The organism is Streptomyces sp. NPDC051662 (assembly GCF_040681655.1).
Lineage (GTDB): Bacteria > Actinomycetota > Actinomycetes > Streptomycetales > Streptomycetaceae > Streptomyces.
Genome location: NZ_JBFAZD010000025.1, coordinates 1 through 115,343, shown reverse-complemented (window position 1 = coordinate 115,343; position 115,343 = coordinate 1). Strand labels below are relative to the sequence as shown.

Below are 115,343 nucleotides of genomic sequence, written 5' to 3'. Positions count from 1 at the left end.
GTTCAACCTCCTCGCGGAGGAGCGCCCCGGCGTCTTCGCCGGCATGCGGGAGATCACCACGGGCGGTGACGCGGCCTCGGCCGAGGCGTTCCGCAAGGTGCTGGAACACTGCCCCGGCGTCACGGTGACGAATCTGTACGGCCCGACCGAGATCACCATGAACGCCACCCACCACGCGGTCACCGACGCCGGCTCACTCGGGTCCGTGGTCCCCATCGGCGGGCCCATGGACAACACCCGGCTGTATGTACTGGACGCGAACCTGCTGCCCGTGCCCGACGGAGTGCCGGGGGAGCTCCATGTCGCGGGCGCGGGCCTGGCCCGTGGATACGCGGGCCGCTCGGCCCTGACCGCGGAGCGGTTCGTCGCCGACCCGTTCGGGCCGGCGGGTTCCCGTATGTACCGCACCGGTGATCTGGTGCGGCGCTCCGCGGGAGGCGGAGGCGTCCTGGAGTTCGTCGGCCGTGCCGACCACCAGGTCAAGATACGGGGCTTCCGGATCGAGCCCGGAGAGGTGGAGGCCACCATCGCCAGACACCCCTCGGTCGGAGCGACCGTGGTCCTCCCGCGTCTCGACGGGGCCGACGAGAAGCGCCTGGTGGCCTATGTGGTGCCCGCGGCCGGCGCGGACACGGACGCCATGGACACGGAGGAGCTGCGCGCGCACACCGCGCAGACCCTGCCGGGTTATATGGTGCCCACGGCTTTCGTGCCCCTGGCGTCGCTGCCGCTCCTGCCCAACGGCAAGGTGAACCGCAAGGCCCTCCCCGAGCCCGACTGGGACACCGCCGCGCTCGGCCGGGGGCCCCGCAGCCCCCGCGAGGACATCCTGTGCGGCCTGTTCGCCGAGGTGCTCGGTGTCGCCCGGGTCTCCATCGACGACGACCTCTTCCAGATCGGCGGCAACTCCCTCCTGGCGACCCGCCTGGTGAGCCGTATCCGGTCCACGCTCAAGACCGAACTGGCCATCCGCGAGCTGTTCGACGCGCCGACCGTGGCCGCGCTCTCCGCGGTCCTGGACCGCACGCACGACGGGCGCACCGGCATCTCCGCCATCTCCCCGCGCCCGCCGCGCGTTCCGCTGTCCTACGCGCAGCAGCGCCTGTGGTTCCTCCACCGAGTGGAAGGGGCGGCCCCCACCTACAACCTCCCCGTACCGCTGCGGCTGAGCGGACGGCTCGACCACTCGGCCCTGCGCGCCGCGCTCACCGATGTCGTGGCACGCCACGAACCCCTGCGCACCGCGTTCGTCGAGGACGCCACCGGCCCGTACCAGAAGGTACTGCCTGTCGCGCCCGTCGCCATGGAGACCGTGCGGACCACCGACGATCGGCTGCGCGGTCTGCTCGACGAGGCCGTGCGGCACCGCTTCGACCTGAGTGGTGAACCGCCCCTGAAGGTATGGCTGTTCCAGCTGTCCGAGACGGAACACGTCCTGCTGCTGCTCATGCACCACATCGCCGCGGACGGCTGGTCCATGCCGCTGCTGCGGCGCGATCTGACCGTGGCCTACGCGGCGCGTGGTGCCGGCCACGGCCCGGAGTGGCAGCCCCTGCCGGTGAACTACGGCGACTACGCCCTGTGGCAGCGGGAGATGCTGGGCTCCGAGGACGACCCGGAATCGGCCATGTCCCGCCAACTCGCCCACTGGACCGAGCGACTCGCCGGACTGCCCGAGGAACTGGAGCTGCCCGCGGATCGCGAGCGTCCGCTGGTCTCCAGCGGTGATGGCGGCATGCTGATCTTCGATGTGCCCGAGCGGACGCACACCGGACTGACGCGGCTCGCCCGCGACACCCGCTCCACCCTGTTCATGACCGTCCAGGCGGGGCTCGCCGCCCTGCTGTCCCGGCTCGGCGCGGGGACGGACATCCCCATCGGCACCCCCATCGCCGGGCGCACCGACGACGCCGTCGGGGAACTCGTCGGCTTCTTCGTCAACTCCCTGGTCCTGCGCACCGATGTGTCGGGCGACCCCACCTTCAAGGAACTCATCGCCCGGGTCCGTGACACCGATCTGGCCGCCTACGCCAACCAGGAGGTTCCCTTCGAACGTCTGGTCGAGGTGATCAATCCTGAGCGTTCGCTGTCCCGCCACCCGCTCTACCAGGTCCAGCTGTCCTTCAACAACAACGACCAGCGGGCCGCCGCGGGCGTGCAGGGCCGGCTCCCCGGCCTGACCGTGTCCAACGAGCCGGTCACCGTCAACACGGCCAAGTTCGACCTGCTGTTCTCGTTCGCGGAGCGGCGCGGCGCCGACGGCACGCCCGCCGGCATGCAGGCGTCACTGGAGTACAGCCGCGACCTGTTCGACGACGGTACGGCGCGGTCCCTGGTGGACTGCCTTCTCAGGCTGCTCGACCTGGTCGTGGAGAACCCCGCCGCGCGGGTGCGACGCATCGACGTACTCTCCGCAGAGGAGCGCGAACAGGTCCTCACCGGATGGAACGACACCGAGCGGACGCCGCCGTGGCGGAATCTGCCCGAGCGCTTCCAGGAGCGGGCCGCGCTCGTCCCCGATACGACGGCCGTGGTGTACGAGGAAGTGGCGGACGACGGCACGCCCGGACGGACCGAACGGCTGACCTACTCCGAGCTGAACGCGCGCGCCAACCGGCTCGCCCGGCTGCTGATCGACCGCGGCGTCGGGCCGGAGACGTATGTGGCCGTAGCCCTGCCCCGCTCCCCGCTCCAGATCGTCGCCGTATGGGCGATCCTGAAGGCCGGCGCCGCGTATGTGCCGGTCGACCCGGCCCTCCCGGCCGAGCGCGTCGCCTACATGCTCTCGGACTCCGAACCGGCCGTGGTGTTCACCACCGCCCCCGTCGCGGCCGGCCTGCCCGGTGAGCGCACCGGCACTCTCCTGCTCGACGACCCGGCCGTTCTCGACGCGCTCGCGGCCTACCCGGACACCGATGTCACCGATGCCGAACGGCCGCCGCTGCTGCCCGATCATCCGCTGTACGTCATCTACACCTCGGGTTCGACCGGTCGCCCCAAGCCCGTCGTGATGCGGGCCGGTGGCCCGGCGAACCTGATCGACTGGCAGGACGCGCTGCTTCCGCGGAACAGGATCACCGCCCAGTTCGCCCCCATCGGCTTCGACGTGTCCGTTCAGGAGATCCTCTCCGCGCTGGTGTACGGCAAGACCCTGGTCCAGTGCCCGGAGGACGTACGGCGCGATTCCGAACGCCTGGTGGCCTGGCTCGACCGCCACCAGGTTCAGGAACTGTTCGTGCCCAACCTCGTGGTGGAGGCCATCGGCGACGCCGCCCGCGAACGCGGCACGGACCTCCCGGCTCTCCGCGACATCGTGCAGGCCGGCGAGGCCCTGGTCCCTGGCGAGTCCATCCGGGCCTTCCACACCCGTGTGCCCGGCCGCCGCATGCACAACCAGTACGGCCCCGCCGAGACCCATGTGATGACGGGGTGGGCCCTGCCCGAGGACGTAGCGGAGTGGCATGCCGCGCCTTCGATGGGCGGTCCCATCACCAACGCCCGTCTGTACGTGCTCGACGAGGCCCTCCGCCCGGTCGCCCCCGGCCGCCCCGGCGAGCTGTACATCGCCGGAGCGGGCCTGGGCCGCGGCTACCTCAACCGGCCGGGTATGACGGCCGAGCGGTTCGTCGCCGAACCCTTCGGCGCACCGGGCCGGCGCATGTATCGCACCGGGGACGTGGTCCGCTGGACGCCGGAAGGCCATGTCCGCTACCTCGGCCGCGCCGACTCGCAGGTGAAGATCCGCGGCTTCCGCGTCGAACCCGGCGAGGTGGAGGCGGTGCTGACCCGGCACCCGGCCGTGGCCAAGGCAGCCGTACTGGCCCGTGACGAGGGTCCGGGCGAGAAGCGGCTGGTCGCCTATGTGGTGCCGGACGAGTCCGTACGGGAGCCCGGAGGAGAGGCGATCGACGAGGAGGCACTCGCCGCGCACATCCGACGGAGCATGCCGGACTACATGGTTCCCTCGGCCTTCGTGACCGTGGGGTCCTTCCCGCTGACCCGCAACGGGAAGCTGGACCGCCGGGCGCTGCCCGCCCCGCGGCTCCCCTCGGCGTCCCTCGCCCATCCCCGCACACCTGAGGAGAAGGTCATCGCGGACCTCTTCGCCGAGTTGCTGGAATTGCCGGCCGTCGGCATCCACGACGACTTCTTCCGGCTCGGCGGCCACTCCTTCCTGGCGACGCGGCTCGTGCACCGGGTGAACTCGGACCTCGGGGCGGAGATGTCCGTACGCACGGTCTTCGAGGCGCCGACGGTGGCCGGGCTGGCCAGGGAACTGGGCTCGGACACCTCACGGGACCCGCTCGCTCCGCTGCTGCCGCTGCGTCCCCGTGGCACTCGCCCCGCGCTGTTCTGTGTCCATCCCGGCTCCGGAACGAGCTGGTCCTTCGCCGGCCTCCTGACACATCTCGACACCGACCAGCCCGTCTACGGGCTCCAGTCACGGGGACTGACCGAGCCGGACGGGATGCCCGCCTCGGTCGAGGAGATGGCCGCCGACTACGTGGAGCGGATGCGCGCGGTGCAGCCGGCCGGCCCGTACGCGGTCCTCGGCTGGTCGTTCGGAGGCCTGGTCGCCCACACGATCGCCGTCCAACTGGAGGAACAGGGCGAAGAGGTGAGCGTGCTCGGCATCATGGACACCTTCCCGCCCGACCTGGAGGCGGAGACACCCGACTGGGCCGACCACGAGATCATCGCGCCCCTGCTGGCGTCCGGCTTCGCGTTCGACATGGAGGAGCTGGCCAGTGACCGCGAAGCCGTCCTGGCCCGCTATGCGGCCTATCTCGACGAGGAGAACAACCGGCTGGCCGCCCTGGGCGAGCAGGGACTGCTGAAGAGCATGAACGCCTACGTCCACAACAACCGCCTGATGGCCACCTTCGAACCGGGCGTCTTCGGTGGTGATCTGCTGTTCTTCACCGCCACTCGCCCCACCCCCGGCATCAGCCACAGCGAGGAGGTCAGGGCCCGACTGGTGCCCGAGGCATGGCGGCCGTACGTCAAGGGCGCCATCACCAGCCATGAGGTGGACGCCACTCACGGCGGGATGCTGTCCCAGGCCGAAGCCGTCGCCGTCATCGGCGCGGCACTCGCCCGGGCATTGTGAGACAACCGGGATGACGGTGGGTCATTTGGCTGCCGCTTAATGACGGTGCCCGTGTCGGCCGCCGATGCTAGCTTCAGTGCATCGGCCGTCGACGCAAAGACCCAACACCACGACGAACGAGGTAATCCGCGGCATGACGGAATTAATCCAGGGTGTTGACCTTGCCGACCCGCAGACCTTCAACGGACGTGATCTGGCAGGGTTCTGGAAACAGCTCAGGTCGGAGCGTCCGGTGTACTGGCACCCGCCGTTGGGGAAGAATCCCGGCTTCTGGGTGATCAGTCGGTACGCGGACATCATGGACGTCTATCGCGACGACGTGAACTTCACTTCGGAGCGGGGAAACCTGCTGGTCACTCTGTTGGCCGGCGGGGACTCAGGATCCGGTCAGATGCTCGCCGTCACCGATGGCCACCGGCATCGCGAACTCCGGAAGATCATGCTGAAAGCCTTTTCCCCGCGCGCCTTGGAGCGAATATCCGACCGGGTGCGGGCGAATACACGGAGGCTGGTGGCGGAGGCCGTCAAGCGGGACGTCTGTGACTTCGCCGAGGACATCGCGAGCCATATCCCGATGGGGACCATCGCGGATCTGCTGGGCGTTCCCGCCGCCGACCGAGAATTCCTGCTCTCCCTGACGAAGTCCGCCCTGAGCTCCGACGCCGCCGACGCCCAGGAGACGGACGCGCTCATGGCGCGCAATGAAATCCTGCTGTACTTCGGCGAGTTGGTCGAAGAGCGACGGCGCTCTCCGGGCGACGACGTGATCAGCGTGCTGGCCGGCGGTGAGATCGACGGCCGGACCCTGACCGAGGACGAGATGATCCTCAACTGCTACAGCCTCATCATCGGAGGTGATGAGACGAGCCGCCTTTCGATGATCGACTCGGTGTACACGCTGTCCCACCACCCGCGGCAGTGGCAACTGCTGCGCGACGGCGAGGTGAGCCTCAGCTCCGCGGTCGAGGAAGTGCTGCGCTGGGCCTCACCCGCCATGCACTTCGGGCGCACGTGCCTCAACGACATCGAGGTGGGCGGCGTACGGATCGCGGCGGGAGACATCGTCACCCTGTGGCACGCCTCGGGCAATCGGGACGAGGCCGTCTTCCGGGATCCCGGGACCTTCGCCCTGGACCGTACACCCAACAAACACATCACCTTCGGATACGGGCCGCATTTCTGCCTCGGTGCCTATCTGGCCCGAGTCGAGCTCTCCGAACTGCTGTCCGCGCTGAGGACCTTCGCCCAAGGCTTTGAGGTCGTCGGCCCGGCACAGCGGATCCACTCCAACTTCCTGGCCGGATTCAGCGCGCTGCCCGTGCGCTTCGAGCCGGATCCGGCGGGACTCGCCCGGTACGACGAGACGCGTGGCGCGACCGTGTGATCGCGGCACCAGCTGAGGAGGACACAGATGAGCACCAACCCGTTCGAGGACGCCGACGGCACCTACCTGGTCCTGGTCAACGACGAAGGCCAGCACTCGCTGTGGCCGTCGTTCGCGGAGGTACCCGCGGGGTGGCAGGTCGCCCTGAAGGAGACGGACCGGCAGTCGGCCCTCGACTACGTCAACGAGAACTGGACCGACATGCGGCCCAAGAGCCTGATCGAGGCCATGGAGAAGGCCGACGCCGGCTGAGCCGGCACCCGTAACCCCCGCCCCCTGATGACGGGCGACTTGACGGAACGGACACAGGAAGGGGGCGGCACGGATGCCTCGCGTGACCCGGCTGCTCGTACGAACCCGTAGGGCGGTGGCCTCTCTGGTGGCCGGGATCACGTTGGTGGGGCTCGCCGCCGCGCCCGCCTCCACCACACCGGCCACCGGCACCACCGGCCACGACCGCCGTGTCGTGATCCAGTACACCGAGTACGGCATGCCGCACATCACGGCGGCCGACTACCCGGGGCTCGGCTATGGCTACGGGTACGCGTCGGCCAAGGACAACCTGTGTGTCCTCGCCGACGCGTACCTTACGGTCAACGCCGAACGTTCCCGCCACTTCGGCGCCGACGCCCCCGCCAATCCCGGTCTGGGCGCGGCGTCCGACAGCCTCACCAGCGATCTGTATTTCCAGCGGCTCAAGGACTCCGGCACCGTGGAGCGGCTCGTCGGTCAACCGCCGCCCCTCGGCCCGGAACCAGAGGTCGCGCAGTTGGTGCGCGGCTATGTCCAGGGCTACAACCGCCATATCGCCGAGGCCACGGCGAAGGGCGTCATCGACCCCGCCTGCCGCGGTAAGTCGTGGGTACGCCCCATCGCCCCCATCGACGTGTACCGGCACATCCACGCGGTGACCACGATGTCCGGCGCGGGTTCCTTCATGGACGGCATCGCCGGCGCCCGCCCGCCCGCCGGGGACGGCCCGGTCCCCGCGCCACCCGCGGAGGCGGCGGCCGGACTCGACGCCGCGATCCGCGCCGCCCGCGGCGACGGTGAGATGGGCAGCAACGCTCTCGGGATCGGCGCCGACGGTACGAGCGGCAGCCGCGGCGTGCTGCTCGCCAACCCGCACTTCCCCTGGCACGGCGTGCGCCGATTCTGGCAGAGCCACTTGACGATACCCGGCCGACTTGACGTCTCCGGCGCCTCGTTGCTGGGCTTTCCCGCCGTGCTCATCGGCCACAACCACAACGTCGCGTGGACCCACACCGTCTCCACGGCCACCACCTACGGGCTTTACGAAGTACCGCTCGTACCCGGGGAGCCGACCAGATATCTCGTCGACGGCGTGCCGGAGGCGATGAAGAGCCATCGCGTCCAGGTGCGGGTCCGCGAGAAGGACGGGACGACCGGCACGGTTGAGCGGACGCTGTGGGAGACCCGCTACGGGCCCGTGATCGGCGCGGGACCTGGCGGCTTCCCGCTGCCCTGGGGCAACGGCACCGCCTTCACGCTGCGGGACGCCAATGCCACCAACCTGCGGGCCCTGAACACCTGGCTCGGCCTCGGGCGGGCCGGGGACACCGACGAGGTGCGCCGGGTGCAGTCACGCACACAGGGCCTGCCGTGGGTCAACACCGTGGCGGTGGACCGCCGGGGCGACGCGTACTACTCCGACATTCAGGTCGTGCCACACGTCACCGACGAACTGGCGAAGCAATGCTCCACCCCACTGGGAGAGCGGCTGTTCGCCACCAGCGGGGTCCCCGTCCTCAACGGGGGGCGCGGCGCGTGCGCCTGGGGAAGCGACCCGGACGCGGTGGAGCCCGGCCTGCTCGGACCCGGACGGCTCCCACGACTGGCCCGCGACGACTATGTCACCAACTCCAACAACAGTCCCTGGCTGACCAACCCGGGGGCCCCGCTGACCGGTTACCCCCGTATCGTCGGCGATACCGGCACCCCGCGCTCCCTGCGCACCCAAGAGGGCATCCTCTCCGTGCAGCGCCGTCTGGCCGGCACGGACGGGCTGCCCGGCAGAGGCTTCTCGCGTACGACGATGGAGCGAATGCTCTTCCGGGACCACAGCAGGGCGGCCGAACTGGCCGCCGCCGACACCGCCGTGATGTGCCGGTCGTTCCCCGACGGAGCGGCGCCGTCGTCCCAGGGGCCCGTCGATGTGTCGACCGCCTGCGAGGCGCTGGCCGACTGGGACGGCCGATACAGCCTCCAGAGCCGCGGCTCGCTGCTCTTCGCGCGCTTCGTGGCGAAGGCCGCCTCCGTGGCGGGCGGTCCGTGGCAGGTCGGCTTCGACCCGGCCGACCCGCTGCGTACGCCCAACACCCTGGACGTGGACCATCCGGAGGTGCGGCGGGCGTTCGGCGACGCGGCCGCGGAGCTCCGTACGGCCGGCATCCGCCTGGACGCCCGACTCGGGGACCATCAGTACGTGGTCCGCAACGGCGAGCGCATCCCCCTCCACGGCGGCCCGCACGAACTCGGCGTGCTGAATGTGATCACACCCAAGTGGGACGCCGCGGCGGGCAACACCGAGGTGACGGCCGGATCCAGTTTCCTTCAGGTGACGGAGTTCCCCGACAGGGGCGCGCCCCGCACCTCGTCGCTGCTCACCTACGCACAGTCCGGCGCCCCCACCTCCCCGCACTACGCCGATCAGACGCGGCTCTACGCCGCTGGTACGTGGGTCCGTGAGCGGTTCACCCAGGAGGAGATTCTTGCCTCACCGCGGCTGCGGACCCTCATTCTGACCGGGAGATAGGAGAACCATGCCCCTCCTCACCGTCAACGGCATCCGTCTCAACTACGAGGACAGCGGCTCCGGTGAACCCGTCGTCCTGATCATGGGTTCCGGCAGCGGGGGCCGTGCCTGGCACCTTCACCAGGTACCGGCGCTGACGGCGGCCGGCTACCGAGTGATCACTTTCGACAACCGCGGTATCCCGCCCACCGATGTGTGCGTCGACGGGTTCACCGTCCAGGACATGGTGGCGGACGTCATCGCGCTGATCGACACACTGTCTCTGGGGCCGGTGCGGATCGTGGGCACATCCATGGGCGCGTATGTCGCGCAGGAGCTCGCTCTGGCCCGGCCGGAACTGGTGCGCCAGGCCGTGCTGATGGCCAGCCGGGCCCGCAGCGACGCGCTCCGTTCGGCACTGGCCAGGGCCGAACGGGAGCTGCACGAAACGGGGGTGCCGCTCCCCCCGCTCTACCGGGCAGTGGTCCAGGCGATGCAGAGCCTCGCGCCCCGGACCCTCGACGACGAGCAGAGCATCGTCGACTGGCTGGACGTGATGGAGATGTCACCCCAGCACGAAGCGGGCCGCGGTGCCCAGCTGGCGCTGGAGCCGATGCCCGACCGCCGCGGCGCGTACAGCGGCATCCGCGTTTCCTGCCATGTCATCTCGTTCGCCGACGATCTGATCACCCCGCCGAGGGCCGGGGAGGAACTGGCCGCCACGATCCCGGGCGCCGGCTTCGAAGTCATCCCGGACGCCGGGCACTGGGGCTACCTTGAGAACGCCGAATCGGTGAACAAGAGCATCCTGGGGTTCTTCCGCGCCGCCGACACCCCCGCCCGCTCCGTGGGCTGAGGCCGGGACGCGAGGGAGGGGCGGTCGCTACGGCGACCGCCCCTCCCTCGCGTCCGGTGGTTCCCCCCTCACCTCATTCGGTGGACAGCAGCCACAGCCAGGTCGACGGAGCCCCCAGCGGTTCTCGCCGCTCGACCCGGAGCCCCGCCCCGGCGAAGGCGTTCTCATAGGTGGTCCGGTTCATGATGGGCGTGTCCATGAACGCGTGAACCAGTTCGAAGCCGACCGAGAACACCGGCAACGGCCCCTGGTGCGCCTCCCATTCCTGGGCCACGGTGTCGGCGATCAGGAACCGCTTGGCGTCCGGGAAAACCCGGCGCAGCGTACGCATCACCCCGACCGGATCCCCGGTGGCATCGAACAGGTCGTGCATCATCAGGAAACTGGAGACCAGGTCGATCCCAGGGAATGTGCGGTCGGTGAAGCCCAGGATGTCGCCGTGCACGATCTCGATGCGATCGGCCAGCCCCGCCTCCGCGACCCGCTCGGACGCCTGTCCGCAGGCCGCCTTGTTGATCTCGATGCCGGTGCCGCGCCGGGCCACGTTCCCGCCGCACAGCCGCAGCAGCCGGGTGGCGTCCCCACAGCCGAGGTCGGCGACCGTGCCGAAATCGACCGTGGTCAGCACCTCTTCCTCGACCGGCAGCATCAGCTCACGCCCCACCTCGCCCGAGCCGACGGCGACCATCGCGCCGTCGCGGTCGATGTCCCCCTCGAAGACCGAGGTGCCCAGGGCGAGACCGGACAGACCGCCCAGGACGTCGCGGTAGCCGCCGACGCCCCAGGTGAAGAAGCCCCGCAGCCGTACGAGGTCCCGTCCTGACGAGGTCAGGGTGACGGTGGGGGTGTCGCCGGGCCGCAGCTCGACGTATCCCAACAGGGCGGTCACCCGCAGCATCGCCATCAGCCCAGTGGGGTCGGCGCCCGAGGCGGCGGTCAGCGAGTCCAGCGTGCACTCGGGCCGCTCCGACAGCCGCTGCCACACACCCAGCCTGCTCAGCGCGAACACGACGTGCGCGCCGACATAGCCGTTGAAGAGATCCTCCGGCGCGACGGCGTCCAGGGTCGGCACGGCGACCTTGTCACGCGCGGCTCCGAGGCCGTGGCCACGCGCCGCGTGCGAGCCGGGCGAGGCGAGCAGCTTGCTGAGCGCCCCGCAGAACCGATCGGTGTCCTCGGAGGTCCCCACGGTGACCCGTATATGGCCCGGATGCCCGAAGAGCGTCAGATCGCGTACGAGGATGCCGTGCTCATCGGCGAGCCGCGAGGCGAACCGGGCGCTGTCCCCGGGTGTTTTGACCATCACGAAGTTGGTGACCGAGGGCACGAACCCCACACCGAGCCGCGCCAGGCCCCGGCACAGCCGCTCCCGTTCCCCGGCGGTGCGCTCGCGGACCTCCGCGATGTGGTCCTTGCTGTCCAGGGCGGCCAGGGCCGCCTGCTGCGCCAGTCTGTTCATGTTGAACGGCAGCGCCCGGCGGACGTCCTGGATGCCCGCGATGAGATCCGCGGGGCCGACGGCGTATCCGGCGCGCAGCGAAGCCAGCCCCCACGCCTTGGAGAAGGTCCGGATCACCAGCAGCCGCCGGCCCGCGCGCACCGCGTCCATGGCGTGGTCGAAACCGGACCCGGCGAACTCCATGTACGCCTCGTCGAAGACCGGTGTCGCACCGACGCGTTCGGCGGCGCTGATGATCTCCTCGACGGCGTCCGGAGCGAGCAGCGTGCCCGTCGGATTGTGCGGGTTGCAGACGAAGACCAGGCGGACGTCGTCGGCGAGGGCCTTCGCCAGCCCCGCGGCCGGGACGCGATTGTCGGCCAGCGGGACCGTACGGACCGTTGCCCCGGCCACGGCCGCGGAGGTGACGTACCCGGGGAACGTCGTTTCCGTGGCGACGACCGTCTCGCCGGGGCCGGCCGATGCCAGGGAGATGAGGAGCACCAGCTCGTCGGCGCCATTGCCCACCGCCACCATGTCGGCGGTGACGGAAAGGTGTTCGGCCAGCCGCTCGCGCAGTGCGGTCGCGTCGCTGTCCGGGTAGGTGGCGCACCGGCCTTCGAGTTCCTTGGTGACCGAGGCGATCACACCCGGCGGAGGGCCGTACGGGTTCTCATTGCAGTGCATTCTCAGCATCCCGTCGCCCCTTTCGTGCTCGCGGTGGAGGGAGGGCACTGTCGATGGGCGGCTCACGGTGTCTCCTTTGGCTGGGATGGTGTGCGGCGTGCGCGGCCCGGCTCTCCGGTCCGTCGGCCGTATTCACTGACCGAGGCTGACGCCGGGCGACTGGAACGCGGGGCCCAGGACGGTCTTCGCGCCCTCAGCCGAGGGGATGGCCAACAACTTCTTGGCCTCGACCTGAACCTGGAACATCAGCCCCACGGCGTCGTCCAGCTCCTCCGGATGGCCGTTGAACACCCGGTTCAGGCCCGTGAGGAGGTTGGTGTAGGAGGCGTCGCAGCGCAGTGACTCGCGCCGCCCGAGAGAGTCCGCGGGCAGCCGGTACGTGTCGGGATCGTCGATGGTCGGGTGGACCCCGTCGGGGTCGAACGGGATCGCCGGGCCGGTGTAGCTCCACTTGCCGCTGCTGTCGCGTGCGAGCTGTCGGCCCTCGACGATCTCCTCGAACATGTAGTAATGGCCCAGCTCCCCGGGCTCACCCAGACCGTCGTCGTCCAGATCGTGCGGAGAGCCCTCGCCCTGCTCCACGATCTGATGGATGGCGAGGAGGGCTGAGCGGCCGTCGGTGACCTTGTACAGCGTCCCCGGCGCGTCCGGCCAGCCGACCTGCCGGGCGGGGTCTCCGCTGAACAGCTTGCCGTTCTCGTCGAGGCGGATGATGGCACGGGCGATGCGGTTGTAGAGCCACCCGATGGTCTGCGGCTCGTACTCGGCCTTCGAGAACCAGTCCTTGAGCGCGTCGACGGCACTCTTCTCCACATGACGCACCTCGCCGTCGCGGGTGACACGCACGCTCGTCGGGGAGATGACATGACCCTTGAACGGTTTGCCGTCCACCATCGGGTGCTGCGGCTGTTCGATGGCCATGAATACGTCCCGTACGTGCTCCAGCGACAGCTTGCGCAGCCTGACCTGGAGGTCGGGGAGGACACCGGCGGGCAGTGCTCCGGGATAGGTCGGCACAAGCCCCGGGCGGCCTATCCGCGGCTGCCCGCCGACGGCGTTCAGCAGATTGCACACCTGTGCCATGTGCTGCATCTCCTCCAGCACGACGGCCCGGATCAGCTGGGCGATCTTCACGTTGTGGCCGGGCTTGATGGACATCAGCGCCGCCAAATAGGGCGGTACGGTCGCCAGTTCGACGAGCATCGCCTGTTGCAGTACGTCCCTGAGCTCCTCGACGGTGTCGATGTCGAGGAGCGCCGGCCGGGGGCCGCTGTCCAGCCAGCTCACGATCATGTCTCGCTTTCCTGGGGAGAGATCCCGGGTGACGGGCATGTGGTTGGGGGAGTCGGGGGACACGAGCAGGGTCCGCCGGATGTAGGTGCGGTGCTGGAGGACGTGGTTGTAGTTGCCCAGGTCCAGGATGTCCCGCATCACCGGATACAGGTTCGCGTACCGCTGGAAGACGGGTCGTACGTCACGGAGCCAGGTCGGATGCTCGGGAGCCCGGTAAGCGTCGAAGACACGGATGGAGAGCTTGCCGTCCGGTTCGCCCCGGCGGTGCAGCGGCCCGTAGGACACCTCGGTGAGGGCGCCGTCGATCATCCCGCGAGGGTTGCCGGGATCGGTTCCCGTGAACGCCACTACGGCACGGCCCCGGGTGTCCGTGATCACCTCGTCCGGGACAGACAGGGGCCGGGGGGTCTCGCCCGCGTCCAGGAACAGCCGGGCCCCCGCGGCCGGACGGCCGAAGCGCGTCGCGTACAGCGTCGTGGACGCCGACTCGCCCGGGCCCTCGGGGTGGAGGCGGAAGACGAAACCGTCGGCGTGGACCCATGAGGCGTCGGCGTTCTCGGCCAGCAGGACGACGGGCGGGTCCGCCGGGCGGACCACGGCGACGCGGCTCCGTGAGACGAGCGCGAGCTGCCGCCGGGTCAGCCGTGCGGTGGCGATCCCCGCGCTGCGCTCGTAGAAACCGTCGTCGATGCCCGTGAGCGGAACGAGGGGTTCGGGCTTGGCGTCCTTGTCCAGTACGGCCAGAGCGAGCGGCCCGACATCGACGAGCGGGCCGCCGCGCCCGGTGGCCCGAATACTGTTTCCGAGGTCGACGAAGACGGTGGACGTCTCCTCGTCGACCCGGCACGGAGCGTGGAACAACGGGCTCTTGTCATCGGCCTTGCGCAGCCTGCGACCGGCGAGGAAGCGCTTGGGCTCGCCCGAGAAGTAGGGACCGATGGAGCCGACGATCCGCCCGAGGGTGATGTTGTCCGGCCAGTGCTCGACGCCGTCCTCGACCGCGTCCATGGTGACCTTGACCGAGAGCATTCCGTCCTGGGTGCGGGCCCGCAGGGCGCGCAGGAAAGGGGACGCGAGCACCGGTGCCCAGGCCAGTCCTGTGAGGACGGAGTGGTATGCCCCTGACATATCGGGGCGGCCGGAGGGGAGGTCGGCGCGCGGCCACAGGTCCTCCACGGCGGAGGGGAGGAAGTCGCCCCGCAGCAGTTCCTCGCCGTCCTTGCCGAGCAGGCGTGGCCGCCAGCCGTAGATCTCCGGCACCATTTGGTTGTGCGGGTCGAGGTCGACCATCTTGCCGTTGGTCCGCAGGTCGTCGTCGACGAGCCGGCCGCCCACCACCGGGTCCTCCCGCCCGTCGGTGACCTGCCGGCCGTCCGGGAAGCAGACGCTGGTCACGGACACATCGGCCAGCCGGAGCGTGCCAGGCCCGCGCGGGTTCCACAGCCCGTTGACGTCGGGCAGCTTCATCCGCCACTGGTAACGCGGCTCGAAGAGGTCGTTGTCGAAGTACTGCGGCACATTGTTGGCCGTGGCCACGTCGGTCTGGATCGTGCCCGCGAAGTTCAGCCTGGGGTACCCGAGGTAGGACACGGTCTTGTTCCTCTCCTCGTGGGCTAGCGGCTCTCGGAGCGGGCCCAGCGGACGTCCACCGGGAGCTTGGCCGGTGCGAGGTTCATCCGGGGCGCCGGATACTCCAGAGGGATGCTCCGGGAGACCGTGACGCGCGAACAGCGGTCCAGGAGCAGGGACATCGCGGTCTCGGCCACGACGCGGGCCAGCGGGGCGCCGAGGCAGAAATGCATGCCGTGCCCGAAGCCCAGATGGCGGTTGGGCGTGCGGCGGATGTCGAAGCGGTCCGGGTGCGTGAACTGGCTCTCGTCCCAGTTGGCCGACGCCGTCCAGACGGCGACGGGAGCCCCGGCGGACACCGTGTGCTCGCCGATCCGGCAGTCCTCGGTGGCCAGCCTCAGGGCGCGCGGCAGCGGCCCGCGGTAGCGGAAGACCTCTTCGATGGCCGGGGGGATGAGGCCGCGGTCGGCTCGTATCGCCGCCGCGGCGGCAGGGTTCTCGTCCAAGCACACGACAAGGTTCGCCAGCAGCATGGTCGTGGTGTTGTGCCCGGCGAGAAGCATCACCGCGGCCAGGCTCACAACGTCTTCGGTCGTCAGTCGCTCGCCGTCGACCTCGGCCGTGGCCAGTCGGCTGAGCAGATCCGTGTCCGGCTGCCGGCGGCGCCGGCGGACCAGTTCATGGAGGTACTGCTCCAACTGCTCCAACTCGCCGCCGAGTTGACCGTCGGCGGTGGCCGCCGCAGACGGGCCGGTCAGGGAGGCCGCCCAGCTCTGGAAGGCGCGCCGGTCGTCGTGCGGCACCCCCAGCAGCTCGCACAGCACGATCATCGGCAGGGGGTAGGCGAACCGGTCGAGCAGATCGAAGTGCTCCAGGCCGTCGAGCTCGTCCAGGATGCCATGGGCCGTCTCGGCGACCCGGGGCGCCAGCCGTTCCACCAAGCGCCGCGAGAACGCCTGGCTGACCAGGCCGCGGAACGAGCGGTGGGTGGCCGGGTCCATGGTGAAGAAGCTGGCGGAGGTCAGCCGCTCGATGACCGGCGGGACGAAGGTGTCTATTCCGGCGGCCCGGCTCGCGGCGCGCATGTCGGCCGAGAAGGAGGGATCGGACAGTACCCTTTGTGCCTCGTCGTAACCGAATACCTGCCAGGCGCGGATGGACTCGTCGTATCCGACGGGGCCGTTGTCGCGCATGTGCGTCAGCCAGGAATAAAACTCCGCCACCTCCTTGTCCGGAGGGCGGGCCGTATTGTCGTTGATTTCTGGCCCAGAAGGCAGCATGAGACTCCACCAGAAGCAATTGACGGCTGACGGGCAACTGGAGACTAACGCAGCTCAGTTGCCCTGTCAGTGTCGATCGTTCCACTGTCCTGCGGAGTCGGAGGGAATTCCCTGTGGGAAAGCGGTCGCCGCCAGTTTCTTTTCATCACCGCTTAAATAGCGCTGCCTTCGGGCCGAAGTCCCGGACCCCCGGGGGGAATGGAGGGTCCGGGACGACAAGGGCGCCCCGTCCGGGGCGTGCGCGGCGCCGTCAGGCGTCGCGGGTGCGCAGCACCCAGTAGCCGGCCGCGTTGGCGGCCAGGGCCCAGAAGGCCAGCAGCGCGACGGCTACCGGGGCGCTGTAGGTGTCGTTCTCCGACACGCCCATGAGTGCCATACCGGCCGGTCCCGGCAGATAGTCCGCGGCCTTCGCGATGAACTCCACCGAGATGGACTGCAGGGTCATGGGCAGCACGAGCAGCACCAGGAACCCCACGGTGAGGGTGCCCGCGACACTGCGTACCGCCGCGCCGATCCCGATGATGATCACGCCGACCGCACCGAGGTAGCCGCCGACGGCCAGTGCCTGGCGAACGGTCGCGCCCAGGCTCACCGGGTCCGCGATATCGCCCAGCGACGCGATCGCCGAGCCCAGCGCCACCGGCGTGAGCACCAGACCGGCCGCGTACAGCACCGGGAACAGCACAAGGCCCTTGGCCAGCAGCATGCGGTGCCGCACCGGCACCCATTGCAGGGTGGAGCGGATGCTGCCGGTCGCGTACTCCGTCGCGATCGTCATCGTTGCCAGGGCCAGCACGGCGAACTGCCCCATGAACATGACGCCCGTGCCGATGTTCTCCAGCGGTGCGGTCGGCGGTGCGCCGCCCGCGGCCCCCTGCGGCGAGGACCGCGCGGAGACGCCCACGATGACGGTGTAGGCGATGAGGAGCACCGCCGTGGCCGCCAGGCACACCCAGGTGGAGCGTACGGTCCACAGCTTGGTCCACTCGGCCGCGGTGGCGCCGGGCAGCCCGCCGCGACCGTGTGCCACCGCCGCGGGAGCGGTCGTCGTTCCGTCGTTCATGTGCTCGATCCGTCCGTCCGGTTCGTGGTCCGGGAAGTGCCGTACTCGACGCTCTCGGAAGTCAGTTCCATGTACGCCTCTTCAAGTGAGGGCTCCTGCAGGCTCAGTTCGTGCAGCCGGGTGCAGGCCTCGTGGGCGAGGTCACCCACTTGCTCGGCCGTGGCACCGCGCACGATCAGCACGTCGTCCCCGGCGTGGTCCGCGATGAAGCCCGCCGACGCGATGCGCAGCACCAACTCCTCCAGGCCGCGGGGTTCCGGGACCCGCACCCGTACCGTGCCCAGCGCACTGCGCTCGATCAGCCGCAGGATCGGCATGTCGGCGATCAGCCTGCCCTTGCCGATGACGACGACCTGGTCCGCGGTCTGCTGCATCTCGCTCATCAGGTGGCTGGAGAGGAAGACCGTCCGGCCCTCCTCGGCCAGTTCGCGGGCGATCCGGCGGACCCACCGCACCCCGTCGGGGTCCAAGCCGTTCACCGGCTCGTCGAAGATCAGCACGCCGGGATCGCCGAGCAGCGCTCCGGCGATGCCCAGACGCTGCCCCATGCCGAGGGAGAAGAGCCCGACCCGTCGCCCCGCGACCGACTCAAGGCCGACCACCTGGAGCACCTCGTCGACCCGTCGGCCCGGGATGCCGTTGCTGCGGGCCATCGCCAGCAGGTGGCCCCTCGCGGTCCGCCCGGGATGCAGCGCCTTGGCGTCCAGGAGGGCGCCGACCTCGCGCAGAGGATGGCGCAACTCCTCGTACGGCTTGCCGTTGACCAGTGCCTTGCCGGCGGTGGGACGGTCCAGGCCGAGGATCATCCGCATGGTGGTGGACTTGCCGGCCCCGTTGGGGCCGAGGAAGCCGGTCACACGGCCGGGCTTGATCTCCAGGCTCAAGTTCTCCACCGCGGTGACCGCACCGTAGCGCTTCGTAAGCCCGCTGAGGCTGATCATGCATGCTCCCTGTCGGTACGCCGTTGTCACTACCGTAGGAATCGGCGCAGGCCGGCACATCCGACGATGGGAATCGGCTGCCTGCCACTTTCGTAGGAGGCGGCCGTAGCTTCCGGTGGTCCGCCGACGGGCTCCCGGGAGGGTTATTCGTCGGGAACTTAAGGGTGGTGACTCTCTCTCGCGCTGGTTGTAGGGTCCAATTCGCCGGTGCGCGACGGGGGGTCGAACCAGTATTGAGCGGCGGAATCACCGGCCCACCGGAAGGAATCCGGTCGATGAATTCCCCCGTCATGCCGGGGGAGAGAAGGAATTACCGCGAACTGTCCGATCGGAAGTGCCACCGCCTCGGCGGACCACGCCGTGAACAGGGCGGGTGAAACCCCGTCGGTCCGCCGCGTGCGCGCCTTACTCGTGCCGCCGCCACCCGCATATCGCCTGAAGCCGGAGGCCCTCGACAGTGAACGCCGGATTCGACAGACGGACCTTTATCCGTACGGCGGCGGGTACCGGCCTGGCCGCCGTGTCCGTCACCGCCTGGGCGACGGGAGCGTCGAGCGCCTGGGCGGACGCCGGCCGGGAAGCGGCGGCCGACCCGTACGAACACGCCGTACGGGACGCCCGCATGGAATGGGCCCGGCTGCCGAAGGACTGGCACGCCGCACCGTACCTGGGCAATGGCCGATTGACCGCGCGGCTCGTCGCCGCACCGGGCGGACGTGGTGTGCGCCTCCTCCTCGGCGGGCCCGGCATACGCCCCGACGATCCCTCCCCCGGCCAACTGGACCTCGTCCCGCTCGGTGCGCCGACCGGGCTGGCCTGCGTACTGGATCTGTGGAACGCCGAGTTGACCGGGCGGCTCACCACCACCAGAGGCAGCGTCGTCTTCACCGCGCTGGTGGACCGGCACAGTCCGGCTCTCCTTCTCCGCACCACCGCGGAAGGAGGCGAACAGGTCTCCTTCACCGCCCCGTCCCGGGCCGGCCGGGGGCTGCCCCTGACCTGGGTACGGCAGGGCAGTGGCACCCACCGGCTGCTCGCCGCCTCGGCCGGGGAAGGGTCCGGGACGGACGAGGGCGCGCTGCGCGCCCTGCTGACGGCCGACGTGGACGGGACGATCGCGCGGCACCGAGCGTGGTGGCGGGCCTTCTTCCGGCGTGGTTACGTCTCCCTGCCGGACCGGACCCTCCAGCGGTTCCACTGGATCCAGCTGTACACCCTGGCCGCTGTCACCGACGCGTCCCCCGAGCGCCTCGGCCACGCCCCCGCGCTGCTCGGCCCGTCCGGCCACCTCGATATCGGTCCGGTGGCCACCGCGCTGGAGCAGGGCCCGCACCACAGCCATCGCCATGTGACCGGCGCCCTGCCCGGAGTGGGGTCGAAGGCCGGACGTACGGAGAACCCGGTGCGCGCCTCGGGCGCGCTCGCACTGTGGGAGGCCTACCGCTACACGGAGGACCGGCGCGTTCTGCGGGACCTCCTGCGGCCCGCGTTGTGCCGAGTGGTGGACTTCTACTCCGGCTTCCTCGTCGAGGGCATGGACGGACGGCTGCATCTGCCCGTTACGCACTCGCCCGGCCAAGCCGATGTCAGCGACTGCACCTACGACCTCTCCCTTCTGCGGTGGGCGGTGACGACGCTGATCAGCGCCACCCGCCGACTCGGCGTGGACGAACCGCGCATGGCCGGTTGGCAGGACATCGCCGCACGGCTCACCCCGTATCACCAGGACGACACCGGCGTCATGATCGGAGCCGGTGTCCGGGCGAGCCGCTCGCATCCGGTGCCCTCGCATCTGCTGTGGCTGCTGCCCCTGCGGGAGAAGGAGTGGAGCGATCAGGGCGACCGCGAGCTGATGCGGCGCAGTTTCGGCCACTGGTCGGGCATGCGGGACGCCTGGCACGGCGGGTCCTATGCCGTGGCCGCGTACCTGGCCGCGTCCTTGCGCGACGCGGAACGGGCGTCGGAGATGCTGCGCCACCTCACGCGCACGGGGGCGACCGGCGACGGGACACTGTCGCCGAACTCTCTGTACACGCACGGCACATCACCGTTCACCGCCGCGCCGTTCGAGGCGGGGCAGGCCCTTCTCGAACTCCTCGTCGGATCCGGAGGTGGCGCGGTCGACGTGTTCCCGGCCGTACCCGAGGGCTGGCGGGACGCGCGCGTCGTCGGGCTGCACGCGCCCGGCGGGTACGTCCTTGACGCGACGCGCCACGACGGGCACACGAAGGCGGTGCGGGTGCGCGGCGGGTCGGGCCGGCCACTGACCCTGCGGCACGGCATCGAGGGTGACACCGAGGCGTGGGTGAGCCGCCCCGGCGACGAGGGCCCGGGGCGCCGGGCGGAGCTCGGACATTCCGCCCCCGGAACGGCTCAGTTCCGGCTCGGCGAGGGCGAAACGCTGACACTCGTACACCGTGGCGCCGACCTGGTCTTCGAGGCGGATCAGGTTCCCGCCGCGGGCAGTGGCCGCCGCTGGGGCCTGCCCGGCTGACGGCGATATCGCGGCACAGCGCGGCACCGCCGCTGTGCCGCGATCTCCCGCCGCGTCCCGCGCCCGGCTACTCGCTCGCGATCGCGGCCAGCATGTTGGTGTTGGCCGCGCGGCGGGCCGGCCACATCGCCGCCAGCACGGCGGCGACCGTGATGCCGATCAGCGCGAGGCCGACCGCGGTGAACGGCATCGTGAAGTCCCACAGCCGCTGTCCGAACATGGCGTGCTGCATCACGGCCCCCGCCGGGACCCCGACGACCACTCCCAGCAGCGCGCCGAACAGAGAGATCGCGATGGACTCCGCCCTGATCGTCCGGCGCACCAGCAGCCGTTTGGCGCCCACCGCGCGCATCACACCGATCTCGCGGGTGCGTTCCATGACCGACAGCACCAGTGTGTTGACCACGCCGAACACCGCGATGACGATCGCCACGCCGAACATGGCGTACATCAGGGTGAACGCGAACCGCTGCTGGTCGACGCCCTGCTGGACGAGGCCCTCACGGTCCGTCACGGCCACATCGGGGCGGTCGCGGAACGCCGTCTCGATGCTCTCGCGCGCTTTGTCCGGGTCGGCCCCCGAGGCGTACAGGAGAGTGATCTGCTTGCGCAGTGCCTGTGGCGCCTTCGCCACGTCAAGGAAGATGCTCGCCTGCAACTCCGTGGCGTCGTAGACGCCCACGACCGACTGTGTGACCGAGGTCTTGGCGTCCAGCTTCAGTGTGAGTTCGTCGCCCATGCCCAGGTCCAGCATGTCGGCCTGGTTCTGCGAGATGACCACGCCTCGGGTCAGATCCGGGCTGCCCGCCGTGATGTTGGGCGTCAGCACCGTCCTCAGCGCCTCGGGCTCGATCGCGGTGATCCGCCGTACGGTCTCGCCGCCCGCGTAGGACAGACCGACCAGTACATCGCGGCCCCCGGCGACCTGGTCGACGCCCGGCAGCCCACGGACCTGGTCCGCCTCCGCGGGCGTGAGAGTGGACTCTCCACCGGCGGCCGACTGGAGCACGGTGGTCGTGATCGGTACGTTGGCCCGGGTCGTCGAGGCGATCAGCCCGGCGAAGGACGCGCTGAGCGTGGCGAAGGCACACACCAGCCCCAGGCCGACCGTGATGGCGGTCGCGGTGCCCGCCGTACGCCGCGGATCGCCCGCGGCGCTGCGCAGACCCAGCCGGACGGCCGGCCCACCCCGTACCCCGAGGATTCCGGTGACCGGACGCAGCACCTTCTCGGCGAAGAACGGGGCGAGCAGAATCATGCCGATGACACCGAGGACCGCGCCCACCAGCGCGATGATGCGCAGGGTGTTCGAAGAGCTCGGGTCCGCCGTGGCGATGACCATCGCCGCGGACACGACCAGGAAAGCCACCCCCAGCAGATTGCGGCGCCGCTTGGTGTCACGAGGGACGACCGCGTCGGTGCGCAGCGCGGCCACCGGTGGTACCGAGGCGGCCCGCCGCGCCGAGTTGTACGCGGCCAGTACCGTCACCAGGACGGCCACACCGAAGCCCAGCAGGATCGCGACCGGCCGGACGGTGAACTCGACATTGTCGTCGGGACGCAGCACGGAGATCATCAGCGGCCCGATCGCGACACCCGCCAGCGAACCGATCATGCCGCCGACCACGCCCAGCGCGGCCGCCTCCACGATGATTCCGGTACGCACCTGCCTCCTGCGCGCGCCGACCGCGCGCAGCAGCGCGAACTGCCGGGTGCGCTGAGTGACCAGCATGGTGAAGGTGTTGGCGATGACGAACATCCCGACCATCAGCGCGACCGCGGCGAACGGCAGCATCGTCAGCCTCAGGTCCTGCGCCTCGTCCTCGGACTGCGCGGTCGCGGCGTCGGCCAGTGCCTTGCCCGTCTCCACGGGGTAGGTGTCGGGCACCGTGCCGCGTACGGCGTCGGCGAGCGTGGCGGGGGTGGTCCCTGGCGCGGCCGTCAGCTCGACGCGGTGGAAGCGGGCACCGAGGAGCTTCGCGGCGGTGGCGTTGTCGTAGGCCACCACCGGGACAGCGTCGGACGCCTCGTCCGAGTCCGCCTCTGTCTGTGGTCCCAGACGGTGGTACGTGAACAGGGCGGTCACCTTGGCATGGTCAGAACGGCCGTCGGACAGCAGGACGCGCACGGTGTCGCCCACACCGAAACCGGCGGTCTCGGCGTCGGTCCGGTTGAGCGCGACCTGGCCGGGGCCCTTGGGGGCCTCACCCGCGTCCACCGTGAAGCGCTTGTCGCCGCTCCAGTTGGTACCGGCCCGGTCCAGAACCGTGCTCGCCTTGGCCAGCTTGCCGTCGTGTCCGACGATGCCGGCCCGCCCTACGGTCACTCCCCGCGCCTCGGCGACGCCCGGCAGCCCGGCCAGCCGGTCGCGTTCCGCCGTGCTGAGCACCGGATCCTTGCTCGGGCTCTGCACCGAGACGCTGACATCCTCCCGCGTCTTTCGCAGGGTGAGCGTCGCCGCGATGGAGTCGCTCACCACCCAGCTGCCGACCGTCGCGGTGACACCCAGGGAGATGGCCACGAGCGTCATCACCATGCGTCCCTTGTGCGCGAGCAGATCGCGCAGCATGGTCCTCAGCATCAGGCCACGGACCTTTCGAAGGACTTCATACGCTCCAGCACACTGTCCGCGGTCGGTGCGAGGATCTCGTCGACGAGACCACCGTCCTTGAGGAAGAGCACCCGGTCGGCAAAGGCGGCGGCACTGGGTTCGTGGGTCACCATCACCACGGTCTGGCCGAGGTCGTCGACGCTCCGGCGCAGGAACCGCAGCAGTTCCGCGGAGGCGGTGGAGTCCAGCGCGCCGGTCGGTTCGTCGGCGAACACCACTTCCGGCTGGGTGACCAGGGCCCGGGCACAGGCGACACGCTGTTGCTGGCCGCCGGAGAGCTGGCTCGGCCGGTGGTGCAGCCGGTCCCGGAGGTTCACGGTGGTGATGATCCTGTCCAGCACCTCCTTGTCGGGCTTGCGCCCGGCGAGGTCGAACGGCAGCAGGATGTTCTCCAGGGCGGTGAGGGTGGGCAGCAGGTTGAACGCCTGGAAGACGAAGCCCACGCGATCCCGCCGGAGATCGGTGACGGCGTTGTCGCTCAGCCCGGTCAGCTCGGTGTCGCCGATCCACACCGTGCCCTCGTCGGCCTTGTCCAGGCCCGCGACGCAGTGCATCAGCGTCGACTTTCCGGAGCCGGAGGGGCCCATGATGGCGGTGAACTCCTGGCGCGTGAACTGTACGTCGACGCCTGAGAGGGCGGTCACCCGGGCGTCGCCGGATCCGTAGTGCTTGCCCAGCCCCGAGGCCCGGACAGCGGCCGTTGTCTGTGTCATGGAAGTGAGTCTGCGAGAACGGGGCCCGGGCCACGTCGCCGGAAAGTCCACGATCACGCCCCACTTAGGTCACAGGCACACCCAACCTTCGTGGGGGCCGGATACAGACGCACGACGGACGTGGACGCCCCGGTGAACAACTACGCTCGGCGTGTGACCCGACGTACGCGGACGACCACCGAACCAGCACTTCGAGCACGCGTATTGCGATGGCTGGACCGCTGGGGCCCGAGACTGCTGGCGATCGTGCTCGCCGTCGGCGCGTTCATCCCCATCGACGGCCAGCCGGTCCCTCACGTACAGGCGGAACTGGGGCTCACGCCGTGGCCGGCGTTGATCCTCGCCGTGGCCGTCGCGGCCGGCTCCGCGGCCTCGGTCCTGGTCCTCTCGCGCATGCGCTGGCCCGTCGTCCTGGTGGGCTGCGCCTCATGGGTTCTGACCTCCGTCTGGGCCACCCTGTGCGTGGCGTCGTACGTCGTCGGTTCCACCGTGCGCCGGCCGCTCCAGCAGATGTCCTACGTGGCCGGGGCCACCGCGATCACGGTGCTGCCGACGGCTACGGGCCTGGCCATCGGGCTGCCGGGGGTCTTCTGGCAGGACATGCTCTCGTCGCTCGGCGGCGCCGGGCTGTTCGTCTGGCTGCCCTTCGCCCTCGGGCTGTGGAACAAGGCCCGCAGGGACGTGGTCGAGAGCCTGCACGAGCGGGCGGAGCAGCTGGAGCGTGAGCAGGCGGCCCGCGCGGAACAGGCGCGTCTGCAGGAACGTGCCCGCATCGCCCGGGACATGCACGACGTGGTCGCCCACCGGGTCTCGCTCATGGTGTTGCACGCCGGCGCCCTGGAGATCAACGCGAAGGACGAGGGGACCGCTGTCGCGGCGGAGCTCATCCGGACCACGGGCCGTGAGGCCCTCGCACAGCTGAGGGACGTCATCGGCGTGCTGAAGGCGGCGGAGGGCGAAGGAGTGGCGCTCGGACCGCAGCCCACACTGGTGGACCTGGAAAGGCTCCTCAACCAGTCGCGCGCCGCCGGCATGTCCGTCAGCAGACGGGACGAAGGTACGCCGCAACGGCTGCCCACCCTGCTCGAACACGCCGCCTACCGTGTGGTGCAGGAGGCCCTCACCAATGTGCACAAGCACGCCGGGGCGGCCGGCACCGAGGTCGTCGTCCGCTACCACCCCCACGATCTGGAGATCGCCGTGCACAACAACGCCCCCGACGGCCCCGTCGAGTTGCTGCCGGGCAGTGGCATGGGGCTCGTCGGGCTGCGCGAACGCGTCGAGCTGCTGGACGGCGAGTTCACCGCGGAGCCGAGGGCGGGCGGCGGTTTCTCCGTCCGCGCACAGCTGCCCATTCCCACGCAACTCATGGAGGAACACAAGTGATCCGGGTCCTGGTCGTCGACGACGAAGCCCTGGTACGGGCCGGGCTGCGCATGATCCTGGATCCGGCCGAGGACATCGAGGTGGTCGCCGAGGTCAGCGACGGCAGTGAAGCCGTGACCGCGGTGGCGAAGTACCGTCCGGACGTCGTGCTCATGGATGTACGTATGCCCGGCATGGACGGACTGACAGCCCTCAAGGAGCTGCGCCGCTCGCCCGGCGCGCCCAAGGTCATCATGCTGACCACCTTCGACATCGACGACTACGTACACACCGCACTGCGGAGCGGCGCGGCCGGCTTCCTGCTCAAGGACACGTCCCCGCGCGACCTCGCCGACGCCGTGCGCACGATCGCCGAGGGAAGCGCGATGCTCACCCCCAGGATCACCAAGCGGCTGATCGACACCTTCGCCGGGCTGGAATCGGGCGACTCCGCGAAGGCCCGCGAGAGAATGGCGGTACTGACGGACCGTGAGGAGGACGTGGTCCGCGCCGTGGCCAGGGGGCTGTCGAACGCCGAGATCGGCCGTGCGCTGGCCATGAGCGAGGGCACGGTGAAGTCCCATGTGAGCCGTGCCCTCGCCAAACTGGGGCTCTCGAACCGGGTCCAGGTGGCGCTCCTCGCCCGTGACGCCGGCATGAGCTGAGCGGAGCGCCTACGGCGCGACCGAAAGACGGTGCCCGCCCGGCGAGAGTCGGGCGGGCACCGTCTGTTTCTGTCCCCGCCCGGTGGGGAGGCGGTCCGACCGATCGTCTCGGTACGGCTGCCACAAAAGTGGAGGCGAGCGTCATCGTTCGTCCGTAGTGGAGGCACACGTTCGGACTTTACGGTCGAGACCAGTTCAGGGGGCGCGACCGGTGTGGAGGAGAACCAGGCATGGATGAGTGGTCGAAGGGCTCGGACGGCTCGGCGGGGACGGGGAGACGGGACGCCGTCGATCTGCTTCCGTTACCGGAGGACGCGGCCACCGGCCTCACCTCCGCCGAGGTGGCGCGGAGGACCGAGCTGGGTCGGATCAACGACGTACCCGTGCGGTCAAGCCGCAGCATCGGCGAGATCGTCAGGGCCAATGTCTGTACCCGCATCAACGCCGTCATCGGTGTGCTGTTCGTGATCATCCTGATCGTCGGGCCCATCCAGGACGCCCTCTTCGGTGGTGTCATCCTCGCCAACACGCTCATCGGTGTGTTCCAGGAGGTGCGCGCCAAGCGGACCCTCGACCGGCTCGCCATCGTGGGCGAGGCCCGCCCGACGGTGCGCCGTGACGGAAAGACCGTCGAACTGGCCCCGGCCCACATCGTTCTCCATGACGTCATCGAACTCGGCCCCGGAGACAAGGCCGTTGTCGACGGCACCGTGGTGGAGGCGGACAACCTCGAAGTGGACGAGTCGCTCCTGACCGGTGAGGCCGATGCCGTACTCAAGAGCCCGGGGGACAAGGTGATGTCCGGGAGCTTCGTCCTGGCCGGTACAGGCGCGTTCGTCGCCACACGCGTCGGCCGGGACGCGTACGCCGCTCAACTGACGGAGGAGGCCCGTCGCTTCACGCTCGTCAACTCCGAGCTGCGTAACGGGATCAACACCATCATCAAGTACGTCACCTATGCCATCATTCCCGCCGGCGTCGCTCTGATCATCAGTCAGCTGGCCGTCGGCGGCGGCGATGTCCCGGAAGCTGTGCGGCGCATGGTCGCCGGGATCGTGCCCATGGTTCCCGAAGGGCTCGTGCTGCTCACCTCGGTCGCCTTCGCGGTCGGTGTTGTCCGGCTCGGCAAGAAGAAGTGTCTCGTGCAGGAGCTGCCGGCCATCGAGGGGCTGGCGCGCGTGGACACCGTCTGTCTGGACAAGACCGGAACCCTGACAGAGACGTCCATGGACGTCGACGAGGTGCACCAGATCGAGCAAGGCGTGCCCGTGGCGAACGTGCTCGGCGCCCTCGGCGCGGTGGACAGCCGTCCCAACGCCAGTATGCGGGCCATCATCGAAGCGTATCCGGCCCCCGAGGGATGGACCGAGCGGGAGAGCGCCCCGTTCTCCGCCGCCCGCCGCTGGAGCGGCGCGACCCTGACCGACCGCGACGGCGGGACGTCGACCTGGCTGATCGGCGCCGCCGATGTGCTGCTCCCCCAGGGACATCCCGTGCTGGTCGCCGTGGACGCCTATGGCGAACGCGGTCTTCGTGTGCTGCTCGTGGCGCGCTGCTCCATCCCACTGAGTGAGGCTCTGCACATGCCGGAGAGGGTTACGGGCGCGGCGGCCCCGGTCGCCGTCGTGGTCATCAGACAGCGCACCCGCAAGGAAGCCCCGGCCACCCTCAGGTACTTCGCGGAGCAGGGCGTGGACACCAAGGTGATCTCGGGTGACAACGCGCTCTCGGTGGGCGCGGTGGCGCGTGGGCTCGGACTGCCCGGCAGCGATCGTCACATAGACGCCCGCAGGCTCCCCGAGGACCGTGACGAACTGGCCGACGCCGTCGAGAGCAACGCCATCTTCGGCCGGGTCGGACCTCAGCGCAAACGCGACATGGTCGCCGCCCTCCAGTCCCGGGGCCACACGGTGGCGATGACGGGAGACGGTGTGAACGACGTGCTCGCACTCAAGGACGCGGATGTCGCTGTCTCCATGGGAACCGGAAGTCCGGCCGCCCGCTCGGTCGCCCAGATCGTCCTTCTCGACAACAACTTCTCGTCCCTGCCGTCCGTGGTGGCCGAGGGACGGCGTGTCATCGGCAACATCGAGCGCGTCGCCAACCTGTTCCTCACCAAGACCATGTACTCCGTACTGCTGGCCATCGTTGTCGTCCTCGCCAACGTTCCCTATCCGTTCCTGCCCAGGCACCTCACCCTGATCGGCTCGCTCACCATCGGCATTCCGGCCTTCTTCCTCGCCCTCGCCCCCAACACGGAGCGCGCCCAGCCCCACTTCGTCCGGCGGGTGCTCAGGTTCGCCGTTCCGTGCGGCGTCGTGGCCGCCGCGGCCACCATGGCCTCGTACGCCACCGCCCGTTCCGTGTACGACGGGAACCTGGAGGCGGAGACCTCGGCGACGACGCTCACCCTTTTCCTGGTCGGGCTGTGGGTGCTGTCCATCGTCGCGCGCCCCTATACCTGGTGGCGCGTGCTGCTCGTGTTCACCATGGCGCTGTCCTTCGCGGTGGTGCTGGCCGTGCCGTTCCTCCGGAGCTTCTTCCAGCTGGAGTTGGTGGGCACCAGCGCGCCGGGGGCCGCGGCGGGGATCGCCGTCGCGGCCGGTCTGCTGCTCGAAGGCGTCTGGCGGCTCGCGCGCCGCCGGACGGCTAAGGGGACCGAGCGGGACTGACGCCCGAGGCCGGCCGCCGGAGCGAGGGCCGCGCGTACGGGCGGGACACCAGGTGCCCCGCCGGGCGGTCACACGGGGGAGAGGGGCCGTGCGCCGGTCAGTCCCAGCAGCCGCGCCAGCCGGGTGTACGAGTCGAGCAGCGCCTCGCGGTCGTAGGTGCTGGTCGTGACGAGGAACTCGTCGGCCCCGCCGCGCGCCAGCAACTCCCGGAGACCGGCCGCCACCTCGTCCGCCGTACCGTACAGGTGCCCGTGTTGCGCCTCCTCGAAGAGCGCGCGCTCGCGTTCCGTCATGGCGGTGGCGAGAATCGTCTCGACCGGGGCCAGCGGCGGGAACTCCCCGTGGGTGCGGGAGTACGCCGTCGACCAGGCCTCCGGGAGCAGCAGCGCGCGCGCCTCCCGTGTGGTCCGTGCCACCGCGACCGTGCCGGACAGGACGACATACGGCCGCTCGCCCCAGGCGGAGGGGCGGAAGTCCCGGCGGTACTCCTCGATGGCCCGGAGCATCGCGTCCTCACCCCGTACGGCCGCGATGACCAGTGGCAGCCCGGCCTCCGCCGCGACCCGTGCGCCCCGTCCGGTGGCCAGGACGAAGACCGGGACACGCAGCCCTTCCGCGGGGTGCGCGTGGACCTGGGGGTGCGCGGTCCTGGCGCCGGTGAAATATCCCAGGAGTTCGGCGAGTTGCTCCGGGAAGTCGGCCGCGTCCTCCTTGCCCCGGCCGAGTGCCTTGCGTATCCCGTCGGTGAACCCCACCGACCGCCCGAGCCCCATGTCGATACGGCCCGGGAAGAGGGATTCCAGCACCCCGAACTGCTCGGCGACGACGAGCGGTTGGTGGTTCGGCAGCATCACACCGCCGGTCCCCACACGGATCGTCGACGTGGCGGCGGCCACGGCCGCCGCGAGCACGGTCGGAGCCGAGCCGGCGACGCCCGGCACGCTGTGGTGCTCGGATACCCAGAAGCGGTGATAGCCGAGGGCCTCGATCCGCCGGGCGAACGCGACGCTGTCGCGCAGCGCCTGTGGACCGTCCGACCCCTCCCGGATACGGGAGCGGTCCAGCACGGAGAAGGGAACAGTCGCGGCGATACTCACATCTTTCTCCAACAACCGCGCCGTACGAGGATTCCCGGAGGCCGGGGTTCGCCTTTCGGCGCACCTGCTGGCCGGTATCGTACGGAACCTCGCCCGTGGTACGGACCGGCGGTTATGTTTGGGCCATGTACCACGTCTGGGGGTCGCCATGAGAGCGTTCTGGACCGTCCTGGCCATCCTCTTCGCAGCCCTCACCGTCGGAAGCCTCGCCGCACTGAACGAGGGAGCCGGCGGGTCGATCGGGCTCAGTGACATCGCCGTGGCGGCGGTGCTCGCCACGCTGGCCTGGCTCAGCTGGGGCGCCCGACGGTGAGAGGTCCGCGCCGGCGGCTCCAATCGCCGTAGAAGGGCCGTAGGGCTTCATCGACGCCCTACGGCCCCTGTCGTCCGTCGCGGTCGGCGGCCAGGTCCCCGAGGCCGCCAACCGGTCTCCGCCGGTTCCGCCGACTCCGCCGCTCCTCGCGGGGATCAAGACTGTTTGACGCGCGCCTCGCAGGCACGGATCAGTTCCAGGTGCTTCGCCACTACGGGGCGTGCCCCGCGGGCGGCTGCCTTGACCTCGGCGTTGCCTCCCTTGGCGATCTCGCTGTCGATCAGGGCCAACGTCTCCTCGTGGCTCTTGGCCTCGGTGGTCAGCCAGTCGGTGTTGTACGCGCTCGTACCCACGACGCCCTGCAGGGCGGTCATCGTCTTCTCCTGCGCGGCGGAGGGCGAGGCGGAGAGCGGGACGTGGAGTTTGCTCGCCAACGCCTTGACGCCGACGTCCAGTTTCCTGTGGTCGCGCACCAGCGTGGCGCCGACCGACTTCACGCAAGCCGCCGTGGCGTTCTTGCGTGCGCTCAGTCCGGCCGCGATCTCCGCCAGGTTGCCCTGGTGAATCGCCTTCAGGAACGGCGCGTCATCGGCGGCCGAGGCCGCCGCGTACGCGGAAGGCGCGGAGATGCCGGCCAGCGCCGCCAGCATCGTGGCGGCGGCTATGCGTCGCACAGCGATCATCTGCGTTGCTCCCTTCGCCCGGTCCGGGACGCACACAGGTCGGTGTCGGACCGGTCGTTGGACAAGCACCCGAGTCGGTGCCCGGAGCCCATGCATTCCCTTGCCGCGCACGCCGGTCACACAATCACCCCGCAGTCACACGAATGGCCGCCAACTCGCGGGTGCGGCAGCCGGTCGCGCCCCGTGGCGTGACAGCGGATTGAGGGGTGACGATGCTAACTGGGAAGTGTTAGCGTTGATACTGCCGGGTTGCGGACAGGGCTATCCGGTCGAGACAAGGAGAGCAGCGCCATGACCGAGCAGACCGTTTCTCCCCGCCGGGTGGCGATCGTCACCGGAGGGTCCCGCGGCATCGGCCGCGAGAGCGCCGAGCGGCTGGCCGCCGACGGCTTCGCCGTCGTCCTCAACTACGCCGGGAACGACACCGAGGCCGAGGCGGCGGTCGCCGCCATCACCGCCGCCGGCGGGCGGGCGATGGCGTTCCGGGCCGACGTGGCCGACGAGACGGCCGTCGCGGCGCTCTTCGACGCGGCGGAGGCCGCGTACGGCGGGATCGACGTGGTCGTGCACGCGGCGGGCGTGATGACGCTGGCGCCGCTGGCCGAGATCGACCTCGACGCCTTGGACCGTATGCACCGTACGAACATCCGCGGGACGTTCGTCGTGGACCAGCAGGCCGCGCGCAGGCTCCGGGCGGGCGGAGCGATCATCAACTTCTCCAGCTCCGTCCTGGCGCTGGCCCTCCCCGGCTACAGCGGCTACGCCGCCACCAAGGGCGCGGTCGAGGCCATCACGCTGATCCTCGCCCGCGAGCTGCGCGGCCGGGACATCACCGTCAACGCCGTGGCCCCCGGGCCCACCGCCACCGCGCTGTTCCTGGACGGCAAGGACGAGCAGACCATCGCGAAGCTGGCCGGCCAGGCGCCCCTGGAACGGCTGGGCGCCCCGCGGGACATCGCCGAGGTCGTCGCCTTCCTCGCCGGTCCCGCCCGCTGGGTCAACGGGCAGGTGCTGCGCGCCAACGGCGGCATCGTCTGACGCGCCGCGCGCCGTCCCGCCGGCTCCCGCCCCGGCCGGCGCCGACGCGTCCCAAGTGGCCGGCGCCATCGTCGCGATGGTCGGCACGCCGTGCCTTCCGCCCGGGGGCGGAACGGTCAGATCTGGGCGAGGCCGCCGTCCACGAAGAGTTCCGCGCCGGTGGTGAAGGAACTCTGGTCCGAGGCGAGGAAGACGGCCATCGCGGCGACCTCGTCAGGGCGGCCCATCCGGCCCAGCGGGATCTGGGCCGTGAAGCTGTCCTTGAGCTTCTGCCGCGCCTGCGCGTTGTTGCCCGCCAGGCCCTCGATACCGGGGGTCTCGATCGGCCCCGGCGAGATGGCGTTGACCCGGATCCCGCGGTCGGCGAGCTCCGCCGCCCAGGAGCGGGCGAGGTTGCGGATGGCGGCCTTGGTGGCGCTGTACACGCTCATCGCCTCGATGCCGAGCGAGGCGTTGGTGGAGGAGAGCACGATCACGGACGCGCCGTTGGGCAGGAGCGGCAGGGCCTTCTGGACGGTGAAGATCAGCCCCTTGACGTTGATGTCGAAGGTGGTGGAGTAGTGCTCCTCGGTGATCTTCCCGAGCCGTGCGAGTTCACCGCCGCCCGCGTTGGCCGCCACGACGTCCAGCCATCCGCTGCGGGTTTCGATCGTCTCGAAGAGGGTGTCGAGATCGCGCAGGTTCGACACATCGCTCCGTACGCCGACGGCCCGCTCTCCGATGGCTTCCACGGCGGCGTCCAGTTCGGGCTTGCGTCGTCCGGTCAGATAGACGGTGGCGCCTTCTTCGGCGAACCGGCGTGCGATGGCGAACCCGATGCCCTTCGAGCCGCCGGTCACGAGGGCCACCTTGTTTTCCAGCTGTCCCATGACATCCATCCTTGAGGTAATGAGTTTTGTTACATTAAGGAGTGCGAAAAACGACATGCGCGCGCACCGGCGATACGACGCGCCGAGAAGCACCTCTCCTAACCGGCGGCCAGCACGTTCTGGAGGACATCGGCCAGCGTGGTGCGGGCCAGCTCGTCGCGCAGGACGACATCGATTCCGTCGTACACGCTCTTCATCGTCGGCCGGATCCCGAAACCCACCGGACAGTCCAGGTTCGGTTCCGCGCGGTGCATGGCGAACAGGGGGCTGGGCTCCACGGCGTCGTAGACATCCAGCAGTGTGATGGCTTCGAGTCCACGCGTCAGTGTCCAGCCCGCGCCCGCGCCGCGCCGGGATTCGACGATCCCGGCCTCGCGCAGCTCGCCGAGCAGCCGCCGGATGACCACGGGGTTGGTGTTCACGCTTCCCGCGATCTGCTCCGAGGTGGCGATCTCATGCCCCTGGCGCCGGTGGAGCTCCATCCAGGTCAGCGCATGGGCCGCGACCGTCAGTCTGCTGTTCGCGCTCACTCGCTCTTCACCTCCCGGCCCCTCCCGTGATTCCCGCACCGCCGGATTTCCGTGCCGCTAGTCGCAACGGTAAAGGTTACGACAGGGCGCGTCAATCGCGCGTCTGTTCAGCGCGGGCCACTGACATTAGGGTCGGCCGGTGTGAGGGAGACCGATCTGGAACTGAGCGACGGCCGCACGCTGCGTGTCTACGACACGGGCGTGGACGACTCCGACGGCGCCCTCGCCGTCTTCTGGCACCACGGGACGCCGAACATCGGCGCGCCGCCCGCGCCTCTCTTCCCGGCCGCGGCCCGGCTCCGTATCCGCTGGGTGTCGTACGACCGGCCCGGATACGGCGGATCGTCCCCTCGTCCGGGCCGTGACGTGGCCTCGGCGGCCGGTGACGTCGCCGGTATCGCCGACGCGCTGGGCATCCACCGGTTCGCGGTCATGGGACATTCCGGCGGCGGCCCGCACGCCCTGGCCTGCGCGGCGCTGCTGCCGGACCGCGTCCTCGGTGTCATCGGCGTGGCCGGGCTCGCTCCGTTCGGCGCCGAAGGGCTCGACTGGTTCGGGGGCATGACGGATTCCGGGGTGGCGTCACTGCGCGCCGCCGCGGAGGGGCGCGCGGCGAAAGAGCGGCACGAGGCGTCGGGCGCCGCGTACGACCCCGAGTTCACCCCCGCCGACCAGGCCGCGCTCGCCGGGGCGTGGTCATGGCTGGGCGAGGTCGTCGGCCCGGCCGTCGCGGCGGGTCCTGCCGGGCTGATCGCCGACGACCTGGCGTACGTCGCCCCTTGGGGATTCGATCCCGCGCGGGTCGGCGCACCCGTGCTGCTCCTGCACGGCGGCCGGGACCGGATCGTGCCCAGCACGCACGGCCAGTGGCTCGCGAGCCACTGCCCCTCGGCGGAGCTGCGACTGAGCCCGGACGACGGGCATATCTCGGTGCTGAACTCGGCTGAGGCCGCGCTGGAGTGGCTCAGGGCCCGCGCCGACGGGAGCGGCACCCCGCGCTGAGGCGACCGGCGATCAGCGGGCAGGTCCCCGGGCGGTCGGCGAGGGCTCCCGTGCGGTGAGATCGTGCCCTGACACGTCGTTGTGCGAACGAACACCCCAATGTGCCTTCTTTCTCAGGAAGTTGATCCACCACATGATGTGGTCGCACGCTATGTGGATCACCTCTATTGTCATCCGGCCACGCGTGGCCGAAGATCCTCGGCACCGCACCCCTGGACCCATGGACCTCTGGAGTCACTGAGTCCTGGAGCCACGGAGTCCTGGTCTCACCGTCACCCGGGCCCGGGACAGCGGCGGCCAGGACGCTCGACAGGAGGACACCCGATGACCACAGCGCCCCCGCGGGAGCCGGCCCCACCGACCCCGACCGGCAGGGAGCCCTGGCCGGCGCGTATGGCGCTGCGCTTCACCGCGTTCTCCGAGAGATGGCTGCCGGACGCGCTGGGCTTCGTACTGGTGGGCACGTTCGCGGTCTTCGCGCTCGGCCTCGTGACCGGCGAGGACCTGGTCGGCGCCCCGTCGGACCCGGCGGCCACGACCGGCTACGGGCTGGTGGACGCGTGGGGTCAGGGCTTCTGGTCGCTGATCACGTTCACGCTCCAGATGGCGATGATCATTATCGCCGGGTACGCGGTCGCGGTCTCACCACCGGTCGGGCGGCTGATCGGCCGGCTCGCGCGGGTGCCCCGTACGCCCCGCGGAGCCATCGCGTACACCGCGGCCGTCGCGATGGTGACGTCCTACCTCAACTGGGCCTTCAGCCTGATCTTCACGGCGATCCTCGCCAAGGAGATCGCGCGCAGGGTCTCGGGTGTCGACTACCGGGCCCTCGGCGCGATGGCGTTCCTCGGACTCGGCACCGTATGGGCCCAGGGCCTCTCCGGGTCCGCGGCGCTCCAGGTGGCCGGCGAGGCGTCGAGCCCGCCCGCCGTACAGAAGGTCATCGAGGAGGGGCGCGGCAGTGGTCTCATCCCGCTGACGGAGACCATCTTCCTCTGGCAGGGCATGGTGGCCACGGCGATCGTCTTCGTCGTCGCCGTCGGTATGGCCTGGTTCCTGTCGCCCTCGCCGGAGCGCGCGAAGACCGCCGAGGAGATGGGTGTCGAGCTGGGGCCCAGCGTGGCGAACGAGCGGGCGGAGCCGCGCCGAGGCCGGCCGGGGGAGTGGATCGAGTACAGCCCCGTCTTCGCGATCCTGCTGTTCGCGCTCGGAGTGTGGTACCTGGCACGGCACTTCGCCCGCGCGGAGGGCAGCGCCCTCAACGCCCTGGATCTGAACACCGTCAACCTCATCCTCATCCTGCTGGCGCTCATCCTGCACTGGCGTCCGGTACGGCTGGCTCAGGCGGTCAAGGAGGGGACACCGGCGGCTTCGGGCGTGCTGCTCCAATTCCCGCTGTACGGCGGGATCTTCGGGATGATCGCCTTCACCGGGCTGAGCAAGACCATCGCCGGCTGGCTGGTATCGGTGTCGAACGAGTTCTTCTACCCGGCCTTCATCGCGATCTACAGCTGTGTGCTCGGCGTCTTCGTCCCCAGCGGCGGCAGCAAGTGGGTCATCGAGGCGCCCTACGTCCTGGACGCGGCCAACCAACTCCAGGTGAACCAGGGCTGGGTGGTCGTGGTGTACGACCTCGGCGAGGCGAGCGCCAATCTCCTCCAGCCGTTCTGGATGCTGCCCACGCTGACGATCCTCGGACTCAAGGCACGCGACATCATGGGCTACACCTTCGCGATGTTCCTGGTCTGCTTCCCGGTCGTGCTGATCGTCGTCACCCTGTTCGCCCGCACGCTGCCCTTCCCCTGAGCGCCGGGGCGAACGCGGCACCCCGATGACCCGCCGGGGGCCGGACGATCCCTCGCTGCCCGGCCCAGCCGCGCTATCGGGGCGCGGACGGAGTCGAGGAGTTCCGCGCCAGGCTGGTCGAGGAGGCCGGAGTCGCCGCTGACGCGGACCGCCCTGGGCTCGGTCGTCCAGGGGCGGCATCGACGCGGTGCTCGATGGATCACCGGAATTGCCCACTCGTGCCAGAACGCGTGGCTGGTTGACTGTTCTGGGCCCACTCGCGGCCGATTCTGGCCGTTTACGACCAGGGGTGTAGGCCGTGGACCATAACAGGGCCAGGATATAGCCGTGGTGGGCAACCTTCCCGTCGTGACGACCAGCTTCGTGGGCCGGAACAGCGAGCTGGGCTGGATCGAACGGGCATTCGCGGAGCACCAGTTGGTCACGCTCACGGGCAGTGGAGGTGTGGGCAAGAGCCGGCTGGCGCTGCGTGCCGCCGAGCGGGCGGCCGGCCGGTTTCCTGATGGGGTGTGGTGGGCGGATCTGTCGCCGTTGTACGACGAGAGGCTGTTGCTGGGGACGGTGTGTGATGCCGTCGGGCTCTCGGATCATTCGCTGCGCTCGCCGGTGGAGGCGTTGTGCGAGTGGCTGGCGGGGCGACGGTTGCTGCTGGTGCTCGACTGCTGCGAGCGGACGGTGGCCGCGGTCGGGCATCTGGTCGGTGAGCTGCTGACGGCCGCGCCCGGCCTGACCGTGCTCGCCACGAGCCGGCAGCCGCTCGGGGCGAGGGGTGAGATCCGCCTCGACGTACCGCCGCTGCCCCTGGCGGGCGATGACGACGCGCTACGGCTCTTCCGTGACCGGGCGGCCCGTACCGCGCCGCGGGTGTCCCTGGACGACCCGGGTACGGCCGCCGCGGCCGTCCGGATCTGTCACCGTCTCGAAGGCGTTCCGCTGGCGGTCGAACTGGCCTGTGCCCGGCTGGCCGATCACTCGGTCGAACGTGTCGCGGATCTGCTGACCAACCGGCTGGATGTGCTGACCGACGACACGGTCTGGCCCCGCCGCCATCGCGCGCTGCGTACCGCGATCGGGTGGAGCCATGAGCTGTGCGCCCCGCTCGAACGTCTCCTCTGGGCCAGGCTTTCCGTCTTCCGCGGCGACATCGGGGCGGACGACGCGCGGGCGGTGTGCGCCGGAGGTCCGCTCAGTGCCGAGGCGGTCACCGCCGCCCTGGCGGGACTCGTCGCCAAATCCGTCCTGCGCCGGGAAGGGGGCGAGGGCGACCGTTACCGCATGCTCGACACCCTCCGCGAATACGGCGCCATGTGGCTGGGCGAACTGGGTGAGGAGCGGCTGCTCGCCGACCGGCACGCCGCGTACTTCGCCGACCTCGCCCGCCGGGCCCACGCCGGCTGGCTCGGCCCGGACCAGGTCGCCTGGTACCGGCGCGTCGCCGACACCCACGCCGATCTGTGCGCGGCCATCGACCATCTCCTCGAACACGACCCGGCGCAGGGCGTGGAGATGGCGGGCCGCACCGGGCTCTTCTGGAGCTGCTGCGGCCATCTCCACCAGGCCCGCAGCTGTCTGGAACGCGCGCTGCGCCGCCACCCCGCCGGAGGACCGCACCGCACCCGCGCCCTCTGGGCCCTCGGCATCACCCTCGCGCTCCAGGGCGACCACGAGGCCGCCCGCCGGGTCGGTGAGGAGTGCAGCGTCTCCGCCTGGCATGACAACGAGCCGGAATCCCTGCTCTCCGCCGCCCACCTCGTCGGCTTCAACTGCCTGATGATGGGCCGCCCCCTGGCCGCGCACACCGTCTGCGACCGCGCGCTGCGCAATCTGCCGGGCGATCCGCGCGAGGCCCCGTCACAGTTGCGCTGCCGGGTGATAAGGCTTTTCGCGCTCACCGCGCTCGGCCGACTCGACGACGCGCGCGAGGAGGCCGCCGGGCTGCAACGGCTCAGCCTGCGGTACGGCGAGCGCTGGGCGCGTGCCTACGCCGACCACCAACTCGCCTTCATACACCTCTTGCAGGGCCGCCCGCGCGATGCCGAGGGCCACGCGCGGGCGATGCTCGCGGGCAAGTACGAGCTGCACGACAGTCTCGGGATCGCTCTCGGTCTCGATCTGCTCGCCGGAGCGATCGCGGTCCAGGGCGACGGTGTGGAGGCGGCCCGTACGTACGGCACGGGACACGCGTACTGGCGCATGATCGGCCACCCCCATCGCGGTTCCCCCGAACTCGGCGCGCTCCGTGAGGAGTGGGAGCGGCGGGCACGCGAGGCCGCGGGCGACCCCGCCTACGAGAGGGCGTACGACCGGGGTCTGGCCGACGACGCCAGGAGCGGGCTCGTCCGCGCGCTGCAGGGCCATCTGCCGTCATAGAGCCCCGCTCCACACGAGGACGGGGGAGGACGGGGCCCGAAGGCTGATCACAACGTCACACGGGTCGGAGCGCTCTCACACCTTCCGGTTCTCGGAGCGGACCATCCACGCGTGCTTTTCGAGGGTGTCGATGATCGAGTGGAGGATGTCCGCGGTGGACGGGTCCGCCTTGTCCACGCCGTCGTGCAGGCGCCGCATGGTCGCCGTCGTCGCGTAGAGGCGCGTCGTGATGAGATCCACCACGGCCGCCACGCTCAGCTCGCCCTCGGGGAACCTGGGCAGGGTCGTGGTGGCCACAACAGTGTCGGAGCGTCCGTCCGGAACGGTGTGGAGGGCTCTCATGCGCTCGGCGATGTCGTCACCCGCCTCCCGGGCGTCGTCCACGATGGTGTCCAGCTGCAGGTGCAGGTCCCGGAAGTTGTGGCCCACCAGGTTCCAGTGCGCCTGCTTGCCCTGCAGGTGCAGTTCGATGAGGTCGACAAGGATTGCCTGGAGGGCCTCCGACAGCTGCCGGGACGCCGTGAAGCCCACGGCCGCGTCCTGCTCGGAGAGCCGAGCAGAGGGTGAAACAGTGCGCGACGTCATGTTTCCGCTCCTTCAGAGAAACGCGTTCCCCGGGGCACTGAGCGCAGAGAAGGCGTGCCGTCATGTCCTCCCAGTCTCGTCGCAGACTCCCGACCTCGCAGCTCGGACCTTCAGGGCTGGAGTGTGGTGGCCCAGGCCGCGGTGACGGACTCGTAGGCGGTCTGTCCCGTCTCGTCCAGCGTCCGCGCCGTCCCGTCGGCCATGACGACCGCCAGGGTCCGTACCGCGAAGGTGTCCAGCTCCAGTACCGCCACCACGCGTTCGAGCTGGGAGATCAGACCGCGCGGTGAGCGCGGCGGGTCGCCCCACTCGGCTCCGGCCTGTCCGACGAGTTCCAGAAGCCCTTCGGTGCCCGGCTCGTCGTCGAGGGCGCGGTGCAGTCGGGTGAGGACCTCCCACAGCGCGTCCAGGTCACCGGAGTCCACCGCGAGGGCGTGCACGGTCGGCTGTGGCGTTCCCGTGGGCGAGAGCAGTGGTTCGAGACCGCTCCCGGCGCGCGCCGGGAGCATGGAGACGACGCGGTCGCACGCGGTCGCGGCCTCGGCGTAGGGGGCCGCGGGGAGTTCCCACGGGTCGTCGTCGAGGGCGGCGGCGGCCGCCAGATGATCGAGCAGCCGGTCCCCGACGGTCCGCAGATCGCACAGCCAGTCCTTGTCGTCGGGCAGCACACACCACCGTCGGCCCGGCCTCAGTGTCCTCGCGCCCTCGTTCATTCGTCCAGCGTTCCAGCACCGGGCCTCCGCCCGCAGGCACTTGCCCGCGCGTGGCGGAGAACGTGCGGACGCACCGGAGATACGGCACGTCCCGGCCGGAGGCCCGGCGCTCCTGTGAGGACAGGCCCTGGGGCGTGGTCAGGTCAGAAGGCGAACACCGTGCCGCTGCCGTTGTCTCTCGCGCACGGGTTGCTGAAGGTGTGGACGTACGAGAAGCGCTTGCCCTCCCAGACGCCGTCCGCCGTGACGGTCACCGGGTTCCACTCCCGGGTGCAGGAGATATGCGGGGCCGGGGTGGTGATGGCGTCCAGCCGGCCCTGGGCGGCCCGGAGTTCGGCGCAGGCGCCGGCCGGGTCGGGGTGCGTACCGCTCGCCTGGGGCGCACAGCTGAGAGTCACCGCGCGCAGCACCGTCCCGGTCACGGTGTCGGCGCCTCCGGTGACACTGAGCACGAGCGCGGAGGGGGCGTACAGGCTTGCGGATACGGCCTGTTCGGCGCTCGCCGTGCCGGTGGCCGGCAGCGCGGTCAAGGCCAGTGTGGTGGCCGTGAGCGCCAGACCTGTTGCGATGGAACGCATTTCAAACACTCCCTGGGTCGAGGTTCTGTAAAACGCTGGCAGTCTTGCCCCCTTTGGCGGTGGATGGGTGACCCTCCCGTCACTTTCAGTCGCTCCGTGTGATGGTATGAGTGCAGGTTGTGGTCATGGGGTGGGGCTTGACCTGTGGGGGAGCTGTTGTGGGATTCGGCCGAAGAAGGTCGTAATGGGTGGTTGATCAAGTGAATTTAAGGCTCATGAATCCTTGAACCTTGGAATGCGAGGAGTGGCGGGATCTGGTCCTGCGTTGCGCCGGTTCCCGGTGGGTACCGTGCATGCCCGCTGGGGGTTATGGGCCGCCGTGGATTAAATGAGCGGACGGTCTCGCGTGGCGCGTTCACACTGGGGGGCATGGATGAACCCGCCAACGTGTCCGGATCCGTCGCGCCCTCGGGTCTCTCCAGTGAACTGCTCGGCTACCCCGCCGATGCCCGTGTGCTCATCGTGAACAACGATGACTTCGGGATGAGTCACGCCATCAACGCCGCCGTCATCGCGTCGATCGCGGACGGCATCGCCGCTTCGTGCAGCCTGATGGTGCCGTGTCCCGGGGCGCCGGAGGCCATGGGCCTGCTGCGCCGGTGGCCCGAGATCCCGTTCGGAATTCATCTCACGCTGGTCTGCGACACGGCCCACCACCGGTGGGGTCCGGTGGCCGCGAGAGAGCGCCTGCCCTCCCTGCTCGACGGGGACGGGGAGCTGTTCACGCCACCGCGGATTCCCGAACTCCTCGCGCGGGCCCGGATCGAGGAGGTCGAGACCGAGTTCCGCGCTCAGATCGATACGGCGGCCGATGCCGGACTGGCGCCGACCCATCTCGACTGGCACTGTCTGGCCGACGGTGGACGCGACGACATCTTCGATCTGACCGTGGCGCTCGCCGGTGAGTACGGCCTGGCGGTACGGGTCTGGCTCGAACCGGGGCGTCGGAAGCTGCGTCCGCGCGGTCTGCCCGTCACGGACCACCCCTTCCTGGACAGCTTCAGCCTCGATATCGAGGGCAAGCGGGACCGGTACGCCGAGCTGCTGCGTGAGCTGCCGGCCGGACTGAGCGAGTGGGCCGTGCATCCCGGCCTCGGCACCGCTGAGGCGCGGGCGATCGAGCCCGATGGCTGGCGAGTGCGCCGGTCCGACTACGCGTTCCTGACCGCGCCCGAGACCCGTGAACTCCTGCGGCGGGAGGGGATTGTCGTGATCGACTACCGGGCCCTCCAGCAGGTCTGGTCCCGGATCGGCGCAGCACGTCCTTAGTGGTGCCACCGTGGCACCATGAGAGGCGCCAGATGGGCTGAGGGTCCATGTGGCACCGCATTGAGGCACTGTGATGCCAGTACGTTTTAGCAGGTCAGGCGCGTTGGGTTGAGCCCGGGCTGTGTCGGCTTCCCTTGCGGGCTTGCGTGTGGCGCCATAGTGGTGCCACTATGGTGCTATGGACCTCACGCCGTATGTCGACAACCTCCGCCGCGAACTCGCGGTGGCCGCCGAAGCCGGCGGCGAAGAAGCCCGCGAGCTGGCCGAGCGGCTCACCGCTCCGCTGGAGTCGGCGACCCGACTGACGATGCTCCATGTGCTCTCCGCCGCGATGAGCGAGATCACCCGCGAACTCGCCCCGGGCTCGGTCGATGTACGGCTGCGCGGGCTCGACCCCGACTTCGTGGTGACGCGGCCGGCGGGCGACGAGGCGTACGAGGACAGGAGCGGGCCCGCCGAGCCGCTCAGGACCCCGGCCCCGGCACCCGCCGCCGACGGCGACGACGGCGGCACGGCTCGCGTCAACCTGCGACTGCCCGGCCACCTCAAGACGCGCGCCGAGGAGGCCGCGAGCCGCGAGGGCCTGTCGGTCAACGCATGGCTGGTACGAGCCGTGTCGGCCGCGGTCGAGGGCGGCACCCCGTCGCGTACGGCGGAGAAGGCCCGCACCACCCGCACGGTCGGACAGAGCGTCACGGGCTGGGTGCGCTAGCCCCGCCCCGCCCGCACCACTTCACCCACGCCCCACCCACGCCACTTCATCCACGCCACTTCATCCACACCACGTCCCACCAGCAGGGACGCCACGAAGACCCAAGAGGACGGGACAGCCATGCCTTCTTTCGACACCCCCGCGACGATCTCGGCCACCGCCCATGTGGAAGCCGGATCCATCCGGTTCATCGCCGCCGACCGGCTTGACACCCTCGTCGAGGTGGCGGCCCGCGACCCCAAGAAGGACCTGGACGTACGGGCGGCGGAGCAGACCGAAGTGCGTTACACGAACGGCCTGTTGACCATCAGGACGCCCAAGCAGCGCTATCTCGTCGGGCGCACCGGTACCGTCGACGTCACGGTCGAACTGCCCACGGGCTCGCAGGTGGAGTTGACCGGCGCCTGGGCCCAGGTGCACAGCGAGGGCCGGCTCGGCGAGGTCCGTGTGAAGACCTCGTCGGGCGATGTCCGCCTCGACACCACCGGGCCGCTGCACCTGACCGCGTCCCACGGCAGCATCACCGTGGACCGCGTCGAGGGGTCCGCCGAGATCACCACCAGCTCCGGCAGCCTGCGCGTCGGTACCGTCGACGGCCCGGCCGTTCTGAAGAACTCGCACGGCGCCACGACCGTCGTCGACGCCCTGGGTGATCTGCGGGTGAGCGGTGCCAACGGCGACATCCTCATCGAGCACGCGGAGGGCTCGGTCGCCGCCACCACCGCCCATGGCACCCTGCGCGTCGGCGATGTCGCCCGCGGGACCGTCCAGTTGGAGACCTCCTACGGCTCCATCGAGGTCGGCATCCGCGAGGGCACGGCAGCCTGGCTCGACGCCGGCTCGGGCACCGGTCAGGTGCACAACGCGCTCACCGCGTCCGAGGCCCCGGACACATCCGAGGGCACCGTCGAGATCAAGGCCCGTACCCGCCACGGCAACATCGACATTCGCCGCGCCCGGGCCTGACCCGCCCCAACTCCTCATCTCCTGACAGCCAAGCCCACTTCACCACTCATCACGCCTTCGAAGGGGAGGGCTCCATGCCTTCATCTGTCATGCCCACGACCAGGCAGGGCGGCGGTCACGCGTCGCCGGCCGCCATCTCCGCCGTCGGGCTGCGCAAGTCGTACGGCGGCAAGACGGTCCTCGACGGTATCGATCTGCGTATCCCGGCCGGGTCCGTGTTCGCGCTGCTCGGTCCGAACGGCGCCGGCAAGACCACCGCCGTCAAGATCCTCTCCACCCTCATCTCCGCCGACGGCGGGCAGTCCCAGGTCGCGGGCCACGACATCGCCACATCACCGGACGGCGTGCGCGCCGCGATCGGGGTCACCGGGCAGTTCTCCGCCGTCGACGGTCTGATCACCGGCGAGGAGAACATGCTCCTCATGGCGGACCTGCACCACCTGTCCAAGCGCGAGGGACGGCGGATCGCCGCCGAACTGCTGGAGCGCTTCGACCTCACCGACGCCGCGAAGAAACCCGCCTCCACCTACTCCGGCGGCATGCGACGCCGCCTCGACCTCGCCATGACCCTCGTCGGCAACCCACGGATCATCTTCCTCGACGAACCCACCACCGGCCTCGACCCACGCGCCCGCCACACCATGTGGGGCGTCATCCGCCAACTCGTCACGGACGGCGTCACCGTCTTCCTCACCACCCAGTACCTGGAGGAGGCCGACGAACTCGCCGACCACATCGCCGTGCTCAACGACGGCAAGATCGCGGCCCAGGGCACCGCCAACGAGCTGAAACGGCTCATCCCCGGCGGGCATGTGCGGCTGCGCTTCTCCGACCCGGCCGCCTACCGGTCCGCAGCCGCCGCGCTGCGCGAGGTCACCCGGGACGACGAGGCACTGACACTGACGATCCCCAGCGACGGCGGCCAGCGCGAGCTGCGCTCGCTCCTCGACCGGCTGGACACCGCCGGTATCGAGGCCGACGAACTGACCACCCACACCCCCGACCTCGACGACGTGTTCTTCGCCCTGACCGGCCCGGCCCACGTCCCCAACCAGCCCAAGGAGACCGTCCGATGAGTTCCTTCTCCCTCGCCGTCCGCGACTCGTCCACGATGCTGCGCCGCAATCTCCTGCACGCGCGGCGCTATCCGTCCATGACCCTGAATCTGCTGCTCACCCCGATCATGCTGCTACTGCTCTTCGTATACCTCTTCGGCGATGTGATGAGCGCGGGCATCGGCGGCGGCGGTGCCGACCGCTCCGAGTACATCGCGTATCTCGTCCCGGGCCTCGTGCTGTTGACCATCGGCAGCACCACGATCGGCACCGCGGTCTCCGTCTCCAACGACATGACCGAGGGCATCATCGCCCGCTTCCGTACGATGGCGATCCACCGCGGCTCCGTCATCATCGGGCACGTCGTCGGCAGCGTGCTGCAATCGATCGCCAGTGTGGTCCTCGTCGGCGCCGTCGCCGTGGCCATCGGCTTCCGCTCCACCGATGCCACCGTCCTGGAGTGGCTCGCGGCGTTCGGACTGCTCGTCCTCTTCGCCACGGCGCTCACCTGGATCGCGGTCGGCATGGGCCTGATCAGCCCGAACGCCGAGGCGGCCAGCAACAACGCGATGCCGTTGATCTTTCTGCCGCTCATCTCCAGCGCCTTCGTCCCGATCGACGCGATGCCGGGCTGGTTCCGGCCGATCGCCGAGTACCAGCCGTTCACCCCGGCCATCGAGACCCTGCGCGGGCTGCTGCTCGGCAGCGAGATCGGCCACAACGGGTGGCTGGCCGTGGGCTGGTGCCTGGGACTGGCCGTACTCGGCTACTTCTGGTCGAAGTCGGTGTTCCACCGCGACACCACGCGCTGAACGCCGGAACGTACAAGGGCGGGGTGCGCGCCGACGAAGCGCCGGGCAGCCCGCAGCGACGCGGCGGTATCCGGGGTGGGGCTGAACTCCAGCCCCACGGACCCCTCGTAACCGGCCGTCAGCAGTGCCTGCCACACCCGGGCGAAGTCGATGTCCCCGGTACCAGGACAGCTCCTCCCCGGGGTGTCGGCGAACTGGACGTGCCGTATCAGCCGTGCGTGGCGGGCGATCGTGAGCACCGGGTCCTGGCCCGCCCTCGCGACGTGGTACACGTCAAGCAGCATGCCCACGTTCCCGGCCCCCGCCTTCCGGGCCCGCTCAACCACGCGCGCGGCACTGTCGGCATCCGGCAGCAAGTAGCGGGGATTGTCGGCGGAGTTGAGCGGTTCGAGGAGGACGGTCACCCCCTCGGCCGCCGCCTTCTCGGCCGCGAACCGCAGATTCTCGTAGGCGGTACGGTGCTGGAGCGCCACCGGTACACGCGGATCGCGGTTGCCATAGGGCAGATTGACCAGACGGCATCCGGTGTCCGCGGCGAGCCGCAGCACCGCCAGGACGCTTCGTTCGCACCGGGCCCGGCGCCCCGGATCGGCCAGCAGCCCGCGGTCACCGGCGCCGTGGTCGCCCCCGTCGATGTTGACGCAGACCAGCTGAACGCTCGCCCGGCTCAGCGCGTCCCGCACCGCGCCGATCTCGTCGGACGTGGGATCCGGGGTGGAGAACGGCCACCACATCTCGATCCGGCCGAACCCGGCCGCCGCCGCGGCGGCCGGGCGCTCGGCGACCGGGAGGCCGGCCAGGACCAGGGAGACATTGAGCGCGTACCGGTCCCTTCCGAACCGCGCCTCCGTCATGAGCGTGTCTCCTTCATGGGGTCTCCCGCCGGAGGATCCGCCGCAACGCCTGGGCCAGCAGATCCGCGTGGCGCCCCGCGGGATCGGCGGGAGCGCGCCACGACAGGTGCCCGTCGGGCCTGATCAGCAGCGCGGAGCCGGGCCGGAGACCGTACAGCCGGTCGAAGCGCTCCCGGTCGACACCGAAGCGCGGTCCCGGCGCACGGTACGCACGCAGCGGCAGCCGGAGGCTCCGGCCCACGCTGCGGGCGGCGTCGCTCCAGGGGGCGCCGTCCGCGCCGTACAGCAGTGTCCAACCGCCCTCGAAGATCTCCAGGCTGGACATCCGGCGCTCGCCGTCGTGTACCCACAGATGCGGGGCGCGTCTGCCGACCGCCGCGCCGAACGCGTCCGCCTCCGCCGCCCCCGCCGTCTCCGCCGTCTCCGCCGTCTCCGCCGTCTCCGCCCCCGTCGTCTCCGGCCGCTCCTCGACCAGCGCGCCGTGCGGGTAGCGGAACCCCAAGTCCCTCTCCAACGCGGACAGATGACCGCGCTGACGCGCCGCCGCGTCGCCCGCCGGCGCCCCGCTCACGATCGAGCGCCACACGTCGTCGAAGCGCTCCGCGTTCTCCTGGCTCCACCGGGCGTTGGAGAGCGCCACCGGACGCCGTTCGGCCTCGTAGGTGTCCAGCAGCCGGTCCCCGGCCCGGCCCAGCCGGACCAGCGCGAGCTTCCACAGGAGATTGTGGGCGTCCTGGATACCGGTGTTGAGTCCGAAGCCGCCGGTCGGCGGAAACACATGCGCGGCATCGCCGGCCAGGAAGACGCGCCCGTCGCGGTAGGTGTCCGCGACCTTCGCCGTGACCTCGTAGGTGGCCGTACTGACCACCTCCACCGGAATGTCCTCGCCGACCGCGCTCCTGACCAGCTCACGCGCCTGCGGATCGGTCAGCCCGCCGGGGTCTCCGGCGTCCCTCGGCCGCATCCGGAAGGTGATCCACCGCTCGCGTCCGTCGACCGGCGCCACGGTGACGAATCCGCCGTCGGGGGCGGCCGTCAGATACTGGATCGCGCCGCGGTCCTTGGTGAGCCGGGAGAGGTCACCGTGCCAGTAGACGCTCTGCCAGTAGCCGAGCGAGTCACCGGTGAGCCCGATCCCGAGGCCGTGCCGGACCCGGCTCCCCGCCCCGTCCGCGGCGATGGCGTAGCCGGCGGTGAGGGTCCGTATCCCCCCGGTTTCCGTGTCCTCGACCGTCGCGCGCACGCCGCCCCGGTCCTGCCGCAGATCCGTCACCGTACTGCCGAAGAGCACCCGGACCCCGGCGGTCCGCGCGACCCGGGCCCGCAGTATCCGCTCCAGCTCGTCCTGCGGAACCCGGCAGGGGCCGCTGGGGCTCAGCGTGCCGTCCTCGTCGCCGACCGGGGTACGCGCGTACTCCGCGCCGCTCAGCGACCGGCAGTAGACGAAGCCGTGCCGGGGGTTCGCCGGAGCGCGCCCGCGAATCTCCCCCTCCATTCCCCAGAGGCGGAACAGCTCCATCGCGCGCGTACGCACTCCCCGGGCCTTGGGATGGGCGTACGGGAACCGATGGCGCTCCACGAGCGTGGCCGGGATGCCGAGCCGTGACGCGAGCAGCGCCGCGCTCAGACCCACGGGACCGCCCCCGACGACAAGGACGCCCGTATGACCGTCGGGGGGTGTCATCGGGCGCTCTCGTCGGCGACAGGCGTCTCCATGACGCCGAGACCGGTGATCTCCATCCGTACGCTGTCCCCGCCGAACAGGAAGCGCGGCGGGTTCTGGAAGGCGCCGCACCCCGTGGTCGTACCGGTGTAGATGATGTCGCCGGGTGTGAACTCCAGGACCTTGCTGAAGTCCTCGATCAGCCCGGGGATGTCGACGATCATCTCCGCGCTCGAACCGTCCTGGCACAGTTCGCCGTTGACCCAGCAGCGCAGCCGCAGATCGTGCGGGTCGGGGATCTCGTCCTTGGTGGCCAGCCAGGGGCCGAACGGCGCGCCGGTGGGGATGCCCTTGGCCCGGGTGATCTGCGAGAAGAGCGGGCTCAGTTCGATGTCCTTGAACGCCATGTCCCGCGCCGTCACATCGTTGCCGATCATATAACCGGCGACATGGTCGTACGCCTTCTCGCGGGAGATGTACCGGCCGCCGCGCCCGATGACGACGGCGATCTCCGTCTCGTAGTCGAGCTGGACGCTCTGCTGGGGGCGTACGAGGGTGTCGTGCGGCCCGATGACCGTATTGGACGGCTTGAAGATCAGCAGGGGTTCGGACGGGGAGGGAGCGTCCTTCATGCCCGCCGCCTCGTCGACATGGGACTGGTAGTTGCCGCCCGCGACGATGATCTTCTCGGGGCGGGGGACCGGCGGTCCGAGCCGGGTGGTGGTGGCGTCGACGCGTTCGACCGGTCCGGTCAGCGCCTCCTCGATGAGCGGCTGGAGATGGTCCAGGAAGGCGAGGATGCCATTGGTGTCCAGGACGGGCAGCCCCAGTCGGGTCAGCAGCGGGGCCAGCGGTACGAGCTGGTCCTCGTCCAGCAGGACGGCGGGCTGCTCGGCGCGCGGGGGGCCGAATGTGACGATCCTCATGACGGGTCTCCTCGGTCGGTTCGGTGGGGATGGGCGGCGGCGGAGCGCAGGAAGTCGAAGTCGCAGCCCTCGGAGCTCTGCAGGACGTGCCGCCGGTACAGCGAGGCGTAGCCGCGCGCGGGCGGCGCGGACCCCGACCAGGCCCCAGGCCCAGACCCGGCCCCCGATGCGGACCCCGACCCGGGGATGGGCTCGCGCCGGGCCAGTTCGGCCGCGTCGACGTCGAGGTCGAGCCGCCCCGTGGTGACATCCAGGACGATCGGATCGCCGTCCACCACTCGCGCGAGCGGGCCGCCCACGGCCGCCTCGGGCGCGACATGGAGGACGACGGCGCCCGAGGCGGTACCGCTCATCCGGGCGTCGGAGATCCGCACCATGTCGGTGACACCCCGGCGCAGCAGCTTCGCGGGAATGGGCAGTTGGCCGACCTCGGGCATGCCGGGACCGCCCACCGGACCGGCTCCGCGCAGGACGAGCACGGAGTCCTCGTCCACGTCCAGCCCCGGATCGTCGACGCGCGCGTGCAGATCGGCGAGACCGTCGAAGACGACCGCCCGCCCGCGGTGCCGCCACAGCCGGGGATCGGCCGCCGAGCGCTTGATGACCGCCCCGTCGGGCGCCAGGCTGCCGCGCAGCATCACCAGCGAACCCGACGCGAGAACGGGGTCGGACGCGGACCGCAGCGCCGGGCTCTCGTGCCGTACGGTCCGCGCCAGCACGTCGTGCCAGGGCTCACCGGTGCCGGACAGCGCGTCGGCGCGCAGCAGCGGCGCCAGCTCCAGGAGCACCGCCGGGAGGCCGCCCGCGTCCTCCAGCTCCTCCAGCAGATGGGGTCCCGAGGGGCGGACATCGGTGAGGAGAGGGGTGGTTCCGCTCCACTCGGCCATGGCGTCGAGGCCGAGCCGGTGACCGATACGGCCCGCGATCGCTTCGAGGTGGATGACGGCGTTGGTGGAACCGCCGACCGCGCACAGCACCCGGAAGGCGTTCTCCAGCGAGGCCGGGGTGATGTACGCGTCAGGACCCTGACCGGCGCGGGCCAGCTCGACCGCGCGCCGTCCGGTCCTCTCGGCGGCGGCGGCCCGCGCTCCACCGGTGGCGGGCAGCAGGCTCGTACCCGGCAGCGCCATGCCCAAGGTCTCCGCGATGAGCGCCATGGTGACGGCGGTGCCCAGCACATTGCAGGTGCCGGCGCCGGGGACGAGACAGCCCTCCAGCGCCGACCAGCGGGCATCGTCCAGCGCGCCCGTGCGGCGTTCGTCGGAGAGCGTCCACAGATCGTCGATGGTCAGCGGCTTCCCGGCCCACCGCCCGGTGGCGCGCGGGCCCGCCGCGAGGGCCACGGCCGGTTTTCCCGCGCTGAGGGCGCCCATCAACTGGGCCGGTACGGTCTTGTCGCAGCCGCCGAGCAGCACCACGCCGTCGATCGGGGACGCGGTGATCATCTCCTCGACGTCCATGGCCATCAGATTGCGCAGATAGAGCGTGGTCGGCCGGACGAACGGTTCGGCGAGCGAGATCGTCGGGAACTCCAGCGGAAGGCCCCCGGCCGCGATCACGCCGTGTTTGACCCGCGCGGCGAGTTCCCGCAGCCCCTGGTTGCACGGGTTGAGTTCGCTCCAGGACGTACAGATCCCGATCACCGGCCGGGCGCGTACGGTCGCCTCGCTGTGTCCGGCGCCGCGCAGGAAGGCGCGGTGGATGAAGCCGTCGCGGTCCTCCGCGCCGAACGCCTCGCCGTTCCGCGGGCGCGTGCTGTGCTGTGACATGCCGTCACCGCCCCGCCGGACGGCCGCCGGCGGGACCGGCGGGGGCGGACCCGGGACCGGACCCCGGACCGGATCCCGGGCCGGACCCGGCCGGGGGTACGGGATCGTAGGCGCGGGCCAGTTGGGCCAGATCCCGGCGCCCCGCCCCGGCGCGCGCCAGCGCGTTGAACGGGCCGCGCGCCGCGGTGAACACCCGCAGCGGGACATCCGAGCGCGCCGCCAGGTCGGCCACCAGCGCCTGCACCGGTACGAGCCCGCCGATGGTGGCGCCCGACACCGCGTCGGAGGGGGTGAGCGCGGCGGGCAGACAGTGGTCGAGCATGGCGCTCGCGCCCCAGCCGGACATCAGCACCCGCTTGCTCTCCCGGGGCGGCAGCCCGAGCCGGGAGAGCAGCGCCGCCGCCTCCGCCGCGGCGGCCACATGCACACTGACGAGCAGCTGGTTGACGAGCTTCAGCTCCAGACCCTTGCCCACCGCCCCGACATGGACGACCTCCGAGCAGTACGCGTCCAGCAGGGGCCGTACGGACGCCAGTTGGGCCGCGTCACCGCCGGCGATCCCGGTCAGCAGCCCGTCGCGGGCGCGCTGCGGCCCGCCCGTCACCGGCACATCCAGGAAACCGGCCCCGCGCCGCTTCGCGTGCCCGGCGAGAGTGCGGGCGAGCGCGGGCGCGACCGTGCCGTGCTCGACGAAGAGCTGCCCGGGGCGCGCCGCCGACAGCAGTCCGTTCTCGCCCAAGTAGACGTCGCGTACGGCCTGTTCGTCGAGCAGGCAGCCGATCACCACCTCGCAGTCCTGGGCGATCCGCGCGGGGGTGGCGGCCCGTTCGGCGCCCGCCTCCACGAGCGGCTGGGCCTTGGCGGGCGTCCGCGCGTACACCGTGACCGGGTGACCCGCGGCCAGCAGCCGCCGGGCCATCGGCAGCCCCATCACGCCCGTACCGGTGAACCCGACCCGTACCGGCGCGCTCATGACGCCTCCCGCCGGGACGGGGCGCCGCCGAAGAACAGCCGCCCCATGTCCGGGTCGGCGAGCAGCGCGTCGGCCGGCCCGGTGTGCAGGACCCGGCCGCCCTCCATGACGACGGCGTCGTCGGCGAGGGTGAGGCCGAAGCGTACGTTCTGTTCGACCATGAGCACCGTCACCCCTTCCTGGTTGAGCGTGCGGATCGAATCGGCCAGCCGGGCGGATGCCTTGGGGTCGAGCCCGAGCGTCGGCTCGTCCAGCAGGACGACCTTGGGACGCAGCATGAGCGCACGCGCGAACTCGACGATGCGCCGCTGACCGCCGGAGAGGGACGCGGCCCTGTCCCCGGCGCGTTCGGCGATCAGCGGGAAGATGGCGGATATCTCTTCGTAACGGCGCCGGTTGCGCTCCCGTTCACGACGGTGCACATACGCGCCGAGCAGCACGTTCTCCCGTACCGTGAGGGCGGGGAACAGCCCGTGGTGCTGCGGGACCTGGACCACACCGCGACGCAGGATCCGTGCGGGGGAGAGCCCGCCGATCTCCTCGTCGCCGAGCAGTACCCGGCCGCTTCGGGGGCGCAGCAGTCCGCTGCACGCCTTGAGCACCGTCGACTTCCCCGCGCCGTTGGGGCCGACGACACAGGTGATGGCGCCTTCGGCGGCGGAGAAATCGACCCCGCGCAGAATGTCGCCCGCCCGTCCGTAGCCGGCCACCAGGGACCTGAATGTGATCATGCGCCGGCTCCTGTGATCGCCTCGTCGCCGTGCGGCCTCACGGCGTGGTCACCGAGATAGGCGTCGAGCACGGCCGGATCCCGCTCGATCTGTCCTGGCGGACCGCTCGCGATGACCGCGCCCTGGGCGAGGACATGGATGTGGTCGCAGAGCGACAGCACGAAGGGCATGTTGTGTTCGACGATCACCACGGTCGTACCGGCCTCGTTGAGCGCCCGGACGATACCGCTCAGCCGGTCCACGAGCGCCGGGTTGATCCCGGCGGCCGGTTCGTCCAGCAGCAGCAGCTCCGGCCGCAGCATCAGCGCCTGGGCGAGCTCGACCAACTTCTGCTGCCCGTACGAGAGTCCGCCCGCCTCGTGCTCCGCGTACGCGCCCATCCCGACGAAGTCCAGCCACTCACGGGCGAGGGCCGTGTCCGTGCCGCCGGCCGCCCCGGCGCGCGGTCCGGCCGTGGAGAGGCTCCGGCTGGGGACGGCCAGATTCTCCAGGACCGTGAGGCGCGGGAAGACCCGGGCGGACTGGAAGGTACGGGCCAGCCCGGCGTGTGCGCGCTGCCAGCGGGGCAGGGCGTCGATACGGCGCGTACCGAGCCGGACCTGGCCGCCGTCGGCGCCCAGGCTTCCGTCGAGCAGATTGAACACCGTGGTCTTTCCCGAGCCGTTGGGGCCGATCAGGCCCGTGATCGTGCCCCGCTCGACCGTGAACGAGCACTGGTCGACCGCGTGCACACCGCCGAACGCCTTGTCCAGGCCGGTCACCCGCAGCAGGGGCACGCCCTCCGGTTCCGCCGCCTCCCGGGGCCGGACCCGCGCGGACGCGGGCAGCCTCTCCGGTTCGGGGGCCGGCTGGCTGCCCGCCAGGGCCTTGGGCCCGGTGCGCCGGAGGCGGGCGAGCAGGGCCGCCCCCTCCGTCAGCACACCCTTGGGGAAGAACAGCACGATCGCCGCGAGCAGGGTGCCGTAGATGATCAGACGCCAGGAGCCGGCGTCGGGGCCGCTCAGACTCTGATTGGTGAGCTGGTTGAGCGGCTCCAGCAGAAAGGCGCCCAGGACAGGCCCCCACAGTGTGCCCACCCCGCCGAGATGGGCGGCGAGCACGATCTGCATGGCGATGACGATGTCGAACATCGCGGCCGGTTCGAGGAACGCGATGTAGTACCCGTAGACACCGCCCGCGATCCCGATGGGGAACGCGGAGGCGGCGAAGGCGAGCATCTTGTAGCGGTCGGTCCGTACGCCGATGCCGTCCGCCTTCGACTCGTCGTCGCGGATCGCCATCAGCCCGATGCCGAACGTGGAGCGCCGGATGGCCCAGGATCCCCACACGGTCAGCGCCAGCAGTACCAACAACGCATAGTAGAAAGGCCAGTTGAGATAGGCGCGGTCCCAGCTCGGCAGCGGCAGCGCGAGTCCGTGATTGCCGTTGGTCAGCGAGGACCAGTTGGAGGTCCCCAGCGAGGTGAACTCCAGGAAGGCGAAGCTCACGATCACGAAGGCGATACCACGGGTGCGCCGGCCCGCCAGCCCGAGCAGCAGCGCGGCGCCGGCCGCGACCACCCCGCCCACGGGGGCCGCGAGAAACGGTGAGACGCCGAAGTGGAGGGAGAGCAGGGCGGTGGTGTACGCGCCGATGCCGAGGAAGGCGCTCTGGCCCAGCGACACATAGCCCGCGTAACCCGAGATGATGTTCCAGCCGGACGCCATGACGGCCAGCAGGAACGCCATGATGGCCATGTTCTGGACATAGGCGTTGTCGGACACCAGGGGCAGTACGGCGAGGAACACGGCGGCGAGCCCGATGGCAGCCGCCCGCGGCCGATTCCCCTTTATGCGTGGCGTGTTCACGCGTGGCTCGTTCATGGGCGGCTCGTGTCCTCTCGTAGCCGGGTGCCCAGCAGGCCCTGCGGGCGAGCGACGAGCACCAGGATGATGGCCAGATAGGGGACCGCACCGGCCCAGTCGGGAGAGACATAGTCGGAGGTCAGCGACTCGGCGAGGGCGATGACCAGCGCGCCGAGCACACTGCCGGGCAGGCTGCCCATACCGCCGAGCACGACGATGGCGAGCATCAGCCCGATCCAGTGGTCGGCCGAACTCGGCATGAACGGGTACAGGACGCTCAGCAGCGAGCCGCCCGCGCCCGCGGCGGCCACCCCGATCGCGAAGGACGCCGCCCAGACACCGCGCACCTCGATGCCGATCAGCCGGGCACCCTCCGCGCTTCCGGCGGTGGCCTGGATCGACCGTCCGAGCCAGGTGCGCCGCAGCAGCAGATACAGCCCGGCGAGCACCACCGCAGCGACCAGACACGCGTACACCTGCGCCTGCGGGAACGTGAGCCCCAGCACGGAGAACGAGCGGTTGGCATACCCCGGGGTCACCGAGTGCGGTTCGTTTCCCCAGATCAGCGCGATGACACCCTTGGTGACAAGGGTGAGGCCGAAGGTGGTCACCAGCGCCATCGACGGGTCGGTGGTACGGGAGCGCTCGATGAAGACGTAGTACGTGGCCCAGCCGACGACCAGCAGGCACGGCGTGGTGATGAGCACCAGCAGCAGAGGGTCGAGTCCGGTCGCGTTCCACAGGGTGTACGTCAGATAGGCGCTGAGGATGAGCATGCCGCCCTGCGCGAGGTTGATCACCCGCATGACCCCGAAGATCAGGTTCATCCCCGCGGCGACCAGCGCGTACACCCCGCCCACGAGCAGCCCGAGGACGACGGCCTGGAGCAGCCGCGCCATCAGGACCACTCCGGCTTGGGGTTGACGACCGAGTCGACGGTCTTCTGACTCTCCGGGGCGATGATCTGGAACTCCCCGCCCTGCCACTGCGCGAGCAGCATGTCGCCATTGGGCACTCCGCGTTCGTCCCACTCCAGCGGGCCGACGATGGTCTGCACGGTGTGGGAGTGCAGCCAGTCGGCGAGCTTGTCCTGGTCCAGGCTGCCCACCGCCTTCACCGCCGCCTCCAGCACCTGACCGGCGGTGTACGCGTTGGCGGCGTCGTCGCTGGGAGCGGCGCCGTAGGCCGCCGTGTACTTCTCGACGAACTCGGCGTTGCCCGGGTAGCCGGCCTTGGGGCTCCAGGCGGCGGTGGTGAAGATGCCCTCGGTGTTCTTCGCCCCGATGGCCCGGGGGTACGACCCGGTGACGCTCGGGCTGTTCGTCTGGAAGAGGATCTCCGGGCTGAACCGCTGCTTCTGGAGCCCCTTCACAAAGCCGGCGCCGTCGCCGGTGCCGACCGCGCCATGGATGACCAGATCGGGTTCCGCGCGGGCGACGGCGCCCGCGATGGAGTCGAAGTTGACGGTCTCCGGCGCGTACTTCTCGCTGTAGACGCTCTTCACCCCGAGCTTGGTGAGCTCCTTGCGGAACTCCTCGACGACGACATCCGTGTTGGGGTCGTCCTGCGTGGGGTACGCCGCTGTCCTGGGCCGCTGGTCGGCGGGGAGCGCGGTGAGCCACGCCAGGAACTGCTCCGGCAGATCCACCGATGTGCTGGGCTGCGCGAAGAACAGATAGTCGTAGCCGCGGGTGAAGATCTCCGAGGCGCCGCCCGAGGGTTCGACGTAGAGCATCTTGTTGCGCTCGGCCACCGCGGAGGCGGGCAGGTTGAGTTTCGAGGAGAAGGTGCCGAGGAGCAGATCGACCCGTTCCTGGCTGATGAGGCGGTTGTAGTTGGTGACCACGGTGTTCTGGTCGAAGCCGTCGTCGAGGACCTTGAGTTCGACCTGCCGCCCCAGCAGCCCGCCGTCCTTGTTCACCTCGTCGAGCCAGACCTTGTAGCCCTCGTACGCGGGTTTGGAGGCGTCGGCGACGGGCCCGGACAGCGGGAGCGACGCGCCGACCTTGATGGAGCCGCCGCCGTCCGCGGCCGGCCCCGAGCACGCGGTCGCCACGAGCAGCGCCGCGGTCGCCGTGCTGATCATCGCCGTGCGCCGTCGTCCGCTCCGGCCGAATCCTGGCATGACACTCACCTCGGGTTGGTGATCGTGATTGCGGTCAGGGCCCACCGGGCTGGGGCGCGGGTGACAGGGCGTCGGAGCGCGTCCCGGAGGCTGTTGCCGGCGCGTGTCCCGTGCGCCTTGAGGCCCGCCTGGAGCCTCTGTGTGCTTGATGTGCAATGTATACATTGCGTGCCAAGGGGCGGCAAGGCATCCGTCAGGGATCGACCGGAAAAGGTTCTACCGGGAAGTAACCCTTTGTGCGGGCTGTGCGGCTGCGTGGGGAGAACGACCGGGACGCCGATCGAGTCGGTCCGTCAGGCGCGGGTGTCGCGGTCCGGGTGGTTCTCGCCGTACATGGCCGCGGCCTCCCGTACATGCTCGGCCGCGGCGGCCTCCGCGCCCTCCGGATCGCCGTCGATGATCGCGCGGACGATGGCCTCGTGCTGAACGGGCGTCAGGTCCGCCCGCCGGCTGATGTTGCTGAGACTGACGATGGCGAACCGGGCCCAGATACGGTCGAGCGCGTCCTCCAGCAGCGGATTGCCCGACAGCCTGGCCAGCATCATGTGGAAGTCGAGATTGGCGCGCCAGGCACCCGGGGCGTCACCCGCCTCGCCGCGCTCCTCCACCCGGCGCGACGCCTCCTTGAGCGCGCCGAGCTGGGCGGGCGACAGCATTCCGTCGCGCTGCGCGACGGCGGCGAGTTTCGCGGCCAGGGCGTCCAGCGCTCCATGGACCTGTGTCGCGTGCAGCATCTCCTGCGGGGAGAGGGAGCTGACCACCACACCCCGGCCCGTGGAGGTGACGAGGCCGTCGCTCTGCAGACGGCGCAGCGCCTCACGGACCGGGGTCCGGCTCATGCCCAGGTCGTCGCAGATACCCAGCTCGGTGAGACGATCCCCGGGGTGGTAGTGCCCGGAGATCAGTCGCTCGCGCAGTCGCCGGTAGGCCAGTTCGGCCTGGTTGTGCACTCCTGGACGCTCTGCGGGGCGGTCACCGGTTGGCAGCATGGTCAACGTATACATTGCATTCAGTCGACGGTGCAATGCCGGCCGTGCCGTGTGCGATGCCGGCCGTGCCGTGTGCGACGCCCGTCGGCCCCGGTGTGAATCCTGCCGGGTCATGCGCGGGAAAGAGAGGGGCGCCTCCGTCGGAAACGGAGACGCCCCCATGGGCCGGTCCGCGGGGACCGGTCAGCAGTACTGGGCTTCCTTGCCGATGGACCGGTACATGCAGTCCGCGTTCTCCAGCAGTTGGAGTACCGCGTCGCGGTTCCGGCTCGTCTCGCGGGTGATCACCTCGTCGGGCGGGTAGAAACCGCCGCCGCCCGAGGACGGATACATCTCGAAGGTGTACCCGAAGATCTTGTGCGTGCCCCACAGCCAGTCGTCGATCGAGCCGTCCGTGATGTAGAGGTCGCTCGACTGCTCGGGCGTGTAGCCGTTGCTGGCGGCCATCTTCTGGCCGATGGCGGCGAAGGCGTTGCGGTCGTCCGCGGTCATTCCGGTGGTGGTGTCGGCCGTGGTGTAGCCGAAGGGCCAGAGCACCAGCTCGCTGTAGGTGTGGAAGTCGATCGCGGCCTTGATCTGCTGCGTACCGCCGACGACCCGCCCGCGTACGAAGTTCGCCACGACCTTCACCTCGGGCGCCGACTCGGCGGCGCTGCCCCGGTAGGTGTCCGACGAGGCGCTGCCGGAGGAACCGCCGCAGCAGCCCCAGCGGTAGGCCCAGTTGCGGTTGAGGTCCGTACCGACCGCGGTGGAGCCCGAGTTGGGCTGCCGGTTCTTGCGCCAGCTGCGGTAGGAGCCGGTGGCGATGTCGTACTCGCCGCCGTCCGGGTTGAGGTCCGGGATGATCCAGATCTCACGGTTGTTGACGATGTTGGTGACGCGTGAGTCGGTGCCGTAGTCGGAGGTCAGCTCCTTCAGCAGATACAGCGCCATCTCGACGGTGAGATGTTCGCGCGCGTGCTGATGGTGGGTGAAGAGGACCTCGGGCTCGTTCTCGTCGGTGGCGACGTTGTCGCTGATCTTGATGGCCGTGATGTTCCGGCCCTGGTACGTGGTGCCGATGACCCGCTGGCTCGCGATGCCCGGGTTCGCGGCGACGATCGAGTTGATCTCGCTCGTCATCTCGGCGTAGTTGTGGTAATTCGAGTCCGCCGAGGGGAAGTCGAACGGGGTGACGGCGCCGTTCAGGGTACGGTCCGGGGCGGCGCCCAGCGGCGTCGGCGCGTAGCCGAGCGCGCGGAGCTTCCTCACCTGCGCCGGGTCGGCGGAGACGACCACGCTCTCGCTGTCGGACGCGTCGATCGTCACACCGGTCCTGGCGAGCGCGGTGCGCGTCGCGGACGTCGCGTGCATGACGATCTCGTACTGCCGGATGTCCTCGTCGGCGGCCGTGGCCCTGGCCGCGGCCGATGAGGGAGTGGAATCGGCGCTGGTGGCCGTGGCGGTGGCCGTGGCGCCGAGGGTCAGGGTCAGCGCGACGGCCAGGGTGGCTGTCCGTCTGCGACCGGTGGCGCCGCTTCCGCGTATTCGGAGCCGCATGAAGTCTCCTGGATGGGGAGTTGTGGGGGTGTGGGCGCGCAGTACGTGCCCGGGGTCATCGTGAGGCTTTGGCATGACCGGGTCAAGGGTGCGCATACGGCGGGCAAAGGGGGAGTTACGCGTTCTGGCCGGGACGGTACGGGGCGGATTCGGGCAGCGGCGTGGCCGCGCCCGGTGCCGCCCGCATGCCGTCCAGGAGCAGCCGGAGATAGCGCCGCCACAGCTCGGGCTGTCCGGTGTGGTCCGTGATCGCCGCGACCATCAGCTGGATCATGGGGAGATCGAAGCCCTTGAAGTCCTGGCGCAGTGTGCCCTGTTCCTTCGCCCGGGCGATCAGCTGATCGACGGCGGGCTTGATCCGCTCATGGACCCGCGTCTGGCGCTTCGGCCCCTGTCCGGTGCCGAGCATGACCTCGCGCAGCCCGCGGTCGAACGCCTGGATCTCGCAGACCTTCTCCAGGCTCGTGGCCAGCGCGTGCCAGGCGTCCGGGTCCGTGGCGGCTTCCCGGCTGAGTGCCTCGACGTTGTCGATCATGTCGTCGAAGAGCGCGTCCACCAGCTCTTCCTTGTTGGCGAAGCGCCGGTAGACGGTCCCCACGCCCACGCCGGCCCGGGCGGCGACATCGTCGAGGGTGGCCCCCGTCCCGCGCTCCCTGAACACCTCGTGGGCGGCGGTGATGATCCGCCGGCGGTTGCGCTCGGCGTCCCGCCGTAGCGGCCGGACCGGTTGTTCCGGCTGTGCTGATGGCGCCATCTCGGTTGCTCGGACTCCTGGAAACGGTGAGGGTCCCCTCCACTTGATCCTATGCCTCGGCCATGAACTGGAGAAGTGATCTCCGCTTACTGTTATGGTGAGCCGGAAACCGGAGAAAGCTTCTCCACTTCATTGGAGCGCGACACAAGGAGAACCGTGGCCAAGCGGACCAGGGGTGCGATCCTCGGCGGATCGATGGTGCTGTGCCTCGCCCTCACGGCATGCTCGACGGACGGCGGGAGCGAGTCGTCCGGTACGACCGGAGGCCCCACGGCATCGATGGCTCAGTGCCCGCGGCCCCCGGTCGCGCCGCCCTCCGGCGACGCGGCCCCCGGCGGCGCGCCGGGCCTCCCCCTCGCCACCTCGGTGGCGACCGGCGACACCGGCACAAGCACCGTCATCACGGCGAGCGGCGCCCAGATCCGGTGCGGAAGGACGGCGGTCAAGGCCCACCGCGACATCGTCTACGCGACACCGTCGACGGCGGGGAAGAAGACCGGACTGAAGCTGGACATCCAAGTCCCCACAACGGACGGCGAGAAGCCGCTGGTCGTCTACATCCCCGGCGGCGGGTTCGTCAGGGCGGACAAGAGCGGCGCGCTGGACCAGCGGACCCATCTGGCCGAACAGGGCTATGTGGTGGCCGCCATCGAGTACCGCACCACCACCGACGGCGCCACCTACGAGGACGGCGTCGCGGATGTGAGGTCGGCGATCCGCTACCTCCGCGCCCACGCCGACGACTACGGGATCGATACCGGGAAGGTCGCGGTCTGGGGCGAGTCCGCCGGCGGATATCTCGCCGCCATGGTCGGTACCACCCAGGGCGTCGAACGGTTCGACGTCGGTGACCATCTCGACGAGAGCGGCGATGTCCAGGCGGTCGTCGACAAGTTCGGGCCCTCGGACCTCGCCGGGATCGGCGCGGACTTCGACCCGGCCGCCCGGCGGGCGAACGTGGCCCCCGGCAACTCGACCGCCGCGTGGGTCCACGGGCCCGGTACGGAGAAGTCGGTCACGGACGACCCCGCGGCGGTCGCCCGGGCCAACCCGGCGACCTACGCCGACTCCTCGGACCCCGCCTTCCTCCTCTTTCACGGAAGCGCGGACCGTATCATCTCGCCCAGCCAGACCCTGCTGCTGCACAACGCGCTACGCGCCAAGGGGGTCGACAGCACCCGCTACGTACTCACGGGCGCGGACCACGGCGACTTGGCCTTCATGGGCGACGCCGAGGCCGGGCTCCCATGGACGACCGAGCGGACGGTGGGGGTCATGACGCGGTTCCTGGACGAGCGGCTGCGCGGCTGAGCCTCGGCGCCGCTCGGCTCTGGCATGGGTCGACCCGCGTCCAACTGGCTTGATACGGCGCCCCTTTGTGTCCTTGGGGGCATCCCCGGGCGGGCGCGTCCTCGCTACGGGGGTATTGCGCGACCATGTCATGGCTATGACATCCCGCCGGACCTCTTGTCGACTGACGCCGTCTCAGCGAAGGTCTTAGCGGGCGGCCCCAGGAACCACGCGGTCCGCTCCCCACGCATACATCCCGTATGTGCCCCCACGTTGCGCACGCACCCCAGCGCACCCGATGAGGAGGATCCCTCACGATGGCAGTGTTGCGTACCACCAAGACACGGATCGCCGCGGCGATCACGGCGGCAGCGGCGGCTGCGGCCATGACCGCCCTCGCCGTTCCCGCCCAGGCGGCCCCCGCCGTGGGTACGGTCGTCGGCGCCGATGCCAAGGACGCGGTGCAAGGCAGCTACATCGTCACGCTCAAGGAGACCGCCGGCCTCAAGTCCGCCTCGGCGGCGGGCCGGAGCGTGGTGTCCGAGTACGGCGGGACCGTCAAGCGTACGTACACGGCGGCCCTCAACGGCTACGCGGCGGAGCTGTCGCCCGCGCAGGCGCGCAGACTCGCCGCCGACCCCGCGGTCGACCAGGTCTTCCAGGACCGCGAGGTCCACGCACTCGCCACCCAGACCAACCCGCCGTCCTGGGGCCTCGACCGGATCGACCAGGCGGCGCTGCCGCTGAACAACAGCTTCACCTACCCGGATTCCGCCGGTGAGGGTTCGACCGTGTACGTCATCGACACCGGCGTCCGCATTACCCACCAGGACATCGCGGGCCGGGCCACGAACGGCTACGACGCCGTCGACAACGACAACACGGCGCAGGACGGCAACGGCCACGGCACCCACGTGGCCGCCAACGCCGCGGGCACGGCGTACGGCGTGGCCAAGAAGGCCAGGATCGTCGCCGTGCGCGTGCTCAACAACGCGGGTTCGGGCACCACGGCCCAGGTCGTGGCCGGCATCGACTGGGTCACCAACAACCACGGCCCCCGGTCGGTCGCGAATGTCTCGCTCGGCGGCGGCGCCAACGCCGCGATCGACACCGCCGTGCAGAACTCCATCAACAGCGGTGTGACCTACGCGATCGCCGCCGGTAATTCCGGCGCGAACGCCCAGAACTACTCGCCGGCCCGGGTCGCGGACGCGATCACGGTCGGTGCTACGACCAGCACCGACGCCCGCGCCAGCTACTCCAACTTCGGCGCGCGCGTGGACCTCTTCGCTCCGGGCAGTGCCATCACCAGTGCCTGGAACACCTCGGACACGGCCACCAGCAGCATCTCCGGCACGTCGATGGCCACCCCGCATGTGGCCGGAGCCGCCGCCGTCTACCTCGCGGGACACCCCACCGCGACCCCGGCCCAGGTCGCCACGGCCCTGGTGAACGGCGCCACCAACGGAGTGGTGACCAACCCCGGCACCGGCTCGCCCAACAAGCTCCTGCGGATAGTCCCGTAACCCACCGGACGATCCGATAGTCCCGTGACCCACCGGACGAACTGAGAGTGTGACGCCCGGCGCCGACCACCTGGCGCCGGGCGTTACGCCTGTTCGTCGTCCGTCGCCGCCGGCCGCGGCGACCCTCGCGACTCCGGCGAAGAGTCGATGGCCTAGGGGCAACTTCCCGGCGAATCCTTGCGGCATGGAGTCGTTTGCATCCCGCCCGTAACGATCGTCTCAATAGGTTGCACCTGCCGCTCCACGGGCCGTACGTGCGGTCCGACAGGGACGAGTGGCAGGGGTGGGGACGTGGGGTCATGAGATCTGCCGACGAGAGCGGGAGATTAAGAAGCGCCGCCGGGCTGCGCTGTCAGACCGACATCGACGCGGAGGGCCGCTACCGATGGCGGGTGGTGGCTCAGAACGGTCGGGTGGTCGCCGTATCGGCGCTCGCCTTCGCGTCGTACGAGCGGTGCCGCGCCGCGTTCGAGGAGGTGTGCAGGCGGCACGCGGTCCTGACCGGCGGGGTTCAGCACACCGCGGAGGCCAATGGCTGGATGTGGATCGTCAGGGACGAGAGCGGACGCCGGACCATCGTGTCCGCCCGCTCCTACGAGCGGTACTCGACCTGTCGGGTCGCGTACACCCGATTCCGCGAACTGCTGCGGGAGTTGGGGGAGAGCGGCGAGGTTCCCTGGAGCGGGAGCTGACGCCCCGGTGGCGGGTGTACCAGGCGCGGAGCGGAAGGCTCTCCGCACGGTACGCGCACACGTTCGTCATCGGAAGTTGCCTCTAAGAGGCGCCTCGTTCATATAAAGATGCCTGCGTGTCAACCGCGCCCCGTGAGCGTCATGGGTGTGCTGAGACGAACAGGGGAGCGAACCGTCGCCGCCCAGCGATCCGTTGGGCTCGCGACCGAGGGACCGGCCGCCGCCGAAGGGCCGCGCGGGCTCTACGCCGACCCCGGGCTGCCCGACCGGATCTTCCGGGGTGTGGCCCGTGGCGGCGGTGGGCTCGTGCTCGCCGTGATGCTGCTGGTGGGCGGCTTTCTGCTGTACCGCGCGTGGCAGGCGCTCGACCGGGCCGGCTGGTCCTTCCTCACCACCGCGGCCTGGGAGCCGGACGCGGGCCGCTTCGGTATCGCCGCCGTCATCGTCGGCACCGTACTGATCGCGCTGGTGGCGATCGTGGTGGCGGTGCCGCTGGCGGTGTGCGGGGCGCTCTACATCTCCGAATACGCGCCGCCCGCCATGCGCGGGACGCTGATCAGCGTGGTCGACCTGATGGCGGCCGTGCCGAGTGTCGTCTACGGACTGTGGGGGCTGTTCTTCTTCGAGGGCGCCGTGCTGCCCACGGCCCGCTGGATCGCCACCTACTTCGGCTGGTTCCCGCCGCTGGGTGTCGTCGGCGCCGATCCGCGCGATCCGCTCGCCACCGAGACCGTCTACACCTCCTCGACCCTCATCGCGGGCATCGTGGTGGCGCTGATGGTCGCCCCGATCATCTGCTCGGTGATGCGCGAGGTCTTCACCCAGGCTCCGGCCGGTGAGCGCGAGGGTGCCTACGCGCTCGGCGCCACCCGCTGGGGGATGATCCGCAGCGTCGTCCTGCCGTTCGGCAAGGGCGGCATGATCGGTGGCACCATGCTCGGACTCGGCCGCGCTCTGGGCGAGACCATCGCCGTCTACCTGATCATCTCGCCGGTCTTCCAGATCCAGTGGCACATCATCCAGAGCGGTACCAGCTCCGTCTCCTCACTGATCGCGCTGCGGTACGGGGAGGCCAGCCCGTTCGGGATGTCCGCGCTGATGGCGGCCGGCCTCGCGCTCTTCGTGATGACCCTCATCGTCAACTTCGTCGCCTCGTCCATCGTCGCGCGCAGCCGCTCCGGCGCGTCCAGCGATGCCTAGGTCCTGTCCGGTACCCACGTTCCGTCCGCTGTCCGAGCCCTCGCCGGCCTCCGAGCCCTCGCCGCTGTCCAGACCCTGCCCTAAGGGGACCCGCCCGTCATGACCCTCGCACCCGAGTCGCCACCGTCCCTCGCGAAGGAGCGGCGTACCGTCCTGCCCGCGAGCAGGCCGCGGCCCGTGGAGCCGGCCGGGGAGCGGCGGCGCTCCCCGGCGCTGAGGCGTGCCACGGACACCTACGCGCTGTTCGGCTCCGCCGCCGCGGCCATCGGTCTGACCTCGCTGCTCTTCGTATGGCTGCTGCCGTTCAACGGGGTGATCGGCTTCCTGGTCATCGGGTACGCGCTCTTCCTCGGTCTCTACGCGCTGCTGGTCTCCTTCGACGAGGACGGGCCTACCGTCCGGGACCGGCTCGCCGGGGTCGTGGTCCGTTCGGTGGGCCTGGTCATGGTCGTCGCCCTGGCGTTCGTGATCGTCTACACGCTGTGGGAGGGCCGCAAGGCGCTGCCCCATCTGAACTTCTTCACCGAGGACATGACGCTCGCGGGCCCTCTCGACCCGCTGAGCGCCGGCGGCATCCTGCACGCCATCGTCGGCACCCTGGAGCAGATTCTCATCGCGCTGGTGCTCACCGTGCCCGCCGGGCTGGTCTGCGCGGTCTTCCTCAACGAGGTGCCCGGCCGGTTCGCGCGGTTCGTCCGTACCATCGTCGAGGCCATGACGGCGCTGCCGTCCATCGTGGCCGGGCTGTTCATCTACGCCACCGCGATCCTCGCCCTGGGCACCGGGAAGTCGGGCTTCGCCGCGTCCCTGGCGCTCGGTGTGATGATGCTGCCGATCATCATCCGGGCCGCCGATGTGGTGATCCGGCTGGTGCCCGGCTCGCTGCGCGAGGCGTCGTACGCGCTGGGCACCTCGCGCTGGCGCACCGCGTGGCATGTGGTGCTGCCCACCGCCCGCTCCGGACTGACCACTTCGGTGATCCTCGGCACCGCGCGCGGGGTGGGGGAGACCTCTCCGGTGCTGCTGACCGCGGGCTTCACCGCGGAGATGAACGCCGATCCGTTCAATGGACCGCAGGTCTCGCTGCCGCTGGCCACCTTCGAGTTCGTCAAGTCGCCCGAACCCTCCATGATCGCACGTGGGTTCGGTACCGCGGCGACCCTGATGGCGCTGGTGCTGCTGCTGTTCGTCCTCGCCCGGCTCATCGGCGGGCGCGCACCGGGCAAGCTGACGCGCCGTCAGACCCACCGTCGCGTGCTCGCCTCGCGCCGCGACGCCGAGCGCTTCGCGAGCCGTACACACGGCCACGCGGCTGCCGCCGCCTCGTCCGCACCGACTTCCTCCGTACCCGCCGTCAAGCCCAACAGGAGTACCCCGTGAGACCCGCGACCGTCTCCCGACTGGCCATGGGGCTGGCCGCGCTGCTCTGCGCGCTGCTCGCCGTCGGCCCGCCGCCCGCCTGGGCGGTGACCTATCCGAAGATCAACGGTGCGGGCTCCACCTGGAGTTCCAACGCACTGGACCAGTGGCGCCGCAATGTCGCCTCCAACTTCGGTATGACCGTCAACTTCGCGGCGACCGGCTCCTCCAACGGCCGGGAGCAGTTCAGAAACGGCTCCGTCGACTTCGGTGTCTCCGAGATCCCGTACGGTCTCAAGGAGGGCGGGGTCACCGACGCCCCGCCCAAGCGCGGCTACGCCTATATGCCGATCGTGGCCGGTGGTACGGCCTTTATGTACAACCTGAAGATCGGCGGCAAGCGGGTCACCAACCTGCGGCTCTCCGGTGAGGTCCTCGCCAAGATCTTCACCTCCAAGATCACCATGTGGAACGCGGCGGAGATCAGGGCCGACAACCCGGGCCTCACTCTCCCCGCCCGCCGGATCGTGCCGGTCGTGCGCTCCGACGGCTCCGGTACGACGGCGCAGCTGACCACCTGGCTGTCCAAGGAGCACTCCGCGGCCTGGAACGACTACTGCGCCCGCGCCGGACGCGCCACCCCGTGCGGTCTCACCTCGTACTTCCCGATGGTGCCCGGCACCTCCACGATCGCCAAGTCCGGATCGCTCGGTGTCTCCGGCTATGTGAAGCAGAGCCAGGCCGAGGGCGCCATCACCTATGTCGAGTACTCGTACGCCATCTCGACCGGCTTCCCGGTGGCGAAGATGCTCAACGACAAGGGGTTCTATATCGAACCCACCGCGTCCAGCGTCGCCGTGGGACTGCTCGGCGCGAAGATCAACCCGGACAGGAACTCCACGAACTATCTGACCCAGATCCTGGACGGCGTCTACGGCTCCAGGGACGCCAGGGCCTATCCGCTCTCCAGCTACAGCTACATGATCATTCCCACCTCGCTGACGGGCGAGCAGAACCCGATGACCAAGGAGAAGGGCCTCTCGCTCGGCACCTTCGCCAACTACTTCCTCTGCGACGGCCAGCAGATCGCCGAGGAGCTGGGGTACTCCCCGCTGCCGAAGAACCTCGTCCAGGCGGGCTTCGAACAGGTACGGCGCATCCCCGGCGCGCCCACGGACAAGATCAATATCAACTCCTGCCGCAACCCCACCTTCTCCCCGGACGGGACCAACACTCTCGCCAAGAACGCGCCGCAGCCGAAGGCCTGTGACCAGAAGGGCCCGACCCAGTGCTCCGACGGCACGGCGGGCGCGAAGGGCCAGAAGACCCCGGTGAAGCCCTCGGCCCAGGGCGCCAACGGCGGTTCGGGCAGCGGCGGTTCCGGAGGTACGGGCGGCTCGGGCGGTACGGGCGGCTCCACCGCGGGCACCGGCGGCTCCGGGGCCACCGGTGGCAGCGGTGGGTCCACGGGCGGCTCCACCGGCTCCTCGGAGTCGGCCGCCGCCGCGTCCGGCGCGTCCGGTGGTGTCATCGACCCGGACACGGGCGAGCTGATCACCGGTGACGGAGCCGGCGGCGGTGACTCCTCGGTGGTCGGGAACCCCGTCACCCTCGCGTCCAACGAGGCGACGGGGCTGCGCGGCGCGCTGATGGCGCTCTCCGCCCTGCTTCTCGTCGGTGTGGTCGTCGGCCCACCGCTCACCGCACGCGCGCTCGCCGCACGGGCCCGCCGCCGGGAGGGATCGGTATGAGGACCCGTCAACTCCGTTCTTTTGAGGGCGGATCCAGGGTCTCCCGGCGGGTGAGGGTCGGCGTCGGGGCGCTCTTCGCCGCCCTGGTCGTCGCGCTCGTACCGCTGCCTCCGGGCACGGACCGGGCCCAGGCGGCGGAGCAGGGGAGCGGTACGAAGGCGACGTCGGACTCCGCGATGACGCTGACCGGCAAGAAGGGGCAGTACGACGACTTCTCCAGCCTCAAGGTGACCGTCCACCAGACGAAGAACCTGCGGGCCCAGGGGGTCGATGTGACCTGGGAGGGCCCCGCCGTGCCGACCGCGGACGGCTACCGCAACTTCCTCCAGATCATGCAGTGCTGGGGAGATGACCCGGCGGGCCCGGCCCGGGAGCAGTGCGAGTTCGGGGGAAACAACGCGGGCACCCACTGGATGAGCCAGCGCACCCTGCCGAAGGGCTCGGACCCGCTGGAGAAGAAGTACGCGGACGCCGGTGACAACAACCCGTTCGTTCCGTTCCAGCCCCTTCAGGGCGATCCGACCGACTCGCCCTCCGACGCCACCTACTTCAGCAAGAACGACACCAACGCCCAGCCGTGGCTGCGGACACGGAGCGACGGCAGCGGTGAGGCCGTCTTCGAGGTGAAGTCGGCGATCGAGGCCCCCTACCTGGGCTGCGGCGATGTCGGCAGCGCGGCCGGGGCGGGGAAGCCCCGGAAATGCTGGCTGGTCGTCGTGCCCCGTGGCGAGCATGACCCGGACGGTACCGTCAACGCGGGCGACGGTGTGCACACCTCCCCGCTCAGCCAGTCCAACTGGGACCAACGACTCGTCTTTCCCATGGAGTTCGGCGCGGTCGGCAACACCTGCCCGGCGGACAAGGCCGAGCGACGCGTCATCGGTTCCGAGCTGCTGACCGACGCCATCACCTCGTGGCAGGCCACGCTGTGCGCGGGCGCCGACGCGCGGTTCACCTACAGCCAGGCCGCCGAGGACTACGCGCGTCGCCTCATCGGGAAGCCCACATCGACCTCGCCCGGGATGGGCGTCACCGTGGCCCCCATCGAGGAAGCGACGGGCGTGGTGTACGCGCCGGTCGCGGGCAGCGCGCTCACGGTCGGCTTCTTCTGGGAGGACGCGGAGGCCGGCCAGGTACGCGATCTGAGACTCAGCGCCCGGCTGCTCGCCAAACTGGTGACCGGCTCCTATCCCTATGACATCCGGCAGGTCGGCTTTCAGCATCCGGTCCCGGATCATCTGAAGGGGAACGCGCAATCGATTATCGTCGACCCGGAATTCATAAAACTGAATCCCTACTTCGACCGTCCGACACAGCCCCAGCTCGGTCCGGGCGGAATACTCCTCCAGGCCGGTAATTCGGATGTCAACAGCCTGCTCTGGCGCTATCTCCAGTCGAACGCGGAGGCGCGGGACTTCCTGCGGGGCAAGCCGGATCCATGGGGGATGAAGGTGAACCCCTTCTACCAGGCGCTGGGCCTGGACACGGAAGTACCGCTCGACTTCCCGAAGGCCGACACCACCGAGACGCGCATGACACTGCCCGACAACGGCGTCGACCGCACCATCGCGTACGGCCAGCTGGAGAAGTCCCCGTACTCCAACGACATGCACGACGGCGCGCTGCGCGTGAGGCGCGGCGCCACCGGGGCCACGTTCCTCGCCTCGCTCGACCCGGGCTCCCCGCAGGGCATCAAACTGGTGCCCTCGGACAGCAACCCCGGGACCCGGCGGGCGTATGGCGTCGTCGACGCGGCGTCCGCCTCCCGCTACGAACTCGACATCGCCGCGCTTCCGAACGCCGACGGTGTCTACGTACGGCCGACCGCCGACTCGATGCTCAAGGCCGTCGCCCGTATGCCCGACTCGTCCGTCAAGGGAGTGAAGGCGCCGAGCCCGGCCACCGCCAAGAGCGGCGCGTATCCGCTGACGGCGGTCGCCTACGCCATGGCCCCGGTCGACCAGCCCGCGGACGCGCGTCAGGACTACGCGCGACTCATCCGGTACGCGGCCGGCGACGGACAGACCCAGGGCCTGACGCCCGGTGAGCTGCCGCCCGGCTATGTGCCGATGCCCAAGGCGCTGCGTGACCAGGCGCTTTCCGCCGCCGACCAGTTGGTACGCGGCAAGGTGGCCGATCCCGCCACCACCCCTCCGCCGGCCGACGGCGAGTCCGTCGGCGGCACGGCGGCCGGCGGGTCCGTCGGCGGCGGTGACGTCGGCGGCGGTGACAGCGCGGGAGCCGGGCCCGCGGGAGCGGCCGGGGCCGGCGGAGCCGCGGGCGGTGACGGAGCGGGAACCTCCGGGGCATCCGCCCCGCCGGGCGCGGGGGCGGGCACCTCGGGCCCGGGGGCGAAGAGCGGACTCGCCTCGGGCGGGCTCACCCCCGGCGAGGTGCTCGGCATCGTCCGCTGGGTGCTGCTCGGCGTTCTGGTGGTCGGTGGCGTGGCCGCGCTGGCCGGTCCCGTCATGCTGCGGCTCTCGGCGCGCAGGGCGGCGACGGCGGCGGGCGGTCCTGGGTGACATAGGAGGAGCGAGCGTCCGATCCAGGGGATCACCCGGAGCGGCTCAGCGCCCTCCGGGAATTCTCCATAACCAGTGGTGAGTTCTCCAGGTGTCTCCTAGGAAATGCCCCCGTAACCTTTTCATCCGGCGGAGTTGGTGGTCTTGGACTGTGCATATGCGGAAATGTTCACGGCGTCGGCCGACGGGCCGGCGGAACGAAATCCGGATTCTTCTTGACAGTCCATTCCTCGAAATCCGTATTCACGGAGGAGAACAGAAGTGAACGTCAAGTCCCGTGCTCGCCTGGGCGCCGTCGTCGGTGCCGCCGCACTCGGTGTGGGCCTGCTGGCCCCCGTAGCCTCCGCCGACCCGGCGGTCGGTGAGTACCGTCAGCTCGCCGGCGTGGGTTCCGACACCACGCAGGACGTCCTCAACCGCCTCGGCGCGGTCATCCCGGACCCCGACGGGGTCCCGGACGGTCAGCTCATCGCGTCCTACAACGCGACGGGTACCGCCACCATCAAGACCCGCGCCACCGGCTGTGTCATCAACCGGCCCAACGGTTCCTCGGCCGGTATCGACGCCCTGCGCAACGCGGTCCTCAACAACACCGGTTGCCTCGACTTCGCCCGTTCCTCCCGGGGCCCGGCGGACACGACGACCACCAAGCTGACCTGGATTCCGTTCGCCAAGGACGCGGTGACCATCGCGGTCCGCTCGGACAGCGCGCTCAACAACAACCTGGACCTGACCACCGCCAACCTGCGTGACATCTACACCTGCGTGAAGACCACGCACAACGGTGTCGCCCTGACCCCGCTGCTGCCGCAGTCGGGCTCGGGCACGCGGTCCTTCTTCCTGGAGAAGATCGGGGTCACCGAGGCCCAGATCGGCACCTGCGTCAACGGCACCGTCCAGGAGCACGACGGCACCGCGCTGGACAGCGCCGGTGACATCGCCCCGTACTCCGTGGCCCAGTACATCGCCCAGACCAACGGTGTGGTGACGGACCGTCATGGCGTCACCGTCCTGGGCAAGGTGAACACCGTGGCGCCGCGCAACGCGGACGGCACGCTGAACGTCAGCTTCCCCTACAACCGTGACGTCTACAACGTCGTCCCGACCCCCAAGATCACCGGATCCACCGCTGACGCCAACGTCGTCAGCGCGTTCGTCGGCACCGCCTCCAAGGTCTGTGGCCAGCCGTCGCACATCACGGCCTTCGGCTTCGGCTCGATCGGCACCGCCTGCGGCGCCACCACCCTGAAGGGCGAGCGCTGATCAGCGCTCCCTCCCACCACGCCAAGGCCGGGCACCCTCCAGGTGCCCGGCCCCGCGGCGTGTCCCGATCCCGTGCCATGCCCGGCTGACCTCGCTACCGACATCACCACCGCTACCGACACCGACATCACCACCGACACCGACATCAACCGCGGCACCTACCGCGACACCGACACCCTGTGGGGGACCCGACCATGACACGCCTCGCGCGAGCGAGATCACTCCCGGCGCTGCTGCTGTGCTGCGCTCTGCTCATGGGCGCGGCCGCCGCCGTGCTCGGTGCCGCGGCCACCGCGAACGCGGCCGGCCGTCTCGGCGATCTGACTCTCAGCACCACCACTGGCAGCATCACGGACGATCCGCTCGTCCCACGGGTCACCACGGACACGGCGTGCCCGGAGGGGCAGGGCGGCGCGGTGCGGCTCAGTGTGCTCCACCCGACGGAGGGCACGAGCGCCCGCCTGGGCAACGCGACGACGGGACCGTACGACGCCGGGCCCATCGACACCGAGATGCCGCAGGAGTTCTTCCCCTTCTCCGACATCCTCGCCGGGTGGTACGGCAACGAGTCCCACGACGGTACGTACGAGCTGCGGCTCGACTGTGTCAACGTGCTCGATCCGAACCTGCCCGCGGCCTTCTTCACCACGAACATCGAGGTCACGGGCGACACCTGGGCACTGGCCGCGGCCGAGGCGACCAGTCTGGAGCTGACGGCCGCTCCGGAGAACCACCCCAAGGCGGGCAGCGAGGTGTCGGTCACGGTGAAGGTGACCCCCGAGGCGGCGGCCGGCGAGGTGGCACTCACCTCCGAGCGGGTCGGTAAGGAGCCGGTCGCTCTGGGCACGAAGGCGGTCGAGAACGGCACCGCCGTGTTCACGACGAAGGACCTGCCCGTGGGCGTGCAGAACATCCGCGCCCAGTTCACCCCCACGGATCCCGACGCGTACGCCGGTTCCAGCAATGAGATCAGTGGCTATACGGTCGACGAGGCCGGTACCCCGACCGGCACGCCGACGCCCACCGGCTCCGACGAGCCGACCGACGAACCCAGTGTGCCCGCCGACATCGACGCGCTGGACGCGGACGGCAAGCTGCTCGAACCGAACCCGAACCTGGAAGCCGGCCAGCAGGTGACGCTCATCGCCCGCGGCTATTCCAAGGACGCGACCGTGAAGGTCACCCTCGCCGAGGGCGACGCGACCTTCGAGGACGCCAAGGCGGACGCGGACGGCATCGTCCAGAACTACCCGTTCACCGTCCCCGCGGAGATCGCGGACGGCGATCATGTGCTGAACCTCGCCGAGGACAAGGAGGGCGGCCACAGCCTCGACTTCACGTTCACCACGGGCGAGGTGACCGAGCCCACCCCCGAGCCCAGCGACTCCACGGGCGCGGACGGCGGCGCGGCGGCGGGCACCTCCGGTGGTGACACCGGCGGTGACGGCGGCGCGGCGGCCGGTGGTAGCACGGGCGGCGGCGGGGGCGGCTCCCTCGCCTCGACGGGCACGGGCGTCGCCTCGATCGCCCTGGCCTCCCTCGCGCTGTGCTGCGTGGGCGCCGCGTTCGTGATCGGCGTGCGCCGCAAGGGTCTGATGACCTTCGCCACGCCCCCGGGCACGGCGGGCGACTGACCCGGGACGGGTTCCGAGGTGTGCCGGTTTCCGGAGGCAGGCCGTGTGTCCGCCTCCGGAGACCGGGCCCGTATCGACACCTCACCCCGTCCCCGCGTCGGCCCACCCGCCACCGCCACCCTCCCCCTCACGCCCCACCTCCGATCCCCGATCTCCGACCTCCGACCCAGCCAGCGAGGAGCGCAGCCACCGTGGCCGTTCTGACACCGCCGCCGTCCGCCACCGCCCCGCCGGACGCCCCCTCACCGCCCACCGGATCCGCGTCCCACAAGGAGCCCGCGGGGCGCGGGGGAGCCCGGGGGACCCCGGCCCGCCCGGGTCTCGCACTGGCCGGGGCCGCACTGTGCGTGCTCGCCGCCGTACTGCTCGGGTTCGCCGCGAACCTCACCGTCGTCGGGCACCTTCAGCACTCGCGTGACCAGCAGGTCGCCTACGACGAGCTGCGCAAGCAACTCGCCGAGGGCACCGCCCCGGTGGGCCCGCTCGACAACAACGGCAAGGAACTCGCCCTGGGCGCACCCGTCGCGCTGCTGGACATCCCCGCCCTCGGTGTCCACGAGGTCGTCGGCGAGGGCACCACCTCCGGTGTGCTGATGTCGGGCCCCGGGCACCGCCAGGACACCGCGCTCCCCGGCCAGTCGGGCACCGCCGTGATCATGGGCAGGCAGTGGGGATACGGGAGCCCGTTCTCCCATCTCGACCGGCTCCCCGACAACGCCACGATCACCCTGATGACAGGCCAGGGCAAGGCGGAGTACCGGGTGACCGGCATCCGGCGCGCGGGCGATCAACTGCCCCCGCCCAGCGGCGGTCAGAACGAGGGCCGGCTCACCCTCATCACCGCCACCGGCGCCCCCTACACCCCCTCGGGAGTACTGCGCGTGGACGCCGAACTGACCACGCCCGTACAGCCGAGCCCGCCGCGCGAGCGCCGCGCCGGATGGATCGGCGCCGCCGAAGAGGCGCTCAAGGGCGATGGCGGCGCCTGGCTCGCCGTCTTCCTGTGGACGCAGGCGCTCTTCCTCGCCGCGCTCCTCGCCGCCTGGGCACACCGGGTGTGGGGCCGCTGGCAGGCCTGGATCTGCGCCGTGCCCGTCCTGGCCGCACTCGGCCTCGCCGTCTCCGGCGCCGCCACCCGCCTCCTGCCCAACCTGCTCTGACAGAAAGTGAGTTGCCCCACCATGACGGTCACGCCGCCCGATCTCGTCGACACCCTGGTCCAGCCCGCGGTGGGCGGTGGCACCGCCGCCACACTGCGCGCCGATGCCGTCTCCGCGTGGTTCGGTGACCACAAGGTGCTCGACCAGGTCTCGCTGACCATGCCCGCCCACGAGGTCACCGCGCTGATCGGCCCCTCGGGCTGCGGCAAGTCGACCTTCCTGCGCATCCTCAACCGGATGCACGAACTGATCCCGAGCGCCGCGCTCGCCGGACGCGTGCTGCTCGACGAGGGAGACATCTACGACCGCGGACGGCGCATCACCCATGCACGCCGGCAGATCGGCATGGTCTTCCAGAAGCCCAACCCGTTTCCCGCCATGTCGCTGTACGACAACGTCCTGGCCGGGCTGAAGCTCAACGGCATCAAGGCGGGGCGCGACACCAAGGACGGTCTGGTCGAGGAGTGTCTCACCAAGGCCGGGCTCTGGCGTGAGGTCAAGGACCGGCTGCGGCAGCCGGGCGGCGCGCTCTCCGGCGGTCAGCAGCAGCGGCTGTGCATCGCGCGGTCGCTGGCGGTACGGCCGCGGGTGCTGCTGATGGACGAGCCGTGCTCGGCGCTCGACCCGACCTCGACGCGGCGCATCGAGGAGACGATCGCCGAACTGAAGGCGGAGGTGACGATCGTCATCGTCACGCACAATATGCAGCAGGCCGCACGGGTCTCCGACTCCTGTGCCTTCTTCCTCGCGGAGCAGGGGACACCCGGGGTGATCGTCGAACACGGCGACACGGACGCGATGTTCAACGCGCCCCGCGACACCAGGACCGCCGACTATGTCAATGGCCGGTTCGGCTGAGCGGGCACGGAGCTGAACGCGCACGGATACGAGCTCGGTCCGGGCTCGGGCTATGGCAAGGTGTGAGCCCACCGCACTGGAGGTCGATGGTGACGTTTGAGATCGTGACCGCGAACGCCGACTACGTCGAACGGCTCGGTATCTGGGCGGACGAGGAGGGCTGGAATCCGGGGAAGTCCGACCGGCACTCCTTCTTCCCGACCGACCCGGGCGGCTTTATCTTCGGACGTCTGAACGGTGAGGCCATCGCGTCGATTTCCGCCGTACGCTACGGCACCGATTTCGGATTCATCGGTTTCTATATCGCCCGTCCCGCCGTGCGCGGACAGGGATACGGAATTCAGGTCTGGCGCGCCGCCATGGCGCGCCTGACCGGCCGGAACGTAGGGCTCGACGGAGTGGTCGACCAGCAGGAGAACTACCGCAAGTCCGGCTTCCGCAAGGCCTGGAACAATGTCCGTTACGAAGGCGTCCCCGCGGCCATCGGCATTCCGGACGGCGTCACGCTCATCGACGCCCGCACGGTCTCCTTCGATCAACTCGCCGCCTACGACCGCCGGTTCTTCCCGGCGGCGCGCGACGCCTTCCTCGCCTCGTGGATCGGCCTGCCCGACCGTACGAGCCTCGCCGCCGTGCACGAGGGTGAACTGCGCGGCTTCGCGGCCATCCGCCCCTGTAGCGGAGCCTCACGCGTCGGGCCGCTCTACGCCTCGTCCCCGGAGGTCGCCGCCGCGCTGCTGAGCGGACTGGCCGCGACCGTCCCCGGGACGCCCGTGGCGATCGACATCCCGGATATCAACGCACCGTCCGTACGGCTCGCGGAAGAGCTCGGACTGGCGCCCACCTTCGAGGCCGCGCGCATGTACACCGGTCCGGTCCCGGAAATGGATCTACCGGGTATGTACGCCGTCACCAGTCTTGAACTCGGGTAATTCCCGGGCGCTGGCCTCGTCGTCGAACCGGTATTAGATTGGTTGAGGTCAAGCAAGTAAATCCGTCGATCGTGTACGACGGGAGTGGTGCCCAGTGCGGTGGACAGTCGCGAAACCGGTCGGCTCACGGGCCGGTACCGACCGTGAGCCGGGACCGCGCTACAAGTGGATCGCCCTGTCCAACACCACACTCGGCGTACTGATCGCGACGATCAATATGTCGATCACGCTGATCGCGCTGCCCGACATCTTCCGCGGAATCGGCGTGGATCCGCTCCAGCCAGGCAATACCAGTCTGCTGCTGTGGCTGATCATGAGCTATCTGGTGGTCACCGCCGTGCTCGTGGTCAGCTTCGGCCGGCTCGGCGATATGTACGGCCGGGTCCGTATGTACAACCTGGGGTTCGCGGTCTTCACCGTGTTCTCCGTACTGCTCTCGGTGACCTGGATGCATGGCACGGCGGGCGCGCTGTGGCTGATCGGGATGCGCGTCCTCCAGGGCGTCGGCGGCGCGATGCTGATGGCGAACTCCAACGCCATCCTCACCGACGCCTTCCCGACCCATCAGCGCGGGCTCGCCCTGGGGCTGAACCAGGTGGCGGGCATCGCCGGATCCTTCATCGGGCTGGTCCTCGGCGGTCTGCTCGGCCCCGTCGACTGGCATCTGGTGTTCCTGGTCTCCGTACCGATCGGCCTGTTCGGCACCGTATGGGCGTATCTCAAACTGCGGGACACCGGCATCCGCACCCCGGCCCGGCTCGACTGGTGGGGCAATCTCACCTTCGCCATCGGCCTGATCGCCGTCCTGTCCGGTATCACCTACGGAATCCAGCCCTACGGCGGCCACACCATGGGCTGGTCCAACCCCTGGGTGATCACCGCGATCGCCGGGGGGCTGGCCATGCTGGTGGCCTTCTGTGTGGTGGAGACGAAGGTCGCCGAGCCGATGTTCCACCTGGCGCTGTTCCGTATCCGCGCGTTCACCGCGGGGAATCTGGCCAGTCTGCTCGCGTCGCTGGGACGCGGCGGCCTGATGTTCATCCTGATCATCTGGCTCCAGGGGATCTGGCTGCCACGGCACGGCTACAGCTTTGAGCAGACCCCCCTCTGGGCCGGTATCTATATGCTCCCGCTGACCATCGGATTCCTGATCGCGGGGCCCTTCTCCGGCTGGGCCTCCGACCGGTTCGGGGCGCGGCCCTTCGCCACCGGCGGCATGCTGCTGGCCGCCGGCACCTTCGCCGCGCTGAAGGAACTCCCGGTCGACTTCGGCTATCCGATGTTCGCCCTGATCCTGCTGTTGAACGGGCTGGCGATGGGGCTGTTCGCGTCCCCCAACCGGGCGGCCATCATGAACAGCCTGCCGCCCGACCAGCGCGGGGTGGGCGCCGGGATCAGCACCACCTTCCAGAACGCCGCCACGGTGCTCTCCATCGGCATCTTCTTCTCCCTGATGATCGCGGGACTCTCCGGGGCGCTGCCAGGCGCTCTCACCCATGGCCTGACCGCCCAGGGCGTGCCCGCCGCCGACGCGGCGAGGGTCGCCGCCCTGCCACCGGTCGGCGTGCTGTTCGCCTCGCTCCTGGGCTACAACCCGGTGCAGACACTGCTCGGCCCGCATGTGCTCGCCCAACTGCCCGCCGGACACGCCGATTACCTGACGGGGCGTGCCTTCTTCCCGGCGCTGATCTCCCAGCCGTTCTCCGACGGCCTCTCCGTCGCCTTCGACTTCGCGATCGCCGCCTGCCTGGTCGCGGCCGTCGCCTCGCTGCTCCGGGGCGGACGCTATATCCACGGGGACCGTCCCGTGGCCACGGCGCCCGCCGCGGCGGAACGGCATCCGGACACCTCGGCCTCGTCGGCCTCCGCGTCGCTGACGTGCCCGCGATCGACGTCACCGCGGCCGTACGCGCGGCCGTCTCCCGCACCGCCTCCGCCGCCCCCGTCCGAGGAACCGTGATGACCGTGCCCGCCGCCGCGCCGCTCCCGGACCCCGCCGAGATCGCCGAGATCGCCGGACGGCTCCGGCTGGCGATACAGCACCTCATTCCCGTCCTGCGTGCCCGTGGCGCGTCCGGCGACCTCACTCCCAGCCGACAGGCCGCCCTGGCCGAGCTCGCGGAGCATGGCCCGCTGCGTATCAGCGATCTCGCCGCACGCATGGGCGTCGCCCTGTCCACCACCTCCCGCATGGTGGATCTGCTCGACAGCACCGGCTGGATCGAACGGCGTCCCGACCCGCAGGACCAGCGCGCCAGCCTGGTCGCCCTCAGCCGTACGGGCAGGGCCGTGCTGGCCGCCAGGCGCCGCGAGACCGCCGCCCGCCTCGCCGAGCGGATGGCGCTGCTGACGGACGAGGAGCAGCGCGCCCTGTACGCCGCGCTGCCCGCGCTGGAGGCCCTGTCCGAGCGCGAGGCGACCTACCCCGGCGAGCTGCCCCGGGGCATCTGAGTCCGCGGAACCACCGCACACCGGCCGGATCTCCTCGGCCCCGGGCCCTCGGATGGCAGGGGCGTCCGGCCGGTGCGCGGTGGAACAGATCACCGCGTCGGATCACCGCGTCGGATCACTGCCTCGCAGCACCGGATCAGACGTTGGGCACCTTGAGCTTGTCCCAACTCGTCTTGCCCGGTATCCCGTCGGCGTCGCTTCCCGTGTAGCCGAGCTTGCGCTGCCAGGCCGCATAGGACTTGCGGTCGGCCTCGGACCAGTCCGGCCCCGGGCCCACCTCGTACCGTCCGCATCCCTCCGCCACCAGCCGCTTGCCCATCGCCGTGATCACGGCGCTGCGCCGGCCGACCGCGAAGAAGGCGGCCCCGGGGAAGGGTTCGAATGTCGCCGGAGGCTTCGGCGGCGGTGACGAGGGGCCGTCCGGCTTGCCGCCGAGCCGGTTCCCGATCCGCGCCCGCATCGACTCCATCGTGAAGCCGCGCGGGTCGATCTTGCCCGGCTGCCACTCCTTATGGCCGATCACGGAGCGCTGCGTCCAGCCGTGCGCCCGGCAGATGGCCGCCGCGGCCTTCTCTATCGCCTCCAGCTGGGCGGCCGGCCACGGGTCCGTGCCATTGCCCAGGTTGACGCACTCGAAGCCGTAGAAGTACCGGTTGCCGTCGGTGTTGGCCTCGTTGTCCGCGGGCAGTCCCGACTCGTTGATCACCGCGCGCAGGACATCGTCGTCGCCGAGTCCGGCGTGGTTGGCCCGGCCGTTGCCGACCAGATACACGGTGCCGTCCTTGGCGATCACACCGTGGCACAGCGGGCCCGGCAGGCTCGAATGGCCGTTGTAGCAGAGCTCCACGGAGCTCTGCGTCCCCGAGGTCACGGTGTGATGGATCATCACTCCGTGCAGCGGCCCCCACGGACCCTTGTGGTTGCGGTTGTGCGTACGCCAGCTCCGGTGCTCGACGACGCGCAGACCTTCGTTACGGAGGACTTGCAGCAGTTTGGTGGCGGTCAGAGGCGTTGCCATCGCGATGCTCCTTCATGTTCCGACGAACCGTCAGTTCTCTTTCTGTCCCTCGCCGTTCTCTTCCGGCGCCCGCTCCGCGGTGTCGTCCGTCGCGGCCAGTTCTGCGGCGACGGCCTCTTCCTCGGCCGCCGTCTCCGCCGCCAGCTCCGCTTCGTCGGCCGGGGGGACCGGGGTGGCCAGCGGCGCGAACGCCAGCCGCAGATCGGCGGCGGACCCTTCGCCGAACACCCAGGCGAGCGGAGCGTAGTGGTACTGGACGCCGGCGGGTGCGCGGAGCAGCGGACGACGGGCCGTGTCCTTGGGCCATTCCACATCTCCGGTCGCCGTACGCGCGGGAACGGTCCAGAAGTCACCGGAGCGATAGGTTTTCCCCGGCTCGAAGTAGACGAGAACGCCGTCCTCCAGCGGAATCCAGCCGCCCTCCTCGATCCGCAGCGCGCCGTCACGCGGCTTCGTCGCGCCCCGCTTCTGCCGTCCCGACCGGCCCGCACCACTCGTGTGGTGCGCCTCCGGCCGGTGGTCCCAGCGGCGCAGGAACGGGTGCAGCTCGGGCCGGCGGCCCACCGACGGGTCCGGCTCGCCGGAGAGCCGTACACGCCGTCCCGGCAGGTCGACCTCCTCCACCCTGAGCAGCGGCAGCGGCTCACCCCTGCTCAGATACGCGGTATCGGCGAACTCGACCTGGTCGCCGACGTTCAGATCCAGCTTGTCGTCACCGCCGAGCGAGGCCAGCTCCACCCACGTACCGTCGAGCCCGTCGACCGGGAAGGTCACCGAACCGTTCTCCCTGGACCACTTGAACGTCGCGTCCTTCGCTTCGCCACCCTGATGGATCTCCACGCGGTACATCTGGTTCTCCGGCCCCCGGTACCGCGCGTCCGGCTTCACCAGGCACGGGTCCTCGTCGGCGTGCTCGGGCCGCCGGGCGCGCGCCGCCATCCGCGCCGTCGGAGCCTGCGCCGCCACCCATGTGGTGAACGCCGCGCGGGCCTGCTCCTGCGGCGTTCCGTTCGCCGGATCCAGCTCCAGCCGCTCGCCGGGCAGCGGCAGCAGCTGCCAGACGACCTTGAGCCTGGCCGCCGTGTCGGGCATCGCCGAGCCCAGCGCGACCTCCCGCAGCAGCGGGTCCTCGGCCGCCGTGACCGAACGCTCCCACACCTTCAGATAGACCAGATAGGGGTATTGGGTGGGCAGCCGGTCGGCGGGCCGCTCCGGGTCGCGGTACGCGTCGGGCTGGTCCCAGTACGTCCAGGTGGCCGGCGGTTCCGGAGCCGCGGGGGCGTCCTTGTCACCGTCCTCGGCCGGGGCCGCGTCATCCTCGACGGGCACCCCCGGCGCCGGGCGTGTCGCGTCCACCAGGATGCCGTCCACGTAATAACGGCCGCCCGCGATGGTCAGATCGTCCAGCTCCCGGCCGCCGCCCACGAAATCCAGCGCGAATCCGGTGGCGCCGCGCGGGCCGCCGTGCGGACCGATCAGATCGGCGGCGAGGGTACGGGCCTGGTGCAGCTGGATCGCGGCCTGCTCATTCGCGTCCGCGTCGAGCTGGACACGGCCCTGCTGGGCGATCACCGCAGAGTAGTGCCGGTCGGGCCGGAAGGTGATGCGGGAGATATCTGCGTGCATGGGAAGGGGTCCCCCTCGGAAGATCGGCATTCGGTCGCGCGGGATACGGGTTCGCGGGATACGGAGTCACGGCATCGGGCATGAGGCGGGGCACAGGGCGCGGGAGGGCTCAGGTCACGGTGACGATCCCGGCGTCGGTACCGGCCGGGGTGTACTCGGCCAGCCGCGCCCGCAGACTGTCCAGGCGCTGCGGCTGGTACAGATCGTGGAAGGCGCCCATCTCGGAGCCGTCCTCGGCGCCTCGCTTGATCTCCTCGGCGCACCCGGCCGCCAACTGCCCGTACGCGGGCGTGCCGTACCGCTCACCGGTGAACGACGGCCGCACCCGCGCGGCCTCCTCGCCGCCCACCAGGTCCGGCTGGCAGCGATGGCGGCGCGGGGTGCGCGAGCCGGGCGGTACGTACGAGAACCGCACGCAGCCGACGCCCCGCCTGGCCACCCGCAGCGCCCCGGTGAAGAGGGAGTTCTCGGCGATCTCCACCGCGTGGGTATGGACCTCCCCGATGACGGTGGTGCGGTGCGCGTGCAGCACGGCGTGGGCATGCCGGCAGTCCGGGGCTGACAGGGCCGCCCGGTCGTGACCGGTGGCGTCCAGGACGCTGTCGCGGATATGGAGGGGCAGCGGGTCGTGCCCCACCTCGTCACCGATCACCTCGATGGTGCCGAGGACACACCGCTCGATCTCCACGCACGCGGAGGTCCTGTCCAGCACCAGACTCGGTTCCTCGGGGGAGTGCGGCTCGCAGTGGGGCTCCAGCGACCAGCCGGGTACGAGCGTGCAGTGCCGCAGCACCACCGCGCCCATGGGACCGGAGACATGGAGCCCGCGCCCGGTGATCAGCAGACCGTCGAGCACGATCCGGGGAGCCTCGCCCGCACCCTCCCGGCCGTCCTCGTCGTCCCGCGCGTCCTCGTCCCGCGCCCGGATATTGAGCGCGTCGGGCCGGTTGCTGTACCAGTCGAGCAGCCGGATCACCGGCCGGGTGCCCTCGGCCGCCCGCACCTCCAACCGGTCGCCGGGGTCCAGATCGAAGTCGAGCTGCTCCTGATAGGCGCCGCTGTGCGTGATCTCGATCAGACCGTCGGGCCCGCAGTGCCCGGCCCGCCGGTCGGCCCGCCACTGCCCGTACGCGTCCATGATCCGCTGATACGGCCGGCCGGGGCCGACCTGGTAGACCGCCGAGGACACCGGCGTCTCCCGGTCGCGCGGGTACTCACCGCCGCCCGTGCCGTCGGAGAACGCGTAGTGGTAGGTGACCCAGACGCCCTGGCGCGGCGCGGAGCGCGAGCCGAAGGCGATCCGGCCCAGCTCGGGATCGACCGCGACCTGCCCGCGCTTGGGCCGGTAGCGCCAGTCCGTCAGATCCGCCACCACGAGATCCGCCGGCGCCACCGGCTCGTCCTGGCCGTCGCGCCAGACCGTGAAGCTCCTGCCGGGACCGTAATAGTCCGCGAGCCGGTCGGCGAGCTGCCTGCGGCGGATATACGCGGGGACGTTGTCGATGGTCGCGACATGGGTGGCGGACGGCTCGGGCACCGGCTTCGTCACCAGCGGGGTGTCATTGCCCAGGATCGAGAACGTGTAGAGGTTACGGGCCCGGTCGACGCAGTACGCGGGCGCCCTGGTCAGCTGGAACGGCTTCAGCCGCCACACGAACAGGCCCACCCCCGCCGGGGTTTGGCCACCCGGCGTACGCGCCGAGTCGGCCCGCCGTACGTCCACCGACCGCGCGACCGTACCGAACGGCCCGCCCGCCAGATCCAGCGCGGCGCCCTCCCGTACGTCCACGAGCCGGCCGCGCTCCAGCCGGCGCGCGTTCACCGCCGCCGTCCCCGATCCGTACAGCTTGACCGGCTGCTGCTGCGCCAGGAGCCGGGAGAACTCCACCGCCCGCGCGGGCCAGCCCGCCACATCCCCGGCCAGCTCCTCCAGCAGCGCCAGGGTCCCCTTGCGCCGCCGGTTGGCGACCGTCGCGGCGACATCGGCGCGCGGCGCCAGGGCCTCGGCGAGCCGGTCGCGCGCCTCCTCGGCGCCGCCGCCGCTCGCCAGGCCCTTCGCGAGCACCCGCTCATAGCCGGGCAGCGGGGTGTAACCGACCAGATCGCCGAGATACGGCAGCACCCAGGGCGCCGCGGTCTCCACGAACCAGTCCTCATAGCTCTGTTCGACGCCGTCGCGGACCAGGTCGACCTGCTCGGCGATCACCGCGAGCAGCGCGCGCAGCGGCTCCCCGCCCTCGGCGTCGCGCAGCCGGTGCCACTGCGGGAGCAGCTCCGCGAGCCCGTCCGGTTCCCTGCTCATGCGGTGACCTCCGTCAGAATCAGCGTGTCCGCGACATGCGGTGACAACAGAGCGAGCCGGGCCGGCCTGATGCCCCGGAAGACGGACACCGCCCGTCCCTTCGCGAGCCGCCGGGTATCGGTGATGTCCGGGTTCAGCCGCAGCAGTTCGGTCAGTGGGATGCCGTACTGCCCGGCGATCCGGGTGAGCGTCTCGCCGTCCCGCTCGCTGACCACATGCACGTCCTCGTCATACGTGGCGAGCCGCGCCGGGACCGCCGGGCGCGGCCGGCCGAGGTCGCCCGCGAGCGCGATCAGCTGCTCCGGGGTGACGGACGCGGGCACCCCGGTGAACACATCGACATCCACGTAGTCCACCCCCGGCACCCGGTGGGCCGTCGCCAGCACGTCCGAGAGCCGGGCGGGCACGCCCAACTCCCTCCGTCCGCTGCCGAATTCACGCAGCAGCGCCTGCCGCAGCCGGGGTTCGACCACACTCCAGGTGTGATCACGGGCCACCTTCACCCGCGCCGCGAGCAGCAACAGCACCAGCTCGCGCACGTCCACACGCACGGGCAGCCGTGAGTCGCCGTAGCGGGCGAGCGAGGACCGCAGCGCGCGCAGCACCTCGGAGTCCTCGGCGATCGCGATGTCATCGACCCCGGCGACCGTCATATGCAGCACCCGCCGCCGCCCGTCGAAGATCTCACGGGCCGCGGCCCGGCCGATGCCCGCACGGGAGCGGGCGAAGTCCTCGTAGTCCCCGACGGACACGAGCCGGTCCAGAGCGGAGACCGCGAGCGGGATCGTGCGCCGGGTCAGACCGGGACCGTCGGCGTCCGCGCCGCCCGTGGCGGGCTGCGGATTGGTGACGGCCGTGACACCGAGCGGCCGGGTGACGGCCTGGGTGATCCGGTCCGCCGGGACGTTGGCGGCGCTGCCGGTGCCGAAGCGATACCGGGCCCGGACATTCTCGTGCCCGGACGGCAGCCTGGCACCGAACACCCCGTCGCCGAAGGTCACCGTCGTCCGCCCGTCGGCGGCCGTGCCGATGACATACACCCGCTCGCGCGGACCGCGTCCGGCCAGACTGTCCACCGCGTGCCAGAGCAGACCGTCGACCCGTACCTCCAGGGTGGGCGTGGCGCCCAGCGGATTGTCCGCGGGCAGCCAGGTCAGCGGCGACTGCCAGAGGGCGAACGTCTGGTTGATCCGGCCGGCGTCACCGCTGCCGATCGGCTCGTCGCGGCTCTCGCCGTGCGACGCGGGCACCACATTGCCCTGGACGCGCACGGTGTCCCTGCGGTAGCGGTAGGCCAGGTCGGCGGTGAGTGTGAGCCTCGTATGGACATGGTCACCGGGCAGTTGGGGGTCGAGTGCCTGCTCCACCTCGGCGATCACGGCCAGTTCGGTGCCGCGCACCCCGGCCGTGTGCGGGATGTCGGTGCGTTCGCCCGACACGATCAGCCGGCGCCCCGGCCGTAACCCGTCGTACAGGTGGGCCAGTTCGAGTTCATTGCCGTGGACGTCCTCGCCGAGCGGCTCGTCGGCGAGGCGCAGCGCCTCACCGCCCGCGTGCACGGTGGTGTCCCGGATCGTGGAGAGCAGGACGTCGTGCTCGTCCAGCCAGGGGTCCGCGAGGGTCAGTTCGGTGCCCCGGCCGGTGATGCCGTAGTTGGTGTACGCGGCGGTGCGCAGGGCGGTCACCCGGGTGGTGACGGACGCGAGCGTCTTGTCGCCCGGGATTCCGTCGGGCCCCTCGGCGCCCTTGCGGGGGCGCTCGACCACGACCCAGCTGCCGACCGTGATGCCGTCCTGCACGGAATCGAGCGGCAGCGTATGGCGGTTGGCCTGCTCGGGGACGGTCGCGAGACCGATCTCGACGTTCGCCGGCTCGCCGCCGGCGGTGTACCGCACAGTCAGCTCAAGCTCCCCGTGGGTGACCTGCTTGTGCTCGCCGGGAGCGAGCCACCACTCCAGGGCCTCGCCGTTGTGCACGGCGACATGGACCCGGCCGTCCTCACCGGGGCGGGACACGAAGAGCGTCCGCTCGGGGAGACCGGGCAGCAACTGCACGGTCACGCCGGGCTCCTGGGAGTCGGCCGGGCGCCGGGAGAGCCAGCTCAGATCACGGTCCTGGGCGGTACGGGTCACCAGCGAGACCCGGCCGGGCGCCAGATCGAAGGTGATCTCGGCGGGCAGATTCTCCGACCGCTGTACCGATGAGCCGGTCTCCGTGTGCTGGAACTCGGCGCGTACCGGCACCCGGCCCGCGGTGTCGTACACGATCCGCGTGGTGGTCAGGGACGAGCCGCCCAGCGGCCAGTCCGTCTGCCGGATGACCCGCCCCCGCTCGTCCTGGACGGGCTTGAGCGGCGCCGTCGCCCCGAACGGCGCCGCGGTCACCCGCATCGCCTGGAGCTCTCGCAGCAGCGCGGGCACGACCGGGGCCGCGTTGCGCCACGCCGCGTACATGCCGTCCGCGACCCGTGGATCGAGCGCGGACAGCAGCCGCGCGCCGAGGTCGGAGCCCGGCGCGAAGAGGCGCGCCGGGTCGTGCGGGAGCGCGCGGGCCCCCGCCGGGGGCTTGACGACCCGGGTGCGCAGGGCGGGCAGTACGGCGCCGAGCGCCCGCAGGGCCGGGGAGTCCGCCGCCCCGGCGTTCGCGGAGGCGTTCCCGGGAGCGTTCCCGGAGGCGTTCCCGGGAGCGGGCGGCGGCACGGGCTGCGAGGGCTCCAACTCGGCCGCTCGCTCCATCAGTTCGCCGACCACGGCCTCCAGCCGCTCGAACCAGGCCGCGACCTCCTCGTACGGAGCCGCGAGGGCCCCCGCCTCGGCGAGCCGCTCATGCGGATCCGCGAGCCGCCGGGCGAACGCGGCCGGGGACGTGATGCCGTCCAGATCGGTGCGCAGCGGGGCCAGTACCTGAGCGTCGAAATCGTCGATGATCAGGCTGACGGGGCGCGGATTGGGGTTGTCGGGGGTGGGATCGCCCTCCTCTGCCTCCCGCCCGTCCTTGGTGATCCACTCGCGCAACTCCGCCACCAGCTCGGCCAGTGACGGCGGCGCGGACTGCGGCAGACCGATCGCCGTCACGTCGTCGTCCCGGTCGATCCTGACCCGCGTGACCGTCAACAGTGGCCGCTTCCCGGCCGATTCCCCGTCCGCGCCGAAGACGAACAGCAGCCTGTCCCCGGTCTGGAACGAGGCGGCCGTCCCGGAGATCTGGATCTCGGAGCGCTCGCGCAGATCGTCCGGGGTGAGCAGGGCGGGCCGGCGCCGGCGTACCGCCAGCTCGTTCCAGGCCCAGCGGGCCGTCAGGTCCTCGCTGGTCTCGAAGGTCCGCGACTCCTCGTCGGCCGAGGCGGGCACGCTGTTGCCGCGTGCGCCGCGCGGGATCAGCACCGGCACATCCTCGGCGCGCGGATCGCGGTCCAGGGTGTACGCGAGATGGGTGTCGGAGGCGATACCGGGCCGTGGCCGGTGCCCGACCAGCCGCCCCAGCAGGGCCAGCGAACGGTACTCACGGGCCGTACGGAGATACCCCTCCTCGGCGATCCGCTCGGAGTGGAACGTGAGCAGATCACCGACGACCGCCCAGGCGTCGAGCAGTCCGATCGCCGGGTCGTCGGAGGTGCGGACGGTCAGTTCGCGCAGCGCGGGGTAGGCGGGGGAGGCGAGCCGGTCGAGCATGGCCGCGAGGAACGAGCCGTACTCACCGACCCGGTGGTCGAGGGCCGTCCGGCCCGGCGGGTTGTACGGCGGCCGGGGCGCGTGACGCTCGTCGTGCCCACCGCAGCCGCAGGTGCGGGTCTCGCTCATCGTGCGCCTCCGGCCAGTTCGATGGACAGCCGGCCGTTCTCGGGCCGGTCGGGATCGTTGTCACAACGCGCGATCTCCAGCGGGCCCAGCCGCAGCACGCCTTCCTCCAGTGCGGTGTCATCGCCGGGATCCTCGTCGAAGAGCCGGATCAGCCGGGTCACCCGTACGCTCTCCACACCCTGTACGGCCGCCGCCGCGGCCACCAGACGGCTGAGCCGCACCGGTTCGCCGAAGGTCAGCGCGTCGGGGTGGAAGAACCCGAGCCGGCCGCCGGACAGCCGTCCGGCGCCCAGCAGCCGGTACAGCTCGGCCAGGATCTGCCCGTGCTGGTGGCCGGGCTCGGCACACACCGTGAGAGCGATGTCGAGCGGTACGTTCCTGGCGGGGCCGACCACCAGGTCGTGGCCGATCCGGCGGTAGCTCTCCAGGGCGTACGACACCGAGTCGAGCAGCTCGGGCGAGGGATCGCCGGTCCCCAGCGCGTCGAGGGCGATATGCGCCTCCTGGACACTGCCCGTCCAGCGGATCTCCGCCGCCGCGCGCCGCACCCCCGGGAGCCCGGCGGCCAGCGCCGCGTAGTCCTCGGCGGTGACGGCGCGCAGCCGCGAGCGCTTGAGGTCGAGCGGCGCCAACTGACGTACCTGATCGACGGATTCGGGCTCCGTGCCACCGACGGCCGGCAGTGGATTGCGTACCCCCGCCACGGGCGGCGGATCCCCGGCGTCGGACGCCTCAGGATCACGGCACAGCACCAGATGGTTGATCGCCTCCGCGCCGACATTGCCCGCCGTACCGCCGCCGAGCCGATAGCGCGGCTCCAGCCGGGCACCCGGACGCGGGCGCGCACCGTGCCGCCCGTCGCCGAAGCGCAGGGCGATCCGCCCGTCGTCCTCCAGCTCGCCGACGAAGTGCCGGTCGCGCGGGCCGCTGGAGAGCAGATCCCGCCGGGGAGCCCAGGACGTGTCGCCGTCCGTGACACTCACCGCGGGCAGCGCGGCCCGCGGGTCCTGTACGAGCGCCGCGGCGGGCCCGCGCAGCACCGCCTCACCGGGATGCAGTCCGACCGCGTACGCCGGGCCCCAACTGTGCGCGATCTCCCAGGCGATGGAGCCGTCGAGCACCGTGCCCGCCCGGGCCCGGGCGCTCAGCACCTCAAGCCTGCGCAGCTTCGTGGCGAGCAGCCGCTCGCCGCGGTGCAGCAGCTCACGCAGTGCGCGCACCGGATGACGCCGTAGCTCAAGACGTTCCAGGACGCGCAGCCCGAACAGCACGGTCAGCTCGGCGATCTCATGGTCCGTCAGCCCGTCGTGGTCGCGGGCACCGCGCCACAGCTCCACCAGCCGCTCCCGCACCCGGCCCCCGATGGCCGCCAGCCGGGTGGCCTGTCCGGCCGAGACATGGCGGGGCTCGGGGAACGGTACGGACTGGACGACGGGGGAGCGGTCGAGCACCGGCCGGAAGCGCGGTCGGATGCCGGGATAGGTGACCTGCGCCAGCAGGGTCGCCAGCGCCTCCGCCTGGGCGTAGGCGGTGCCCGGGACGACCTTCTCCCGTCGTCGTCCCGCCAGCTCCAGAGCGAGTCCGGCGCGTACCGTCGCGTCCTCACCGACGACGGTGAACAGCTCACGGACCTGATCAGCCGTCAGCGGACGACCGCAACGTGTCTGCTCGATACGGGTGTTGATGAGTTCGGCCGTCGCGTTGCCCGCGTCCCCGTCCCAGCAGCCGAAGCCCGACGGCTCGCAGGAACCGAGAACGGCGGGCACCGGCGGGACGGTGACGGTCTGGGCCGCGCCCCCGTGGACGGTCAGTGACCGGCCGTGGTCGACGAGTACGACGTTCCCGCGCGCCACGCTCACATCCTCGACCGGCTCGCAGCCGGGGCCGCCGCGGGTGGACAGACAGACGGGGAAGGCGAGCGCGTCCTCCCGTGCCCAGGTGACCTCCAGGACGGGCTGGTCCACGAGCCGGTCCACGACCGGGGTGACGGAGGTGAGGCGTACGGCCTGCCGGTGCGCCGGATCGGCGTCCCCGGGCGTACCGGACCGCGGTCCCCGTACCTCCTCGATCAGCAGCAGATCACCGGGCGACAACTCCAGCGTGCGGGCCGCGCACTCCTTGTCCGCCCACTCGTCCCTGAGCGTGGCGGCGGTGGCTCCCCGGGGCAGCGCGCACACCTCGTCCCCCCAGGTCCAGAAGCGGATGGTGGTGTGCTCGGGGGACAGGACCAACGGGTCCTCGGCGACGACCGGTTCGAAGACCTCCACCGAACCGCGCTCGTCCAGCACGGCCAGATCCCGGTCGTCGATGACCGTACCGATCTCGGGCCGGTCGCGCGGCGCCAGAGTACGGACATCGACGGCGGCGAAGCGGAACGTACCGGGAGGCAGCGTCAGCCGGCGCACGGTCTCGACGGTGACGAACGCGCGGGCGTTGACCCCGTCGTGCATCGGATAGTCGATGAGCCGCACATGGCGGCGTACGGACACCCTGCGCCGCGCCGTGTCGAGATACGCCTCGGTCGCGACCGCGTCCTGCTGATAGCTCATCAGATCCGCTGTGTGGGCGATGAGTTCGACCAGTGTCGTCCCGAGGTCGGCGGCGTTGCGCTCCACCCAGTCCGGGGTGGTCAGCGCCAGCCGGTCCAGGATCAGCCGGCGGATCGTGTCGTAGTCGCGCGCGGTGTAATCGATGACGGGTGCGGGTGCGTATGCGGACGCCGGTGTGTCTCGGTGCGGGCCGTCGGCCTGCTCGGCCCGCTCGTCCTTCTCGCAGTCGAAGGGGGTGGGACAGCCCGCCCGGAAGTCGAAGTCGGCCCAGAAGTAGCGCTGGTCGAACCCGTGGAACGGCTCGGTGCTCGGCCGCCCGTACGGATCCGTCGCGACGACCGAGAGCCGGTAGCGGGACGTGTCGCCGGTGCGGTCGAGCGTGACGAACAGCCGGTCGTCCAGCTCCGGGTCCTCCTCGCGCTCGACCGACACCTCGACGGCCTCGATACCGGTGATGCGCCGGCCGCCGTCGATCCGGATGTTCTCCGGGCAGAGCCCGTGGGGCGCCTTGCCGAGGAAGGTGACGGTGAGGGTCAGCCCGTCGTCACCGACCTCGACCGCGTCCACACCACCGAGCCGCGCGGCCCGTACCTTCGTACGCCTGCCGTCCGTACGGCAGACCAACTGATCGCTCGGCTCACTCATACCGGGCCGCTCCCCTCGAACACCTCGTCGCGCCGGCTCGCGGTGGAGCGCACCACATAGCGCAGATACACCCGCACCACGTTCTCCTCGCTCACCACGTCCAGCGCCTCCACCTCGATCAGTTCGCCCAGCCAGCGCTGGAGCGACGCCTGTACGGACAGCTCCAGCGCGGAGGCCAGTTCGGGGCTGTTCGGTGTGAAGACCAGATCGAGCAGCCCGCAGCCGAAGTCGGGGCGCCTGACGCGCTCACCGGGGCTGGTGAAGAGCAACTGCTCGATCAGATCCCGCACATGGTCGTCGTAGTCCGCGTGCGCGGTGCGCCCCCGCCGGTCGGTACGGAAGGGGAAGGCGATGTCCGTACGTACTGGCCTCGTCCTCATCCGCAGGCCACCCCCTGGGACGACGCCGTCGTGACGACCGGCGGCCCCTGCGGCACGAGGCCCGCCGTGTAGCAGAGGGCCGCTGTGCTCTCCAGCAGCACCGGCGAACCGTCGATCAGCACACCGCCGCCCGCCGGGGTCCAGCGGACGCTCGTGCACGGCACGGGGATGTTGTCGACGGTGTGGCGACAGCCGGTGACGGTGTGGACGAGCGCGCCGGTCGCGGCGGCGAGACCGTCGAGCCGCACGCCCCGCGAGGGAGCGGGCGCGGCGTCGGCCCGGCCGCCGTGGGGGCAGCCGATCAGGGTGCCCGCGTGGATGACTTTCCCGGACAAGACTTCTCTCCCCGTCTCTTCGCTAACGCTTCTTGGGTACGGTCAGCCGGCCCCGGTTGATGTCGACCTGGTCGCCGGAGACAAGGACCGATGCCCCCTGCCCGTTATCGATATGGACCCCGTCCCTGTTGATCCGGATGAAGGGGCCGTTCCCGTCCGCCCCCGGCGCCTGGAGGAGAATCCCGTTCTCGGGGTCGTCGGAGAGCACGATCTTGTGGTGGCCCTGGGTCTCGATGACGACGGGCCGCGCGTCCCGCTCCGCGCCCGCCAACGCGTCCACCGGCAGCTCGCTCCTGTCGCCGAACCAGCAGCCGGTCCAGATCGGGAAGCTCGGGTCGCCCTGCTCGAACTCGATCCACACACCCGCCCCCTCGGACGGGATCACGTACTGGCCGGACCGCTCGCCCGTGAACGGGAAGCAGGGCATGGCCCAGGTCGACGCCTCGTCACCGAGCACGTCGGGGACGTACGCGGTGATCCGGCCGATCCGCAGGGGATCGTTGTTGTCCGCCACCCGGCCCCGGAACTTACCGAGGAAGCGGTTGTTCGATGCTGGCGCCATACGGGCTGCTCCTGCTGTGTCTGGCTTGGGACTTCAGGGAATTCAGGGACGTCAGGGATGTCAGAGACGTCAGGAACTTCACGAACTGGAGGGGACTCGCTCAGGGACGGACGGTGCCACTGCGGGCGATGAGCCCCTCACGTGAGAGCGTGAAGTTCTGCTGATACGACCCGGGCGTGAGGTTGTGGGTGACGGAGGTGACGTAGTAGTCACCGTCGTACGTCCGGCCGGCGCCCCGTACCCCCACCAACTCGCGCGGACGCAGCACATAGCCGTGGCGGTTGACATCGAGCTGTCCCGAACCGGAGATCGCGTCGGCGGAGGTCGCGGCGCGGGCGAGGGCTTCCGCCCGCGCCTGCTCGAACCCCTTCTTCGCGGTGCCCGACAGCCGCTTCCGCTTGAGCGCGGGGCTCGCACGGCGGCCCAACGGGGGCCTGAGCGGGCTGATATCGGGCTGCGGGAGCAGCGTCGACTCGCGGGACAGCGGATTCTGCCAGCGGGCCTGCGGCTCCTCGCGCGCGGCTCCGTCGTACGCGAAGGTGAGTTGGTCGACGGTGGAGTTGACGTCCATGTTGACGTTGAGCGCGTGCTGACGTTGCCCCAGCCGGCGCTGCGGACCCCAATAGGCGAGGGAATGGCCGGGGGTGGGACCCGGTTCGAGGTAGAAGGTGTAACCGTTGGCGCGGGCCAGCTCATTGATGTAGCCGAGATCCGTGGCGGTCTGGTAGTCGACGCGCAACTGCTCGCGGGGCGGCTGGGCGATCTGCTCGGGTACGACCTCGGGCCGGATTCCGTAGTCCACGTACTTGGCGAGAATGCGGCTCACGCGCTCGGCGGGGGAGAGGTTGGGAAAGCGGTCGGTCCGCTCCTCCAGGTCCATGAGTATGGTCAGGTCCTCGCCGGTGACGGTGAGCGTGCTCTGCCCCGGCTGATTGCTCGACCCGACTTCCTGACGGACGATCAGGCCGTCGAGAAGGACCGTCGGGGTGCCCTTGATGACGGTCGAGACGATGACACGGGTGCGGGGGTCGAAGAACCCCTCGGGCAGCAGCCGGTCGATGATGGCGCCCTTCTTGGTCAGGTCGAACGCCATCTGAAAGCCGCTGCGTTCGCCCGCGGTACTGGTGATCTGCGCGGACAGCAGGGCCTCGGCGACCGCCTGGGGCACGGGTCGGGTGAGTTTGGGGCCCATGCGCAGCGTGAAATGTACGGGCCCGGTCCCGATCGGCTCGTCAGCCATGACCGGTCCCCATGGCCCCACCGGGCAGCGGAATCCCGATCACCCGCCCGGGCTCGGCGGTCAGCTCACGTGGATCGAGAACGGGATTGGCGTCCGCGATCTGCCACCACTGTCCGGGATCGCCGAAGTAGCGCTGCCCGAGGTGGTCGGGCCGCTCGCCACCGCTGACGGCATGCGGCGCGATCGCGCCCTCGTCCGGCAGCGGCGGCAGTAACCGCCGCTTGGTGTAGCGCACTTCGGTCCCGTCGGGCCGGACATGCACCCCGATCTCGGCGTCGTGGTACCGGCTGTCGCGGGGGTACGGATGCGATCCTGGGATCGCGTCGAGCGGACTCTCGTACGGCTCCATCACTGCGGACTACCTTCCTGTCCCGAATCCGGCCCCGACACCGGCGCCACCCCCGCCACCGAGGCCACCCCCCAGCCCGAGCCCCCCGAGCTGCCCACCGACAGCGGCCGCGGCGAGCCGCTCCTTCTGCGCGAGATGCGCGAGATACAGCTCGGCCCCGCGATGCCCGGCGGGCAGATCACTGACGGTCAGCACCTTCAGCCCGATGCTGAGGGCGGCCCTGATGGGGTTGAGATTGACGTCGAAGGCGGACTCATTGATCGACAACTCGGTGAGCCGCACGGGCATGACGCGCTTGCTGCCCCAGGTGAAGAGGGTGAGCGGCATCTCGATGGGACTGATCTCGATGGTCCCGTTCTTGGCCAACTGCGACGCGGCCCGAAGCTGCGCGGTGGTGGGCTGCACCAGCATCTCCAACACGGCGAGCTGCGGATGAATCCCGTCGGGAGCCGCCACGTCCAGCTGATCGGTCGCGTCGATCTCGGCGGTGAACTTCCACGTCTCCTGCGCGGGCCCCTTCAGGCGTAGCGCCTCATTCCGATCCCCGGTTCCACTCCCCCCTCCGCCGGAGTCACCACTACCGCCGGCGGCCTGGGGCGCGACGGAGCGTTCGAGGGTGTCGGGATTGAACTGCAACACGATGATGCGCTGGGGCGTGCCGCGCTCGGGATCGACGATGACGATCCCGGACCGGATGGGCTTGGGTATATCCGCGTAGCGGGTCATGAACTGGTGATCCCCACCTGTGCGAAGACGTCGAGCATCTCCTGTGCCTCTCTTCGGACCTGTTCGTCAGCATCGCTCACGGCCAATTCACGCAAGGCCGAAAGGTATTCGATCGCCGGGGAATAGGACATGGCGTAGATCGCCGCCGAGCGGACGGCGGCGTCCTCGTCGCGCATGGCCTCTGTGATCCGTCGGTAGACCTCGCGGTCGAACTCGTGCGGTGCCCCGAGGGCCACCATGAGAAGAGCCCGGCGCCGTTCCTCGGTTCGGTCAGCTGCGGCGTCGAAAGCGCTCAGGAGATCCTCGCGCGAGTAGACGGGAAGCTCGTCGAGGGCGTGCTTCGTCATCGAGAGGCAGAGATTCGGATGGTCCGCTTCGATGAAGAAGTAGGGGCAGCGAGTTGCGTCATCCTCGAAGAACTTGAGGTGCGCCCCCCCGGTAATGCTCCACTCGATCGTCCGGATCTGGCCTGACGGCAGGTCCTCGCCGACGTCGACAACCGTGGGCCAGCCGTGCTTGTGGGCGTACTCCTCCATGTGCTGCTCCGGTGTCCGGCTGCGGATGATGAACCGCGGAGACATGTATGACATGTCAGCCCCGACCTCCGTACTTGCTCTGTTCGTGCAGGTTAAGTTCGTCCATCAGGGAATCAAGGAAATCCTCGTCCCCGGTGGCTGTTATTCCGTAGATCGCCAGCACCCTACGCCGGATCTCCAGGATCAGCTGCTCTTCCTTTGTTTTCGCTTCACTGTTGCTGGAGACTTTGAAATCGGAGAGGGAGTTCACCCAAAGCTGGATCGATTTGATCTCACGCGCTGCAAGACGATTGATTTCGGGCAGGTTTTCCCACCTCTTGGGCTGATCGTCGCGCACGGGCAGGGTGTCGTCGAGGTAGAGGGGAAGGTTTCGTGCCCTGCTCTCCGAACCCTTCGGTTGCATGGACCAGTACCCCTCATAGGCGGGGTTGGCCACGGCAGGCAACGCCCGGCCTATCGGCTGCGGATCGATGGCCTCCGCATGCCACCTCGCCTGCGCCGCCTGCGCAGCCGTCACCTTGTTCCGGTTCATCATGTCCAGCACCATCGCGTGCGTTGCCAGAGTACCGATGTTCCGATGGGATTCCTGTTGGATCAACCAGACGTACAGCTGCCACGAAAGTTCCAGGTGGGATCCGACGGGCTTGCGCCCACGGGCGAAACGCAGGACGTTGGCGATCACCTGGTTCACTGCGGTATTTCCGTGAGTTCTGCGCATGGCCTTGAGCTTGTCCGGGAGTTCTGAGTAGCCGAGGCTCACCGGCTGAGGGTCGCCCGGGAACTGTACCTGGACCACCCGGTTGGCCCTTCCGGGATTCCAGCCGCTCCCCTTGTTCCTCTGGGCGTCCAATTCCTCGCCAGTATGTGCCACCTCGCGGATCGTGTCTCCCCTTCGAGGGTTGAGGTTGTTGCGCATGCGCAGGAGATGCTGGGTGGTTCCGCCCCTGCTTCCGGGCCCGCCGGAGATCGACGGCCGCAAGTCGCCGCCACGCAGCGGAAGATCTTCCTGGAAGTTCTCGACCCCGCCACCGGCATTGACTTCGAGGCCGCCGGCCTCGAATATCTCGATGCCGATCCTTCGTATTGCTCGGAGCATTCGATTTGTTTCGACCCGCACGCCGCCGATGTCGACGGTGTCGCCCACGATGACGCGCTCCGAGGGATTCAGAAGCGCTTGGACGGTAAAGCGGTCCGTTCCGTTCAGCGTTAGCTGGGTGAGCCGGTGCCATGCCCTCATCGCGGCGAGAACCGCGCGGAGGACCGGGCCGCGTACCCCCATGCTCAACAGGCGCGCCAGCGTGGGCCGGATCCGCGCCACGATCCTGCGGAGCCTGTCGTCCTTCGACTCCGGCGAGTTCTCCTTTCGCCGGCGCTGGTCGCGGTGTTGGCGGCGTTGTTCCTCGCGCGTCCTCTGCTGCCGGCGCAGCAGGTCGCGGCGGCGGGCGTAGGCGTCGCGCATGCGGCGGGCGTTGTTGTCCAGGTCGCGGCGGCGCCTGTTGTCCGTGTCGCGGCGGCCCAGGGCGTCTTTGGCTCTGCGGGTGCGGTTGAGGGCTGCCCTTACCGTCTGCCTGGCGCGGTTCATGGCCCTGGCCGCCGGAGACGTGGGGCGGCGGCGCTGCGTTGGCCGTGCGGTGTTGGGTTCGCGACGGGGGCGGGTGCGGTCCTGGGGGGTGTTCTGGTCGGTGCGGTCGGGTTCGTTCCGGCGGTCGCGGTCGTTCGTGCGGTCGTTCGTACGGTTCGGCCGCGGGCGCGCCGTGGGGCGGGGAGTGGCGCCTCGGGAGGGGCGGGGTGGGCGCCGCTGTTCGTCGGTGGTGCGGCGCGCCTGCTGCTGGGCGGCCCGCGTCTCCTGGTTCCTGCGCCGCTGATCGTCCGGCCTCGGCCGCTCCGTCGCCTGTGGCCTGTTCGGGTTGTTCGGGCGGGTCGGGTCCTGCGGGCGGGGCGGGGTCTGGGGCCTGCCAGGGGTGCCCGGGGCGGGGCGGTCCCTTCTGAAGCCCTCCGCCACCCCCTTCAGCCGGTCGCCGACCTTCTTCACATACCTGGCGACCCCGCTGAGCAGCGCCTGGTAGGCCAGTTCCAGGAGCGCCACCACACCCGAGGCCACGGCCTTGGCGAACAGCAGGCCGGCGTTGCCGCCCTTGACCGCCTTCAGGTAGTCCATGAACGCGCCGAAGGCCTGCAGGATTTCGTTCAGCGCGCCCCACGCCGCCTTCAGCGCGTCGATGATCGCCAGCACCCAGCCCGCGCCGGGGATGAGCTTGGCGATGACCTTGGTGATGACGATCTCACCAATGATGAAAGGCAGTTGGGGCTGGGCCTCTTCCCAGGCCTCCTGGGCCATCTGCTCCTTGCTCACACCACCGTTGAGCAGGGCGTCGAAGATCTCCCGGGGGAGGCCGAGCACCTCTTGGATCTTCTCGTTGAACCAGTTCTTGACGGCGGAGGTGATCTCCTGGAACAGGTAGTTCCTGGCACCGTCCTCCGCCGAGGCCGCCACGCCGCTGAGCCAGGCGCCCGGGTCGGTGATGATGTCGGCGGCGATCATCGCCCACTCGCCCAGGGCGTTGAGCAGGCCGAGCGCGAAGTCCATGATGGCCCTGAGCCCGCTCATGACGGCGTCGACCGCCATCCGCAGACCCTCACGCAGCGCGTCGAGGAGGCCGCTCAGCATCTCACCGAGCTGGTCGAGGAGATCGTCGACCAGTTGCCGAAGATCGTCGGCGATCTGATTGACCAGCGCGATCGCCGCGTCGCGGATCTCGATGATGAGATCGCGAATCTGGTTGGCGATCTCCAGGAGCCCGTCGAGCAGGTCCCTGCCCAACTGGATCAGAGCCTCGGTGAACTCCTCGAAGAGGCCGATGATCTCTTCACGGGCGGTCTCGATCCAGCCCAGGACCGTGCCCTTGAAGTCCGTGATCAGGCTGGTGATCGCCGCACGGGCCGCCCGGAAGACGTCGATGATGGCGTCCTTGAGCTCATTGAGCTTGTCGCGGATGTAGTCGAACGCCCGGGAGATCCAGTTGCCGGAGTCGCTCTTCGCGGTGTCGCGTTCGCTCCTGGCGTTCTCTTCGGCGGTGGTCCTCTTCTTGCCGATCTTCTCCTCGTCCGCCGTGCGGCGGGTCTCGACCGCTTCGTCGGTCTTCGTCTCCTTGTCGCTGGCCTCCTCGCGGATCTTGTCGATCTTGTCGCTCTTCTTCGTCCCGAGGGAGTCGAGTTCCTCGTCCTGCCGCGTCCTCCACCGCGTCCGGGACTCTTCGACCTCGGTCGTGGTCCGCTCGCGCTCCGCGGCCTGGGTCCTCGTATTGGTCTCGATCTCGCTCCGGACGTCCTGCCGGTGCCGCTCCTGGGACTGCCTGAACTCGTCGTCCTTGGCCTGCCGCTTGTCCGACATCGTTCGCCGGCCGTCGCTGAACGCGCTCTGGAGTTGCGGCCCGCGTTCGTGCTCCGCGACTTCCGAGACCGCCTCCGGCGGGATCCGCCCCCCTGCCGCCGCGCCACCGCCCTGGCCCGTGCCGCCGCTCTGCCCCTGGGCACCCGGCACCTGAGCGGTCAGCGTCTCCTGCGGTACATCGGGATAGATCTGGTCCTCGCCCAGAGGGCGGCCGGCGTCGTCCCGCCCGGACGACAGGAGTTCCTGCCCCTTGGAGTCGACTTCACCGCTCTGTTCGTCGACGCGGCCACCGGTCTCCCCTTCGAGGCCGACGCCGGGGGCCATGCCCACCGATGCCTGGGCGAGCATCTCGTCCTCGGTCGGCAGATCGAGGATCCAGCCCATGAGGGCGTCGGTGTCGATGATGTCCCCACCACCGACGAGGTTGCTGACTCCGTTCACGATCCCGGCGACAGCCTGCCCCCCGGCCGCCAGGCCCAGTTCGACCTTGCTCGGCTCCTCGATCTCCATCCCCGGGATCTCGCCCTCCGGGGTCTGGTCTCCCGCGACCTCCGCCTCCTCCTGCTCAGGGGCGTCGACCTGGGCTGCCGGGTCACTGGAGTACTCGCCAGGCGCGGAGGCGTTCGGCGCGCCACTCAATGTCTGTGGGGCCCCTGACGGCCGTTCCGTCGTCGGCGGTGCGGCCTGGAGCGCCTGATGCTCCTCACCAACGGTCCTGTCGACCGCGCTGTTCACACCGCCCAGCGCCTCAAGGGCGACGTGCGGCTTGAGGTTCGCCGCGGTGCTGAGTCCGGCCTCCGGTGACACCTGCGACAAGTTCGGCGCGGCCGGTGCGCGCTTGGGCCTGGCCGGTGCGGCACCGCGTGAGCGCCCGCCGCCTCCGCCACCGCCCGAGGCGCTACGCGTGCCACCGCCGCCCTTGACGGTCCGTGAGGATGCGGAGCCCGACGGCCGCGAGGAGGCGGGCGCTGCCCCTTGAGTCGGCTCCGCTGCCGGAGCGGCGGCGGGCTCGTCGGTAATCGGAGCGGCGGCGTGAGCGTCTGACCGACGTGCCTCCGTCCCGGACTCCGGCGCGCCGCCACCCGTGGTTTCGGCGGAGCCCCCCGCGCCCGAGACATGGGTGTCCCGGGCCGGGGAGACCTCGGTCGAGGTGCCCGTCCCGGAGTTCTGCTCGCCCGAACTGGCGTCGCCGCTCCGGCGGGACCCCCCGGACGTGCCCCCGGAGGCGTCCGCCGTCGGCGCCGGGGACGTCACACCCGTACCACTGGACGACGCCCGGCCTGTCCCGGACCCGGTCGCGCCAGGAGCGGACGCGGTGGATGAGCCGGAAGTCGTACTGGAGCCCGTATCGGAGGCCGTACTGGAGCCCGTACTGGAGGCCGTGGCGGACTCCGCCGTCCCGCCCGCTGACGCCTGCGCGCCGCTTCTCTCCGACGACTGGCCCTGGTCCTGATCCTGCTCCCGATCCTGGTCCTGGTTGCCCTGGTCCGGTTCGGATCGCTCCGCTTCCTGTGCCGCGGATTCCCGGTCCCTGACCTCGGGCATCGGTTCGGCAGGCCCGCTACGGTCACCGGCCGAAGCGTCGGACGAGGGCGGTGGACCCACCTCCTGCTCGACCGGCTTCTCGACCTGGAGGGCATCGAGTCGCCGGCCCTCCGCCTCGGCGCGGGCCGCCGGGGAATCATGCGCGTCACCGTCGGCGCCCATCGGCCGGGCGAGCTCGTCGTCCCCCGCGTCGGACTCCGCCGCGTCTTCCTCGTCCCGTCGCGCCTGCACCTCTTCGGCCTTGGTCCCGGGAGGCTCGGGAAAGCTCGGCATCGAAGGGTTGGTGCCCCGGCCCGGGGTGATCTTGTCGGCGGTGGGCACACCGGACACGTCGAGGTCGGACGCGGGGAGGAAGTCCTCGGGTCCGAGCTCGGTGTTCCACGCGCTGTCCTCGTCGAACGCCTTCTCCGGATCGAGCTCTTCCGGCACGCTGTCCGTACCGGACTCCGGACCCGGCGGCTCGTCCTCCAGCTCCCCGTCCTGGGACCGGATCCCTTCGAGCGTGCTGCGGCTGCCCAGGTCCGCGGTCCTCAGCAGAGCGCCGGGTTCCACCCCCGCCGACTTCTGATCGTCCTGGCGACGCCTGTCCGCCCCGCGCGGCTGCCCCCCTGCGACCAGGGGATCCACGGCGCCGGGTCGGTTCTTGGCGGCGGACTCCTCCTCGCCGGCCGTGGGCGCACCGCTGACCTCAGGGGCATCCGCGCCCTCTCCGGAGTCCTTCCGGCCTTGCTGCCGAGACCCCGTATCGGTCTTCTTGTCCGCGCTGCTCCTGTCGCCGTTGGCGCTGCTCCGGCCGCCACCGCCCTGCTCCGACGCCTGGGTCCCCCGCGAGGTGCCGCCGGACGTTCCGGCCGGCTGCTGTGCCCCGGGCCCGGCCGTACGGTCATCGCCGTTCGACGCGGGTCCCCGCTGCTTCTGTTGTCCCGGGTCGGTCGTCTCCCCCTGCTCCGGGCCCGGTCGACGCTCGGCCTCGCCCGAGCGTTCGGGTTCCCCTTCCAGCAGCTCGACGGCGTCCGGTACGGCCGCGGGGGCACTCAGGGCGTCCACTCCGAGCGAGTCGCTCTCCTCGCTCTCCTCGACCAGATCGATCAGCCGCTCCCGCTCCGAGGAGAGCAACCGCGGCTCCAGCCGGTCCAGCACGGCGTCCTGCAACTCGGGCGAGAAACGGCCGAGTTGCGTGCGTACGCGCCTGGAGCGGTCCTCCGGGTCACCGCGCAGCGAACGCAGCAGACTGTTCGTCAGCCGGTCCACCAGCGTCGCGGGGTCCAGCTGCTCCTGGCGCCGCAGATCGGCGTCGACCGTCGCGTAGCGCAGCCAGCCCGGGGTGGAATCGCCCCGTCGTACCTCCGGCGCGGCTTCTCCGTCCCGTACGGACTCCCGCGCCGCCGACTCCGCCTCGCGCTCCATCGCCTGCTGCGGCAGGCTCACCGCGCCCAGATCGCGGCCCGCGCGCAGGGCGCCCAGGCCGTCCGGGTTCTGGACGGTGTGCAGGAGCTCGTGGGCGAGCAGGTGCTGTCCGTCGGCCGTGCCGGGGCGGTAGGCGCCCTCGCGGAAGAAGATGTCCTGGCCGACCGCCACCGCGTCCGCGCCCAGCAGTTCCATGAGCGCGCCCGCGTCGCGGTCGGTGTGGAGGCGTACCCGGCTGAAGTCGTGGCCGAGCTGCTCCTCCAGCTCGCGCCGTACGCTCAGCTCCAGCGGCCGGCCGGCGCCGCTGACGATGTCCTTCGGCTCCGGGGTACGGGACGTGGCCCGCGCCTTCCGCTTGCGCCGCTTGTCGTTCGCCGACTCGTTGTGCCGCTCCTCGGAGTGTGTCGTACTCATCGCGACTCACCCCGCCCCGAAAGTCCCGCGTGCACCGCGCGCGCCAGCGCCTCGCCCAGCCTGCGTGGTGAGGTGGTCGCGGGCAGGGGCGGCAGACCGGAGAGCGCGTCCAGGGCCCGGCCGCCGTCCGCGGCCAGGGGCACGCCCCGGTCCCGTACGAGTCGGGTCAACTCCGCCTGGAACGCGGCCGAGACCCGGTCGGGATCGACGCGGTCGAAGCCGTCCAGGACCAGTTCGCCGATGTCCACCCGTACCGAGGACGTGCGTGGTGCCTCGTTCAGACCCATCCGTGCACCTCCGAGGGCGTCAAGGAGCGGTCCAGCTTCAGGTATTCGGTGCGCGCGGCCTCCAGCATGTGGCGCATCTGGAGGCGGTCGCCCTCCTCGGCCGCGAGGAAGGCACCGGACAGCGCGATATTGCGGATGGAGCCGCCCGCCACGGTCAGCCGGGCCAGTCGCGCCGGATCGATCCCCTTCATCGGCGCCCGCGCGGGCAGCACCCGCCGCCAGATCTCCGCGCGCTCGGCCTCGCCGGGGAAGGGGAAGTCGACGACGAAGCGGATCCGGCGCATGAACGCCGTGTCCAGCGCCTGCTTCATATTGGTGGTGAGGATCGCCAGCCCCCGGTACGCCTCCATCCGCATCAGCAGATAGCTGACCTCCAGGTTGGCGTACCGGTCATGGCTGTCCTTGACCTCGCTGCGCTTGCCGAAGAGCGCGTCCGCCTCGTCGAACAGCAGCAGCGCGCCGCCGCGTTCGGCCGCGTCGAACACCCTGCGCAGATTCTTCTCGGTCTCACCGATGTACTTGCTGACCACCTGGGACAGATCGATGACGAACAGATCCAGGCCCAGTTCCCGCGCCATCACCTCGGCCGCGAGGGTCTTTCCGGTACCGGAACCGCCCGCGAAGAGCGCGGTGACACCGAGGCCCCGGCGCAACGTCGCCTCGAAGCCCCACTCCTGGTAGACGGTGGCCCGCTGCCGTACGTGCGCGACGATCTCGCGCAGAATCCTCAACTGCCTTTCCGCCAGCACCAGATCGCTCCAGGCCGCATCCGGTTCGATCCGCCGGCCCAGCTCGTCCATGCCCATCCGGGCCTCGGTGAGCCCGGCACGCCAGGCGAGCCCGGCCGCGTCGGGCTCGTCCTCAGCGGACAGCTCCCGTACGACGGCCGCGCCGGCGGACCGGATCAGATGGGGCGGTAGCGAGAACTGCTCGACCAGCGACCTCAGATCGTGCTCCGACACCGCCGGTACGTCCGCGAAGGCGGTCGCCCACACCCCCAACTGCTCCTCGGCGTCGAGCGCCGGTACGGTCACCCGCTCGCCGCGCGGCCGGGCGGTCCGCCGGGGGTCGAGACTGGAGACGACGAGCGGTACGCCCGCGCTCTCCACGAACGCGTCCGTGGCGGCGGCCTGTTCACGGTCCGCCTCACCGATCTCCACCAGGAGCGCGGCGGGGAGCAGGATGGCCTCACGCTGCCAGAGCCGGGCCAGCCGGTCGCGTTCCGCCGGATCGGTGGGCAGATCGTCGGCGACCAGTGCGTACAGACCGAGTCCCGACCGGCGGGCCGCCGCCGCGGCGATATCGGCGCGGGAGCGCGGATCCCCGCCGACCAGCTCGACACGGAGCGGGGCGTAGGGACCGGCGTCGCCCAGCCCCGCCGCGACCCGGTCCGCCGCCCGTTCGTACGAGGCGGGGAGGGAGTTCGGCGCGCTCGTACGGCGCAGCAGTCCGTGCAGCCGCGCGTCCAGATACGGCGAGCCGACGAGGAAGTGCAGGATGCGTTCGTCGAGGCGCAGCCGGGAGGTGGTCAGCCGTGTCTCGTCGTCCAGCTCGACCAGCCGCCAGCGGCGCAGCGGGGCGACGGGCGTCAGCGCGCTCCAGTGCGGCTCCACCAGGGCGGCGAGGGCGAGCGAGAAGGTCGGGTGCGCCCGGTCCGGATCGCCGCTCGCGGCGGCGCACCGGGCGCCGGTGGTCGGGTCCAGCTCCGCCGCGGCGGCGAGCAGGATCACCTCGCGCTCGAACGCGCTGAGCCCGAAGCAGCTGACGAGCGCGTCCAGGGCGCCGGGACCGGTGCCGACCCCCGTGCCGACGCCCGTGCCGAGGCGTGCGCCGCCCCCCGTGTCTTCGGGCGCGTCGTCCTCCGTCGGCCGCGTACGGTCTTCGGCGCGCCGCGCGTGGGCGTCGACACGCGCGAGGACGGACCGTACGGCCGCGGCCAGCGCGCGGCCGTCCGTACCGGCGCCGTCCGCCGCGCCCCGGGCCATCCCCTCGTCCGTACCCATGTCCTCACCCGCCCCCGTTTCCCGCACCGCGCCTCAGCTCTCCGCGCCGTCTTCGCCAGTGCCGTCCCCGTCAGTGCCGCCCCCGCCTGTGCTGGGCTTTCCACGCGTGTGGGTACGCGTACGAGAGGCGGACGCGGCCCGTTTGGCCGCGGGCCTGGCGGCGGCGGTCTTGCCCGCCGCCCGCTTCTTCGCGGGCGCGCCGGCCTTCGGATCCGGCTTCGTCGCCGGCTCCGTGGCGGCCTCGCCGACGCCTGACGGCACCTTCGGCGGTTCCGCCGTCGGCGGCACCGGCGCGCCCGGCGCGCCCGGCGCCCCGAACGGCAACACCCGCACCGTCCGCCGCTCCACCGGCTTCGCCGGGACCGGCTTCTCGCGGCCCTCGATCAGGACCAGCGAAGCCTGGTACGCCACCGACAGCGTGTACGGCGTCTGATGGAGCATCCCCCACAGCTTGGATGTCTCGTCGATGTCCATCACCGTCGGTGTGAAGCGCACCCTCTGCGCCGACGCCGCCAGATCGCTGCCCGCCAGATACGGACGTTCGGCGGCGAGCTCGATCAACTCGCCCGGCAGGACGGGGAATTCGTGCAGAGTCCGGATCACGCACCCGATCAGCCGCTGACCGACCAGCTCCGTCTCCTCCCCGTACGCGCTGATCAGATAGTGCAGATCCAGCGCCGCGGCGGGCCGCTTGACCAGCGTGCCGTCCGACGCGCGCGTCGGCAGATCGGTGTGGCGCATCGAGGCGTTCGGAGTGACCTGGTACAGAAAGACATTGACGGTCGGCTCGGTCGGTGGCTCGGCAGGCGGTTTACGGGTCTCCACCTTGACCGCGATATCCATCTCGGGCCCCAGATTGCTCTCGATCAGCAGGGCCAGGGCCTGGGTGACCGTCGCGATGGCAAGCGCGTTGCTCATGGCCTCAGTTCCTCTTCTCGCCGCGCGACAGATAGTCGTCCAGGGTCAGCGCGGGCGCGCGCCGTCCCGTGCGATCGGTGCGGTCGGCGGCGGGGGAGCGATTCCCGCCCGGCGGCGCCGCGCTCACTTCGAGCCGGCCGATCTGTACGTGCACGACGCGCTCGGCCTGCTTGGGCGCGCGCCGTCCCACCCCGTTCGGCGCGGCGCCCCGGGCGGCGGCGGTGTCGGCGTCGCGCGGTCTGAGCGACGTGGGGGCCGCCGGGGGAGCGGGGGCGGCGGCGCGCGGCGCGGTGGCGGGCGCGGTGCGCGGTGCGCCGGATACCGGGGCCGCCCCGGGCCGCCGTGGTACGCGCGGGCTGTCCTCCGCCGCCGGACGCGGTACCGGAGTCCGGTGTGACAGCGGCGGGAGCAGTGGCCCCGTACTCGGTGTGGCGACGGAGCCGGCGGGGCGCCCGGGCTCGACGCCCGGACGTAGCGCCTCGGTCCGTACCACCGTCTGCCGGTCCGTCCGGACCTCACGCTCCTGGTGCGTCAACTCGGCCGGGGTGAGGGCGGGTTGGGGAGCGTACGGGATCAGCGCGGCGGGCTCGTCGGGTTCCCGCGGGCCGGACCGCAGCGCCTCCACCCGCTCGTACGGGCCGGGCAGCCGTGGCCGGACCCGCGCCATGCCCCCGACGCCGTCCGTGCCCCCGGCGCCCCCGGCACCGGCCACCCCGGGCACGGGCGTGTACCGGGCGAGCAGCCGGTCGAAGTAGTCAGGCATCCGTACACAGCTCCAGGTAGTAACGACGCCGCAGCGGGCTGAGCGCCAGGATCTCCGGCTCACTCCACCCGTAGGCGCTCGCGAGCAGATGGACATCGAGCAGCAAGTCCCTTGCCCAGGCGTCCAGTTCGGTCCACAGATACGAGGTGATGTCCAGTGCGGCGGGGGTGGCCCCGCCGCACTCGGGGCAGTTGACGCTCAGCGTCACATCGGCCGCGGGATCGGCCTCCGCCGCCTTCTCGGCGAGCCGCCGCTGTATCTCCGCGGGCAGCAGCGCCGCCAGCCGCTCCGGTGGCACCGTCTCCCCGCTCCGTACGGCCGAGACCGCGCAGCGCGCCACCAGCAGCCGACGGGCCTCCGCCGCGTCCGGTGCGGAGCCGGCCGCCGCGAGGTCGGCGACGGTGGGCAGCCGGAACTCCACCACCCAGTCGCCTTCCTCGACGCGCAGCGGCCCGTCAGGAGTCCGCCCCCGCACGCCCAGCGAGGTCGCGTCGAGATCGAACTCCATCGCCTCCGCGCACGACGCGCACTCGACGCGGACCTGCATGCGCTCGCCGAACAGCGCCCGGCGCAGCGCGAAGAGATCCGCCTCCCGCGCGCCGACCGGCATCGACAGCAACTCGTCGGTGCCGGCCCCCGGACGGGCCGCCCGGTGCAGCAGCAGAGACCGTCCCGCGTCGCGCTGCGCCAGCCCGGCTTCCCAGGTGGCGAGCAGCTCGGCCGGCCCCGTCGGCGTCATCGCTCACTCCTCCGGTGTGCGGGTGGTATCGGTGGTGCGGCTCCGTGCGGAGAGGTGGTGCCCCTCCGCGTACGGAGGTGCTGCCCCTCCGCGTGCGGAGGTGGTGCGGCTCCGCGTGCGGAGGTGTCGTGGATCAGGCCGGATGAGTGAACGACGGCTCGACCGGCTCCTCCACCTCGTAGTCCCGCTCCCAGCCCTCGCATTCGAGCTTGACGCTCTGGATGGCGACGGCGTTCGCGTTGGCGTCCAGCTCGCCGAGCACCTGGTACTCGCTCACCCAGGCCCGGTAGAGCTTGTGCGAGACGGCCACCTGCCCGGCCTCGTTGAGGACCTGGATGATGATGTCCTTGCGGAAGTCGCGCAGTGAGACCTCCGAGCCGAGCCCGGCTCCGACCTGCCAGACCTTGTTGGCCCAGCGGTCGAACTCCGGGTCGTGGGTGACGCCGCGTTCGAGCGTGACCCCCTCGAACTCGGAGCGGCCCGGCGACTTCCGCGGTGAGCTGGGGTCGCCGCCGTGGCGGTGTTTGACCACTTCGGTGGTGCGCTTCAGTGGACTGATCTTGCTGACGCCCGCGACCGTTCGACCGTCCCACAGGACCAGGAACTTGAAATTCTTGTAGGGGTCGAAGCGATGGGCGTTGATCTGGAACTCAGCCATCGGTTTCCTTCGTGTTCCTTTTCCTCGGTTACGACAGGTCGAACTGCCCGGCCACCTGCTGGATCTTCACGATCACGAACTCCGCGGGCTTGACCGGCGCGATACCGATCACGACATTGACCACTCCGCGCTCGATATCCGCCTCGGTGGTGGTGTCCTTGTCGCACTTGACGAAGTACGCCTCGCGCGGCGTGCCGCCCTGGAAGGCGCCCTGCCGGAAGAGATCGTTGAGATAGGCGGAGGCCTTCAGCCGGATCTGCTGCCACAACTGCTCGCTGTTGGGCTCGAAGACGACCCACTGCAGACCGCGGTAGAGACTCTCCTCGACATGCAGCGCGAGCCGGCGCACCGGCACGTACTTCCACTCGCTGTCGAGCGCGTCCGCGCCCTGCAGCGTACGGGCGCCCCAGACCAGCGGACCGACCACCGGGAAGGTGCGCAGACAGTTCACCCCGAGCGGATTGAGCAGTCCGTTCTCCCGGTCGGTGAGCTTGACGGTCAGCGCCCTGACACCGGCCAGCCGCGCCTCGGTCCCCGCCGGTGCCTTCCAGACGCCGCGCTCGCCGTCGGTGCGGGCGATGACCCCGGCGATGGCCCCGGACGGCGGGAAGGGCCGCAGCCGTCCCGTGAGCGGGTCCGTCAGCTGGAGGTGCGGGAAGTACAGCGCGGCGTGATCGCTGCGTACGGGTTCGAACGCGCCGATCCCGGCCCGCGCGGCGTCCACGCCGCCCCAGGTGGACGGCGAGTCCACGAGCAGGAAGATCCGCCGCTCCCGGCACAGTTGCTCGGCCGCGGAGAGCACGGTGACCATGTCCTCGGTGGACTCGTACGCCGAGAGCTCGGGCAGGGCGAGCAGATTGACATCGTCCACATCGCGCAGCGCCTGCACACCGGTCTTGCGCGCCTCGCTGCCGATGAGATCGCGCGGTCCGGGCGGGTCGCCGTCCTTGCCGCCCTTGAGCGGGAAGACGGGCGGGTTGACCGACGCCTCAAGGCCCAGGTCATTGGCGCACTCGCCGACGAAGCGCACCACGTCGTCGGGGTCGAGGGAACCGGCGACGACCTGGATCCTCCGGCCGAACGCGGTGACCTCGGCGCCGGCGAAGGTGTGCTTCCCCGGGGCGTCCGGGAGCGCGCGCAGCTTGCGTTCCAGCAGGAGGGCCAGTTCCGTGACAGTGGTCGGCGCCTCGCCGTCGTGGTCGGGATCGTGGAGCGTGAACTCGCGCTCCACATCCCCGATCTTCACCTTCAACTCGACGTTCAGATCGGGCAGTTCCGCCGAAAAGGGCTTGGAGACCGTACCGGAGGGGTCGGGCCTGTCCTCGTCCAGGGCCTTGACCCGGACGAGAGAGGAACCGGCGTTGACGACCGTCTCCACGAACCGCCCGTGGCCGGTATTCATCGACAGACCGGTGAAGGTCTCGCGGGCGCCGCCGCGCGCGTCGAGGATCCGGAGATTGAACGTCTTGTCCGGGGTCGGTGTGTCGTGGTCGACGGCCACCCGCAGCCCCGAGCCCCAGACGCCGGGCTCCTTGGCACGTACCTCAAGCACCGGGCACTGACTGTGCCCCTCGGTGGATTCGAGTGTGACGCCGGCTTCTTCGCCGGTGCCGGCCTTGGCCACGCGCACGATCACCGCGACGGATCCGCCGTTGCCGAAGAACTGGTGGACGGCGTAGCTGACCGCGCTCTGGGAGGTGAGCCCGCCGAAGCGGCGCTCGAAGTCCGCGAAGCTGGTGATCCGCACGGGTTGATTGAGCGGACCCCGGCGGGTGTGCCCCACGAACGCGGTCACCGAGGTGGTGACCGAGGCGATGGTACGGATGCTGCTGGGAAGCTCTTCGATGTAAACGCCGGGATAGCCCATGTGCGTCGGCATTCCCCCTCCATTCCCTTCGCGCACCAAGAGATGAGGAGGGGAGGTGAAGAGAATGTGCATATGCGCCGAACTCGCTTACGCGTTCCCCGTTGTTCCCCCGTCACACACCCCGTGCGATATCGGTCTCGCAGGGCCATCCGCATGCGTATGCGAAGGGCGCATGCGTATGCGTCAGTGGCTCCTGATGCATGAGTGCCGATTGCGAGTCTGGATTGTGCGTCAAGGGATGGTCAAGAGAGCGATTCGGTCATTGGGTGATCGTTTAGCGCGATGTCGTCCGTGAGCGAAAGGGCATGGTCGGAGGGGTATCGCCGGACGGGTATGAAGATGAATTCACGGCTGCTTCACAGGACCACTCGATCCCGCGCGAGAAACAAGCCGAATTGAAATCCGTCCGGCGCGCCGCCTTGCGTCCGGTTCATACGATATACGCCCGCCTGGGCGATTTCTTGTCAGCGGGTCAGATAGGTGACCGCGCTACAGGCACCGCTCGCCGCCCCGATGGCCACAACGGCCGCTGCCACCGTGCGCGTTCTGAGTCGCCGGTAGCGCGCGGTGTATTCGCGGCGCAGTTCGGTCGCGCGATCGGAGATTCGTACGAGCATCGCCCGGGAGGCGGCCAGCCGGTCCGCGGTGTAGACCCTCTCCACGTCCTCCCGCTGGGCCGTGGTCAGCCAGGGCAATTGCGCGGTGAAGCGGGCCGCTTGCCGGCGTACGTCCTCGACCTCCGCGCTCCAGAGCAGATAGCCCTCGATCTGGTAGAGACCACGGGCGCTGTCCTTGTCGGGCTCCACGCATTTCTCCTTACTTTCCCATGTGCCCTCCCCCTACGCGCCGCTCTCTTCATGCAAGGCACCAGGACGGCTATTTCCGCTGGTCACCCGCTGCCGAAGGGGTGGCGGCGCCGGGGTTGTTCAGCGCCTCGTCGAGCAGCCGGATGGACGGGTAGTGCAGATCGAACGCGGGGGACTCGGAACGGATACGCGGCAGCGTGATGAAGTTGTGCCGCGGCGGGGGACAGGAAGTGGCCCATTCCAGCGAACGCCCGTACCCCCAGGGGTCGTCGGTCCCGACCGGCTTGCCGTACTTGGTGGTCTTCCAGACGTTGTAGAAGAACGGCAGCATCGACAGGCCGAGAACGAACGAGGCGATCGTGGAGACGGTGTTCAGCGCGGTGAAACCGTCGGCGGCGAGATAGTCCGCGTAGCGGCGCGGCATACCCTCGGCGCCCAGCCAGTGCTGGACGAGGAAGGTGCCGTGGAAACCGGCGAAGAGCGTCCAGAACGTGATCTTCCCGAGCCGCTCGTCCAGCATCTTGCCGGTGAACTTCGGCCACCAGAAGTGGAATCCGGCGAACATCGCGAACACCACCGTGCCGAACACCACATAGTGGAAATGCGCCACCACGAAGTAGGAGTCGGACACGTGGAAGTCCATCGGTGGCGACGCCAGGATGATGCCGGTCAGACCGCCGAAGAGGAACGTGACCAGGAAGCCGATCGACCAGAGCATCGGCGTCTCGAAGGACAGCGAACCGTTCCACATCGTGCCGATCCAGTTGAAGAACTTCACCCCGGTCGGCACCGCGATCAGGAAGGTCATGAACGAGAAGAACGGCAGCAGCACACCACCGGTCACATACATATGGTGCGCCCAGACCGTGATCGACAGCCCCGCGATCGAGATCGTCGCCGCCACCAGACCGATATAGCCGAAGACCGGCTTGCGGCTGAAGACCGGGAGGATTTCCGTGACAATGCCGAAGAACGGCAGGGCGATGATGTAGACCTCCGGATGGCCGAAGAACCAGAAGAGGTGCTGCCACAGGAACGCCCCGCCATTGGCCGCTTCGAAGACATGCGCGCCGAATTTACGGTCCGCCTCCAGCACGAGCAGCGCGGCGGCCAGAACGGGGAAGGCGAACAGGACCAGTACGGCGGTCAGCAGCACGTTCCAGGTGAAGATCGGCATCCGGAAAATCGTCATGCCCGGCGCGCGCATACAGACGATCGTGGTGATGAAGTTGACCGACCCGAGGATCGTACCGAAGCCGGAGAAGGCCAGACCCATGATCCACAGATCGCCGCCGACCCCGGGCGAGCGGACCCCGTCCGTCAGCGGTGAGTACGCGAACCACCCGAAGTCCGCCGCGCCGTTCGGAGTGAGAAAACCGGCTACGACGATGAGCGACCCGAACAGATAGAGCCAGTACGCGAGGATGTTGAGCCGTGGGAACGCCACATCGGGCGCGCCGATCTGCAGCGGCATGATCCAGTTCGTGAATCCGGCGAACAGCGGTGTCGCGAACATCAGCAGCATGATCGTGCCGTGAATCGTGAACGCCTGATTGAATTGCTCGTACGAGATGATCTGAATACCGGGACGGCCCAGTTCGGCGCGCATGAAGAGCGCCAGCACCCCGCCCATGATGAAGAACCCGAACGACGTGAGGAGATAGAGCGTGCCGATCGTCTTATGATCGGTGGTGGTCAGCCACCCCACGATGACTTTGCCCGGCTCCCTGCGCCGTACCGGCAGCTCATTCTCATAGCTGTCGTCGGCCTCCGCCGATTCTTCCGTGCCCGTCGTGGTCACTGCAACGCTCCTCCGGTCAACAGTGGCGTGTGAACTCGGCAGCAGCATGGCGTTGCTCGCACCGGGCCGGTGCGACCTTCTTCCCTCCGGCGCGTCGCGAGAATCGTCATGGCCTTCCCCGGAATTCTCCGAAAGCGTGCTGTCACTGGGCCGAGGGGCGGCTTCGCCACGTATCGAGGACTCCGCGCCCGGCAATCGCGGCCGGGCCACATTCACCCGATCGTGCGGTCCCCGCTCGCCGTCCGGGACCGACCGGAGGCGCCCGCGCGCACAGCGGGACCGGAGCGGGAAGACCGGCGAAGCTCTCCGCCCAGGTGAGCTTCCGGGCCACGGAATACGCTGCCGACCCACCTCGTTGAGCGCGGGGGAGTGAGTGACAACTCTCCAGCGATCAGAGGGAGACCAACCGTGACATCGACGGTACCGACGGCATCGGCGAGCCCCCACGAGCCGGCGAACCGGGCGGGACAGATCCTTTCCCGCCCTTTCAGCATCGGGGACCTCGTCCTGCCGAACCGGATCGCCATGGCGCCCATGACACGTAACTTCTCGCCCGGTGGTGTCCCCGGCGCCGATGTCGCGGAGTACTACGCGCGCCGGGCGGCCGGCGGCGTGGGTCTGATCATCACGGAGGGGACCCATGTCGACCATCCCTACTCCGGGCGCGAGCAGCGGATCCCGCGCTTCTACGGGGAGGACGCGCTCGCCGGCTGGGCCCGGGTCGTCGATGCCGTACACCGCGCCGGCGGCCGGATCGTTCCCCAGCTCTGGCAGGAGGGCACCGGCCGGGTGACCGACGACGACTCCGTGGCGAAGGCGGTCAGTCCCTCGGGGCTGGGCCTGGACGGCGCCCCGGAGGGCCGGGCGATGAGCCTCGCCGAGATCGACGAGGCCGTCGCGGCCTTCGCCGCCGCGGCGGCCGATGCCGAGCGCCTCGGGTTCGACGGTATCGAGCTGCACGGAGCCCACGGCTATCTCATCGACCAGTTCCTCTGGTCCCGTACGAACCGCCGTGGCGACGCCTACGGCGGCGACGAGGCGTCCCGGATCCGCTTCGCCAGCGAGATCGTCGCGGCCACGCGCGCGGCCGTGTCGGCGTCCTTCCCGATCATCTTCCGGCTGTCCCAGTGGAAGGCGTACCACTACACCGCCAAGGTGACCGAAACCCCCGAAGAGCTGGAACGCCTGCTCACCCCGCTGGCCGAGGCGGGCGCCGATGTCTTCCACGCCTCGACACGCCGGTACTGGGAGCCGGAGTTCGACGGCTCGGAGCTGAATCTCGCGGGCTGGGCGAAGAAGCTGACGGGCCGGCCCACCATCACCGTCGGCTCCGTCGGCCTGGACAGCGTGTTCCTGGAGGCCGTCGAGCAGGGCAAGGTCAAGGGGGTCGCGGGTATCGAACCGCTGCTGGACCGGCTGGAGCGGGACGAGTTCGACCTGGTGGCCGTGGGGCGCGCGCTGCTGGCCGATCCCGAGTGGGCGGTCAAGACGATCGAGGGACGGGCGGACGAACTGGTGCCCTTCGACACCGGCGCGCTGACCCAACTGCGCTGACCCAACTGCACCGCACCGCACCGCACCGCGCTGACGCCTCGCGCCGGCCCCTCCGCGCCCTCGCCTTCGGTCAGTCCCAGGCGCGGCGTTCGTCGTCCCGTGGGGCGTGGACGACCTCGGGGGCACCGGGGCCGTACGTCATCACCGGCCGCGAGGCGTCCCAGGCGGGCCAGCCCGGATCCCCCGTGGTCGCGAAGCGCACCCAGTCGGCGTGCATGGTGTCCGCGAGGGACTGGGGCGCCCCGGTGCCGGTGAGCGCGATCGTGGCCGGCTCGCGCAGGGTGTCGAAGACGAAGCCGATCTCCAGGGCGTGGCACGCGCCGAGCCGCTGGACCGGCGATGGCCAGGCGAACTCGTAGAAGTAGCTGGCGGCCGGGGCCTTCCGGCGCGCGTCGGCGAGCCGGGTGAGCGGCACGCGCAGCAGCCGGTCGGTGGCGAGCGCGCCGAGCAGCTCCCCGGGCGACGCGTCCGGCCGGTTGGCCCGGTACACCGCCGCCGTCCGGCTCCGTACCCGGAACCGGGCCATGGCCAGCCGCAGGGTGACCGGACCGATCCGGTCGAGCGCGCCGCTGGGTATGAGCCACAGCCGGTACTCCTCCGAGGTGGTTCCCATCAGCAGACCGATCTCCGCGCCCTGCCCCGCCGCCAGCGCGACGGCCGGCTCGCGGGGCAGCACCTCGCCGTCGACCACGAGATCGAAGCTCGCGCCCCCGCCCAGCGGGCTGCCCGCGGTCATCTCGCGCTGTGCGCGGAGCAGCCGGTCGCGGTCCACTCCGGCGAAGGCCGCCGCCGTGGCCGGGACCCCCAGCCGCCGGGCGATGCGCCGGGTGGTGCGCCGGGCCACGGCCGGGGTGACGGCGGACGGGACACCGCTCTGCAGCACGGCCCGCCGCAGCAGGCCCGCGGAGAGCGGGGAGGCCAGGATCCCGGCGATGGAGAACGCCCCGGCGGACTCGCCGAAGACGGTGACGAGTCCGGGATCGCCGCCGAAGGCCGCCACGTTCCGCCGTACCCACGCGAGCGCCGCGAGTTGGTCCCGCAGCCCCAGGTTGGCGGGCGCGTCGGGGAACATCCCGAACCCCTCGACACCGAGCCGGTAGTTCAGCGACACGAGGACCACGCCGTCCCGGGCGAACGCGGCGCCGTCGTAGGTGGGGACGGCCGAGGAGCCGTGCCGCAGCGAGCCGCCGTGGATCCAGACCATGACGGGCAGCCCGGCGCGGCCCGGATCGGGGGTCCACACATTGAGGTTCAGACAGTCGTCCCCCGGCACGGAAGGATCGGCCAGCAGCCGGTCCAGTGGCGGGGCGTACGGCAGCTTCGGGGCGGTCGGCCCGAAGGCGGATGCATCGCGGACACCGTCCCACGGCGCGGGCGCGGCCGGTGCGCGGAAGCGGTACGGTCCGACGGGCGCCGCGGCGTACGGGATACCGCGGAAGACGGCGACCCCGCGCTCGATCCGGCCGCGCACCCGGCCGTACTCGGTGCTGACGACGGGTTCCCCACCGGCGACGGGTTCCGCGTCACCGATCCCGCGTGGCCCGGTCACGGACGCCCCTCCCGCCCGCCGCGCCGACGAGCACGGACGGCGCCCGCCCCCATCCCCCGAATGGGCAGATCGTCCGCGGCCGGGCCTGCCGGGGGCACACCGGTGACGGCTGACGCCTTTCCGTAGCGCTGGGCGAGAGGGGCGGAGGAGACGCCGTGCGCGACGACGCTGAGGAGCACGGTGCACGCGACCACGGGGACGATCGACTGCCAGGCCGGCGGGGCGAGTTCCTCGACCGCCAGCAGAGCGAAGATGACGGACGCCAGCCCGCGTGGGCCGAACCAGCCCACGAACAGGACGGTTTTCCCGTCCAGACCGCTCCCGGCCAGGGCCAGGGCCACGGCCATCATGCGTACGACCGTCAGGCTCAGTACCGCGTAGAGCGCCGCCTGCCAGGTGAGGTGATCGAAGGCGGCCGGTACCAGTACGGCGCCGAAGAGGAGCCATACCAGCACGGAGAAGAGCGAGGCGGTCTGCTCGACGAACAACAGCACAGGCCGCCGGGCGCCGTGCGTCGAGCCGAAGGCCAGGCCGGCGACAAAGGCGGCGACGAAGCCGTTGCCGCCGATCGCGATGGCGGAGGTGTAGCCGAGGAGGGCCAGCGCCAGGACACCCGTCCCGGCGACGTCCTCCGTGGCCCAGCCCCTGCGCAGGCCGAGGCGCAGCAGCCATCCGGCCATCAGTCCGAGCAACGCGCCGTAGACCAGGCCGATGGCGAGTTCCACGAGGGCGCCACCGGGCGTATGTGTGTCCGACGCGCTCCCGGCCGCGGCCACCCCGGCCAGGGCGAGTACGACGAACGGGGTGGCGATGCCGTCGTTCAGACCGCTCTCGACGTTGATGAGCCGGCGAATCCGCGCGGGCACGACCGGATCGACCATCATGGTGGCGCCGAGGGCGGCGTCTGTCGGAGCGAGCGCGGCAGCGACGTACAGCGCGGCCCACCCCGACACGCCGGGGAGCAGCCCCATGGCCAGCAGGGTGCCGAGACCGATGCACATCGGCAGCCCGAGCAGCAGAAGCCGTCCGTACAGGCCGAGTTCCGGCCGCAGGGCCCGGAAGGACAGCCGTGCGGCATCGGTGAAGAGCACCCAGGCCAGGGTGACTTCGGCGAGTGTTCGCACCGTCCCCGGTGACGGGGCCAGGTCCAGTACGCCGATTCCCTCGCTCAGGAGCAGGCCCAGCAGTACGAAGGTCACGGGGGCGGAGAGTTCGACGCGCGCCAGCCGCTGCGAGAACAGACTCCAGAGGAAGAGAAGGAGCAGGATCAGTGAGAAGGTTCCATCCACCGTGGACTCCGTAACCGTGGCGCGCGTCGTCGGCTGGGTCCTGCCGGCCTGACAGGGCGTAGGGCGTGTTGCGAAAGTCCCGCCTGGCCTGCGACGCCCGGCACGCACGCTCGCTGCGTTGTCGGATCACCCCAGTACGTCCAGTACTGGGGAGACCCTCCGCCTTGCGATCGCACGCACCGGAC

Annotated in this window: 85 protein-coding genes (1 of these 85 running past the window's edge); 35 read left to right on the top strand and 50 right to left on the bottom strand. The window is 70.5% G+C overall.

Annotation, left to right across the window (positions count from 1 at the left end):
* The 5 genes from AB0M67_RS32235 to AB0M67_RS32215 form a co-directional block, all read left to right on the top strand.
* On the top strand, positions 1–5,110 hold the 3' portion of the coding sequence (locus AB0M67_RS32235) for an amino acid adenylation domain-containing protein (RefSeq protein ID WP_365751094.1). The gene continues 2,096 nt to the left of window position 1, outside the view; only the last 5,110 of its 7,206 coding nucleotides appear in the window; its start codon lies beyond the left edge, outside the window; it ends in the stop codon at positions 5,108–5,110.
* Between the two features lie 133 nt (positions 5,111–5,243).
* Positions 5,244–6,494: a cytochrome P450 gene (locus AB0M67_RS32230; RefSeq protein ID WP_365751093.1), complete on the top strand. Its 1,251-nt coding sequence runs from the start codon at positions 5,244–5,246 to the stop codon at positions 6,492–6,494.
* A gap of 27 nt (positions 6,495–6,521) precedes the next feature.
* On the top strand, positions 6,522–6,746 hold the full coding sequence (locus AB0M67_RS32225; RefSeq protein WP_365751092.1) for an MbtH family protein: 225 nt from the start codon (positions 6,522–6,524) through the stop codon (positions 6,744–6,746).
* 73 nt (positions 6,747–6,819) lie between these two features.
* Positions 6,820–9,270: a penicillin acylase family protein gene (locus AB0M67_RS32220; protein WP_365751091.1), complete on the top strand. Its 2,451-nt coding sequence runs from the start codon at positions 6,820–6,822 to the stop codon at positions 9,268–9,270.
* Between the two features lie 7 nt (positions 9,271–9,277).
* Positions 9,278–10,105: an alpha/beta hydrolase gene (locus AB0M67_RS32215; protein ID WP_365751090.1), complete on the top strand. Its 828-nt coding sequence runs from the start codon at positions 9,278–9,280 to the stop codon at positions 10,103–10,105.
* Between the two features lie 73 nt (positions 10,106–10,178).
* Here the strand turns inward: AB0M67_RS32215 and hisC are convergent, their stop codons facing one another.
* The 5 genes from hisC to AB0M67_RS32190 form a co-directional block, all read right to left on the bottom strand.
* Positions 10,179–12,296, bottom strand: a complete 2,118-nt coding sequence (gene hisC / locus AB0M67_RS32210; RefSeq protein WP_365751089.1) for a histidinol-phosphate transaminase — start codon at positions 12,294–12,296, stop codon at positions 10,179–10,181.
* Between the two features lie 66 nt (positions 12,297–12,362).
* Positions 12,363–15,113 (bottom strand): ferritin-like protein, encoded by a 2,751-nt coding sequence (locus tag AB0M67_RS32205; RefSeq protein WP_365751088.1) that lies wholly within the window; start codon positions 15,111–15,113, stop codon positions 12,363–12,365.
* Between the two features lie 23 nt (positions 15,114–15,136).
* Complete coding sequence (locus tag AB0M67_RS32200) at positions 15,137–16,315, bottom strand: cytochrome P450 (RefSeq protein ID WP_365751087.1); 1,179 nt, start codon at positions 16,313–16,315, stop codon at positions 15,137–15,139.
* 307 nt (positions 16,316–16,622) lie between these two features.
* The gene (locus tag AB0M67_RS32195; protein WP_365751086.1) at positions 16,623–17,435 is read right to left on the bottom strand and encodes an ABC transporter; all 813 of its coding nucleotides are present in this window, start codon (positions 17,433–17,435) and stop codon (positions 16,623–16,625) included.
* On the bottom strand, positions 17,432–18,376 hold the full coding sequence (locus AB0M67_RS32190) for an ABC transporter ATP-binding protein (protein ID WP_365751085.1): 945 nt from the start codon (positions 18,374–18,376) through the stop codon (positions 17,432–17,434). Before AB0M67_RS32190 ends, AB0M67_RS32195 begins: the two co-directional genes overlap by 4 nt.
* Before the next feature lie 457 nt (positions 18,377–18,833).
* On the opposite strand from AB0M67_RS32190, the gene AB0M67_RS32185 reads away from it, so the two are divergent.
* Positions 18,834–20,870 carry a glycoside hydrolase family 95-like protein gene (locus tag AB0M67_RS32185; protein WP_365751084.1) on the top strand — a complete coding sequence of 679 codons (2,037 nt, stop codon included), beginning with the start codon at positions 18,834–18,836 and terminating at the stop codon, positions 20,868–20,870.
* Positions 20,871–20,937: 67 nt separating this feature from the next.
* On the opposite strand, the gene AB0M67_RS32180 is transcribed toward AB0M67_RS32185, so the two are convergent.
* Together AB0M67_RS32180 and AB0M67_RS32175 are read right to left on the bottom strand one after the other, a co-directional pair.
* Positions 20,938–23,451 (bottom strand): ABC transporter permease, encoded by a 2,514-nt coding sequence (locus AB0M67_RS32180; protein WP_365751083.1) that lies wholly within the window; start codon positions 23,449–23,451, stop codon positions 20,938–20,940.
* Entirely contained in the window at positions 23,451–24,194 is a 744-nt protein-coding gene (locus tag AB0M67_RS32175; protein WP_365751082.1) for an ABC transporter ATP-binding protein, read from the bottom strand. The genes AB0M67_RS32180 and AB0M67_RS32175 overlap by 1 nt, the downstream gene beginning before the upstream one ends.
* A 153-nt stretch (positions 24,195–24,347) precedes the next feature.
* On the opposite strand from AB0M67_RS32175, the gene AB0M67_RS32170 reads away from it, so the two are divergent.
* From AB0M67_RS32170 to AB0M67_RS32160, 3 genes are all read left to right on the top strand, one after another.
* On the top strand, positions 24,348–25,580 hold the full coding sequence (locus AB0M67_RS32170) for a histidine kinase (RefSeq protein WP_365751081.1): 1,233 nt from the start codon (positions 24,348–24,350) through the stop codon (positions 25,578–25,580).
* Positions 25,577–26,224 (top strand): response regulator transcription factor, encoded by a 648-nt coding sequence (locus AB0M67_RS32165; protein ID WP_365751080.1) that lies wholly within the window; start codon positions 25,577–25,579, stop codon positions 26,222–26,224. The genes AB0M67_RS32170 and AB0M67_RS32165 overlap by 4 nt, the downstream gene beginning before the upstream one ends.
* A 230-nt stretch (positions 26,225–26,454) precedes the next feature.
* Complete coding sequence (locus AB0M67_RS32160; protein WP_365751079.1) at positions 26,455–28,896, top strand: HAD-IC family P-type ATPase; 2,442 nt, start codon at positions 26,455–26,457, stop codon at positions 28,894–28,896.
* A gap of 68 nt (positions 28,897–28,964) precedes the next feature.
* Here the strand turns inward: AB0M67_RS32160 and AB0M67_RS32155 are convergent, their stop codons facing one another.
* A complete protein-coding gene (locus AB0M67_RS32155) occupies positions 28,965–29,993 on the bottom strand; it encodes an LLM class flavin-dependent oxidoreductase (protein WP_365751078.1) in 1,029 nt (342 codons plus the stop codon).
* A 148-nt stretch (positions 29,994–30,141) separates the two neighbouring features.
* Here AB0M67_RS32155 and AB0M67_RS32150 point away from each other — a divergent pair, with 148 nt between their 5' ends.
* The gene (locus AB0M67_RS32150) at positions 30,142–30,306 is read left to right on the top strand and encodes a hypothetical protein (protein ID WP_365751077.1); all 165 of its coding nucleotides are present in this window, start codon (positions 30,142–30,144) and stop codon (positions 30,304–30,306) included.
* A 155-nt stretch (positions 30,307–30,461) separates the two neighbouring features.
* On the opposite strand, the gene AB0M67_RS32145 is transcribed toward AB0M67_RS32150, so the two are convergent.
* Positions 30,462–30,989, bottom strand: coding sequence for a DUF4142 domain-containing protein (locus tag AB0M67_RS32145; protein WP_365751076.1), 528 nt, complete (start codon positions 30,987–30,989; stop codon positions 30,462–30,464).
* Between the two features lie 291 nt (positions 30,990–31,280).
* Here AB0M67_RS32145 and AB0M67_RS32140 point away from each other — a divergent pair, with 291 nt between their 5' ends.
* The gene (locus AB0M67_RS32140; RefSeq protein ID WP_365751075.1) at positions 31,281–32,027 is read left to right on the top strand and encodes an SDR family oxidoreductase; all 747 of its coding nucleotides are present in this window, start codon (positions 31,281–31,283) and stop codon (positions 32,025–32,027) included.
* A gap of 116 nt (positions 32,028–32,143) precedes the next feature.
* Here AB0M67_RS32140 and AB0M67_RS32135 read toward each other — a convergent pair whose 3' ends face one another.
* Both AB0M67_RS32135 and AB0M67_RS32130 read right to left on the bottom strand, forming a co-directional pair.
* A complete protein-coding gene (locus AB0M67_RS32135) occupies positions 32,144–32,896 on the bottom strand; it encodes an SDR family oxidoreductase (protein WP_365751074.1) in 753 nt (250 codons plus the stop codon).
* Between the two features lie 98 nt (positions 32,897–32,994).
* The gene (locus AB0M67_RS32130) at positions 32,995–33,426 is read right to left on the bottom strand and encodes an Rrf2 family transcriptional regulator (protein WP_365751073.1); all 432 of its coding nucleotides are present in this window, start codon (positions 33,424–33,426) and stop codon (positions 32,995–32,997) included.
* Between the two features lie 141 nt (positions 33,427–33,567).
* Here AB0M67_RS32130 and AB0M67_RS32125 point away from each other — a divergent pair, with 141 nt between their 5' ends.
* From AB0M67_RS32125 to AB0M67_RS32115, 3 genes are all read left to right on the top strand, one after another.
* Positions 33,568–34,428 carry an alpha/beta fold hydrolase gene (locus AB0M67_RS32125; protein WP_365751072.1) on the top strand — a complete coding sequence of 287 codons (861 nt, stop codon included), beginning with the start codon at positions 33,568–33,570 and terminating at the stop codon, positions 34,426–34,428.
* Between the two features lie 324 nt (positions 34,429–34,752).
* On the top strand, positions 34,753–36,234 hold the full coding sequence (locus AB0M67_RS32120) for a TIGR00366 family protein (protein WP_365751071.1): 1,482 nt from the start codon (positions 34,753–34,755) through the stop codon (positions 36,232–36,234).
* A 330-nt stretch (positions 36,235–36,564) separates the two neighbouring features.
* Entirely contained in the window at positions 36,565–38,604 is a 2,040-nt protein-coding gene (locus AB0M67_RS32115) for an NB-ARC domain-containing protein (RefSeq protein WP_365751101.1), read from the top strand.
* A 75-nt stretch (positions 38,605–38,679) separates the two neighbouring features.
* Here the strand turns inward: AB0M67_RS32115 and AB0M67_RS32110 are convergent, their stop codons facing one another.
* The 3 genes from AB0M67_RS32110 to AB0M67_RS32100 form a co-directional block, all read right to left on the bottom strand.
* Positions 38,680–39,189, bottom strand: a complete 510-nt coding sequence (locus AB0M67_RS32110; RefSeq protein WP_365751069.1) for a DNA starvation/stationary phase protection protein — start codon at positions 39,187–39,189, stop codon at positions 38,680–38,682.
* Between the two features lie 110 nt (positions 39,190–39,299).
* Entirely contained in the window at positions 39,300–39,902 is a 603-nt protein-coding gene (locus AB0M67_RS32105; protein ID WP_365751068.1) for a hypothetical protein, read from the bottom strand.
* A gap of 143 nt (positions 39,903–40,045) precedes the next feature.
* Positions 40,046–40,480, bottom strand: coding sequence for a subtilase-type protease inhibitor (locus AB0M67_RS32100; RefSeq protein ID WP_365751067.1), 435 nt, complete (start codon positions 40,478–40,480; stop codon positions 40,046–40,048).
* Between the two features lie 369 nt (positions 40,481–40,849).
* Between AB0M67_RS32100 and AB0M67_RS32095 the strand changes: the two genes are divergently transcribed.
* From AB0M67_RS32095 to AB0M67_RS32075, 5 genes are all read left to right on the top strand, one after another.
* A complete protein-coding gene (locus AB0M67_RS32095) occupies positions 40,850–41,749 on the top strand; it encodes a polysaccharide deacetylase family protein (protein ID WP_365751066.1) in 900 nt (299 codons plus the stop codon).
* Between the two features lie 178 nt (positions 41,750–41,927).
* On the top strand, positions 41,928–42,461 hold the full coding sequence (locus AB0M67_RS32090) for a toxin-antitoxin system HicB family antitoxin (RefSeq protein WP_365751065.1): 534 nt from the start codon (positions 41,928–41,930) through the stop codon (positions 42,459–42,461).
* 120 nt (positions 42,462–42,581) lie between these two features.
* Positions 42,582–43,427 (top strand): DUF4097 family beta strand repeat-containing protein, encoded by an 846-nt coding sequence (locus tag AB0M67_RS32085; protein WP_365751064.1) that lies wholly within the window; start codon positions 42,582–42,584, stop codon positions 43,425–43,427.
* Between the two features lie 74 nt (positions 43,428–43,501).
* On the top strand, positions 43,502–44,503 hold the full coding sequence (locus AB0M67_RS32080; protein WP_365751063.1) for an ATP-binding cassette domain-containing protein: 1,002 nt from the start codon (positions 43,502–43,504) through the stop codon (positions 44,501–44,503).
* Positions 44,500–45,294 carry an ABC transporter permease gene (locus tag AB0M67_RS32075; protein WP_365751062.1) on the top strand — a complete coding sequence of 265 codons (795 nt, stop codon included), beginning with the start codon at positions 44,500–44,502 and terminating at the stop codon, positions 45,292–45,294. The genes AB0M67_RS32080 and AB0M67_RS32075 overlap by 4 nt, the downstream gene beginning before the upstream one ends.
* On the opposite strand, the gene AB0M67_RS32070 is transcribed toward AB0M67_RS32075, so the two are convergent.
* The 12 genes from AB0M67_RS32070 to AB0M67_RS32015 all read right to left on the bottom strand — a co-directional run bounded on the left by AB0M67_RS32070 (position 45,249) and on the right by AB0M67_RS32015 (position 59,461).
* Positions 45,249–46,148 (bottom strand): TIM barrel protein, encoded by a 900-nt coding sequence (locus AB0M67_RS32070; protein WP_365751061.1) that lies wholly within the window; start codon positions 46,146–46,148, stop codon positions 45,249–45,251. The genes AB0M67_RS32075 and AB0M67_RS32070 overlap by 46 nt on opposite strands.
* A gap of 13 nt (positions 46,149–46,161) precedes the next feature.
* Positions 46,162–47,832, bottom strand: coding sequence for an FAD-dependent monooxygenase (locus AB0M67_RS32065; protein WP_365751060.1), 1,671 nt, complete (start codon positions 47,830–47,832; stop codon positions 46,162–46,164).
* Positions 47,829–48,737, bottom strand: a complete 909-nt coding sequence (locus AB0M67_RS32060; protein WP_365751059.1) for a fumarylacetoacetate hydrolase family protein — start codon at positions 48,735–48,737, stop codon at positions 47,829–47,831. The genes AB0M67_RS32065 and AB0M67_RS32060 overlap by 4 nt, the downstream gene beginning before the upstream one ends.
* Complete coding sequence (locus AB0M67_RS32055; RefSeq protein WP_365751058.1) at positions 48,734–50,506, bottom strand: dihydroxy-acid dehydratase; 1,773 nt, start codon at positions 50,504–50,506, stop codon at positions 48,734–48,736. Before AB0M67_RS32055 ends, AB0M67_RS32060 begins: the two co-directional genes overlap by 4 nt.
* A gap of 4 nt (positions 50,507–50,510) precedes the next feature.
* Positions 50,511–51,479, bottom strand: coding sequence for an NAD(P)-dependent oxidoreductase (locus AB0M67_RS32050; RefSeq protein ID WP_365751057.1), 969 nt, complete (start codon positions 51,477–51,479; stop codon positions 50,511–50,513).
* Positions 51,476–52,210 carry an ABC transporter ATP-binding protein gene (locus tag AB0M67_RS32045; RefSeq protein ID WP_365751056.1) on the bottom strand — a complete coding sequence of 245 codons (735 nt, stop codon included), beginning with the start codon at positions 52,208–52,210 and terminating at the stop codon, positions 51,476–51,478. The genes AB0M67_RS32050 and AB0M67_RS32045 overlap by 4 nt, the downstream gene beginning before the upstream one ends.
* Positions 52,207–54,072, bottom strand: coding sequence for a branched-chain amino acid ABC transporter ATP-binding protein/permease (locus tag AB0M67_RS32040; protein ID WP_365751055.1), 1,866 nt, complete (start codon positions 54,070–54,072; stop codon positions 52,207–52,209). The genes AB0M67_RS32045 and AB0M67_RS32040 overlap by 4 nt, the downstream gene beginning before the upstream one ends.
* Positions 54,069–54,953 carry a branched-chain amino acid ABC transporter permease gene (locus AB0M67_RS32035; protein ID WP_365751054.1) on the bottom strand — a complete coding sequence of 295 codons (885 nt, stop codon included), beginning with the start codon at positions 54,951–54,953 and terminating at the stop codon, positions 54,069–54,071. The genes AB0M67_RS32040 and AB0M67_RS32035 overlap by 4 nt, the downstream gene beginning before the upstream one ends.
* Positions 54,953–56,179 carry an amino acid ABC transporter substrate-binding protein gene (locus AB0M67_RS32030; protein ID WP_365751053.1) on the bottom strand — a complete coding sequence of 409 codons (1,227 nt, stop codon included), beginning with the start codon at positions 56,177–56,179 and terminating at the stop codon, positions 54,953–54,955. Before AB0M67_RS32030 ends, AB0M67_RS32035 begins: the two co-directional genes overlap by 1 nt.
* A gap of 293 nt (positions 56,180–56,472) precedes the next feature.
* A complete protein-coding gene (locus AB0M67_RS32025; protein WP_365751100.1) occupies positions 56,473–57,168 on the bottom strand; it encodes a GntR family transcriptional regulator in 696 nt (231 codons plus the stop codon).
* Between the two features lie 183 nt (positions 57,169–57,351).
* A complete protein-coding gene (locus AB0M67_RS32020) occupies positions 57,352–58,707 on the bottom strand; it encodes a M14 family metallopeptidase (protein WP_365751052.1) in 1,356 nt (451 codons plus the stop codon).
* Between the two features lie 115 nt (positions 58,708–58,822).
* Complete coding sequence (locus tag AB0M67_RS32015) at positions 58,823–59,461, bottom strand: helix-turn-helix domain-containing protein (protein WP_365751051.1); 639 nt, start codon at positions 59,459–59,461, stop codon at positions 58,823–58,825.
* A gap of 156 nt (positions 59,462–59,617) precedes the next feature.
* Between AB0M67_RS32015 and AB0M67_RS32010 the strand changes: the two genes are divergently transcribed.
* The 15 genes from AB0M67_RS32010 to AB0M67_RS31940 all read left to right on the top strand — a co-directional run bounded on the left by AB0M67_RS32010 (position 59,618) and on the right by AB0M67_RS31940 (position 78,099).
* Positions 59,618–60,772: an alpha/beta hydrolase gene (locus AB0M67_RS32010; protein ID WP_365751049.1), complete on the top strand. Its 1,155-nt coding sequence runs from the start codon at positions 59,618–59,620 to the stop codon at positions 60,770–60,772.
* Positions 60,773–61,068: 296 nt separating this feature from the next.
* Complete coding sequence (locus AB0M67_RS32005) at positions 61,069–62,277, top strand: S8 family peptidase (protein WP_365751048.1); 1,209 nt, start codon at positions 61,069–61,071, stop codon at positions 62,275–62,277.
* A 299-nt stretch (positions 62,278–62,576) separates the two neighbouring features.
* Entirely contained in the window at positions 62,577–62,969 is a 393-nt protein-coding gene (locus tag AB0M67_RS32000) for a hypothetical protein (RefSeq protein WP_365751047.1), read from the top strand.
* A gap of 147 nt (positions 62,970–63,116) precedes the next feature.
* Complete coding sequence (gene pstC, locus AB0M67_RS31995; RefSeq protein WP_365751046.1) at positions 63,117–64,169, top strand: phosphate ABC transporter permease subunit PstC; 1,053 nt, start codon at positions 63,117–63,119, stop codon at positions 64,167–64,169.
* Positions 64,170–64,268: 99 nt separating this feature from the next.
* On the top strand, positions 64,269–65,549 hold the full coding sequence (pstA, locus tag AB0M67_RS31990) for a phosphate ABC transporter permease PstA (protein ID WP_365751045.1): 1,281 nt from the start codon (positions 64,269–64,271) through the stop codon (positions 65,547–65,549).
* On the top strand, positions 65,546–67,279 hold the full coding sequence (locus tag AB0M67_RS31985; RefSeq protein ID WP_365751044.1) for a phosphate ABC transporter substrate-binding protein PstS: 1,734 nt from the start codon (positions 65,546–65,548) through the stop codon (positions 67,277–67,279). The genes pstA and AB0M67_RS31985 overlap by 4 nt, the downstream gene beginning before the upstream one ends.
* On the top strand, positions 67,276–69,801 hold the full coding sequence (locus AB0M67_RS31980; protein ID WP_365751043.1) for a hypothetical protein: 2,526 nt from the start codon (positions 67,276–67,278) through the stop codon (positions 69,799–69,801). The genes AB0M67_RS31985 and AB0M67_RS31980 overlap by 4 nt, the downstream gene beginning before the upstream one ends.
* Before the next feature lie 261 nt (positions 69,802–70,062).
* The gene (locus tag AB0M67_RS31975) at positions 70,063–71,064 is read left to right on the top strand and encodes a substrate-binding domain-containing protein (RefSeq protein ID WP_365751042.1); all 1,002 of its coding nucleotides are present in this window, start codon (positions 70,063–70,065) and stop codon (positions 71,062–71,064) included.
* A 72-nt stretch (positions 71,065–71,136) separates the two neighbouring features.
* Entirely contained in the window at positions 71,137–71,262 is a 126-nt protein-coding gene (locus AB0M67_RS31970) for a hypothetical protein (protein ID WP_365751041.1), read from the top strand.
* A complete protein-coding gene (locus AB0M67_RS31965; protein ID WP_365751040.1) occupies positions 71,259–72,698 on the top strand; it encodes an Ig-like domain-containing protein in 1,440 nt (479 codons plus the stop codon). The genes AB0M67_RS31970 and AB0M67_RS31965 overlap by 4 nt, the downstream gene beginning before the upstream one ends.
* 191 nt (positions 72,699–72,889) lie before the next feature.
* Positions 72,890–73,858, top strand: a complete 969-nt coding sequence (locus AB0M67_RS31960) for a class E sortase (RefSeq protein ID WP_365751039.1) — start codon at positions 72,890–72,892, stop codon at positions 73,856–73,858.
* A 21-nt stretch (positions 73,859–73,879) separates the two neighbouring features.
* A complete protein-coding gene (locus tag AB0M67_RS31955; RefSeq protein ID WP_365751038.1) occupies positions 73,880–74,716 on the top strand; it encodes a phosphate ABC transporter ATP-binding protein in 837 nt (278 codons plus the stop codon).
* Positions 74,717–74,802: 86 nt separating this feature from the next.
* Complete coding sequence (locus AB0M67_RS31950; RefSeq protein ID WP_365751037.1) at positions 74,803–75,648, top strand: GNAT family N-acetyltransferase; 846 nt, start codon at positions 74,803–74,805, stop codon at positions 75,646–75,648.
* 94 nt (positions 75,649–75,742) lie between these two features.
* On the top strand, positions 75,743–77,608 hold the full coding sequence (locus tag AB0M67_RS31945) for an MFS transporter (RefSeq protein ID WP_365751036.1): 1,866 nt from the start codon (positions 75,743–75,745) through the stop codon (positions 77,606–77,608).
* Positions 77,608–78,099, top strand: coding sequence for a MarR family transcriptional regulator (locus AB0M67_RS31940; protein ID WP_365751035.1), 492 nt, complete (start codon positions 77,608–77,610; stop codon positions 78,097–78,099). Before AB0M67_RS31945 ends, AB0M67_RS31940 begins: the two co-directional genes overlap by 1 nt.
* A gap of 136 nt (positions 78,100–78,235) precedes the next feature.
* Here AB0M67_RS31940 and AB0M67_RS31935 read toward each other — a convergent pair whose 3' ends face one another.
* The 22 genes from AB0M67_RS31935 to ctaD all read right to left on the bottom strand — a co-directional run bounded on the left by AB0M67_RS31935 (position 78,236) and on the right by ctaD (position 110,766).
* On the bottom strand, positions 78,236–79,117 hold the full coding sequence (locus AB0M67_RS31935; protein WP_365751034.1) for a peptidoglycan-binding protein: 882 nt from the start codon (positions 79,115–79,117) through the stop codon (positions 78,236–78,238).
* Between the two features lie 30 nt (positions 79,118–79,147).
* On the bottom strand, positions 79,148–80,743 hold the full coding sequence (locus AB0M67_RS31930; protein WP_365751033.1) for a DUF6519 domain-containing protein: 1,596 nt from the start codon (positions 80,741–80,743) through the stop codon (positions 79,148–79,150).
* A 109-nt stretch (positions 80,744–80,852) separates the two neighbouring features.
* Complete coding sequence (locus tag AB0M67_RS31925; protein WP_365751032.1) at positions 80,853–83,045, bottom strand: hypothetical protein; 2,193 nt, start codon at positions 83,043–83,045, stop codon at positions 80,853–80,855.
* Positions 83,042–86,845 carry a putative baseplate assembly protein gene (locus tag AB0M67_RS31920; RefSeq protein ID WP_365751031.1) on the bottom strand — a complete coding sequence of 1,268 codons (3,804 nt, stop codon included), beginning with the start codon at positions 86,843–86,845 and terminating at the stop codon, positions 83,042–83,044. Before AB0M67_RS31920 ends, AB0M67_RS31925 begins: the two co-directional genes overlap by 4 nt.
* Entirely contained in the window at positions 86,842–90,039 is a 3,198-nt protein-coding gene (locus tag AB0M67_RS31915; protein WP_365751030.1) for a putative baseplate assembly protein, read from the bottom strand. Before AB0M67_RS31915 ends, AB0M67_RS31920 begins: the two co-directional genes overlap by 4 nt.
* Positions 90,036–90,419, bottom strand: coding sequence for a GPW/gp25 family protein (locus tag AB0M67_RS31910; RefSeq protein WP_365751029.1), 384 nt, complete (start codon positions 90,417–90,419; stop codon positions 90,036–90,038). Before AB0M67_RS31910 ends, AB0M67_RS31915 begins: the two co-directional genes overlap by 4 nt.
* Positions 90,416–90,754, bottom strand: coding sequence for a hypothetical protein (locus AB0M67_RS31905; protein ID WP_365751028.1), 339 nt, complete (start codon positions 90,752–90,754; stop codon positions 90,416–90,418). Before AB0M67_RS31905 ends, AB0M67_RS31910 begins: the two co-directional genes overlap by 4 nt.
* Before the next feature lie 22 nt (positions 90,755–90,776).
* Positions 90,777–91,316: a phage baseplate assembly protein V gene (locus tag AB0M67_RS31900; RefSeq protein ID WP_365751027.1), complete on the bottom strand. Its 540-nt coding sequence runs from the start codon at positions 91,314–91,316 to the stop codon at positions 90,777–90,779.
* A 100-nt stretch (positions 91,317–91,416) separates the two neighbouring features.
* Positions 91,417–92,556, bottom strand: coding sequence for a hypothetical protein (locus AB0M67_RS31895; protein ID WP_365751026.1), 1,140 nt, complete (start codon positions 92,554–92,556; stop codon positions 91,417–91,419).
* Positions 92,549–92,905, bottom strand: coding sequence for a hypothetical protein (locus AB0M67_RS31890; protein ID WP_365751099.1), 357 nt, complete (start codon positions 92,903–92,905; stop codon positions 92,549–92,551). The genes AB0M67_RS31895 and AB0M67_RS31890 overlap by 8 nt, the downstream gene beginning before the upstream one ends.
* Before the next feature lie 9 nt (positions 92,906–92,914).
* Complete coding sequence (locus AB0M67_RS31885; RefSeq protein ID WP_365751025.1) at positions 92,915–93,631, bottom strand: hypothetical protein; 717 nt, start codon at positions 93,629–93,631, stop codon at positions 92,915–92,917.
* The gene (locus AB0M67_RS31880; RefSeq protein ID WP_365751024.1) at positions 93,628–94,167 is read right to left on the bottom strand and encodes a HEAT repeat domain-containing protein; all 540 of its coding nucleotides are present in this window, start codon (positions 94,165–94,167) and stop codon (positions 93,628–93,630) included. The genes AB0M67_RS31885 and AB0M67_RS31880 overlap by 4 nt, the downstream gene beginning before the upstream one ends.
* A 55-nt stretch (positions 94,168–94,222) precedes the next feature.
* Positions 94,223–100,924, bottom strand: a complete 6,702-nt coding sequence (locus tag AB0M67_RS31875) for a DUF4157 domain-containing protein (protein ID WP_365751023.1) — start codon at positions 100,922–100,924, stop codon at positions 94,223–94,225.
* Positions 100,921–101,211, bottom strand: a complete 291-nt coding sequence (locus AB0M67_RS31870; RefSeq protein WP_365751022.1) for a hypothetical protein — start codon at positions 101,209–101,211, stop codon at positions 100,921–100,923. Before AB0M67_RS31870 ends, AB0M67_RS31875 begins: the two co-directional genes overlap by 4 nt.
* Entirely contained in the window at positions 101,202–103,214 is a 2,013-nt protein-coding gene (locus AB0M67_RS31865; RefSeq protein WP_365751021.1) for an ATP-binding protein, read from the bottom strand. The genes AB0M67_RS31870 and AB0M67_RS31865 overlap by 10 nt, the downstream gene beginning before the upstream one ends.
* A 33-nt stretch (positions 103,215–103,247) precedes the next feature.
* Positions 103,248–104,132 carry a DUF4255 domain-containing protein gene (locus tag AB0M67_RS31860; RefSeq protein ID WP_365751020.1) on the bottom strand — a complete coding sequence of 295 codons (885 nt, stop codon included), beginning with the start codon at positions 104,130–104,132 and terminating at the stop codon, positions 103,248–103,250.
* A gap of 4 nt (positions 104,133–104,136) precedes the next feature.
* Positions 104,137–104,895, bottom strand: coding sequence for a hypothetical protein (locus AB0M67_RS31855; RefSeq protein WP_365751019.1), 759 nt, complete (start codon positions 104,893–104,895; stop codon positions 104,137–104,139).
* Positions 104,888–105,634, bottom strand: coding sequence for a hypothetical protein (locus AB0M67_RS31850; RefSeq protein ID WP_365751018.1), 747 nt, complete (start codon positions 105,632–105,634; stop codon positions 104,888–104,890). Before AB0M67_RS31850 ends, AB0M67_RS31855 begins: the two co-directional genes overlap by 8 nt.
* 133 nt (positions 105,635–105,767) lie before the next feature.
* Entirely contained in the window at positions 105,768–106,292 is a 525-nt protein-coding gene (locus AB0M67_RS31845) for a phage tail protein (protein WP_249950016.1), read from the bottom strand.
* Positions 106,293–106,320: 28 nt separating this feature from the next.
* Complete coding sequence (locus AB0M67_RS31840; RefSeq protein ID WP_365751017.1) at positions 106,321–108,171, bottom strand: phage tail sheath C-terminal domain-containing protein; 1,851 nt, start codon at positions 108,169–108,171, stop codon at positions 106,321–106,323.
* Positions 108,172–108,623: 452 nt separating this feature from the next.
* Positions 108,624–108,965: a hypothetical protein gene (locus tag AB0M67_RS31835; RefSeq protein ID WP_365751016.1), complete on the bottom strand. Its 342-nt coding sequence runs from the start codon at positions 108,963–108,965 to the stop codon at positions 108,624–108,626.
* Positions 108,966–109,035: 70 nt separating this feature from the next.
* Entirely contained in the window at positions 109,036–110,766 is a 1,731-nt protein-coding gene (ctaD, locus tag AB0M67_RS31830; protein ID WP_365751015.1) for a cytochrome c oxidase subunit I, read from the bottom strand.
* 471 nt (positions 110,767–111,237) lie between these two features.
* On the opposite strand from ctaD, the gene AB0M67_RS31825 reads away from it, so the two are divergent.
* Positions 111,238–112,320, top strand: a complete 1,083-nt coding sequence (locus AB0M67_RS31825) for an NADH:flavin oxidoreductase (RefSeq protein ID WP_365751098.1) — start codon at positions 111,238–111,240, stop codon at positions 112,318–112,320.
* A gap of 70 nt (positions 112,321–112,390) precedes the next feature.
* Here the strand turns inward: AB0M67_RS31825 and AB0M67_RS31820 are convergent, their stop codons facing one another.
* Both AB0M67_RS31820 and AB0M67_RS31815 read right to left on the bottom strand, forming a co-directional pair.
* Entirely contained in the window at positions 112,391–113,851 is a 1,461-nt protein-coding gene (locus tag AB0M67_RS31820; protein WP_365751097.1) for a carboxylesterase family protein, read from the bottom strand.
* 14 nt (positions 113,852–113,865) lie between these two features.
* A complete protein-coding gene (locus tag AB0M67_RS31815; RefSeq protein WP_365751014.1) occupies positions 113,866–115,158 on the bottom strand; it encodes a cation:proton antiporter in 1,293 nt (430 codons plus the stop codon).
* Between the last annotated feature and the right edge of the window lie 185 nt (positions 115,159–115,343).

Excerpts from the sequence above, each read along its gene's own strand:
- AB0M67_RS31980 (WP_365751043.1), top strand. The coding sequence starts at position 67,276 with ATGAGGACCCGTCAACTCCGTTCTTTTGAGGGCGGATCCAGGGTCTCC.
- AB0M67_RS32030 (WP_365751053.1), bottom strand. The coding sequence starts at position 56,179 with ATGCCAGGATTCGGCCGGAGCGGACGACGGCGCACGGCGATGATCAGC.
- pstA (WP_365751045.1), top strand. The coding sequence starts at position 64,269 with ATGACCCTCGCACCCGAGTCGCCACCGTCCCTCGCGAAGGAGCGGCGT.
- AB0M67_RS31860 (WP_365751020.1), bottom strand. The coding sequence starts at position 104,132 with ATGAGCAACGCGCTTGCCATCGCGACGGTCACCCAGGCCCTGGCCCTG.
- AB0M67_RS32225 (WP_365751092.1), top strand. The coding sequence starts at position 6,522 with ATGAGCACCAACCCGTTCGAGGACGCCGACGGCACCTACCTGGTCCTG.
- AB0M67_RS31955 (WP_365751038.1), top strand. The coding sequence starts at position 73,880 with ATGACGGTCACGCCGCCCGATCTCGTCGACACCCTGGTCCAGCCCGCG.
- AB0M67_RS32065 (WP_365751060.1), bottom strand. The coding sequence starts at position 47,832 with ATGACACCCCCCGACGGTCATACGGGCGTCCTTGTCGTCGGGGGCGGT.
- AB0M67_RS32060 (WP_365751059.1), bottom strand. The coding sequence starts at position 48,737 with ATGAGGATCGTCACATTCGGCCCCCCGCGCGCCGAGCAGCCCGCCGTC.
- AB0M67_RS32220 (WP_365751091.1), top strand. The coding sequence starts at position 6,820 with ATGCCTCGCGTGACCCGGCTGCTCGTACGAACCCGTAGGGCGGTGGCC.
- AB0M67_RS32080 (WP_365751063.1), top strand. The coding sequence starts at position 43,502 with ATGCCTTCATCTGTCATGCCCACGACCAGGCAGGGCGGCGGTCACGCG.
- AB0M67_RS32005 (WP_365751048.1), top strand. The coding sequence starts at position 61,069 with ATGGCAGTGTTGCGTACCACCAAGACACGGATCGCCGCGGCGATCACG.
- AB0M67_RS32110 (WP_365751069.1), bottom strand. The coding sequence starts at position 39,189 with ATGACGTCGCGCACTGTTTCACCCTCTGCTCGGCTCTCCGAGCAGGAC.
- AB0M67_RS32075 (WP_365751062.1), top strand. The coding sequence starts at position 44,500 with ATGAGTTCCTTCTCCCTCGCCGTCCGCGACTCGTCCACGATGCTGCGC.
- AB0M67_RS32035 (WP_365751054.1), bottom strand. The coding sequence starts at position 54,953 with ATGGCGCGGCTGCTCCAGGCCGTCGTCCTCGGGCTGCTCGTGGGCGGG.
- AB0M67_RS32150 (WP_365751077.1), top strand. The coding sequence starts at position 30,142 with ATGAGAGCGTTCTGGACCGTCCTGGCCATCCTCTTCGCAGCCCTCACC.
- AB0M67_RS31875 (WP_365751023.1), bottom strand. The coding sequence starts at position 100,924 with ATGAGTACGACACACTCCGAGGAGCGGCACAACGAGTCGGCGAACGAC.
- AB0M67_RS32055 (WP_365751058.1), bottom strand. The coding sequence starts at position 50,506 with ATGTCACAGCACAGCACGCGCCCGCGGAACGGCGAGGCGTTCGGCGCG.
- AB0M67_RS31910 (WP_365751029.1), bottom strand. The coding sequence starts at position 90,419 with ATGAGGACGAGGCCAGTACGTACGGACATCGCCTTCCCCTTCCGTACC.
- AB0M67_RS31895 (WP_365751026.1), bottom strand. The coding sequence starts at position 92,556 with ATGGCTGACGAGCCGATCGGGACCGGGCCCGTACATTTCACGCTGCGC.
- AB0M67_RS31855 (WP_365751019.1), bottom strand. The coding sequence starts at position 104,895 with ATGCCTGACTACTTCGACCGGCTGCTCGCCCGGTACACGCCCGTGCCC.
- AB0M67_RS32100 (WP_365751067.1), bottom strand. The coding sequence starts at position 40,480 with ATGCGTTCCATCGCAACAGGTCTGGCGCTCACGGCCACCACACTGGCC.
- AB0M67_RS31890 (WP_365751099.1), bottom strand. The coding sequence starts at position 92,905 with ATGGAGCCGTACGAGAGTCCGCTCGACGCGATCCCAGGATCGCATCCG.
- AB0M67_RS31940 (WP_365751035.1), top strand. The coding sequence starts at position 77,608 with ATGACCGTGCCCGCCGCCGCGCCGCTCCCGGACCCCGCCGAGATCGCC.
- AB0M67_RS31845 (WP_249950016.1), bottom strand. The coding sequence starts at position 106,292 with ATGGCTGAGTTCCAGATCAACGCCCATCGCTTCGACCCCTACAAGAAT.
- AB0M67_RS31850 (WP_365751018.1), bottom strand. The coding sequence starts at position 105,634 with ATGACGCCGACGGGGCCGGCCGAGCTGCTCGCCACCTGGGAAGCCGGG.
- AB0M67_RS32195 (WP_365751086.1), bottom strand. The coding sequence starts at position 17,435 with ATGAACGACGGAACGACGACCGCTCCCGCGGCGGTGGCACACGGTCGC.
- AB0M67_RS32045 (WP_365751056.1), bottom strand. The coding sequence starts at position 52,210 with ATGATCACATTCAGGTCCCTGGTGGCCGGCTACGGACGGGCGGGCGAC.
- AB0M67_RS32090 (WP_365751065.1), top strand. The coding sequence starts at position 41,928 with ATGGACCTCACGCCGTATGTCGACAACCTCCGCCGCGAACTCGCGGTG.
- AB0M67_RS32050 (WP_365751057.1), bottom strand. The coding sequence starts at position 51,479 with ATGAGCGCGCCGGTACGGGTCGGGTTCACCGGTACGGGCGTGATGGGG.
- AB0M67_RS32000 (WP_365751047.1), top strand. The coding sequence starts at position 62,577 with ATGAGATCTGCCGACGAGAGCGGGAGATTAAGAAGCGCCGCCGGGCTG.
- AB0M67_RS32215 (WP_365751090.1), top strand. The coding sequence starts at position 9,278 with ATGCCCCTCCTCACCGTCAACGGCATCCGTCTCAACTACGAGGACAGC.
- AB0M67_RS32040 (WP_365751055.1), bottom strand. The coding sequence starts at position 54,072 with ATGAACGAGCCACGCGTGAACACGCCACGCATAAAGGGGAATCGGCCG.
- AB0M67_RS32135 (WP_365751074.1), bottom strand. The coding sequence starts at position 32,896 with ATGGGACAGCTGGAAAACAAGGTGGCCCTCGTGACCGGCGGCTCGAAG.
- AB0M67_RS32025 (WP_365751100.1), bottom strand. The coding sequence starts at position 57,168 with ATGCTGCCAACCGGTGACCGCCCCGCAGAGCGTCCAGGAGTGCACAAC.
- AB0M67_RS32180 (WP_365751083.1), bottom strand. The coding sequence starts at position 23,451 with ATGCTGAGGACCATGCTGCGCGATCTGCTCGCGCACAAGGGACGCATG.
- AB0M67_RS32160 (WP_365751079.1), top strand. The coding sequence starts at position 26,455 with ATGGATGAGTGGTCGAAGGGCTCGGACGGCTCGGCGGGGACGGGGAGA.
- AB0M67_RS31865 (WP_365751021.1), bottom strand. The coding sequence starts at position 103,214 with ATGGGTACGGACGAGGGGATGGCCCGGGGCGCGGCGGACGGCGCCGGT.
- AB0M67_RS32120 (WP_365751071.1), top strand. The coding sequence starts at position 34,753 with ATGACCACAGCGCCCCCGCGGGAGCCGGCCCCACCGACCCCGACCGGC.
- AB0M67_RS31950 (WP_365751037.1), top strand. The coding sequence starts at position 74,803 with ATGGTGACGTTTGAGATCGTGACCGCGAACGCCGACTACGTCGAACGG.
- AB0M67_RS32070 (WP_365751061.1), bottom strand. The coding sequence starts at position 46,148 with ATGACGGAGGCGCGGTTCGGAAGGGACCGGTACGCGCTCAATGTCTCC.
- AB0M67_RS31870 (WP_365751022.1), bottom strand. The coding sequence starts at position 101,211 with ATGGGTCTGAACGAGGCACCACGCACGTCCTCGGTACGGGTGGACATC.
- AB0M67_RS31930 (WP_365751033.1), bottom strand. The coding sequence starts at position 80,743 with ATGCACGCAGATATCTCCCGCATCACCTTCCGGCCCGACCGGCACTAC.
- AB0M67_RS31925 (WP_365751032.1), bottom strand. The coding sequence starts at position 83,045 with ATGAGCAGGGAACCGGACGGGCTCGCGGAGCTGCTCCCGCAGTGGCAC.
- AB0M67_RS32105 (WP_365751068.1), bottom strand. The coding sequence starts at position 39,902 with ATGAACGAGGGCGCGAGGACACTGAGGCCGGGCCGACGGTGGTGTGTG.
- AB0M67_RS31880 (WP_365751024.1), bottom strand. The coding sequence starts at position 94,167 with ATGGAGGAGTACGCCCACAAGCACGGCTGGCCCACGGTTGTCGACGTC.
- AB0M67_RS31965 (WP_365751040.1), top strand. The coding sequence starts at position 71,259 with ATGACACGCCTCGCGCGAGCGAGATCACTCCCGGCGCTGCTGCTGTGC.
- AB0M67_RS32140 (WP_365751075.1), top strand. The coding sequence starts at position 31,281 with ATGACCGAGCAGACCGTTTCTCCCCGCCGGGTGGCGATCGTCACCGGA.
- AB0M67_RS32190 (WP_365751085.1), bottom strand. The coding sequence starts at position 18,376 with ATGATCAGCCTCAGCGGGCTTACGAAGCGCTACGGTGCGGTCACCGCG.
- AB0M67_RS32020 (WP_365751052.1), bottom strand. The coding sequence starts at position 58,707 with ATGCGGCTCCGAATACGCGGAAGCGGCGCCACCGGTCGCAGACGGACA.
- AB0M67_RS32145 (WP_365751076.1), bottom strand. The coding sequence starts at position 30,989 with ATGATCGCTGTGCGACGCATAGCCGCCGCCACGATGCTGGCGGCGCTG.
- AB0M67_RS32095 (WP_365751066.1), top strand. The coding sequence starts at position 40,850 with ATGGATGAACCCGCCAACGTGTCCGGATCCGTCGCGCCCTCGGGTCTC.
- AB0M67_RS31920 (WP_365751031.1), bottom strand. The coding sequence starts at position 86,845 with ATGAGCGAGACCCGCACCTGCGGCTGCGGTGGGCACGACGAGCGTCAC.
- AB0M67_RS31935 (WP_365751034.1), bottom strand. The coding sequence starts at position 79,117 with ATGGCAACGCCTCTGACCGCCACCAAACTGCTGCAAGTCCTCCGTAAC.
- AB0M67_RS31915 (WP_365751030.1), bottom strand. The coding sequence starts at position 90,039 with ATGAGTGAGCCGAGCGATCAGTTGGTCTGCCGTACGGACGGCAGGCGT.
- AB0M67_RS31900 (WP_365751027.1), bottom strand. The coding sequence starts at position 91,316 with ATGGCGCCAGCATCGAACAACCGCTTCCTCGGTAAGTTCCGGGGCCGG.
- AB0M67_RS32175 (WP_365751082.1), bottom strand. The coding sequence starts at position 24,194 with ATGACACAGACAACGGCCGCTGTCCGGGCCTCGGGGCTGGGCAAGCAC.
- AB0M67_RS32230 (WP_365751093.1), top strand. The coding sequence starts at position 5,244 with ATGACGGAATTAATCCAGGGTGTTGACCTTGCCGACCCGCAGACCTTC.
- AB0M67_RS32085 (WP_365751064.1), top strand. The coding sequence starts at position 42,582 with ATGCCTTCTTTCGACACCCCCGCGACGATCTCGGCCACCGCCCATGTG.
- AB0M67_RS31885 (WP_365751025.1), bottom strand. The coding sequence starts at position 93,631 with ATGACCCGCTACGCGGATATACCCAAGCCCATCCGGTCCGGGATCGTC.
- AB0M67_RS32015 (WP_365751051.1), bottom strand. The coding sequence starts at position 59,461 with ATGGCGCCATCAGCACAGCCGGAACAACCGGTCCGGCCGCTACGGCGG.
- AB0M67_RS31840 (WP_365751017.1), bottom strand. The coding sequence starts at position 108,171 with ATGCCGACGCACATGGGCTATCCCGGCGTTTACATCGAAGAGCTTCCC.